Annotated in this window: 100 protein-coding genes and 1 pseudogene (1 of these 101 running past the window's edge); 72 read left to right on the top strand and 29 right to left on the bottom strand. The window is 52.3% G+C overall.

Annotated elements, in window-relative coordinates:
- Together K7P01_RS00505 and K7P01_RS00500 are read right to left on the bottom strand one after the other, a co-directional pair.
- Positions 1–151: the 5' end (the start) of a sensor histidine kinase gene (locus tag K7P01_RS00505; protein ID WP_267288726.1), read on the bottom strand. The gene continues 1,589 nt to the left of window position 1, outside the view; only the first 151 of its 1,740 coding nucleotides appear in the window; it begins with the start codon at positions 149–151; the stop codon falls past the left edge of the window.
- Positions 99–1,262: a hybrid sensor histidine kinase/response regulator gene (locus tag K7P01_RS00500; protein WP_267288724.1), complete on the bottom strand. Its 1,164-nt coding sequence runs from the start codon at positions 1,260–1,262 to the stop codon at positions 99–101. Before K7P01_RS00500 ends, K7P01_RS00505 begins: the two co-directional genes overlap by 53 nt.
- Before the next feature lie 440 nt (positions 1,263–1,702).
- Here K7P01_RS00500 and K7P01_RS00495 point away from each other — a divergent pair, with 440 nt between their 5' ends.
- The 8 genes from K7P01_RS00495 (at position 1,703) to K7P01_RS00460 (ending at position 15,360) form a co-directional block, all read left to right on the top strand.
- Positions 1,703–2,470 carry an SDR family oxidoreductase gene (locus tag K7P01_RS00495; protein WP_267288722.1) on the top strand — a complete coding sequence of 256 codons (768 nt, stop codon included), beginning with the start codon at positions 1,703–1,705 and terminating at the stop codon, positions 2,468–2,470.
- Positions 2,471–2,571: 101 nt separating this feature from the next.
- Positions 2,572–3,462, top strand: a complete 891-nt coding sequence (locus K7P01_RS00490) for a helix-turn-helix domain-containing protein (RefSeq protein ID WP_267288720.1) — start codon at positions 2,572–2,574, stop codon at positions 3,460–3,462.
- Positions 3,463–3,706: 244 nt separating this feature from the next.
- On the top strand, positions 3,707–6,676 hold the full coding sequence (locus tag K7P01_RS00485) for a two-component regulator propeller domain-containing protein (RefSeq protein WP_267288718.1): 2,970 nt from the start codon (positions 3,707–3,709) through the stop codon (positions 6,674–6,676).
- 245 nt (positions 6,677–6,921) lie between these two features.
- Positions 6,922–10,113 carry a SusC/RagA family TonB-linked outer membrane protein gene (locus tag K7P01_RS00480; RefSeq protein WP_267288716.1) on the top strand — a complete coding sequence of 1,064 codons (3,192 nt, stop codon included), beginning with the start codon at positions 6,922–6,924 and terminating at the stop codon, positions 10,111–10,113.
- A gap of 20 nt (positions 10,114–10,133) precedes the next feature.
- Positions 10,134–11,747 (top strand): SusD/RagB family nutrient-binding outer membrane lipoprotein, encoded by a 1,614-nt coding sequence (locus K7P01_RS00475; protein WP_267288714.1) that lies wholly within the window; start codon positions 10,134–10,136, stop codon positions 11,745–11,747.
- 27 nt (positions 11,748–11,774) lie between these two features.
- A complete protein-coding gene (locus tag K7P01_RS00470) occupies positions 11,775–13,118 on the top strand; it encodes a glycosyl hydrolase family 18 protein (protein WP_267288712.1) in 1,344 nt (447 codons plus the stop codon).
- A 77-nt stretch (positions 13,119–13,195) separates the two neighbouring features.
- Entirely contained in the window at positions 13,196–14,131 is a 936-nt protein-coding gene (locus K7P01_RS00465; protein WP_267288710.1) for a glycosyl hydrolase family 18 protein, read from the top strand.
- Between the two features lie 32 nt (positions 14,132–14,163).
- Complete coding sequence (locus K7P01_RS00460; protein WP_267288708.1) at positions 14,164–15,360, top strand: T9SS type A sorting domain-containing protein; 1,197 nt, start codon at positions 14,164–14,166, stop codon at positions 15,358–15,360.
- Between the two features lie 7 nt (positions 15,361–15,367).
- On the opposite strand, the gene K7P01_RS00455 is transcribed toward K7P01_RS00460, so the two are convergent.
- On the bottom strand, positions 15,368–16,069 hold the full coding sequence (locus K7P01_RS00455; protein ID WP_267288706.1) for a VOC family protein: 702 nt from the start codon (positions 16,067–16,069) through the stop codon (positions 15,368–15,370).
- A gap of 117 nt (positions 16,070–16,186) precedes the next feature.
- On the opposite strand from K7P01_RS00455, the gene K7P01_RS00450 reads away from it, so the two are divergent.
- Entirely contained in the window at positions 16,187–16,543 is a 357-nt protein-coding gene (locus tag K7P01_RS00450) for a winged helix-turn-helix transcriptional regulator (RefSeq protein WP_267288704.1), read from the top strand.
- A gap of 9 nt (positions 16,544–16,552) precedes the next feature.
- Here K7P01_RS00450 and K7P01_RS00445 read toward each other — a convergent pair whose 3' ends face one another.
- Positions 16,553–17,044: a protein-tyrosine phosphatase family protein gene (locus tag K7P01_RS00445; RefSeq protein WP_267288702.1), complete on the bottom strand. Its 492-nt coding sequence runs from the start codon at positions 17,042–17,044 to the stop codon at positions 16,553–16,555.
- A 40-nt stretch (positions 17,045–17,084) separates the two neighbouring features.
- Positions 17,085–18,443, bottom strand: coding sequence for a methyltransferase RsmF C-terminal domain-like protein (locus K7P01_RS00440; protein ID WP_267288700.1), 1,359 nt, complete (start codon positions 18,441–18,443; stop codon positions 17,085–17,087).
- A 145-nt stretch (positions 18,444–18,588) separates the two neighbouring features.
- On the opposite strand from K7P01_RS00440, the gene fahA reads away from it, so the two are divergent.
- The 3 genes from fahA to K7P01_RS00425 are packed head-to-tail and all read left to right on the top strand — an operon-like array spanning position 18,589 to position 21,220.
- Positions 18,589–19,872, top strand: a complete 1,284-nt coding sequence (gene fahA, locus K7P01_RS00435) for a fumarylacetoacetase (RefSeq protein ID WP_267288698.1) — start codon at positions 18,589–18,591, stop codon at positions 19,870–19,872.
- Entirely contained in the window at positions 19,869–20,345 is a 477-nt protein-coding gene (locus tag K7P01_RS00430) for a hypothetical protein (protein WP_267288696.1), read from the top strand. Before fahA ends, K7P01_RS00430 begins: the two co-directional genes overlap by 4 nt.
- Positions 20,345–21,220 carry a flavin reductase family protein gene (locus K7P01_RS00425; RefSeq protein WP_267288694.1) on the top strand — a complete coding sequence of 292 codons (876 nt, stop codon included), beginning with the start codon at positions 20,345–20,347 and terminating at the stop codon, positions 21,218–21,220. Before K7P01_RS00430 ends, K7P01_RS00425 begins: the two co-directional genes overlap by 1 nt.
- A 103-nt stretch (positions 21,221–21,323) precedes the next feature.
- Here the strand turns inward: K7P01_RS00425 and K7P01_RS00420 are convergent, their stop codons facing one another.
- From K7P01_RS00420 to K7P01_RS00390, 7 genes are all read right to left on the bottom strand, one after another.
- Positions 21,324–21,809 carry a GNAT family N-acetyltransferase gene (locus K7P01_RS00420; protein ID WP_267288692.1) on the bottom strand — a complete coding sequence of 162 codons (486 nt, stop codon included), beginning with the start codon at positions 21,807–21,809 and terminating at the stop codon, positions 21,324–21,326.
- A complete protein-coding gene (locus K7P01_RS00415) occupies positions 21,810–22,091 on the bottom strand; it encodes a type II toxin-antitoxin system TacA family antitoxin (RefSeq protein WP_267288690.1) in 282 nt (93 codons plus the stop codon).
- A gap of 262 nt (positions 22,092–22,353) precedes the next feature.
- On the bottom strand, positions 22,354–22,968 hold the full coding sequence (locus K7P01_RS00410; protein WP_267288688.1) for a DUF5683 domain-containing protein: 615 nt from the start codon (positions 22,966–22,968) through the stop codon (positions 22,354–22,356).
- Positions 22,969–23,025: 57 nt separating this feature from the next.
- Positions 23,026–24,000 carry a ParB/RepB/Spo0J family partition protein gene (locus K7P01_RS00405; protein WP_267288686.1) on the bottom strand — a complete coding sequence of 325 codons (975 nt, stop codon included), beginning with the start codon at positions 23,998–24,000 and terminating at the stop codon, positions 23,026–23,028.
- Positions 23,997–24,770 (bottom strand): ParA family protein, encoded by a 774-nt coding sequence (locus K7P01_RS00400; protein ID WP_254084314.1) that lies wholly within the window; start codon positions 24,768–24,770, stop codon positions 23,997–23,999. Before K7P01_RS00400 ends, K7P01_RS00405 begins: the two co-directional genes overlap by 4 nt.
- A gap of 272 nt (positions 24,771–25,042) precedes the next feature.
- Entirely contained in the window at positions 25,043–26,881 is a 1,839-nt protein-coding gene (gene yidC / locus K7P01_RS00395) for a membrane protein insertase YidC (protein ID WP_267288681.1), read from the bottom strand.
- Between the two features lie 21 nt (positions 26,882–26,902).
- Positions 26,903–28,525, bottom strand: coding sequence for a CTP synthase (locus K7P01_RS00390; RefSeq protein WP_267288679.1), 1,623 nt, complete (start codon positions 28,523–28,525; stop codon positions 26,903–26,905).
- Positions 28,526–28,889: 364 nt separating this feature from the next.
- Here K7P01_RS00390 and K7P01_RS00385 point away from each other — a divergent pair, with 364 nt between their 5' ends.
- Entirely contained in the window at positions 28,890–37,763 is an 8,874-nt protein-coding gene (locus K7P01_RS00385) for a PKD domain-containing protein (protein ID WP_267288677.1), read from the top strand.
- A 13-nt stretch (positions 37,764–37,776) separates the two neighbouring features.
- The gene (locus tag K7P01_RS00380; protein ID WP_267288675.1) at positions 37,777–38,832 is read left to right on the top strand and encodes a PorP/SprF family type IX secretion system membrane protein; all 1,056 of its coding nucleotides are present in this window, start codon (positions 37,777–37,779) and stop codon (positions 38,830–38,832) included.
- A gap of 3 nt (positions 38,833–38,835) precedes the next feature.
- Here K7P01_RS00380 and K7P01_RS00375 read toward each other — a convergent pair whose 3' ends face one another.
- Positions 38,836–40,065, bottom strand: coding sequence for an MFS transporter (locus tag K7P01_RS00375; protein WP_267288673.1), 1,230 nt, complete (start codon positions 40,063–40,065; stop codon positions 38,836–38,838).
- A 505-nt stretch (positions 40,066–40,570) separates the two neighbouring features.
- Here K7P01_RS00375 and K7P01_RS00370 point away from each other — a divergent pair.
- A complete protein-coding gene (locus K7P01_RS00370; RefSeq protein WP_267288671.1) occupies positions 40,571–40,927 on the top strand; it encodes a hypothetical protein in 357 nt (118 codons plus the stop codon).
- Between the two features lie 483 nt (positions 40,928–41,410).
- Here K7P01_RS00370 and K7P01_RS00365 read toward each other — a convergent pair whose 3' ends face one another.
- The gene (locus K7P01_RS00365) at positions 41,411–42,751 is read right to left on the bottom strand and encodes an ammonium transporter (protein ID WP_267288669.1); all 1,341 of its coding nucleotides are present in this window, start codon (positions 42,749–42,751) and stop codon (positions 41,411–41,413) included.
- A gap of 323 nt (positions 42,752–43,074) precedes the next feature.
- On the bottom strand, positions 43,075–43,323 hold the full coding sequence (locus K7P01_RS00360) for a hypothetical protein (RefSeq protein WP_267288667.1): 249 nt from the start codon (positions 43,321–43,323) through the stop codon (positions 43,075–43,077).
- A 53-nt stretch (positions 43,324–43,376) separates the two neighbouring features.
- On the opposite strand from K7P01_RS00360, the gene K7P01_RS00355 reads away from it, so the two are divergent.
- The 19 genes from K7P01_RS00355 to K7P01_RS00265 all read left to right on the top strand — a co-directional run bounded on the left by K7P01_RS00355 (position 43,377) and on the right by K7P01_RS00265 (position 62,332).
- Positions 43,377–45,695, top strand: a complete 2,319-nt coding sequence (locus K7P01_RS00355) for a sensor histidine kinase (protein ID WP_267288665.1) — start codon at positions 43,377–43,379, stop codon at positions 45,693–45,695.
- Positions 45,692–46,324, top strand: coding sequence for a response regulator (locus K7P01_RS00350; protein WP_267288663.1), 633 nt, complete (start codon positions 45,692–45,694; stop codon positions 46,322–46,324). Before K7P01_RS00355 ends, K7P01_RS00350 begins: the two co-directional genes overlap by 4 nt.
- Before the next feature lie 150 nt (positions 46,325–46,474).
- Positions 46,475–47,164, top strand: a complete 690-nt coding sequence (locus tag K7P01_RS00345; RefSeq protein WP_267288661.1) for a hypothetical protein — start codon at positions 46,475–46,477, stop codon at positions 47,162–47,164.
- Between the two features lie 4 nt (positions 47,165–47,168).
- Positions 47,169–47,924, top strand: coding sequence for a hypothetical protein (locus K7P01_RS00340; RefSeq protein WP_267288659.1), 756 nt, complete (start codon positions 47,169–47,171; stop codon positions 47,922–47,924).
- Position 47,925: 1 nt separating this feature from the next.
- A complete protein-coding gene (locus K7P01_RS00335) occupies positions 47,926–48,213 on the top strand; it encodes a hypothetical protein (RefSeq protein ID WP_267288657.1) in 288 nt (95 codons plus the stop codon).
- Between the two features lie 7 nt (positions 48,214–48,220).
- Positions 48,221–48,586 (top strand): response regulator, encoded by a 366-nt coding sequence (locus K7P01_RS00330; RefSeq protein WP_267288655.1) that lies wholly within the window; start codon positions 48,221–48,223, stop codon positions 48,584–48,586.
- A gap of 29 nt (positions 48,587–48,615) precedes the next feature.
- Positions 48,616–50,583, top strand: a complete 1,968-nt coding sequence (locus K7P01_RS00325) for a chemotaxis protein CheA (protein WP_267288653.1) — start codon at positions 48,616–48,618, stop codon at positions 50,581–50,583.
- A gap of 107 nt (positions 50,584–50,690) precedes the next feature.
- On the top strand, positions 50,691–51,200 hold the full coding sequence (locus tag K7P01_RS00320) for a chemotaxis protein CheW (protein WP_267288651.1): 510 nt from the start codon (positions 50,691–50,693) through the stop codon (positions 51,198–51,200).
- Positions 51,201–51,221: 21 nt separating this feature from the next.
- Entirely contained in the window at positions 51,222–52,100 is an 879-nt protein-coding gene (locus K7P01_RS00315; protein ID WP_267288649.1) for a sensor histidine kinase, read from the top strand.
- A gap of 3 nt (positions 52,101–52,103) precedes the next feature.
- Positions 52,104–52,586: a chemotaxis protein CheD gene (locus K7P01_RS00310; protein ID WP_267288647.1), complete on the top strand. Its 483-nt coding sequence runs from the start codon at positions 52,104–52,106 to the stop codon at positions 52,584–52,586.
- Positions 52,587–52,625: 39 nt separating this feature from the next.
- Positions 52,626–52,901 carry a hypothetical protein gene (locus tag K7P01_RS00305; protein ID WP_267288645.1) on the top strand — a complete coding sequence of 92 codons (276 nt, stop codon included), beginning with the start codon at positions 52,626–52,628 and terminating at the stop codon, positions 52,899–52,901.
- A 14-nt stretch (positions 52,902–52,915) separates the two neighbouring features.
- On the top strand, positions 52,916–54,202 hold the full coding sequence (locus K7P01_RS00300) for an alginate export family protein (RefSeq protein WP_267288643.1): 1,287 nt from the start codon (positions 52,916–52,918) through the stop codon (positions 54,200–54,202).
- 13 nt (positions 54,203–54,215) lie between these two features.
- A complete protein-coding gene (locus tag K7P01_RS00295) occupies positions 54,216–55,946 on the top strand; it encodes a methyl-accepting chemotaxis protein (RefSeq protein ID WP_267288641.1) in 1,731 nt (576 codons plus the stop codon).
- 259 nt (positions 55,947–56,205) lie between these two features.
- A complete protein-coding gene (locus K7P01_RS00290; RefSeq protein ID WP_254084292.1) occupies positions 56,206–56,559 on the top strand; it encodes a DUF6958 family protein in 354 nt (117 codons plus the stop codon).
- Positions 56,560–56,613: 54 nt separating this feature from the next.
- Positions 56,614–57,297: an NUDIX hydrolase gene (locus tag K7P01_RS00285; protein ID WP_267288638.1), complete on the top strand. Its 684-nt coding sequence runs from the start codon at positions 56,614–56,616 to the stop codon at positions 57,295–57,297.
- A 154-nt stretch (positions 57,298–57,451) separates the two neighbouring features.
- Positions 57,452–58,348, top strand: a complete 897-nt coding sequence (locus K7P01_RS00280) for an NUDIX domain-containing protein (protein ID WP_267288636.1) — start codon at positions 57,452–57,454, stop codon at positions 58,346–58,348.
- A gap of 28 nt (positions 58,349–58,376) precedes the next feature.
- Positions 58,377–59,786, top strand: a complete 1,410-nt coding sequence (locus K7P01_RS00275) for a nicotinate phosphoribosyltransferase (RefSeq protein ID WP_267288634.1) — start codon at positions 58,377–58,379, stop codon at positions 59,784–59,786.
- Positions 59,787–59,798: 12 nt separating this feature from the next.
- Positions 59,799–60,725, top strand: a complete 927-nt coding sequence (locus tag K7P01_RS00270) for a ribose-phosphate diphosphokinase (RefSeq protein ID WP_267288632.1) — start codon at positions 59,799–59,801, stop codon at positions 60,723–60,725.
- A gap of 17 nt (positions 60,726–60,742) precedes the next feature.
- Positions 60,743–62,332 (top strand): class I SAM-dependent methyltransferase, encoded by a 1,590-nt coding sequence (locus K7P01_RS00265; protein WP_267288630.1) that lies wholly within the window; start codon positions 60,743–60,745, stop codon positions 62,330–62,332.
- 52 nt (positions 62,333–62,384) lie between these two features.
- Here K7P01_RS00265 and K7P01_RS00260 read toward each other — a convergent pair whose 3' ends face one another.
- Positions 62,385–62,912, bottom strand: coding sequence for a ferritin (locus K7P01_RS00260; protein ID WP_267288628.1), 528 nt, complete (start codon positions 62,910–62,912; stop codon positions 62,385–62,387).
- A 124-nt stretch (positions 62,913–63,036) separates the two neighbouring features.
- Positions 63,037–63,402 (bottom strand): hypothetical protein, encoded by a 366-nt coding sequence (locus tag K7P01_RS00255; protein ID WP_267288626.1) that lies wholly within the window; start codon positions 63,400–63,402, stop codon positions 63,037–63,039.
- 540 nt (positions 63,403–63,942) lie between these two features.
- On the opposite strand from K7P01_RS00255, the gene K7P01_RS00250 reads away from it, so the two are divergent.
- The 17 genes from K7P01_RS00250 (at position 63,943) to K7P01_RS00170 (ending at position 83,301) form a co-directional block, all read left to right on the top strand.
- Positions 63,943–65,142 carry an imelysin family protein gene (locus K7P01_RS00250; protein WP_267288624.1) on the top strand — a complete coding sequence of 400 codons (1,200 nt, stop codon included), beginning with the start codon at positions 63,943–63,945 and terminating at the stop codon, positions 65,140–65,142.
- Positions 65,143–65,258: 116 nt separating this feature from the next.
- Entirely contained in the window at positions 65,259–66,659 is a 1,401-nt protein-coding gene (locus tag K7P01_RS00245; protein WP_267288622.1) for a di-heme oxidoreductase family protein, read from the top strand.
- Between the two features lie 7 nt (positions 66,660–66,666).
- Entirely contained in the window at positions 66,667–67,785 is a 1,119-nt protein-coding gene (locus K7P01_RS00240; RefSeq protein WP_267288619.1) for an imelysin family protein, read from the top strand.
- A gap of 29 nt (positions 67,786–67,814) precedes the next feature.
- Positions 67,815–69,152 carry an HTTM domain-containing protein gene (locus tag K7P01_RS00235; RefSeq protein ID WP_267288617.1) on the top strand — a complete coding sequence of 446 codons (1,338 nt, stop codon included), beginning with the start codon at positions 67,815–67,817 and terminating at the stop codon, positions 69,150–69,152.
- On the top strand, positions 69,149–71,578 hold the full coding sequence (locus K7P01_RS00230) for a TonB-dependent receptor (RefSeq protein WP_267288615.1): 2,430 nt from the start codon (positions 69,149–69,151) through the stop codon (positions 71,576–71,578). The genes K7P01_RS00235 and K7P01_RS00230 overlap by 4 nt, the downstream gene beginning before the upstream one ends.
- A gap of 180 nt (positions 71,579–71,758) precedes the next feature.
- Positions 71,759–72,409, top strand: a complete 651-nt coding sequence (locus K7P01_RS00225) for a LuxR C-terminal-related transcriptional regulator (RefSeq protein WP_254084284.1) — start codon at positions 71,759–71,761, stop codon at positions 72,407–72,409.
- A 177-nt stretch (positions 72,410–72,586) separates the two neighbouring features.
- Positions 72,587–73,444, top strand: a complete 858-nt coding sequence (locus K7P01_RS00220) for a heme/hemin ABC transporter substrate-binding protein (protein WP_267288613.1) — start codon at positions 72,587–72,589, stop codon at positions 73,442–73,444.
- 4 nt (positions 73,445–73,448) lie between these two features.
- The gene (locus K7P01_RS00215) at positions 73,449–74,516 is read left to right on the top strand and encodes a FecCD family ABC transporter permease (RefSeq protein ID WP_267288612.1); all 1,068 of its coding nucleotides are present in this window, start codon (positions 73,449–73,451) and stop codon (positions 74,514–74,516) included.
- On the top strand, positions 74,516–75,322 hold the full coding sequence (locus tag K7P01_RS00210; RefSeq protein WP_267288611.1) for a heme ABC transporter ATP-binding protein: 807 nt from the start codon (positions 74,516–74,518) through the stop codon (positions 75,320–75,322). Before K7P01_RS00215 ends, K7P01_RS00210 begins: the two co-directional genes overlap by 1 nt.
- A gap of 30 nt (positions 75,323–75,352) precedes the next feature.
- Positions 75,353–76,447 (top strand): hemin-degrading factor, encoded by a 1,095-nt coding sequence (locus K7P01_RS00205; protein WP_267288610.1) that lies wholly within the window; start codon positions 75,353–75,355, stop codon positions 76,445–76,447.
- Position 76,448: 1 nt separating this feature from the next.
- On the top strand, positions 76,449–78,512 hold the full coding sequence (locus K7P01_RS00200; RefSeq protein ID WP_267288609.1) for a TonB-dependent receptor plug domain-containing protein: 2,064 nt from the start codon (positions 76,449–76,451) through the stop codon (positions 78,510–78,512).
- 37 nt (positions 78,513–78,549) lie between these two features.
- The gene (locus K7P01_RS00195) at positions 78,550–79,974 is read left to right on the top strand and encodes an HmuY family protein (protein WP_267288608.1); all 1,425 of its coding nucleotides are present in this window, start codon (positions 78,550–78,552) and stop codon (positions 79,972–79,974) included.
- Positions 79,975–80,078: 104 nt separating this feature from the next.
- The gene (locus K7P01_RS00190; RefSeq protein ID WP_267288607.1) at positions 80,079–80,432 is read left to right on the top strand and encodes a bleomycin resistance protein; all 354 of its coding nucleotides are present in this window, start codon (positions 80,079–80,081) and stop codon (positions 80,430–80,432) included.
- Positions 80,429–80,728, top strand: coding sequence for a cupin domain-containing protein (locus tag K7P01_RS00185; protein WP_267288606.1), 300 nt, complete (start codon positions 80,429–80,431; stop codon positions 80,726–80,728). Before K7P01_RS00190 ends, K7P01_RS00185 begins: the two co-directional genes overlap by 4 nt.
- A gap of 3 nt (positions 80,729–80,731) precedes the next feature.
- Complete coding sequence (locus K7P01_RS00180) at positions 80,732–81,049, top strand: transcriptional repressor (RefSeq protein WP_267288605.1); 318 nt, start codon at positions 80,732–80,734, stop codon at positions 81,047–81,049.
- An 88-nt stretch (positions 81,050–81,137) separates the two neighbouring features.
- Entirely contained in the window at positions 81,138–81,899 is a 762-nt protein-coding gene (locus K7P01_RS00175; protein WP_267288604.1) for a GntR family transcriptional regulator, read from the top strand.
- 166 nt (positions 81,900–82,065) lie between these two features.
- Positions 82,066–83,301, top strand: a complete 1,236-nt coding sequence (locus tag K7P01_RS00170) for a PepSY-associated TM helix domain-containing protein (RefSeq protein WP_267288603.1) — start codon at positions 82,066–82,068, stop codon at positions 83,299–83,301.
- Positions 83,302–83,307: 6 nt separating this feature from the next.
- Here K7P01_RS00170 and K7P01_RS00165 read toward each other — a convergent pair whose 3' ends face one another.
- From K7P01_RS00165 to K7P01_RS00145, 5 genes and pseudogenes are all read right to left on the bottom strand, one after another.
- Positions 83,308–84,129, bottom strand: a complete 822-nt coding sequence (locus tag K7P01_RS00165) for a hypothetical protein (RefSeq protein ID WP_267288601.1) — start codon at positions 84,127–84,129, stop codon at positions 83,308–83,310.
- 574 nt (positions 84,130–84,703) lie between these two features.
- Positions 84,704–86,956, bottom strand: a pseudogene (locus K7P01_RS00160) (aconitate hydratase); the annotation flags it as partial.
- Positions 86,957–86,981: 25 nt separating this feature from the next.
- Complete coding sequence (locus K7P01_RS00155; RefSeq protein WP_267288599.1) at positions 86,982–87,500, bottom strand: MarR family winged helix-turn-helix transcriptional regulator; 519 nt, start codon at positions 87,498–87,500, stop codon at positions 86,982–86,984.
- Positions 87,501–87,586: 86 nt separating this feature from the next.
- Positions 87,587–88,276, bottom strand: a complete 690-nt coding sequence (gene folE, locus K7P01_RS00150) for a GTP cyclohydrolase I FolE (RefSeq protein WP_267288597.1) — start codon at positions 88,274–88,276, stop codon at positions 87,587–87,589.
- The gene (locus tag K7P01_RS00145) at positions 88,236–88,646 is read right to left on the bottom strand and encodes a 6-pyruvoyl trahydropterin synthase family protein (RefSeq protein WP_267288595.1); all 411 of its coding nucleotides are present in this window, start codon (positions 88,644–88,646) and stop codon (positions 88,236–88,238) included. Before K7P01_RS00145 ends, folE begins: the two co-directional genes overlap by 41 nt.
- Positions 88,647–89,093: 447 nt before the next feature.
- On the opposite strand from K7P01_RS00145, the gene K7P01_RS00140 reads away from it, so the two are divergent.
- From K7P01_RS00140 to K7P01_RS00130, 3 genes are all read left to right on the top strand, one after another.
- Positions 89,094–89,750: a phosphoadenylyl-sulfate reductase gene (locus K7P01_RS00140; RefSeq protein WP_267288594.1), complete on the top strand. Its 657-nt coding sequence runs from the start codon at positions 89,094–89,096 to the stop codon at positions 89,748–89,750.
- 30 nt (positions 89,751–89,780) lie between these two features.
- Positions 89,781–90,704, top strand: coding sequence for an NAD-dependent epimerase/dehydratase family protein (locus K7P01_RS00135; RefSeq protein ID WP_267288592.1), 924 nt, complete (start codon positions 89,781–89,783; stop codon positions 90,702–90,704).
- Positions 90,705–90,805: 101 nt separating this feature from the next.
- On the top strand, positions 90,806–92,392 hold the full coding sequence (locus K7P01_RS00130; protein WP_267288590.1) for a Na+/H+ antiporter: 1,587 nt from the start codon (positions 90,806–90,808) through the stop codon (positions 92,390–92,392).
- 3 nt (positions 92,393–92,395) lie between these two features.
- On the opposite strand, the gene K7P01_RS00125 is transcribed toward K7P01_RS00130, so the two are convergent.
- The gene (locus tag K7P01_RS00125) at positions 92,396–93,040 is read right to left on the bottom strand and encodes a GyrI-like domain-containing protein (protein WP_267288588.1); all 645 of its coding nucleotides are present in this window, start codon (positions 93,038–93,040) and stop codon (positions 92,396–92,398) included.
- Positions 93,041–93,310: 270 nt separating this feature from the next.
- Here K7P01_RS00125 and K7P01_RS00120 point away from each other — a divergent pair, with 270 nt between their 5' ends.
- Positions 93,311–94,399, top strand: coding sequence for a hypothetical protein (locus tag K7P01_RS00120; RefSeq protein ID WP_267288586.1), 1,089 nt, complete (start codon positions 93,311–93,313; stop codon positions 94,397–94,399).
- Between the two features lie 10 nt (positions 94,400–94,409).
- Here K7P01_RS00120 and msrB read toward each other — a convergent pair whose 3' ends face one another.
- On the bottom strand, positions 94,410–94,964 hold the full coding sequence (gene msrB / locus K7P01_RS00115) for a peptide-methionine (R)-S-oxide reductase MsrB (protein WP_267288585.1): 555 nt from the start codon (positions 94,962–94,964) through the stop codon (positions 94,410–94,412).
- Between the two features lie 26 nt (positions 94,965–94,990).
- Positions 94,991–95,233 carry a hypothetical protein gene (locus K7P01_RS00110; protein ID WP_267288584.1) on the bottom strand — a complete coding sequence of 81 codons (243 nt, stop codon included), beginning with the start codon at positions 95,231–95,233 and terminating at the stop codon, positions 94,991–94,993.
- A 160-nt stretch (positions 95,234–95,393) separates the two neighbouring features.
- Here K7P01_RS00110 and K7P01_RS00105 point away from each other — a divergent pair, with 160 nt between their 5' ends.
- The 10 genes from K7P01_RS00105 to K7P01_RS00060 all read left to right on the top strand — a co-directional run bounded on the left by K7P01_RS00105 (position 95,394) and on the right by K7P01_RS00060 (position 102,501).
- On the top strand, positions 95,394–96,773 hold the full coding sequence (locus K7P01_RS00105; protein ID WP_267288583.1) for an ATP-binding cassette domain-containing protein: 1,380 nt from the start codon (positions 95,394–95,396) through the stop codon (positions 96,771–96,773).
- A gap of 287 nt (positions 96,774–97,060) precedes the next feature.
- The gene (locus K7P01_RS00100) at positions 97,061–97,345 is read left to right on the top strand and encodes an ArsR/SmtB family transcription factor (protein WP_267288582.1); all 285 of its coding nucleotides are present in this window, start codon (positions 97,061–97,063) and stop codon (positions 97,343–97,345) included.
- Positions 97,346–97,510: 165 nt separating this feature from the next.
- Positions 97,511–98,608 (top strand): alkene reductase, encoded by a 1,098-nt coding sequence (locus K7P01_RS00095; protein WP_267288581.1) that lies wholly within the window; start codon positions 97,511–97,513, stop codon positions 98,606–98,608.
- 61 nt (positions 98,609–98,669) lie between these two features.
- Complete coding sequence (locus K7P01_RS00090; RefSeq protein ID WP_267288580.1) at positions 98,670–99,095, top strand: SRPBCC family protein; 426 nt, start codon at positions 98,670–98,672, stop codon at positions 99,093–99,095.
- Between the two features lie 80 nt (positions 99,096–99,175).
- Entirely contained in the window at positions 99,176–99,625 is a 450-nt protein-coding gene (locus tag K7P01_RS00085; protein ID WP_267288579.1) for a GyrI-like domain-containing protein, read from the top strand.
- A 24-nt stretch (positions 99,626–99,649) separates the two neighbouring features.
- Positions 99,650–100,141 (top strand): VOC family protein, encoded by a 492-nt coding sequence (locus K7P01_RS00080; RefSeq protein WP_267288578.1) that lies wholly within the window; start codon positions 99,650–99,652, stop codon positions 100,139–100,141.
- A 53-nt stretch (positions 100,142–100,194) separates the two neighbouring features.
- Positions 100,195–100,701, top strand: coding sequence for a nuclear transport factor 2 family protein (locus tag K7P01_RS00075; protein ID WP_267288577.1), 507 nt, complete (start codon positions 100,195–100,197; stop codon positions 100,699–100,701).
- A gap of 88 nt (positions 100,702–100,789) precedes the next feature.
- On the top strand, positions 100,790–101,362 hold the full coding sequence (locus K7P01_RS00070; protein WP_267288576.1) for a YkgJ family cysteine cluster protein: 573 nt from the start codon (positions 100,790–100,792) through the stop codon (positions 101,360–101,362).
- Positions 101,346–101,921 carry a hypothetical protein gene (locus tag K7P01_RS00065; protein ID WP_267288575.1) on the top strand — a complete coding sequence of 192 codons (576 nt, stop codon included), beginning with the start codon at positions 101,346–101,348 and terminating at the stop codon, positions 101,919–101,921. The genes K7P01_RS00070 and K7P01_RS00065 overlap by 17 nt, the downstream gene beginning before the upstream one ends.
- 25 nt (positions 101,922–101,946) lie before the next feature.
- Positions 101,947–102,501 (top strand): thioredoxin family protein, encoded by a 555-nt coding sequence (locus K7P01_RS00060; protein WP_267288574.1) that lies wholly within the window; start codon positions 101,947–101,949, stop codon positions 102,499–102,501.
- A gap of 79 nt (positions 102,502–102,580) precedes the next feature.
- Here the strand turns inward: K7P01_RS00060 and K7P01_RS00055 are convergent, their stop codons facing one another.
- Both K7P01_RS00055 and K7P01_RS00050 read right to left on the bottom strand, forming a co-directional pair.
- Positions 102,581–102,709, bottom strand: coding sequence for a hypothetical protein (locus K7P01_RS00055; protein WP_267288573.1), 129 nt, complete (start codon positions 102,707–102,709; stop codon positions 102,581–102,583).
- Between the two features lie 152 nt (positions 102,710–102,861).
- Positions 102,862–104,013, bottom strand: a complete 1,152-nt coding sequence (locus K7P01_RS00050; protein ID WP_267288572.1) for a tetratricopeptide repeat protein — start codon at positions 104,011–104,013, stop codon at positions 102,862–102,864.
- A gap of 90 nt (positions 104,014–104,103) precedes the next feature.
- Between K7P01_RS00050 and K7P01_RS00045 the strand changes: the two genes are divergently transcribed.
- Positions 104,104–104,724 carry a nuclear transport factor 2 family protein gene (locus K7P01_RS00045; RefSeq protein WP_267288571.1) on the top strand — a complete coding sequence of 207 codons (621 nt, stop codon included), beginning with the start codon at positions 104,104–104,106 and terminating at the stop codon, positions 104,722–104,724.
- 20 nt (positions 104,725–104,744) lie between these two features.
- On the opposite strand, the gene K7P01_RS00040 is transcribed toward K7P01_RS00045, so the two are convergent.
- The gene (locus K7P01_RS00040) at positions 104,745–105,695 is read right to left on the bottom strand and encodes a porin family protein (protein WP_267288570.1); all 951 of its coding nucleotides are present in this window, start codon (positions 105,693–105,695) and stop codon (positions 104,745–104,747) included.
- 220 nt (positions 105,696–105,915) lie between these two features.
- Here K7P01_RS00040 and K7P01_RS00035 point away from each other — a divergent pair, with 220 nt between their 5' ends.
- The 6 genes from K7P01_RS00035 (at position 105,916) to rpsA (ending at position 113,819) form a co-directional block, all read left to right on the top strand.
- Positions 105,916–106,983, top strand: coding sequence for a ligase-associated DNA damage response exonuclease (locus K7P01_RS00035; RefSeq protein WP_267288569.1), 1,068 nt, complete (start codon positions 105,916–105,918; stop codon positions 106,981–106,983).
- Positions 106,980–108,557: an ATP-dependent DNA ligase gene (locus K7P01_RS00030; RefSeq protein WP_267288568.1), complete on the top strand. Its 1,578-nt coding sequence runs from the start codon at positions 106,980–106,982 to the stop codon at positions 108,555–108,557. The genes K7P01_RS00035 and K7P01_RS00030 overlap by 4 nt, the downstream gene beginning before the upstream one ends.
- Positions 108,558–108,631: 74 nt before the next feature.
- Entirely contained in the window at positions 108,632–109,048 is a 417-nt protein-coding gene (locus tag K7P01_RS00025) for an OmpA family protein (protein WP_267288567.1), read from the top strand.
- 446 nt (positions 109,049–109,494) lie between these two features.
- Complete coding sequence (locus K7P01_RS00020) at positions 109,495–110,181, top strand: ABC transporter ATP-binding protein (protein ID WP_267288566.1); 687 nt, start codon at positions 109,495–109,497, stop codon at positions 110,179–110,181.
- Between the two features lie 23 nt (positions 110,182–110,204).
- Positions 110,205–111,563 carry a TolC family protein gene (locus K7P01_RS00015; protein ID WP_267288565.1) on the top strand — a complete coding sequence of 453 codons (1,359 nt, stop codon included), beginning with the start codon at positions 110,205–110,207 and terminating at the stop codon, positions 111,561–111,563.
- A 237-nt stretch (positions 111,564–111,800) separates the two neighbouring features.
- Positions 111,801–113,819, top strand: coding sequence for a 30S ribosomal protein S1 (rpsA, locus tag K7P01_RS00010; protein WP_267288564.1), 2,019 nt, complete (start codon positions 111,801–111,803; stop codon positions 113,817–113,819).
- Positions 113,820–113,958: 139 nt separating this feature from the next.
- Here rpsA and K7P01_RS00005 read toward each other — a convergent pair whose 3' ends face one another.
- Complete coding sequence (locus tag K7P01_RS00005; RefSeq protein WP_267288563.1) at positions 113,959–115,047, bottom strand: DKNYY domain-containing protein; 1,089 nt, start codon at positions 115,045–115,047, stop codon at positions 113,959–113,961.
- Positions 115,048–115,343 lie beyond the last annotated feature (296 nt).

Here is a 115,343-nt window from a genome sequence, read left to right as displayed (position 1 = left end):
TCACTAGCTCTGCCGCGCGTTTCTCTTTTTCGCTGTTTTGAAAAATAACTTCTTTGCGCGCAGCCGTTGAACCTACTGCTCTTATCTTTTCCATAGTGTTAGGTTGATACAAGATCTTTAAAACGCTGGCTTTCCAGGACAGCAGGAGCACCGGTCTGTTTATTGGGTAGGGTCAGGGTAACGGTTGTTCCTTTGCCTGCCACGGAGGTAATGACAATAGTTCCTTTGAGCTTATCCACAATTTCTTTCGTGATATAAAGCCCGAGGCCTGCGCCCTGGCTCTCTTCCGTTCCCCGGTAGAACATGGTATATATGTTCGGCAGGATATCTTTTCCGATTCCAATGCCATTGTCCTTTAGAATGATAACAGCAGATTCATCCGAAGTGCGAACGTCAATGCTAATATGAAGGGTTCTGGTTTCAGTGCGATAGCCTATAGCATTCTCTAATAAATTATTAAGGATAATTTCTAATCGCTTGGTGTCTGTAAAAAAGCTAACTTCGGTTTGCAGCGTCTGACTTCTGATAAGTTGACCAGAAGTATAAAGATATTCTACCCCGGCAAATGAACGTTCAAGTATAGCGCCCCAGTTAATTTCGTCGCGTGTGATGTCGTTTCGTGAATTCCGGGAAAAATCAACGATATCTTTTAAGGTATCATCCAGTTTCGAAAGACTCGACCGCATCATGCAATGAAGCCCATCCATCTCATCGTCCATCGGTAGACTTTTAGCCACATTGAGCAACCCCACCACCGACATCAAGGGGCCGCGCAAATTATGAGAAACACTGTATACAAAATTATCCAGTTCCGTATTTACTTTCAGCAATTCCTCATTACGCCTTTTTAGCATTACTTCTGCTTCTTTTTTGAGTTTTTCCAATCCTCGTTTTTTTATGGCGCTTTGCACGGCGGTGGGCAGTCGCGAAAGATTGGATTTCAGGATATAGTCGTCAACGCCATACTTCAGGCAGGCAATGGCATAGTCATCTGAAACAGTCCCGGTAACCAGTATGAAGGGCGTGTCGGCATGTTCCTGCAGACACATGTTTAACGCCTCAATGGAGTTGAATTGAGGCATGCCATGATCCGACAACACAATATCCGGCTTAAACCGATACAATGCTTCGCTAAACTCTGCCAACGTATCAACACACTCGTTGACAAAGTGCAGCTTCCCTTTACGGAGCGCGTGCTCGATCAGTCTCAGGTCGTCCTGGTTGTCTTCGACGATCAGAATTTTTACTGTCTTTTCATCCATTTTAGTGGGTTTACATGAAACGATCTATAGAAACAACGGTACGGAACGGTACAGGTAGGGGAATATGCAAAGATACCAGGATTTATATTGTAATGGCTGATAAAAATCACTTAGGGGCGCAATATAAATCGATACAGCATCTCTGTTTGTAGTACACTTATCCCCCTGGCATCGGGATTTGTGGTTTTAAAGAAGATGGGCGTATATCCCACGCATTTATAGCAAGTGAGGCTACGGGGATACAAAAAAATAGAATTTAGAAATATTTAATAATTGTAGGGTGTGTTTTCTCACCGTTGTTATATCTCCCGGCCAATTCTCGAAATCCGGCTGTTCCGTCATTTTGTGTCAGACGTTCCTCCTTTTGGGTTAGAAGGCAGGCATCAGGTGATGCTAGTTTTGTATTGTCAAACAATTTATAAATACTTAAAAATAAGATCATGGAACTAAAAGGAAAAACAATATTGATAACCGGCGGTACGGCCGGTATCGGTTTGGAAGCAGCGAAGCAATTTTTATCGAATGGTGCAAAAGTGATTATCACCGGTAGAAACCAGGAGAAATTGGACGAAGCTAAAAAATTATATCCCGCAGTAACAGCCATAAAAAGTGATGTAGCCAACGCAGATGACGCACAATTGCTTTTTAAGAAGATTAAGGAGCTTGGGGGGATTGATATTCTTTACAATAATGCGGGCGTTATGAGCGGCCCGCAGAATCTCGGCATAGCCAATGATAAACATTTTGAATTGGCTAAGTATGAAATGGACATCAACTACCTGGGGGTGATCCGCCTGAACAACCTGTTCATCGAGATGCTGAAATCAAGGAAAGAAGGCGCCATTATCAATACCTCTTCCCTCTTAAGTTACGTACCATTAAATCTTGCTCCGACCTACTCTGCCAGCAAAGCGGCCATGCGCTTTTACACAGTATCACTGAGAGATCATTTAAAAATACTACACAGCAAGGTGAAAGTGTTTGAGCTGATACCACCCGTGGTAGCAACAAGTATGACAGAACACGTTGAGACAAAAGGAATCCCTCCGGAAAAATTGGTAAACGCATTGATTGACGGCATCAAAAACAACCGCTTTACTATACGTGTCGGTATCACCAAAGTGGTTTACCTGGCCAATCGCCTGTTCCCTAAAATAGCATATGGATTAGTGAATCCGGCGGAAAATTCCAGCCAGCTTCAATCATAAACAGCGTTGTCCCTCTATATAACAGATAGGCTTATTAATTTCTTTCTTCGTTAATTGTTTAACTTTAAGAGTAATAAGATGAAGCATTTAAGAGCAATAAAATGAGACATTTTAAATCAATCAGTGAAATGGCAGTGGCTAACAATCTGCCATTGCCCGAACATCCTATGTTGGGTTTGTTGCGAATCAATCGTGAAATCAAAATAGATAGTGCAGAATACACCAGCGATTTCTACATGATCGGATTAAAAAAAGTAAAAGCCGGTTATGTATTGTATGGGCGAACCAAATTTGATCATGAAACGGGTTCTATGCTATTTACGAAGCCACGCCAGGTGATCGAAATGCGGAATTTAGAATTTGAAGACGATGGATATATTTTAGTTTTTCATGAAGATTTCCTGGCCGGACAATCATTGCATGAAGACATTCAGCGTTATTCTTTTTTTGATTACGAAACAAATGAAGCTCTCCACCTGGCACCAAAGGAGGAAAAAATTATTTGGAATATTTTTTACACGATAGAGCAGGAATACAATAACAGTGAAGATGAATTCAGTAAAGAGATTATACTCGCAGGCATCAATTCGATGCTCAAATATGCTGAGCGGTTTTATAAAAGACAATTCATCAACCGAAAACAACTTTCCGGGAAAACGGTAACTGAGTTTAATAAAATCTTGCAGAAATACATTAAAGATGGCTCACTTGATGATACGGGACTGCCTTCGGTCGGAGATCTGGCAAGCAGGTTGAATATTTCTTCGCGATACCTTACTGATCTGTTGAAAGTGGAAACCGGTAAAACGGCTATTGAACTTATTCATATTGCACTCATCAACGAAGCAAAAAACAGGCTGAGAAAGAAAGATAAAGCTGTTTCTGAGATAGCATACGATTTAGGGTTTGAAAATATGTCTTACTTTTCCCGCCTTTTTAAAAAAGAAACAGGCATGTTGCCCACAGCCTATAAAAAGCAATTTGTAAATTAATTAATCAAAACGAAATGGGTTCGGCCGTGCGCCGTACCTTTCGCTACCGTTTGTTCATTAAAGACAATAGATGCAGCGGGAACCGTAGCGGACCTGTCTGGTCAGCCCATCCGGGGGACTGTCATCAAGCTGTAAGATGGAGAGTGATTTATTTTAGCCCGGGGGTTTCTTCCATTTTTTGTAGGATAGGGAAATCACAGCTTTTTTTTCTATTTTTCTCTTTCCGAGTGTGAATCCCCGGCGTATGATGCGAACGATCTTCCTTTTCCTGGTGCTGTTACAGGCGACAGGTTGCTATGCTCAGAAAAAGGTCCGGCTTCAGCAGCTTTCCATCGAAGACGGCCTCTCCCAAAATACTATTAACACTATTTTTCAGGATAGCCGCGGGTTCATGTGGTTTGGTACACAAAACGGATTGAACCGGTACGATGGCGTTACATTCACTACGTACAAGAACCTGGCGTCCGATTCCAACAGCATATCCAGCAGCGATGTGTATGCCGCCTATGAAGACGCGGATAAAATAACCTGGTTCGGCACGCGGTCGGGACTCTCACGTTTTAACCGCGACGCGAATAATTTTTCCAATTACGATTTTTATGAAGGAGGACAATATGCCATGCGACCTGCCTGGTGCATTGCGGGGTCTTCTAATAATGAATATCTCTGGATAGGTGCGTCAGGAGGATTATTCCGGTTTAGCCGCGTCACAAAGAAATTCAATCACTACCGCATTAACGACAGCATCCAGAACGCAAACTCGGTGAGAGCATTGTGTCAGGATAAAAAAGGAAGGCTGTGGGTAGGAACCTCTATCGGCGAGCTTATGCAATTTGATGAGACTCAAGGTACATTCACGTTGTTGAATATCAGCACACGAAGTAGAGGTAAGGAGTACAATGCCATTACTTGTATTCTTCAGGATAACGAAGGCGACATCTGGATTGGAAAGGAAGACGGTGTACTTGTTCGATTTGAGGATGCTCATGGCATCTTTCAGGAATATACAGCATTGAAAAACAAATATCCGGTGCGTGCCATGCTGGACGACAAGGAGGGAAATCTTTGGATAGGCACTGACAAGGGAGGAACCTTTTTGTTGAACAAGCGCACAGGACTATTCACGCCTCTCGGCGAACGCCAGGAGAATGGCACCGATGTTGTACTCTCGTTCTATCATGACGTCAAGGGAGATATGTGGTTGGGAACTTATCATGGAGGTGCCTACCTCTTCGACAAGACCGATACAGCATTTACGCACCTTCAACCTTATCACGAGATCAGGAATTCCGACGAAAGCAATTCGGTGTTGGCAATTTACGAGGATCGAAATGGCCTGTGGATGGGAACAGACGGTGGAGGCCTTATCCGGAAAGAAAAAGGAACGACCCATTATTATAAAAAAGCAGGCAGTAATAGTATTGCCGGGAATACCATTCTCTGCCTGGCGGAAAGAGCAGGTGAGCTTTATATCGGAACGTATGCGAACGGGTTGTCGGTATTCACTCCGTCTACTGGAAGATTCACGACTTACGATCAGTCCAATGGGTTAAGCGATAACAGTGTGTGGAGTATGTATGTGGACGGCGACGCTATCTGGATCGGTACCAATAAAGGCGGGCTGAATCTGTTCGATGTCAAGAGCAAAAAGTTTCGTCATTTTACGAACACCCTCAAAGACGAACGTACCATTAGCTCGAACACGATCCGTTCGATCTTTAGAGACAGTCGCAATAAGTTGTGGATAGGAACGGTTTCCGGACTCAACGCCTTTAACCAAGAAGACAGCACGTTCACATCATTTTATCACCACGAAGGAGAGAACAGTATCAGCAATAATAATGTGTTATGTGTTTACGAAGATGCAGAGAAGAGCTTATGGATGGGAACTCACGGTGGCGGTATCAATCGATACGATTACCGTACCGGCATGTTCACGGATTATCAGGAAGAGGATGGCCTCGCCGGAAATATCGTCTATGGGATATTAGAAGATGTCCAGGGCAACCTCTGGCTTAGCACTAACAAAGGAATCTCGCGGCTGGATGTCAGAAAAAAAGAATTCACGAATTTCGACATGAGAGCCGGATTGACAAGCGCAGAGTTTAATACAGGCGCCAGTTTTAAAAATAAGGAAGGCAGAATGTTCTTCGGAAATATCCAGGGTGCTACTTCGTTCCTTCCGCACCACATACGGCAGAATACCTTTGTTCCGCCTGTGGTGATCACAGACGTCTTTCTCTTCAACAAGCCCGTTCCGATAGGCCCTCAGTCTCCGCTGCAGCGCGCTATCGGTGAGACGGCAGAAATTACGCTGGACCATACACAGTCTGTTTTCAGCCTCCGGTTTGCGGCGCTCAATTTCACGCATTCCGACAAGAACAGTTATGCATATCAGCTGGAGCCCTTCGATAAGGAGTGGATCTATGCGGGGCATATCAATTCAGCGACCTATACGAACCTTGATCCCGGTACCTACACCTTTAAGGTTAAAGCCTCTAACAATGATGGCGTTTGGAACGAAAGCGCGACGACGCTGACGATCGTCATCAAGCCGCCGTTCTGGAAGACCTGGTGGTTTAACGCCCTGGTGATCGTTTTTATAGCGCTGGTTTTATATGGAGCCTACAGGTTCAAAGTGAGCTCGATAAGAAAGCAAAAAGAGATCCTGGCGAGCCTGGTCGATCAGCGCACTGCCGAAATTGAAGAAAAGAACAAGCTCCTGCTGGAAACGCAAATGAAGCATGCAGAGCTCATCCATCAGAAGCTGAACGATGAATTGGAAGCCAGGAGCAAGGAGCTCACAAACTATGCGCTGCTGATCATTCAAAAGAACCGGTTGCTCGATGAGTTGAAAACGAAGTTGAAGGAAGTTATCCGTCATCCCGGCTCGTCGAACCTGCGTGATTTTCGGAATCTGGTACAGATGATCAATTACAATTTCAGCCCGGAAAAGGAGTGGAAAGAGTTTAGTGCCAATTTCAACCGGGTGCATGGCGGTTTTTCAGAAACGCTGAAAGCAAAGTTCCCGGACCTTACAAGCAACGATCTGCGTTTGTGTGCCTTGTATCGTATCAGCATTCCCTCCAGGGACATTGCTGAAGCGATGGGCATCTCTTCCACGAGCGTTAAGATGGCCCGATACCGGTTGCGCAAGAAGTTAGGCCTATCCCCGGAAGAAGACATCAGCAAATTCCTGAATACGCTAGGATAAGCCTTCTATCCCTGTAGTGCCATCCTCATGCTATCCGGCTCTCACCCGCTACGGACTTTTCTTCAGTAGCCCCCAATGTCCCTCAAACTCCCTCCAAATCCCAATAAAATCTTGCGGTGTAGCCCCTGAGCCATGGCTGCGAGGTAATCTTGTAGCCCACAATAATTTCGGTTAGGTGGCAAATAGTAAAATATTGTATTGCCTATTTACCAGGCAAAAGAATGTCCTACCTAAACCTAACCTTCATGATAAAGAGATTTACGCTGCTTAAAAGACTGGGCTTTGTGCTTGTGTTGCTGGTTTTTTGGGCCGGCGAGACGCGGGCACAGGATGCCAACATTTCCGGGAAGGTGATTTCCGCCGAGGATAACGCGCCTTTGCCGGGAGTTTCAGTAGTTATCAAAGGAACCACTTCGGGTACAGTTACCGACAGCGACGGGAATTATTCGATTGTCGTTGCCAAGGGAAACGCCCTCGTCTTTTCCTTCCTGGGCACGGAGGCCCAGGAAATTACCATTGACAGCCAGACGCGGATCGACGTGACGCTAAAAGGCAAACTAACCAACCTCAACGAAGTTGTCGTTACCGCGTTGGGAATCCGGCGTGAAAAGAAAGCCATTGGATACTCCGTTACAGAAATCGATGGCAGCAAAGTTTCTACTGCCCTGGAAGTAAATGCGATCAACTCCCTCTCGGGTAAGGTAGCGGGCGTCGATATCTCCACGACCACGGCCGGCCCGACGGGATCAACGCGCGTCGTGATCCGCGGAAACTCGCGTCTTGATTCCAAGAACCAACCGTTGTATGTTGTCGATGGTGTCCCGATGGACAACTCCGATATGGGTGACGACGCAGGACAGTGGGGAGGCTATGATCTCGGCAATGGCGCGTCGAACATCAACCCCAAAGACATTGAATCCATTTCTGTTTTGAAGGGAGCGTCGGCTTCTGCGTTGTATGGATCCCGTGCCTCGAATGGTGTGATCCTCATTACCACGAAATCCGGAAAAAATCAGAAAGGGATCGGTGTTGAAGTCTCTTCGAATTATACTATCGAGAAAGTTCTCTCGAAGTTCGACGACTATCAGACCGTGTATGGCATGGGTCGGAATGGCGAACTGCCGCTTGAAAACAACTCGCAGACTACCCAGGTAGCCTGGGGTGCCAAGCTGGATCCCACACAAACGGTTCAGATATACAACGGTCAAACCAAACCGTATAGCGTAGTCAATAATAATATCCTCAGTTTCTTCCGTCCCGGATCTACCGCCACCAACACGGTTTCTCTTTCCGGAGGCACCGACAAAGCGAACATCCGTGTTTCCCTATCCGACCTAAGAAACAAGGATATCGTTCCCAACACCGGCCTAAATCGTAATACGTTCCTGATCAATACCTCGCTTAAATTAGGAGAGAAACTTACGATCGCAGGCAAAGTCAACTACGTGGTCGAGAATGTTAAGAATCGTCCTGCGCTTTCGGACAATCCGAACAACGTAGGCCTGGCAGTTCTGGGCATCGCTCCGAACTTCGATCAGAAATGGCTTTCGGAAGAATACAAGAACAAACAAGGAGATTATAATGATTGGAATGGTGGCAATATCTATCGGATCAACCCGTATTGGTCGATTAATGAGATCCAAAATGAATCTCACAAAGACCGCATCATGGGTTTCCTTCAGGTCAATTACCAGTTCACTAATTGGTTGAGCCTGCAAGTACGCGGCGGAACGGACTACACAAGCTTCCGCTATACAAACTTCTCTCCCAAGGGCACGCCCACAGTAGAGCTCGCTTCGTTGGATGAAACATCGGCCCGTGTGGTGGAGAATAATTACGAAGCGCTGTTAAAGTTCGACAAGAAGATCAGTCAGGATTTAACGTTCAATGCGTTCGTCGGAGGCAACATCATGCACTTCAAACGCGAGAGTTTCAATTTTACAGGTTCCGATATTATCCTGGAAGATATTCATACGATCACGAACTTCAAGACGCAGCGCAATACCTATCGTTATTTTGAAAAACAGATTAACTCGGTGTATGGGTCAGCACAGTTCGGCTATAAGGATACTTATTTCATCGACGGGACCTTCCGCAACGACTGGTCGTCTACTTTAAAGAAAGGGAACAACTCGTATTTCTATCCCGCCGTTTCCGGGAGTTTTGTTTTCTCGAATCTGCTCGCGGACAATAGGATGCTGTCGTTTGGTAAAGTCAGAGCTTCCTGGGCCGAGGTCGGTGGCGATACCGATCCGTATCAGCTAAACCTTACCTATGGACTACAGGATTTCTCTCACCTGGGCAAACCCCTCGGACAGATCGCCAACGACGAAATTCCCAATGCAGATCTGAAACCTACCGAAACCTTCTCCTACGAATTTGGCACGGAGCTTCAATTCTGGGAAGGCCGATTAAGACTCGATGCAGCCTATTACAATTCAAAGACCGTCAATCAAATCCTCAAGCTGAAGATCCCGAGAACGGGCGGCTATGATGCCGCGGTTATCAACGCGGGGGAGATCACAAACCGTGGCATCGAGCTGTCGCTTTCCGGCACACCACTCACGATGTCTTCCGGTTTCAAGTGGGAGGTGATGGTTAATTATACCCGGAACGTCAACAAGGTTGTCAAGCTCCACGAACTGGTGAAAACCTATGAGCTGTCGGCAGCGCGATGGGCCGGTGCTGTCATTCAGGCCCGCGAAGGAGCAGCCTTTGGCTCCATTGTCGGGAAGAAACTGAAGCGCGACCCGGATGGCAATATTATTCACAACACATCGGGTATGCCGGTTTCCACGGACGAGAGCGACCAGACGATTCTTGGTAATGGTGTGTATAAATGGATGAGCGGCGTCACCAATACGTTTACGTATAAGAATGTTACGCTTAGTGCCCTGGTTGATATTAAAGTAGGCGCCGATATCTATTCGATGAGCAACGCGCTGGCATATCAGAACGGAACCGCTACCGCTACGCTGGAGGGGCGCGATGCGTGGTATGCTTCCGAGGAGGCGCGTTTGGCGGCCGGTGTTGCTGCCGGAGCATGGACACCCACCGGTGGATACATTGGTAAAGGTGTGGTGAACACCGGTACCAGCGACAGCCCAGTCTATGAGCCGAATACGACTCCTGTAAATCCGCAAGATTATTGGCAAGGCTTTCTCGACAATTCGCCGGAGATTTTCATCTACGACGCCACCTATGCCAAGTTGAGAGAAGTGGTGGTGTCGTACGACCTGCCTTCGCGGTTCTACGCCCGTACCCCGTTTAAAAATGTGTCGCTCTCTTTTGTGGCGCGTAACCTCCTGATCCTGTATAGCGACATTCCAAACATCGATCCGGAATCCGGCTATAATAACGGTAACGGTCAGGGCTTTGAGTACGGCTCTTTGCCGTCGCGCCGGAGCTATGGAGTTAACCTGAACCTGAAATTCTAACGCATTAACGCATGACAGATATGAAAAGCACGATATATAAAAAAGGTGTTGTGGTTCTGCTCACCGTACTGCTGCTGATGCGGTGCGAAAACTTCGAGGAGATGAACCGGAACCCAACCACATCAACGAACATGGACCGCAACCTCATGTTGCCAACCATTCAGCTTCAGCTATCGGGAGGAACATTTGAAACCTTACGTAATGCATTTATCTATTCCGGCCATTGGATGCAGCACTGGACCGGCGAATATTCGACAACCGAATACGGCGGTAAAGGCCAGCGCAACGAGCAATACATGAGTGCCCTTTGGATCTCCCAATATCCGCGCGAGATCAAGAACGTTGTCGATATGGTAGAGAGCACCCGCGACGATGACTCCAACGTGAACATCAACGCCGTAGCCCGAATCATGAAGGTGTACATCTTCTCGAGGCTTACCGATCTCTACGGCGATATTCCCTATTCCGATGCCGCAAAAGGATACTATAGCAAGATCTACGCGCCGAAATATGATAAGCAGGAAGATATCTATATGGACTTTTTTAAAGAGCTGGACGAGGCCGTAAAATCCATCGACCCAGCGAAAGATAAAATCACGTACGACTATTACTTCGAGGGCGATCTGGCACGGTGGAAGAAGTTTGGCAATTCCCTGCGTCTTCGTCTGGCCATGCGCCTCACAAAGATCAATGTCGCCAAAGCACAACAGGAAGCGGAAGCGGCCATCGCCAGTGGCGTCATGACCAGTATTGCCGATGTAGCCGTTATGAGACATACCAAAGTGGCGTGGGGTGGAATTACCTCCGGCGGCAACGCCACGTCGTATGTGTTTATGAATTCGCAATTGGATGCGGACAAGAGTCTTTTCCGGATGTGCACCACGTTTGCAGATCACCTGGTCGCTACTTCCGATCCGCGACTAACCTTTTTCGGCGCCAGCTATCTCGAGGGTGCTCAGCGTCCTGATGACATTACCGCACAAGTGCTGGCAAGCGTAGGAAGCTATCATGCCATGGCCTTGCCGCCCAGCACGTTCACCTATGAGGCAAATCAGTTGGGAGGAGCGATCGACATTACGGTCAATGGGGAAACAGTGAATGTAACGAAAGAGTACCAATGCCTTCAGCCGTCGCGCTATATCTCCGAGATCGAATCTCCTTATATGATGATGAGCTACTCGGAGGTCGAACTCTGGATGGCAGAAGCCGCGTTCCGTTCATGGACCACGGGCAGTACAGCCGCAGAACACTTCAGCCGCGCGCTGGAAGCCGGCGTGAGAGAAATGAGCGTATACGGTGCTCCGGAAATACCCCAGGACGACATTGACGATTTTGTGGCAACGAACCCGCTTTTGCCGGGATCTGAACTGGAACAGATCAACACCCAGCTTTGGGTAGCATTCGCGTTGAATGGCCAGGAGGCATATGCCAATTGGAGGCGGTCGGGATTCCCCACGATCGTATACCCTAACCGTGATCCCGCGGTAAATGAGTCCAATGGGCGCATCCCACGGCGCATGCAGTATCCTCAAGAAGAATTCGATTACAACACTGAGCACGTACGCGATGCGGTGTCACGACTTCCAGGTGGTAAAGACGAATGGACGAGCCATGTATGGTGGGATAAAGAATAATCAGATCATCACATTAACACTAGCATTATGAAGAGATTTAAATCGATATGGATGGTTCTTCCGGTCGCGCTGATTTTTATGGCCGCCTGTGAGGACGATAAGGATAATCCCATGTTCTCCAGTACCGATGTGCCTCGCATTTTTGGGTGGAGCACAGTCAATAAGTATTTCCTTGATATCAAAGATACCCTGAGCCTGGGCATGAAAGTATCTCCCGAGGACGGTGCTACCTATACGTGGCTCATTGACGGAGTGGAGGTAGCGAATACAAAACAGCTTAATTATAAATTCTCGGAGGTGAAGAGCTACGACATTCGCTTCGAAGTAGATCGGAATGGCGTAAAGAATTATCGCGAAGCCGAAGTGATCGTGATCAAACCTTTTGTTCCAAAGGAATACACAAAAAAGGTTGTAGGTTTTATGACACGCAACGGCTCGCTGGAAACCATCAACCTCCAGAATATCACCCACCTGGTAATCTCTTCGGCTGTGGTGGATGAGAACTATGAAACGCTGGTAGACACCGTGTTTACCTCGCTTAACATTCCGCTCATCGTCACGGCAGCCCATAATGAAGGCGTGTATGTGCTGTTGGACGTTTCGGGACAGATCGATCTTGCGAACGGCGGCCCGGTATATGCTAACTACGGTTTCTACAACGTGATCAAAGACGAAGGGATGCGCGACCAGGCCATTACGACGTTTCTGAAATTTGCTGAGGATAATAACTTCGATGGCGTAAATATCTATCTCAACAACGCAACGGAAGGACAAGGTATCTTAAAAACCGATATAACATCCGCCTTCTTCAACGCCGTTGCCGAGAGGTTGCCCGCGGGGCCTAATGGAAAGTTCTTCTATACGGCTACGGCTCCGGGCGGATGGCTTACCAGCGAGTTCGCTCCCCTGGCCAGTATAGAAGCGATCGACTGGGTAAACCTTCAGCCATTCCGTTATGGTGCACCGGAGATTACGGAAGATGCCCCCGTGTCGGGCTTTAAAGAGCTGGCTGCGACCTGGGAAGGCTTCGGGTTACCCAAGGAAAAGATCGTGGATGGTATCCCAGCATATGGTCTGCATTATAAATATCCGAAGGATGGGACTACGGTAGGCTGGGGCAATATGTGGATGTATACATCGTACGATAGTTATAAGAGTATTCTGGCTCGTGATGCCGATGCGCAAACCAAGAATAAACTCGAAGTCGACGATGGTATTTTCTATGACGGCCATCCGTCCGTTCAGGCGAAATCGGAATATGTTATCGAAGCAGGCCTGGGTGGTGTCATGGTTTGGGGAATTGAGAACGATACCCAGGATCAATCTAAATCCCTCGTTAACAAAGTACGCACCACGCTGGGCAATCCTTAGTAAGCTGAAGCTCCCGGGGTGTTCGAAATACGCGCCCAGGAGCTTCTTTTTTATCCCAGACTCAACGTTCAAGATTGATGATGACCAGACTTAGTATTCTTTTTGTTTTTGCGATTTCCTTTCCTCCGTTGCATGCGCAGTATAAAGTGGTCGGTTATATTCCGAACACCCTGGATGTGACGCTTGATTTTGATAAGATCACACACCTGAACCTGGCGTTTGAAAACCCGGATGCAGAAGGGAACCTGACCTTTTCCAAATGGAATGAGAAGTACATTCGGCAGGCGCATGCATGCGACCGGAAAGTGTTGGTGTCGATTGGCGGTGGTACGGCTTCCGAAGATGTCGTACTGCGTTCACGCTATTTTACGTTAATCAGCGATGCAAACCGTAAGGAGTTTGTGCGTAAGATCTGCGCTTACCTGACCGTTCACCGGCTGGATGGATTGGATGTGGATCTCGAAGGCTCTTCTATCAATGAGGATTACGGCAAATTTATCGAAACCCTATCCGATACGCTGAAGTCGATGGGAATGCTTTTGACGGCCGCTCTTACACATGCAAATGGCGGCGATAAGGTCCCCGTCGAGGCGATCCGGCGTTTCGATTTTATCAACATTATGGCGTATGACAATACCGGCCCCTGGAACCCTGACCGTCCGGGACAACACGCTTCGTTCGAATATGCTGTTACCAGCCTTGACTATTGGGTGAGCCGAGGTCTACCGAAATCAAAAGCCGTGTTGGGTGTTCCCTTTTATGGATACGGCTTTGGCAGGGATTTTAACAACGGTATCTCGTATGCGCAGATCGTTAGTACGTATACTGGTGCGGAAAAAAACGATGTATCGGGCGACCGTATTTATTACAATGGATTGGTGACCATGCGCCGGAAAGTAGCGCATGTCGTGAACGGCGATTATGGCGGTATCATGATCTGGCAGCTGGCACAGGATGCCACGGGGACAAAATCTCTTTTGCTGGCCATCGATCAGGTGGTCCATAATAAATAATAAGTTCTTATCAGTTTTATAAACGTATGCGAATGAAAAGTGTAAGGTATAGAAGAATGGAGAATGTGGGGACGATAATGATTGTATGTATGTTCATCGCGTTGAACGTTTCAGCGCAAGCGATCGTATTCGATGACTTTTTATATTCTGGCGCAGATGATCCGGCCATCGGGAGTTTTAATCAATGGACGATCGTTCACGGTACGAACGGACCTCCTTCCGGAGCAAACTATCTAGCGTCTAACGTCACGTTCACAGATGATGGGCTGCTGCAGCTCACGTGTTCAAATTCGGGAACAGTGTCCAGCGCGACACACGCACGCCTGGAATCCAAAGACGTCGTCTACTTTGAAGGAACGTATGCTGCGCGTGTCTTCTTTGATGACTCACCCCATGAATTCAAAGATCCTGTCATTCAGACCTTTTACGCGATCTCGCCTTCTTCGGGTGGCCAGAATCCCGCGACCTACGCGGAAGTCGATTTTGAATACCTGCCGTGGGATGCCTGGAACGGTCTGTACAACGACAATTACAATCACGCCATGTGGATGTCTTCCTATGAATCGGCAAAGGTATTGGCGAGCGGTCTCGACAACGACCATCACTATGTGAAGGAGGCAATCGGCGGCCAATGGCATACCCTCTTATTCCGGTTTACAGATGGTACCCACGTCGAATATTTTATCGACGGAGACCTGAAAGCTACCTTATCGAGGCGAAGCAGCGACGGTGTTTCCGTCTACCCCGATTACAATATGCTGGTGAGTTTCGCCAACTGGGGATATCCACCCATCGAAGGAACGTCGTTCGGGAGCTCGGCGTCGCTGCGAAGCAGCACCATGAAAGTAGACTGGTTTGTTTACGTTCCTGGTGCGAGCAAGAATGCCGCCGAGATAGAAACGATCGTTACGGCATTTCGTGCGGAAGGCATCTTCAGAAAAAATCGCTTAGGCCAGGTGCAGGGCCCGGGAATAATAACGCCGGTGGAAGAGGGCTTCACGGGATCTCATCCTGCAATTTATCCCAACCCTGTAGCAGAGAAAATCTTTGTAGATATGTTTCCTGGAGATCACATCATTATCCGTGATGTTACAGGAAAAGAAATCTCACACGAGCAGGTTGGAAAAGATAAAAGCATCGATGTCTCGGCGCTCAACCATGGCCTGTATTTTATTGGAGCCTTACCGGGCAATGGGAAATGGATATGGCTCCGGTTTATTAAAAAGTGATGTGCCTTTAACCGTGCTTTTCCTGTAACGCGCGTAACTGCTCTTCTGTGAGAGGTTGTCGTCTGGCCTGTTCACGGCAGGTAGCTGCCAGGAGAGCATCTTTTTCGGCGTCTGCAAGCTCGGCGCGAATGATCCAGGCTTCCGCTATCTGTTCGGCCGCCTCCCCGTCTATATTCCGCAACGCATTGTCCAGAACCCTGGCCGCCATGGCATCGTCATTCTTGTAATCCCGAAACCTGACTGCCATGGCGATCGCCTTCGCCAGCCGGTTGGGATATACGTGTTCAGCCTTCTCCCATTCTTGTTGATCTTTTTCGCCGCGGCTGACGAAGATGACGGCATTGCCGGCAACATCCGTTAGTGTGAAGCGGGTGGCACCGGGCTTCATGCGTGAAATGCGGGGCAGGCCTACGTGCGGTATCCGGCCAAGCTGTTCCTTCAGACGCATGGTAAAGATCCTGTATACGGCTGCGGCATTCTGAACCGCGACCAGACAGCCGGTGTATTGATTGGTTGCCGGAGTCATTCCTTTTACACCGCCGAAATGCAGCGCAGCACCGCCGCGTTGAACAACACCGTATTGGTAGGGGCGCGTCTGCTTGTATGTAGTAACAAAGCCCAGGGATGTCCAGAAAACCAGCGTCTCTTCAATATTGATGCAGGGCAGGATCGGGACCGTAGTCCATGTTTCTATTGTTGTGTTTTGCATATCGTGTGTATGATAATTTTAGGGGCGGCAAGGTAGCGAGCAAAGACTTCAACTGCCCGTTACATACTTTTTTGTATGTAACAACATGGGGTGTGTGTGATTCGCTATCTTTGCCCGATGGCAGATTTTGTTTATCAGGGCCGTGTATACTACAGTCCCATCGAGCTGAGCATGGCATTTATCGGCGGTACGTGGAAAATGCCCATCCTGCTGGCGCTTCGAAAAGGTCCTGTTCGTTATAGCGTGTTGCGGTCAATCATTCCACACATCACGGACAAGATGTTGTATAGCCAGTTGCGTGATTTAGAAAAAAAAGGGATGCTTACACGGCAGGTATATTCTGAAAAACCGCCGCGTGTCGAGTATAAGCTTACGACCCTGGGAAAGCGATCGATAAAAGTGATTGATTCGCTTCAGACGTTTGGAAAGCATCTGATGAAGACGGAGAAAGTGGCCATTAAACGTCAACGCTAACTACGTAGTTCAACTCCCGTCAAAATGCTTTAACCAGTGTACTTGTTCTTCGGTGTCTGGCACTGTTAATCCTCTCGAACGTGTGATAAAATCAAGGACATCTCCCGCCATCCTGCAGGAATCTAATAAAATGGCGCCGGCAATTATAGAGGATCGGCCGATTCCCATACGGCAATGAATGACTACAGACTCTTGGTTACGGAGTTTCTCCTGCAAATACTTCACTATTTTTTTTACAGCGTGTAAACTTGCAGGCACCCCTCGATCTTGAATAGGCAGATGAAGATATTCAATTCCATATTTATCGCAGAGAGATTGTTCGTTCCTCAGCCCGAGTTCATAGATTTCAGCGGCTTCCAACAGACAGACCAATACTCGAACGCCGTTCATTTTCAAATTTCTTATTTCATCTTCTAATGCGTCATTTCCCCGGGGCCTGGCCATAATGCCAAGGGGTGTGCCATAAGGATTATTTTGGATCCAATAGATCTTGGTGAACATAATTAATAGGTATAAAGTAGAGAATGAGATTTCTCCTGAACTAGGAGCCCATTCTAATCCGCCATGCCGGTGGGTATAGATTGTTGAGGCGGTTCGGAAGTTGATTCACCCAGCCCAGGGGCAGGTCGTTGTACACAATCAATGCGAAGCCTTTGCCATTGCCCGTGCCGGGCAGGGTCTCTTTGCGTAAGTATTGTATGGCTTCCTCGTACGACACCGGCAGGGTAGGGAAGGCCTCTTGTTGTAAGACCGTCGACAACGCCAGGGAGTGCTCGGGGATAAGCTTGTCATGCTTGAGCGTGGCGACAAACGTACCGGCGATTACCAGGTGCAGATGACGGGAGAGGAACGCAATGGCTTGTGCTTGCGATGCAGGAACAAACTGCAACAAATCGTCTCGTTGTATGAAGCTTTTGTCTTCGGGTGTTTGGACCCACGTTGTTACCTGGTCGAGTATTTTTTTTGTGGGCGCAGCAAACACGGGCTTCGACAATCGCAAACTTACTTCCGCTTGCGTTGCGCGTTTGCGGATAACGGAGAGAAAGAACCCTTCGCCTTGTGTACGGTGCGGTGCGAAGCGATAGGCAATTATGCCCTCTTCCTCGATTGTCTCAATACCCCATTCAGCCGGTATAGAGAGTGATACAAACTCGATGTCGTGGTTCGCGCGGAGCCAGGCCAGGTTCTCTTCGTTTTCGAGCCGGTTATAGGTACAGGTGGAGTATACCAGCAGGCCGTTGGTTTTTAGTGCCGGCCATACGTCGCTGAGGATGCGGCGTTGGCGGGCGCTGCAGAGCTGTACGTTATCTTCTGACCAGGCCTCCATGGCACCGGGGTCTTTGCGGAACAGGCCTTCGCCCGAGCAGGGCGCATCTACGACCATGACGTCAAAGAATCCTTGTAGGGACGTGAAGTCTTCGGGGTCGTTTTGGGTGACGACACAGTTGGGGTTTCCCCACTTCTGGAGGTTCTCGGCTAAGATGCCGGCCCGGCTGCGGATAACTTCATTAGAGACCAACAGACTGTCCGATGATAACAGGCTGCTGAGGTGTGTGGATTTGCCACCGGGGGCGGCGCAGAGGTCTAGTACGCGTAACGGTACCGTAGTGTCTGTTGCCTGGCGAAGTACTTGTTCGAGGAACATCGAGCTGGCTTCCTGCACATAATAGGCGCCGGCATGCAGTGCGGGGTCAAGGGTAAACACGGGACGTTCCTGCAGGTAACGTCCGGTAGCGCACCAGGGTATAGGCGCTGTGTATTGATCCGGGCCGGGCTTTCGCGGGTTGAGACGGAGGCTGACGGGCGGTGGTGTTGTATGGGCGGCCACAAAGGCATCCCACGCACCCGCAAGTTGCTGCCGCATGCGAGCTTCAAAAGCCGGAGGAAAGACGGGCGTCATACCATTCACAGCCGGTAAAAGTAAGTAAAAAGATGTTCTGGCGACAACTATTAAATTCTGTCAGCCGGCGTTGTTGCAGATGGGGTAAACCCCTTACCTTAGACGCCTCGTACACTATACGAAGCCCTATAAAACCGATCAATCCATGGTGCAGACCAATGCCAACGACCCTCGTTTGAAAAGCTGGGTGTCCATTCCCGCCGGAAGTGATTTTCCGATTCAGAATTTGCCCTTTGGCATCTTCTTACGAAAGAACAGCTCGCCGGTGGCGGGTGTTGCGATCGGCGCGGACATACTCGACCTGGCCTACCTCAATACCAACGGCTACTTTCATAGCCAGCACCTGCCTGCCGATATTTTTATACAGCCTACGCTCAATGAGTTCCTGGGCCTGGGCCGCAAGAAAATCCGCGAAGTGCGCGAGCGTGTCTCCGAGCTGTTGAGCGACTCCAACAACGAGCTGGACGCCGACGCCCGTGCCGCAGCGCTGGTGCCAGCCCGCGAAGTGCAGATGCTACTGCCGGTAAAAGTTGCGAACTATACCGACTTTTATAGCAGCGAAGAGCATGCGACCAACGTGGGCTCGATGTTTCGCGATCCGAAGAATGCGCTACTGCCCAATTGGAAACATCTGCCGATCGGTTATCACGGTCGGGCGTCGTCGATTGTTGTGACGGGGACGAACATTACCCGCCCCAAAGGACAGATCAAACCACCCGACAGCGACCTGCCTGTCTTTTGCCCTACACGCAAGCTAGACTTTGAATTGGAAGTTGCGTTTGTGACGTGCGGCGAGACGGCATTAGGGAGTGCCATTCACACCGCCGACGCGGAAGAGTATATCGCGGGTCTTGTGTTACTCAACGACTGGTCCGCACGCGACATTCAGCAATGGGAGTATGTGCCCCTGGGGCCATTCCTCGCCAAGAACTTCGGCACTACCATCTCGCCCTGGATCGTAACGATGGATGCGCTGGAGCCCTTTCGCGCAAAAGGCCCCGAGCAGAACCCGCACGTGTTGCCGTACCTGGCGTACGAAGGGGAGAAGAACTTTGATATTTTACTCGAAGTGCTGATACAAGCCGGCAAAGCGGAGCCCGCTACCGTATGCCGCACGAACTTCAAGTATATGTATTGGAATATGAGCCAGCAGCTGGCGCACCATACAGTGAACGGCTGTAACGTTCAGGTGGGAGACTTGTATGCTTCGGGTACGATCAGTGGTCCTTCGCCGGGTTCGTACGGCTCGTTGCTCGAGCTGACGTGGAACGGCCAAAAGCCGCTGCACCTGCCGGACGGTGTGCAACGAACTTTCATTGAAGACCATGACACCGTCATCATGCGGGGCTATGCAGAGAAGAACGGCGTGCGCATCGGTTTCGGTGAGTGTCGCGGCATGATTCAACCGGCAACCCACGCCCGCTCATGAAACGCATAAACTTCTACCTGTTCATTGCTGCGCTGGTGGTGCTCGACAGCGTGCTGTTGCGAAGTCCCAACCTGCTGGGGAAAATCGGGCTGATCATTTATAAGTACCATTACCTGCGGACGTTTCCCAAGACGCTGGTCACGGTATCACTGGTGGTCGGCGTGGCAGTGGCCCTGGCGGAAGCCGTACGATTTTTTGTTCAGCGCGGCATCTGGAAACGGTCTGTCGGCCAGGTTATATTATCGCTATTATTGCTCGCGGCCGTGTCGATGCTGGTAAAGACGGCTGTAGATTTTACAGCGTGGAGCTATAGCCATACGGGACTGCGGTTTCGCCTGGGAGCCTACCTGCTGCCGGCTATCCTGGCCGTTGTTTTTGGCTATGCGTGGGGTACACTGCGGGTGCCGCACGAGCCATTCCCCGAATCACCCGTCATGAATCAACAAACACCCCCGGATAAAACTACGCCTTGATGCTGACCATTGACCCGAAAGAGATTTCGCTCATTCAAATGCAACACTATCTGCAATCGGCCGTGACACCGCGGCCGATCGCATTCGCCAGTACGGTCGACAAAGAGGGGCGTATAAACCTGAGCCCTTTCAGTTTCTTTAACGTCTTCGGTACCAACCCGCCGCTGCTGGTCTTTTCGCCGTCGCGGCGTGTACGCGATAATACAACCAAGCATACCTTAGAGAATGTACTCGAGGTACAGCAGGTCGTGATCAACATTGTAAACTATGCCATGGTACAACAGGCCTCACTGGCGAGTACCGAATATGCTAAGGGCGTAAACGAGTTTATCAAAGCAGGCTTTACCGAGGCGCCTTCGGTGAAGGTGGCGCCGCCGCGCGTGGCGGAAGCGCCGGTAGCCATGGAGTGCCAGGTAGTGCAAGTGGTGCCGACGGGGCATGAAGGAGGTGCTGGAAATCTCGTTTTGTGCGAGGTGATCTATATGCACATTCGCGAAGATATAGTGGATGCGGACGGTCGGATTGATCCGTTTAAACTCGATGCGGTGGCTCGTTTAGGGGGCGATTGGTATTGCCGGGTGCAGGGAGATTCGATTTTTAAAGTGCCGAAGCCGGTGGATCGATTGGGGATTGGCGTGGATGCAATACCGCCTGTGATACGCTACAGTCATTTTCTGACGGGCAACGACCTGGGTCTCTTAGGCAATATTGAGAAGCTGCCCGATGCAGCGGAGTGTCAGCAGTATCGGTTGAGAGCAGGGATACATCAGGTGTTGCAGAAGGGTACGGCTGCGGCGCATCAGCATGCGCATTTATTGCTGACGCATGGGAAAGTGCAGGAGGCGTGGATGATGCTTTTGTTGGCGATTGGGTAAACTCACCACGAGAGCATGAAGACCCCCGTCAATTGCGTCTGAAGCGGTGATTGGCGTGTCTTATCAGCAATGGACCGGTGAACCCGATTTGGATAACATGTCTTTAAAGGGATGCTTCGATAGTCTGCATGGGCACGAACATACGACCGCTTTCTAGCGAGATAAAACCAAATCCGCCATAAAATTTTCTCGCGTGTTCACTAAGAGGGTCAGTCACGACTGCGCAAGCTCCGATAGTTACAGTGGCGGCGTAAGCCCGCTTTAGCGCATCAGCCAACAGTAATTCACCGAGACCTTGCCCTTTATAATTCACATCTCTCGCAAGTCTGCCAAGTAGTGTCACTGGCAGAGTTTTGTAGGGCATTTTCTTTTGAAGTTCCACCGGAATTATGGTTCGATCGATGTTGTCAGAGGACAACGTGTAGTAGCCTTTTATTATTTCGTTTTCTCCTTCTAGTACAAAACATGCTGCAACTTTTCGCTTAATATCCTGTCCAGCTTGTTTCTTGAGATAATTTTCCAACGAAGGTTCTTCACATGAGAAGACGGTTTTCTTGTGTGAAGATTTTAATTCTACGGTATGAAGCATCTACACGTCTGTCTTGAATTTACCGTGTTTATGCATGGCCTCTTTCAATTTAGCATTGGGTGGGGGCGGATTGAAAATAGTCTCAAAGAATAGCCTACGATCGTTTTCTGACGCCAGCCAATTATTGTGTTTTTCCATGATCTCTTCAGCTTTTTCCGAGGCGGCGCTAATCATAAAATCTGTGAGCGAACGAAAGCCTCCGATTTCCAATACTTGCTCAAAAAAAATCTTTTGTTTCTGTGATATGCGCAAGTCCAGCCTGGTTGTCTCTGTTGTGGGCATAGCGGTTTGATTTATTAACTATTACAAATAACGGAAAAATGCTGTACAAGTTCCATTTTTTGTGGAAAAATGCTGTACACTGTGTAATTTATTGTAGAACGCTGTTTATCAGTTGTTTACATGTTGGATTATCATCTACAATAGTCTCTAGCGCTAGAATATGTTTTGTAGACCGCAAGTTGGCTTCTTTAACGTAAGCAGTTTTTCACCAGGAGCTTCGTTTCTCCTGATCAATGGTCTCCTCGATTTCTGATAATACCAGTTAGAATTTTATAATCAGCGCCACGCCTGATTGCCGGCCGAGGACGACGTCCTGCTCGATCAGGGGTTCGAGGCTTACCTGCAAGTTGGGGTTAACATCAAACTCCTTCAAGTGGGCATCAACGTGTGCATCGACGATCTGCAGTAGATACATCGCTCCGGTCATGATGAGCCAGAAGTCGCGTTGGCGCCGGTAGGAGGTGACGATCGTGCGCAACTGGCCCGTGGAGAGCTCGCTGACGGGGTGTAGGAAGTTTTCGTTGTTGGGGGCCTCGTTGATGTTGTCGAAGAGCTGGGACTTGTATTTTTTATACCCCTTTTGGTAGAAGCCGACGGCATACCCCAGGGCGCCAAACCCGCCGTAGACCAGCGGAAGCTTCCAATACTTTTTATTGTAGATCTGGCCGAGGCCCGGCAGCACTGCGGCATAGAGCAGTGCCTTGCGCGGGTCGTAGCGTGTCGCGTAGGATTTGATCAGGACAGTATCCTGGCCACTTTCGATGTAGACGCTGTCGTCGGCTGTGTTGGGGGCCGCCGAGGGGGCGACCTCCTGCGCCTGGAGGGCTGCAGGAAGTAAGAACAACAAAAGCAGACAGCACAGCGATAGTTTCTTCATGGGTTGACGGCACGCAAAACGGTGTCAAGTTACCGAAACCTGCGGAAACTACCAGTGTTACAGCCCGACTTTCAGGATGTCTAACACGCGGTTCAAGTCTTCGACCGACAGGAAGGGGATCTTAATTTCACCTCGTTTGCCGTCGCTTTTTATAACAACTCGGGTGCCAAAGTATGAAGAAAGCTTTGATTGGAGCTGCTGAATTTCGCGCGACGCAGGGGGAGCCGCGGAGCCGCTGCTTTCGCCTTTGGTCGACTGGCTTTTCTCCGTCATTTCGCGCACCAATTCTTCAACTTTGCGTACGGAGAGGTCTTCTTCCAGGGTCTTTTTGAAAATATAAAGCTGCTCTTCCGGGTTTTCGATGCTGATGATCGCCCGGGCCTGGCCCATGGAAAGCTTGTTGTCGCGCACCGCGATCTGAATGTCGGGCGGCAACTTGAGCAGACGCAGGTAGTTTGTTACAGTAGTACGGTTTTTTCCCACACGCTCGCCCAGCTCTTCCTGCTTGAGGTGACACTCGGTCAGCAGTCGCTGGTAGCTGAGGGCAATTTCGATGGCGTTTAGGTTTTCACGCTGGATGTTTTCGATCAGCGCCATTTCCAGCATTTGCTGGTCGTCGGCGGAGCGAATGTAGGCGGGAATAGCCTTGAGGCCTGCGAGCTTGGACGCCTGAAAGCGACGCTCACCCGAGATCAGCTGATATTGATCCTGGGTCAGACGGCGCACGGTGATCGGCTGGATGATGCCGTGTACCGTGATGGATTCTGCCAGTTCGAGCAACGCCTCCTGGTCGAAGTGCGAGCGCGGCTGGAAGGGGTTCACTTCGATGTGCTCGACAGGGATCTCGATGATGCCACCGACCGTCGGTACGGGCGGCGCGGCAACAGGTTGCTCAGCAGTGAAGCTGGCACCCGAAGCAATGGCTGCATCGGCCGGGTTGACAGCAACATCTGTTTCCAGTCTATCGTCCTCCGTGGAATTGTCGCTTAGAAGAGCGCTCAGTCCACGGCCTAAAGCTTTCTTTTTACTCATTTAGACATGCCGTTTTTATCAAGTACTTCGTGGGCCAGGTTCAGGTAGCTGATGGCGCCTTTGCTTTCCGCATCGTGAACTATGGCCGGTAGACCAAAACTGGGCGATTCGCTCAGCTTAACATTCCGGGGGATGATCGTATTAAACGTCATCTTCTGGAAGTGCGTCCGTACCTCTTCGACTACCTGGTTGCCCAGGCTGGTACGTGAATCATATAACGTCAACAAGATGCCTTCTATTTCAAGTTTCGGGTTCAACCGTGTTTGAATGATCTTGATCGTATTCAACAGTTTGCCGAGACCTTCCAACGCGAAGTATTCGCATTGTACCGGAATGATGATCGAGTCGGCGGCTGTCAGCGCGTTAATGGTGATGAGACCCAGCGACGGCGAGCAGTCGATGATGATAAAGTCGTAGTCGTCGCGCACTCTGCCGAGCGCATCGCGCATTTTCTCTTCGCGACGCTCGATGCTGACCATTTCGACTTCGGCACCGACAAGGTCGATGTGCGAGGGCAGTACATCCAGGTACTTCAGATCGTTCTTTACGACTGCGTCCTTTGGATCCACGCCGTCTACCATACATTCGTAGATACCTTGCGTTACATCTTTAGGATTTAGACCGAGTCCGGAAGTGGAGTTTGCCTGCGGATCGGCATCGACCAGCAGTGTGCGTTTCTCCAGTACGGCCAAGCTTGCAGCCAGGTTAATAGCTGAAGTTGTTTTTCCGACACCACCTTTTTGATTAGCAATGGCAATGATTTTTCCCATTCAAGAATGACGTTTAAAAAATAAAAAGCCCGTCCGGGTCTAAAACGGACGGGCACAAAGATATGGTAAAAGTTATCGGACCGTGGAACATCGTGGAACGTGTTATCCACAATCGTTGCACAAAAACCCGACAATTTTGTTGACTATTGTCGGCAACTTTTGCGCTTTTTGCATCCTATACTTGAACGATTCGCGTTAAGCGCTTCGTTACCAATTATTTCACTCTATTCCGGGATCCTGGCTTGCGGCATGCGCAAAAGGTAACCGACAGACTAGCTTTTTTTCTTCTTTTTTTCTTCGTCAGCTTTCCGGCGTGCTTCTTCACCCGCCTTCATTGCTTCTTCCAGCTTGCTCATGAATTTCGATTTCTTACCGGTACCGCCATTCGCAGCATTCTTCTTTCTATTCTCTTCCATGATCGCGCGGATCTTGTCTTCGTCTACGAAGCGTTTGATCACGGCTTGCTGTGCAAATGTTACCAGGTTGGATACAAAGTAGTAGAATGTAAGACCTGCCGAGAAGGAGTTCAGGAAGAAGAAGAAGATCAACGGCATGACATACGACATCGACTTCATCGGGCCTTGCACCGACGACATCTGGTTGTTCTGCCAGGTATAGATCAACGTCGAGATGGTCATGATGAGTGTAAACAAGCTGATGTGGTTACCGACGCCAAACGGAATGGCAAAAGGCAATTGGACAATCGAGTCATACGTAGAAAGATCTTCTGCCCACAGGAAGTGCTCCTGACGCAGCTCGATACTGGCCGGGAAGAGGTAGAACATCGCGAACAAGATCGGCATCTGCAGCAGCACGGGCACGCAACCACTAATAGGGTTTACACCCACCTGCGAATACAGTTTCATCTGCTCTTGCTGTACCTTGGCCATGTCGTCGCCGACGCGTTCTTTGATCTCGTCCAGCTCGGGCTTCAGCACTTTCATTTTGGCCATGCTGAGGTACGAACGGTAGGAGAGCGGGAACAGCACCATTTTCAACAGGATCACCAGGATGATGATGATCAGGCCGTAGTTACCAATGTATACTGTCAGGAAGTGGAATACCGGGAAGATCACAAACTTGTTGATCCAGTATACCGGACGCCAGCCGAGGTATACGTTTTTGGCAAAGTCATCGGTTACCTTGCCAATGACCTGGTAGTCGTTCGGGCCGAAGTAAAATTTAAAATTCGCTTTGCCATCGGCCAGTGCCTTCTTCGGAATGGTCAGCTGGATGTTGGCTTGTTTCACCAGGGACGAGTCGGCCTCGTTTACCGCAGTCTGTACCTCGCCGGTGGTGAAAGGAGTTTCTTTGGCAATGATGGACGACAGGAAGAATTTACGTTTGATAGCCACCCAGTTGACGGTGGTTGCTATCTTTTCGTTTTCAGTACCGGTGCCGGCCGGCGAAAGCTCGTCGAAGCCTTCTGCCTGAGAATGGTATGTTACGGTAGTGTTTTTACGTGTATCGGCCAGATCTTTCTCGAGCGGACGCACGGCGTCGGCCCAACGGAAGGTCAGCTGGTCGGTGCCCAGCAGTTTGTCAAAGCCTTTGCTGATCACCTGGTATTGAATCTCGTGACCGAGGTCGGGGATTTTATAGACATGTGCCAGGCTGGCGCCGTTGCCCAACGTAGCGGTAAAGCTCAGCACGGTGGTATCGCCTTCTTTCTTTTGCGCGGGCTGATAATACAAGGTATAGAGGTCGATCTCACGGCCCTGGTACTGCGTCGACAAGTTGAATGCTGTTGAGAGCGGTTGTACCAGGAGCAGCGGCTGCTGGCTATACGTTTTGAATTTCTTCAGCTCCAGCTCACGGATGATGCCACCGCGGTTGGCAAACACAATGCGCAGGTCGCCAGTCTCTACAGTAGTAGTAGCGTCGGTGCCTTTCATGGCAGCCGAAAGATCGCCGTACGTGGCGTTCAAGACGCTGTCGCTCACTTCGGGCTCGCCTTTGACGACGACTGCAGAAGAATCTGTGGCAGCGATGCGTTGCTCGGTGGCGGTGGGCACTTTCGGAGCCTCTTGAGGCTTCGGCGCAAACCAGTAAAAATATGCCAGTAGCAGGCCGGCAATTAAGGTAAGGCCAATCGCGGAATTCCTATCCATCGTGTCTGTATACTTAAATGATTACTTGTTCAATGATTTTTTGTGATCCAGCGAAGCCTCTACGAATTTCACAAACAGCGGGTGCGGATTCAGCACAGTGCTGCGCAGCTCGGGGTGATATTGTACGCCCACAAACCACGGGTGGTCTTTCAGCTCCACCACTTCCACCAGGCCCGAGTCGGGGTTTACGCCCGTTGCCTTCAGGCCGGCTTCTTCGATTTGCTCCAGGTACTTGTTGTTGAACTCATACCGGTGGCGGTGGCGCTCTTCAATCTGCGACTCACCATAGGCAGCATACGCTTTGCTTCCTTTCTTTAGTTTACATGTATAGGCACCAAGACGCATGGTACCTCCTTTTATTGTAATCTTCTTCTGCTCCTCCATCATGTCGATGACGGGGTTCTTGGTCTTGGGGTTCAGCTCGGTCGAGCTGGCTTCCAGGCCCAGGACGTGGCGCGAGAACTCCACCACGCAGCATTGCATACCCAGGCAGATACCAAAGAACGGAACCTTGTTTTCACGCACGTAGCGGATGGCTTCGATCTTGCCTTCCAGGCCGCGTTCGCCAAAGCCTGGCGCGACCAGTACGCCATCCAATCCTTCCAGAACAGAGCTTACGCTCTCTTTCGAGATATCTTCTGACGAGATCCACTTTACATTCACCTTGCAGTCGTTTTCCGCACCGGCGTGTACGAAAGCTTCGGCAATAGATTTATAGGCGTCGGGCAGGGACACGTATTTGCCCACGATGCCGACCGTTACTTCGTTTACGGGATTCTTAAGCTTGCCCAGGAACGATTTCCATTGCTCCAGGTGTGGCTCTTCTTTGGAGGTTACTTTCAGCTTGGACAGCACGCGCTCGTCCAGCTTTTCTTTGCGCATCAGGATCGGTACATCGTAGATCGTGTCGGCATCCATGGCTTCGATGACCGAGTTGATGTGTACGTTACAGAAGAGCGCCAGCTTTTTGCGGATTTCCTGCGGCAGCGGCATTTCGGTGCGGCACACCAGGATATCGGGTTGAATACCGGCTTCCAGCAATTCTTTTACAGAATGTTGGGTAGGCTTTGTTTTAAGCTCTTTGGCGGCATTCAGGTAGGGGATCAGTGTCAGGTGAATGACGATGGAGTGGTTGGGCGGCAGGTCGTATTTCACCTGGCGCACGGCTTCGATGAAGGGCAGCGACTCGATGTCGCCCACGCAACCACCGATCTCCGTAATTATAAAGTCGTATTCGCCACTTTCTCCCAGCAGGAAGATGTTGCGTTTGATTTCATCTGTGATGTGCGGCACTACCTGCACGGTCTTACCCAGGTACTCGCCTTTGCGTTCCTTGGTAATAACGTTGTTGTAGACACGGCCGGTCGTGATGTTATTGGCCTGCGAGGTACGGACGTTGAGGAAACGCTCGTAGTGCCCGAGGTCGAGGTCGGTTTCTGCGCCGTCGTCCGTGACGTAGCATTCGCCGTGCTCGTAGGGGTTGAGCGTGCCCGGATCGATGTTGATATACGGGTCAAATTTCTGGATCGTTACTTTAAAGCCCCGAGCCTGAAGCAGTTGCGCCAGCGACGCGGCAATAATTCCTTTCCCTAAAGAGGACGTAACACCCCCGGTTACAAAGATGTATTTGACAGTAGATGACATAGATTAATGAAAGCAGCCTGAGTAAACCGGGTGCAAAGGTAGCTTTTTCGAGATAATATTTAGCGCAAAGCGAAAGTTCGGCCGCAAAAGAATGACCGTCGCGAAGCGTTGTCAGCGACTATTTTGCCGGTATCCTGTATGTCATTATTAAATTTCGAAATGCCTCCAAAAACAGTGGGGATAGCGTTGGTTTTTTATGAAAGTGTAGAAAAAAGTGTGGAATGAGCCCAAATGCCGCATTTCGCGGTTACCTTCCTTTTTTTCCGTTGTATTCACCAACCGACCGGTCCTGCCCCCGCTGGGCCGCGTTGGCGCTAGCCATTTTTTATTTTTATGTCGGAGTTTAACCCAGACACCACTCGTAATGGACGCACGTTACCAGCGTAAGGCTGCCTTTTTATTGCTTTTTCTGCTCTTTGTTTCATCTGCCGTTGTGTTAGCGCAACCGATGGTTTCGGACGTGCATATGACAGGGGTCATGAAGGTGAACCACACCCTGACGGCGGTGTACACCTATTCAGGCGCCAATCCTGAGCAGGGCTCGATCATCGAATGGCTCAGCTATTCCGACAATTGTGCTTCTGCCGCGCCGACGGTGATTGGTACGGCGGCAACGCTCACACCGACAGCCGCCCAACAGGGAAGGCACATTGCGCTACGGATCACGCCCCGTGACAATACCGGTGCGCTCGGTACACCGGTGGAGTTCCAACCCTGGAATTGCGATTTCTCGAGTACAGATACCAATAAAGGACCGAACCCGGTGCTACCATTAGCGCCCAGTTGTGGCAAAGCTGACGGGGTAGGCGTGCCGGTGCCGGGTAACCTCATTGTCAATCCCTCCTTTACCTGCTCGCCGCGTACGCTGAATTGGCAGGTGGAATATACGGGCATTAACTATAGCCTTGCGAGCAGCCGCCCGGCCCGCATCATTATTAATTGGGGGGACGGCTTGATTCAGACCCTGGTACCGACGCTGGTGAATCCGCGCGAAACCAACATGGCCAAGCAGAAATGGCAGGTCGTCGCTCCGCACACGTTCGATTACCGTGCGGGCAGCAATCCGTCCACCGAAGCCAGCCGCTGTACCTATACTATGCGCACCAGTTGGGGGGTAGGCACATATTCCGGCCCCGGCTTCGGCTCCGTGGTGAGCTGTTTTGCATTTGGCGACCAGGCACAGCTGTTCACGGTGTGGGATACTGAAGATAACGCCAGCCTGGGCCGTCTTGACATCAATCATGACAACACCAGTGCGGGCATACAGGCTAACCCACCGGCGCCGTTGGCCGGTTCCGCTGAGAACGTAAACATTTGTGAAAACGACCGCAGTGCCATCCGCCTGCTCGACAACTCCGACTTTAACTGTACGCCGCCGCTGGAAACCTTTCAGCCGAACGAACAGCCCCGCTGGGTGCAGTGGGTATATGGTACGGCGGGTACCACTGTTACGACGGGGGCCGGCGCCACACAGAAGATTGTAATCGACGGTGTTTCGTACGATGCCTCGCAACTGCCGGTATATGGCAAAGTGGTATACCAGCCGGCATCAACCAATGCACCGTTGCCGGCCGTCACCGACAATATCCAGATGCCCCAGGGAGGGCTGGCAGGTCAGCAGTTTTTTGTAACGATGCGCAGTTGGAACGTTTGTAACGTACTGGACCGCACCGTGACCGACGGTAACGGTTACAATCCGAATCAAGGGGCTCCGGGTAACGTATTTGACATCCGTGGTCCTGGTGGGAGTTTCCAGACACAGCCCGAGATCGCGGTGAACACTGCGCCGTTCTTTGCCAATGCTAACCCCGTTACTACACAGTATACTATTACTATTGTCGACTCGCCTGATAAGCCGGTAATTCCCAACAGGCTGATCTGTTTTGGCGATTCGCGCCAGCTGGCGGTAAATCCCGTGATTGGCGGCCTGACCTATAAGTGGTACCTGAACGCTACCGATGCGCTGACCGCGACGAACCCGGCCGCCACCGCGCCAACGTTCACTCCGAGCAACGCACAGGCGCCAGTGGGCAGTACACGTTACTGGGCTACTGCGTCGGTAATATATCCCGCGCAGGGTGCTATTACGTGCGTGAGCGATACCACCATTGTGCGGCTGAGCCGGCTCGACGATATAAACGCACAACCGCCCGCGCTGATTTCACCGGCGATGGATGTTTGTCCGAATTCTACCTATACATACTCGTTGCCCAACGACCCGGCTACGGAGCCCTTTGGCGGTGCGACGGAATTTGCGTGGACCGTTACCGGTGCGGCGACAATCACTGGCGGGCAAGGAACCCGGCAGATTACGATCCTGACAAACAATGTGACGGTGAATTCCACCTTTACCTTGCGGGCAGTGCGGCAGTGGACGGATGCGCCGAGCTGTCCCTCGCAGCCACGCGAGATCACTGTGACCATTCGTCCCCGGCCTGTGCCGAGCATTCTGCCCGATCCGGTGACGCTCTGCGAAGGCGAGACCGTACAGATCAATGGCAATCCCAATAACCCGTTTGGCACCATCGCTTCGCACAGCTGGACAGGCCTGAGCGTCGGTACTTTACTCGATGATCCTACGGTGCAACAACCGAATATACTCACGACAGCCACGGCGGGTTCCTATACGCTTACCTACACCGTCATCAACAGCATTGGCTGCTCGGGCACTGACAACGTCAATGTTGTTATTACCCCAGGTTTGCAAAACGTATCGGCCGGAGCGAATCAGAACCTTTGCTTCACGACACCGCCGCTGACCACTACGTTGAATGCCGCCACACCTTCGGCGGGCACGGGTACGTGGTCGTATGTGAGCGGTCCGGATAATACACCGACATTTACCAATGTCAATCTGCGCAACAGCAATGTGACAGTGGACTTGCCGGGACGTTATGTATTTGAATGGGAAGTGGCCTCGGGCTCGTGTACACGCGCCTCGACGGTGCAAATCGACTTTGGCCGGGAGCCTGCACAACCAACGGCCACGGACCGGGCCTTCTGTAGTTTGACGGGTGGGCTGAGTGGAAGTACGCCTACTTTTGAGCAGTCGAAATGGAGTTTTGTGAGCGGCCCCGGCACGGTGTCGTTTGACGACGATACGAAGCACGATGCGCAAGTGACGGCTACGGCGTATGGCGCCTATCAGTTGAAATGGGAGTATAGCAGCGGTTCGGGCTCGGGGGCCTGCGCACCGAAGTCTGTTACGGTGAATGTTGTCTTCAGCAGACCGGCTACGGCGACGCTACCGGCCACGGGGTTTATTACGTGCGTGGATGAGACGACGCTTGCACCGATTAACCTGACGGTCGGCAGCGTAGGCGGAGCGGCTACGCAGGGCCGCTGGGAAGTGGTAACAGGCAGTGGCGTGTTTACCAGCAACAATGCCAATCCGGGTGCAACGTTGGCCGCGGGATCGTTGGCCGACGCATATAAACCTACTGCGGCCGATTTTCTGGCCGGTGCTGTTACAGTACGGTTGGTGGGCATCGACCCCGATGGCGCCGGGCCTTGTGCGAACGTCAACAGCAACAATATGACCATCACGCTCGACCGCAAGCCGGCCGCGGCTACGGTCGGTGCGGATATAGAGGTCTGCGCAGGCAACACCGTCACGCTGAATGCTACGGCGGCCACAAACAATGGTACCGGCACCTGGACCGGCACCGGTGGAACGATCACGGCCACGCACAACCCTGCCTCGACGGTTACCAACCTGACGGCGGCAGGCTCTCCATATGCGTTTACGTGGACGGTGACCAGTGCGCAGACCGGCAACGCTGGTGCCTGTGCTGCTACGACGGCTACGGTAGACGTTATTATAGATCCGCTGCCGGTGTTGTCCACATTGCAATTCAATGATCTCTGTGAAACAACCGAAGGCAGCCTGAAAGCGACCGGTGTTACGCTGGCCGACTATGACACCCGTATCGTTGCGCCGGCTGCTCCAGGCGATCGCCAGGTGAAGTGGTATGCTTCGGCCATCGCGCAGGCGAACGACGTGAGTGCCATTACAACATACGACATTTCCAACAACGATATACTGTACATCCGCGTGATCGACCTGACCACTGGTGTCCGCGCGTGTAATACACTGGCACAGGTAAGGTTCGCGGTCAGTGGCCGCCCCGTGGCGCGCGACCATAGCTTCTTTTTCTGTGAAGAGATTTCGCCGGGAGGTATTGGCCTGGGTGAGGTACACGACATCGACCTGACGACGGCCGCGGTAGGCGACTCGATTACCACCTTGCCTGTGGCAAGCCGGACGATTACGTGGTACGATAACGCGGTGGATGCCGAGAACGGTACCAACCCTATTACGGCCAACGACATCGACCTGACGGCCGACCGCATCGTCTATGCGCGCATTGAGGGTAGCTCGAATACCTGTTATAATGTAGCGGCGGTATCGCTTATTATTAAACCTGTGCCCGCCCCGCCGGTTATTACCGGTAAGCCCGATCCATGTATGAACAGCTCGGAATTGTATACAACGGCGCAGGTGTCGGGCGCGAAGTATATCTGGACGTATCCGCCGGAGTTTACGCACCTGGTGGGAGGGGAGGCAGGAAACAGTTTCTTGTACCTCAGCTTCCCGAGCCTGCAAACAAAAGACATTACGTTGAAGCTGGCGGTAAACGGTTGTGAAAGCCTGACGACGACGAAGACCATTACCGTGTCGGACGATCCGAAAGGGTATACCATCGACCCTCCGGCTGTCGTATGCGAGGAGGGAACCTATCAATTTAAAGTCTCGACGCCGTCTAACGGCTCTACGTATAACTGGGAGATCTTCCGGCAGAGCGATGGCGCTGCGGGTGGTGGCGTGGTATCGAACGGACAAGGTACGGCCACGGTATTGATCAACTTTGAAAGCCAGAACGTGCGCGTCAAGGTAACGGAGACAAACGCCTCGAACTGTCCGGCGGCTACACCGCCGGTGATCGACGTATCGGTGCATGCGAATCCCGAAATGGATAATATCCTGAAAGAGATTTGCAGCGGCCTGGACATTGGCGTAACGCTCGATGTAAAGACGGGGAGCGAGCCTGCCTCGCTGTTCAACGTTCAGGAGCCCTTTATCTATCCGGGGATCAATCCTGTTGTGCGCACCTTTGGTAATAACCAGCCCGGCAACGCACTGGAATTGGATCGCTATGAAAACAAAACGATTGCGCAGACACTGCCGGTTATTTACCGTGTTCGCCCGGTGAGCGCATTTGGTTGTTTAGGAGAGGAGCGTACCGCGACGGTCAACATCAAAGCCGAGCCGGTTATGGATGTGAACCTGTCGGCAGCGGTGTGCAGCGACGCGGAGATTCGCATTACGCTGCGGTCGGCTACGGGCGCCTATGTAGCAGACAAATTTTCTGTCGAGCAGATTACATACGATGCAGCTTCGCTGACGCCCCTACCCCTGCCACCGGCGACACCCAACCTGCCGCCGCTGAATACACTGGTGAGCGACAATGCTATTTACCAAAACCGCTGGGAGAATATTACGGGCGCCTCACAGCAGGTGGCCTATAAAATCAGACCGTATAGCTCTACGACACAATGTTATGGCAACCCGCCGGCGGATGTCATCGCTGTGATCCGACCGAAGCCGCTTGTTACTGCGGTTCCTGTACAAGACATCTGTAGTGGCGAGACTTTGGCGATTACGCTGCAGTCCGATAACCTGACGTCACCCCAGTTTTCGAGCATCGTGCAGTATGTCGCTCCGTTGATTACGGGGGCGACAAATGATAACACGGGCGTGATAGACGACAAGCTGATCAATGGTGGTACCACGCTCGGTCAGGTTCGCTACTCAATTACGGCGGTTGATCCGACGTATTCTACCTGCGTGGGCCCGGCCCAGCTTATTACCGTCAATGTGCGGCCGGCACCGACGGTGGCGAACATCAGCAAGACGGTGTGCTCGGATGCTCGCGGTGGTGATACATATGTGGAGGACTTGCAGGCACTGCAACCTTCGGCCGGGCTGACGTATACCTGGTTTGCCAATAACGGCACACCCATTCCGGCCGGCCAGCTGACAGCCTATGCGTTGGAGAACAACAAGGCTGTTACCATGCACGTGGTCGATCCGGACCCCAGCAGCGGCTGTTCGAAAGATGTGGAGGTGAAATATATTGTCAACCCCACGCCGGCGGTTAGCGCCGTTGCCAGGAAGACAACCGACCCGCGCTTTAACATTACGTGTAACGGTTTTGCCGATGGCTTTATTGACTTGTCTGCACAGTATGGTACGAACCATACGTTTAGCAGAGACGGTTCGCCATACGTTCCGGCCTTGTTCTTCTCCGGGCTTTCGGCGGGCACTTACGTCATCCATACACGCAATGCAGAAGGTTGTGAGGACGATGTTTCTGTTACTATTCTTGCGCCGGACCCGATCACACCCACGGTACCGACTACTACACCGGTAAGCTGCTTCAACAGCCCGACACCGGATGGTACGATTGTCATTACGGCGACCGGTGGTACTTCTGCCGGTGGTGGCGTGCCATTGCAGTTTGGTTTGTTGCAAGATCCCACGGTAGTGTACGATCCGGCGACCGGCAGCTTTGGCGGCCTGCGCGCGAATCCTTCGTACACCGTTGTGATCCGCGACCGGAATGGTTGCCAGGTGATGGTGCCAAACATTGCGGTAACGCAACCCAACGATTTGAAGGTCAATGCTACCATTACTTCAGACTACGACGGCAACGACGTAAGCTGCATGGGCGCGACCGATGGTATTATTACGGTGTTGGCAAGCGACGGCACGCCGGGCTATACCTTTGTGCTGGACCAGGATCCGACTAACACGACAGGCGCAGCGTCCGGTATATTTGACGAGCTCGCTGCGAATATTCTGTATACGATCACGGCTACGGATGCCAAAGGCTGTAAGAAAACATCTATCCCGCGCCTGCTGATCGAGCCAATGCCGTTGTTGCCGGGTGTTCTGGGCTTTGATCAAAACGTGTGTGCAGGCCTTCAGGCCGCCGCGTTTGAAGAGCTGTCACAGCCGTATGGCGGTACCGGTGTCTATACCTATTATTGGGAGGAGTCACCTGACGGCACTACGTTCGGTCCTGCCGCCGGCGCGAACACCGTGCCGGAATATGAGCCACCGGTACTGGCCGCTGACCGTTATTATCGTCGTACGGTAACGTCGGGCACCAATCCGGCTTGTCCGACGGAAACATCAGAAACACTCAAGGTGACGATCCGTGCATTGCCTACGTCTACGCTGACATCCAGCACCAACGCAGTCTGCCAGGGTGGTAACTTTACGCTTGACTTCAAGTTCCCGACAGGGCAGGAGCCGTTCCGTTTTGAATACAACGATGGTACAACCACCGCCAACCTGGTGGGGGGCGCCGATCGTTTGGTGCCGATTGTGAATTATACGGCCACGCATACCTACACATTGACTAAGCTGGTGGACTTCTATGGTTGCGAGGCGGTAGCCTTCCCGGCGCCGGTGAAGGTAGACATGATCCATGTAGACGCCAACTTTACGATGACGGAGCCCGCATCGAAGTGCAGCGGCAGCGAGTATGCCTTTACGTTTATACCGCAGGAGAATGTAACGTATACGTTTAACTGGAACGACGGTACACCCAACACGGTGATTGCCGCCAACGCGTATCCCGCCGGCGTGGAAATTACTCCGCCCATTATGCACCCCTTTACCTCGGCTAATGTAAGCGGCAATACACAATTGCCGGTGATGCTGACGGCTACGAGCACAGTGAGCACGCCCGAAGGTTTGTGTACGAAGTTCACGTCGAAGACCGTAACGGTGTACCCGCGAATCTACCTGAATGCAACGGCCGACAAAACCGAGATGTGCAGCGGTGACGCGATCACGATTACGAACGCCACGATCGGCGGTACAAGCCACGAATGGATCTATCGGCGGGCAGGTACGACCAATCCGCTGGCGCCTCCTGTATTGTCAGGATCGTCACAGTCTTTTGTCATTGTTAACGCAGGCCCTGCAAACCCGGAGCACTACGAGGTGGTCTATACTGTCAAGAACGCGAACTGTCAGGAGTCTGCTGTATTCCCCATTGCGGTCTACGAAAGCATGACGCCGTCGTTTACCGCTACGGCTACACCGTTTTTGGGTGGCAACTCGTTTGCGGACTTCACGAACACCTCGACGAAGCTCGACGACACCAAATTCCGGTATGAATGGAACTTTGGTGATGGCTCCAGCCCGGGCACGGAGGTAAACATGATTCCCGGTCGTGTGCTGTATACCTCCCGTGGTACGAAAACAATCGAGCTGGTGATGGTTAACCGGGCGGCTCCCGTTTGTACGGTTAAATACACGGACAACCTGTTGATCAGCCGGGGTACTATTGTCGCCGACTTTACGTACACGCCACAAGCGGTGTGTTTCCCGGCCACGATCGAGATTCTGGAGAACAAGTCGAACGGCGATATCTTCGAATGGACGGTGACCGACAAGCAGGGGCGCGTGGTCAATACGTCGAACGAGATCAAGCCGATCTTTACCATCGGCAATGCCGGTGAGTACGTCATTCACCTTAAAACGACCGAGCTTATCAATGGCCAGCCCGTAGGCGAATCAGACTCGACAAGCAACTTCACCAAGCCCGTACAGATTTTCGCAAATCCGTTCGCGGCCTTTGAGGTGGTACCCGACTCGGTCGTGTTTGTTCCCGACAATGTCGGTATTGAAATGCGCAACTACTCGCTGCGTGCCAGCGACTATGCGTGGGATTTTGACGACGGATCTACCTCTATCGAAATCCAGCCGCTGCATAAATACACCGAAGAGGGCAACTACGTGGTTAAGCTGATCGCAACCTTTAACCATGGTCAGAAGGACATGGATGGCGACGGTACGATTGACGGTCCGTTGGTTTGCTACGACACGGCTACACAAACCATCATCGGCCGCACGGGTGGCCGGATCAAGATCCCCAACGCTTTTACGCCTGACCAGAGCGGTCCGAACGGGGGCATTGGCAACGGTCTCTTTAACGATGTATTCCGGCCGATCATGGAAGGCGTCGAGGAGTTTCACATGCAGATATACGACCGGTGGGGTAATCTCATCTTTGAAAGCCGTAATGTGAATCAGGGCTGGGATGGCTACGACAAGAACGGGCGCCTGTTGCCGGCCGGTGTATATGTATATAAGATCACGCTGCGGTTGTCTGACAGCCAGCGCACCACCCAAGTAGGAGACGTAACCCTGATTCGCTAAGAGGCAAATGCGTATGAAAAATTTTACCATCAAACTAGCCGTCATTTTCCTCGCGTGTTGTGCCTGGACGCAACGGGCCCATGCGCAGGATCCGCAGTTCTCGCAATACTATCAGGCTCCGCTATACCTCAACCCAGGCTTTACGGGCATCACGCCGCAGCAACGTCTGGTGTTTAACCATCGCATTCAATGGCCCAGCTTGCCGAAGGCCTTTACGACCTATGCGGCCTCGTATGACATCTTCGTCAACGAGCTGCGCAGTGGTTTTGGTATTTTGTTTACAACCGACAAGATGGGCACCGCGGGCTGGCGTACGACGAACGTCAACCTGTTGTATTCGTACAAAGTAAAGCTCACGGATGAAATTGTTTTCTCGCCGGGCCTGTCCTTTGGTTATGGTTCCAATGGCATTGACCGCAATAAAATACGCCTGGGCGGCGACCTATCGGTAGAATATGAAACACCCGGCTCGTCGCTCGACCCGGAAGTAAGCAAGTTGGGCCGACATGAGTACTTCGATTTTGGATCGGGCTTTTTGATCTACAGCCGCTCGTTGTGGATCGGTGCGTCTTTCCTGCACATGAATACGCCAAACATATCCGTGTTGAATAGTGAAAGTCAATTGCCCATGCGTGTGAACATTCACGCCGGCGCGAAGCTTGACTTGAACCGCGGCCTCCGCAATGGAGGGCGCGCCTCGTACCTCACTCCATCGTTTATTTATCGCATGCAGGGGCCGACGTTCTCGCAGCTTGACCTGGGGGTGAATTATCACGTCGACCCGGTGTCGGTAGGGGTTTGGTACCGCGGCAAACCGTTTGAGAAGTCGGTGTCCAACGGGCTGTCGCAGGATGCACTTATTCTCACGCTGGGGCTATACTTCAAGCAATTGTCCATCGGCTACAGCTACGACTTTACGATCTCCCAAATGCAAACGGCATCGGGTGGAGCACATGAGTTGTCCATTATATACGAGTTCTCGTCAAAGGGCAACGAAAAGAAGAACAAGAAGAAGTACAAGCTGATACCGTGCCCGACCTTCAACAGCAAAGAAGGTTTCTGGAACTAACGGCTACTGCAACAACCGCGAGCGTGTTGCGAGTATGGCAATACCCGACCCGAGGCAGGCGATCAGCGCGAATGAAAAGCGCAGGCTTGCCACCTCGGCGATCCAGCCGATTACCGGCGGGCCTAACAAAAAGCCAAAGAAGCTGATGGTTGACACCGCCGCCAGCGCCACTCCCGGCGACAACGTGCCCGACTTGCCCGCGGCCCCATACACCAACGGCACCACCGACGACACACCAAAGCCCACCAGCAAAAAGCCGATCGTCGCGGTCACCAGCATGGGGAACAATACCGACACCAACAGGCCGGTGGTAATGAGCGCGCCGCTGAGCTGCAACATCTTTTTACGCCCCAGTCGGTTCGACAAGGCATCGCCGATAAAACGCCCGCCGGTCATGGTGCCCATAAAAGCTACGTAGCCCAGCGTCACCAATTTCTCGGGGGCTTCGACAATCTTCTGAAAATAGACGCCGCTCCAGTCGAACATCGTACCCTCACAGGCCATTCCAAAGAAGCCAATGATGCCCAGCCGCAGCAACAAACCATCGGGCCTGGCAAACAGCGGCGTATCACTTGAACCGCGCATGGCGGGCAGCGTACGTTTATACGCCAGGGCAACCAGCACAACTACCAACCCGGCGATCATACAAAAGTGATGGAAGGGGGCTATGTTTAGCGATACCATAAACCAGGCAATTGACGCGCCGCTAAAACCGGCCAGGCTCCATGCGCCATGGAATGATGCCATGATCGATTTGCCATAGAGGGCTTCGACGCCAATGGCTTGGGTGTTTACAGCAATGTTGACCAGGTTTCCAAAAAGTCCGAACATAAACAGCACGCCGGCCAGCTCCCAACGGTCAGTTACAAGACCGATGACGACCATGGTGAGCGTGTACAACGTTGCTCCCACCAGCAACATGCGCCGGCTTCCAAATCGGGTCACTGCCCAGCCCGACAGGGGCAGGCTTGTCATCAACCCCGCGGGCAGAGCAAAGAGGATTGTACCCAGTTGTGCGTCGTTGAGCCCTAACAATAGCTTAATGTCAGGTATGCGACTGGCCCAGGACGCGAAACAGATGCCCTGCGTGAAGAAGAAAACGGTGACGGCCAGGCGGATCGATACCTTGTTCTGTTGGGCTGCCAGCACCCGCGCCGAACTCAGGCCGCCGGTTTCGGCGGCGGTCGTGGCGGAAGTTTCCGGTTCTTTGCGGTCTACACGGTTGCTGTTCATATAAAGAGCGGTGGTTTAGTATGCATGCCGATAAAATCTCACGCCTGGGATATCCTTTTTTGTTGACGTGATTGTTGCAACAATGAATTTACAGAGAAAATACCAACGTAGATGTCCGTGAATGGGATGCGTTTTGTTCACTTGTGAACAATATACGCTGTTTGAGAAGGGTCTTTACGACGTAAAAAAAAATATTTTAGAAAAAAACGGACGGTATATATCAAAAAAGTGGGGGTGTCCGCGGTTGTGGCACTGTTGTACGCTTTTGAACAAGTGCGTCAACCGCCATCTTTTATCGCGCTTCGTGCCGTATCACGCGGGTTTTTATCATGTATAAAGTTGTTCGATAGTGTACGGTGCATCTGTTGTCACAAGAGTATAGATGGTGTGAAAACAAAAATACCACCGATTGCGGGAGGTATAAACGCTAACTTTATTCGAACCCACCCCGTTAAGATCACCATAAAGCATTTGAAAAAATCAGTCACATTAAATATCGAAAATTATGAAAAAGGTAATTCTGGCAGGCTTCGCATTTGTATTAGCCATGGGGTTGGCAATCGCTGCAAACTCTCCTTTGAGAGAAACAATCAAGGTTCCTGTGGAACAAGTTCCGGTATCGGTACGCAATGCCTTTGAAAAAGATTTCGGTACTGCACCCGACGGTGGCTACTGGACCGCACTCGTCGAAAAAGAGTCAAGCAATGGCCGCACGATCGTAACGCCGATCAACTACAGCTTCGTAAAGAAAGCCAAAGGCAACAAGATCGAGGTGAAATATACTCCGACCGGCGCACTGGAATCCTTCAGCGGCCTGGAAAAACTGACACCCGTAGCGGATGCAGCCGCTGTTCCTAACTAGCACGCTACACGCACACACAGAAAACAGGTATAAAGGCACGAGGCCGCTTCAGGAGACTGGAGTGGCCTTGTTGTTTTTTTGTTCGTGGGAATTTATTTGGAGTTGAGTTTGGAGATAAGTTAAAGCATATAAGAAGAGCTGGCGCAAGTTTAAGCACCAAGCGTTAGCGGAGGTGCGGTCCCGATAGCTATCGGGAGTGACTGAAACTGCATGCAGTCTCCAGACTGCCGGGTAACCGCCGTAGGGGGCAACCCGATTATCGGCTCCACGTCTTCACCTTATCCCACGGCGGTTAATAAACTGCCGACAGTCGCGGTCACAAGTCCCCACACCGAGACGGGCCTTAGACTTGCCAGCAATACAAATACCCCGCTCTGTCCGACTAAATCCTACGATTTCAGATCCCTCTAAAAACCGAAAAAGGGTGCCCCTTTCGAAGCACCCTCTTGTCGGTTTAGGTTAGGTATAGAAAATAACGATTTCTTAGTTCGTTGTCAGGAGCTCGGCAGATTGCATGGCTTCTGAGTCTGCAGTTTCTTCTGCGGGGCGTTTGCCGGCGTGGTGCGGATTGATCTGCAGCGTTGAGATCATGTCGGTGATCTTCAGGATTACCATCGAGCCTACGAAGACGAAGCCTACCACGATGGCCAATGCTTTCAGGTGCACGAGGAACAATGTTGTCTCGCCGAAGAACAGGCCATTGCCGGTAGTGTTCGCGCCGTTGACGGCCGTGTGGGCCAGCAGGCCGGTCATTAACATACCGACTGCGCCACCTACGCCGTGGCAAGGGAATACGTCGAGAGTGTCCTCCAGTGAGGTTTTGGTGGTTTTCCAGTGTACCATCAGATTGCTGACGAGGCTGGCGAATGTACCGATGAAGAGGCTCGAAGGAATTGTTACGAAGCCGGCAGCAGGGGTGATGGCTACGAGGCCTACCACGGCACCGATACAGAATCCGAGGGCAGAAGGTTTTTTACCTCTTACGGAATCCAGCAGGATCCAGGCCAGGCCGGCGGCGGCGGAAGCGGTGTTCGTTGTCGCGAAGGCAGAGGCCGCCAACGCGTTGGCGCCCATGGCGCTACCGGCGTTGAAGCCGAACCAGCCGAACCACAACAGACCAGTGCCGAGCAGCACGTACGGGATGTTTGCGGGCTGGACGTGTTTCTTTTCGGCGTTGCTGCGCAGGAAGATCGAGGCTACCAGGGCGGCGATACCCGCCGACATGTGTACCACGGTTCCACCGGCGAAGTCAAGTACGCCCATTTTAAAGAGGAAGCCATCGGGGTGCCATGTCCAGTGCGCCAGGGGCGAGTAGATGAACAGGGTGAAGAGCACCAGGAAGATGATATACGATTTGAATCGCACCCGCTCGGCGAAAGTACCGGTGATCAGCGCGGGGGTGATGATGGCGAATTTCAGTTGGAAGAAAGCAAACAGCACCAGCGGAATGGTGGGCGCGAGTGCCCAGGGCTTGCCGTCCATTACGTTCTGGAACATAAAGAAGGAGCGGGGGTCGCCGATAATGCCGCCGATCGAATCACCGAAGGCAAGGCTGAAACCCACTACGATCCATAATACACCCACGACGCCCATCGCGATGAAGCTTTGGAACATGGTGTAAACAATGTTTTTCATGTCGATCATGCCGCCGTAAAAGAACGCCAGCCCGGGTGTCATCAGCAGCACCATTGCCGAAGCCGCCAGCATCCAGGCAATGTCCCCTCCGTTGAGGCCCTCCGTCACGATCTGCTTGGGCGATGGCATAAAGACTGCCAGCACGCTGAATCCCACCAGCAGCAGGAGAAAGATTAACGATTTTTTCATATAGCAATAAGATCTGGTTGTTGTAGTGGTTCAAAAATCGGTGTTTTTTAGAATAATAGCTTTTGATTTGAGGCATTTTTAATGAAAATGACCGAAAACGATTTAGTGATGGGTTATTTCTTGTCCATCAGATGCTAAAATTGAAATTTTTTGAATGGTGTGGGGCCTGCGGGAAGAAAGAATACTCGCCCACCATCAAAAATGGGGGGTAGATCGGATTTTATTTTCGGTTATGCCGATCGATGGGTCATTTGCCGACCATTATGGGATTGAAAAAATAATTTCGATTGACGGATGGTTAAAATTCCAACGGCATGTCCGGATTATGCAGGAACTTCCCGGACGATGATCATTTCGCCCGCGGCAAGCGTGCCTTTTAATTGATACATAACGCTGACCACGCGAGCCTTGTATTTTGCCCGGTTGGATAGCATGACAACGATGGCGGCGCCTTCACGTAAAGTGCCGGCCTCAAGCTCTTCCTGGCGCAAGGCGATGGGGCAAGTGACGGGGGTGCCGGCCAGAAAGGCCGCGTCCTGTAGTTTGGTATCCAGTGTGTAATATTGCATCATCATTCGTATCTTATCTGATAGTTCCCTCTTAGGATCCTTTTGTATTCATCACCATGACCAAAGGAGAAAAGGCCCCCCTCCAGCCGCTCGAACAACGCTTGCGCGACGAGCAGCGACGTTATGAGTTTGCACTCAAAGCGGGCAACCTCGGTGTGTTCGACTGGAACCTACAGGCCGACCAGCTGACATTCAACCCGCGGCTGTATGAGATCACGGGCTATGCGCCCACCGATTTCCCACAACAACTTCGTTACGCCGACTGGCTCGCACTGGTACATCCCGACGACGATAAAAACCTGCCGGCACAGGACGAGCAGCCCCGCATCGCGGGCAAAGAACACCACGGTCCCTTTAAGTATCGTATTCGCACGCGGTCAGGCAAATATACCTGGATCGAAGAAGAACGCTACTCCTTTGTCTTTGACGAAACACGCCAGGTGGTTCATACCATCGGCATCATTAAAGACATTGACGGGCAGGTGCAGGGGGAGAACCGGCTGCGCGAGGCGTTTAAGCGCGAGCTGGCGCTCAACCATCAACTTAAACAGCGCGAGGAGTGGTACTTGTTTGCGCTGCAGGTGGGAAACCTGGCGGTATACGATTGGTATCCGCAGGAAGACAAAACCGTCTTTAATACAAAACTATATGAGCTGATTGGCTATGAGGCCGGTGAGTTCAATCCGACGTTTAACCAATGGCTGTCGTTAGTACACCCGGAAGAGCAAGCACGTTTTTCCGAACGTAAGCACGCCTATGCGCCGATGGCAAGCCAGCCGGCGGTACAGGTATACCGTTTACAAGATCGCGCCGGTGCCTACCGTTGGATCGAGGATCAACACATGCCCCTTGAGTGGGATGCTGACGGTCGGGTAACGCGCGTCATCGGCGTCATCAAAAACGTGGATGGTGAGAAGCGTTCGGCGGATGCGCTCAGTAAGCTCAACAAAGAGCTTCGCGAAAGCGAAAACCGCTGGGCCTATGCCCTCGAAGGCAGTGGCGACGGTGTTTACGAATGGAAGATCAGCACGCGGCAGTTTTATTTCTCGCCACGGGCAAAAGAGATCATGGGCATCGACCTGGGCCCCGAACAGGACTTTACCCGCTTTATCGGTCACGTTCATCCCGATCTGCGCAGCGAGTTCAAAGCCAACTTCGAGCAAAGCCTGCGCCCCCCGTATCATCCGTTTATGATGGAAGTACAGGTGCTCGACAATGCCCGCGACTACCGCTGGATCATGTTCCGCGCGAAAGTGGTGGAAGTCGATGACGACAACAACCCGCAGCGGATGGTGGGCACAGTCACCGACTTGTCCGACCACAAAGTGATTCAGAAAGAGCTGACTATCTACGAAGAGATGATCAAGCAGAACCAGTCGGCTATACTTTTTACCTCGATGGACGGCACGATCGAGTTCCTGAACGATACTGCAGTCGACTTGCTGGGGTATAAACAGCACGAGATCATTGAAAAAGATATCGCCAGGTTGCTGCCGGAACCATCGGCCGAGCACCTCTTACAGGAACATTACCGTAGCCAGCAAGAATTTATCACACAGTCCGGTGGACGGCTGCTAACGCAAGTAGTCACATCGTTGATCCGCCAGGATGGCGACCCCATGGGCTTTGTGTTTAACATTCTCGACCTGACAGAACGTAAACGCCTGGAAGACGAAGTCACGGCGCTGACCATGACCAAGCTTGAGATCGAGCTGGAGATGCAACGCAAGCAGACGGAAATGATCATCCTGGTACAAGAAAACGAAAAAGAAAGCATCGCCCGCGAGCTGCACGACGGCGTGGGCCAATTGCTAAGCCTGGCCAAGCTGCAGCTGGAAGGCCTCTGCTCGGTGCTGACACCGGAACAGCAGAAGCAATGCAAGAGCGTACAAGAGTTGCTGCAACATGTCACAACGGATGTTAAAAGCCTGACGAGCGACCTGATGCCGCTCAGCATTCGTAACCTGGGGCTGGAGAGCGCTATTACGTCGTTGCTGGAACGTTACCAGGCCATTCGTGACAAGCAAGTGACGATTCAATGCAAGATCAACCTGGATGGTTTTGAGCCGGAACAAAGCTGGTCGATGCACATTTACCGCATTGCGCAGGAGGGCGTGAACAACGCGATGAAATACGCGCACGCCACGTCGCTGTCCATTATACTAATGAAATTAAAGAATAGCCTGCACCTGATGATTGAAGACAATGGTAAAGGCTTTGATGTCGACGAAGCCCTGAATAAACAAAATAGCTTTGGGCTCAAGACAATGATTGAGCGGGCCCGGCTGCTCAACGGCAAGCTGCTGGTAAGCTCAACCGGTCGTGCCGGCACGACCATCAGTCTCACTATACCGCTAAACGCAGAAGTATTATGATCAAGATAGCATTGGCCGACGACCACGGTATCCTGCGCGAAGGCATGGCTGCCATTCTGCAGGCCTCGGGCAAAGTAGAGGTTGTGGCAGAAGCGGCCACCGTGGCAGAAGCCAAGACTTTGTTGGACAAACATCCCGAAGTAGCCATATTATTGTGTGATATCAACTTTCCCGACGGCGATGGCTATTCGGTACTGGAATATGCGAAGACGTATAACAAGGCTGTCCGCATCATTTTCCTGACGATGCACGACAAGTCGTCGTTTGCCACCAAGGCCATTGAAGCGGGGGCGATGGGCTACCTTACGAAAGACGCAGCGAAGGAAGAATTGCTGGCGGCCATCGCGGCGGTGAGTTCCGGCAAGAAGTATTTTGGTCAGAATATCATGAGCAACATCGTGGAAAATATGAACAAGCCGCGCGAGGGCCATGACTTCTTCCGTAAGGTGTTGTCCAAACGCGAGCTGGAAGTGTTGGAGCTCATCATCGAGGGCCTTGATACCGACGAGATCGCCGGCAAACTCTTTATCAGTGAAAAGACGGCGGCCAACTACCGCAACAGCATCCTCCAAAAATGCGACGTGAAGAACGTCGTCCAGCTTATCAAGCTTTACCTGCAACACGCCTGACCTCGCCGATTACCCAGGGGGGATTGGGAAATTTCCCAATCCCAATAAGGAATCGGCCCACGCATTTCTGAAACCTCCTATCGTATTCGGCTCCCGATTCCACCTCTTTTGTAGTACCAAAAGCAAGGGAGCTAACGCGGGAGCGAGTATATGGCTGCGCTGAATACACAGGATATCAAGGCGATTCTCGACGAGATTGACCGGAACCTGGAGCAGATGATGAACATCCTCCAGACCGAAGAGCAGGCCCTGAACAAATCGTTCGGGAACTACCTTGCGCGCATCCGCCAAAAATCTGCCGTAGCCGAGCCCGACCTGGTGCGCAAGCTGGAAGGCGCCCGCGTGGTTTTTCAGCGTGGCCTCGACGCGATCAAAAGCGTGCCCGAGCTGGCGGAGCCGCTGCGCAACCTGTTACAAGTAAATAAGATGGTGCGCCTGGCGGTACAGGACTACGAAGGAAATACGTTCGTCAAAATATCTGCCTACATCGGCGCTATTGCCAACATCTGCCTGGGGCAGCTGAAATATATACGGATGCGTTACGAAGCAATTCTGGTCGGCATCCGTGAAGAGATCCGGGCACTGTGGATGGACCGAGAGCTGTCGCGTGCGCTGCGTCTGATCCTGTCGGTGAACCAGATGCAGTTCAAGAAGTTTACGCTGGCCTTTCAACGGGCGGAGGTACTGTATGCCGACATTTCGCTGATCGTCATCCAGTCCGCGAATGCCGGATTCCATCAACGCATTGTGCTGCGCATGGTATCCAACCGCCTGCCGTCGGCCGAAGAGCAAAATATCATTCATACACTGTTTCCGGGATGGGAAGAAAAAGAAGATTAAGAACATGGGAGACGTGAAATACACCATTAGTGCATACCTGGCCAACCGGTATTCCAGCCTGTTCAAAAGCCTCAACCAGAAGATCGACGCGCTGTACGGGCACCTCAATGACGACTTCCTGGTGACGAGCAACAAGGTGAAGAAATATGCCGCAGTGGCGCGTGAAAAGCTGGCATCCGATAAGCTGCCCACCGCCCTGCGCGAAAAACTTCGCACGGCCGCGCGCAGCTTTGATTCAATTATTGTCGAGCTGCAATACCACGATATTATTCGTCAGAAGCTCGAGCACGTGTACGCCGTGGAGCAAACGCTGGCCGCTGAATTTAGCCGTCTGTACGAACAAAGGGGCAACGGATGCTACACACCGCAGTATACCTTCGTGATGTACGACCTGGTACGCCTTTCCTACAGGCAGCTGGTGGTCGTACGCGAGGATTACTTACTGGCCTCCAACAAAATCCAGCGTCTGTTACGGGCGTTGTGGGCCGACCGCGATATATCCCGGGAACTGCAGCTTTTTCTATTCAACACGGCGCAGAATCTGCGCAACGTCATCCAGATTCTTGACCTGCTCATTTCTATGCACGAAAAGCTGCTTGACGAGCAGGCGGCCTTTACTGTCATCATTACGGAAGAGCAGCGCATGAAAATCCTGCTCGAGGTCAAGAAGCTGTATACCATGGACGCCGAACGCGAAATCTTTAACAAGACTTTTGGCATCGAAGAAGAACTAGTAACGGACGACGAAATCTTTTTCTGATATGACAACCACGACAATCTCCCTGAAAGAAGATGCGCAGGTGCCTGGCCAATGGCACCTCCGGGTAGAAGGTAAACCTGCACCCGATGAATTGGGCAAGCTGCTGCAATTCGCCGAGGCTCACGGCGTGCAAAGCCTGACGGTATACCTGCCGGCCGTGCTTGCCACCGAGTATCGCTTTGTGCAACTGCTCGGCTACTTTCGTAAGAAAGGAAAAGCTCTGTCGCTGCACTGGACCGACGCGCCACCCAATGGCCCGGCGGCAACAGTTTTGCAATCCATTATCTAACCTATATATGAAGAAGACGATATTAACCGTAGATGACTCCGAAAGCATCCTGGCCGTGGTCGCGACCACCCTCGAAGAGGAATACGAAGTGTTGACTGCATCCGACGGAGCCGAGGCCATCCAGAAGCTGAATGCCGGCACGCATGTCGACCTGATCATTACCGATTTGAACATGCCTAAAGCTGACGGTATTCAGGTGATCCGCGCAGCCCGAGCGTTGCAGCAGTTTGCCGCCGTGCCGATCCTGATGCTGACCACCGAGTCGCAAATGCAAAAGAAGCAGGAAGCGAAAGAGGCAGGCGCCACCGGTTGGATTGTCAAGCCCTTCGAGCCTGAAAACCTCAAGGCAGTAGTAAAGAAAGTGTTGCGCTAATAACGCAGGAGTATATACCGATAACACGCATGGATAAAGCACACGGAAAATTCTTACAAGAGGCGGCCGAGCTTATGGACGATCTCGAAAAGGCCGTTTTACGTCTGGAGCAAGCGCCGCGAGACAAAGAGCAGGTCGAGGAGGTTTTTCGTGTCATGCATACGTTCAAGGGAACCGCCAAGATGTTTGGCTATGACCATGTCGGTGAGTTTACCCATCACCTCGAAAGCATCTTTGATGACATTCGGCGCAACAAGCAGGCGCTGTCAGACGAGATCCTCACCCTCGCGCTTCGTTCAGTCGACCACATCCGGGCCCTGATTAGTCAGCGTGACCATGTACCGGCGGCCCATGCGGAGATGCTGGCGCAAGTCAAGCGGCTCACCGCATCGAATAACACCCTGGTGAAAGCTCCGGTAGCCCCGACGGCAGAAGCCGGCAAGCTATATCTTATACACTTTGCGCCACATGCCGACTTTATGCGTGATGGCAGCAACCCGCTGTACCTGCTCGAGGACCTGGCAGGGCTGGGCGAGATTCATCTCCGCACCTATACCGACAAACTTCCCGAGGGTGCGTTGAACCTCGACGAGACTTATCTCTATTGGGATATTCTATTATATACGACACGTGATGTGGCGGGCCTCCGATCGGAATTTATGTTTGTGGAGGATCAATGCGAGCTGCGCATCGATGAAGCCAGTGACCGTAACCTGCTGCAGGAAGCTTCTTTCCGCGAGCTGCTGTTTCAATACACGGAACGGCTTTCCTGTGAGCTGATCGAGGTATATGTCGAGAAAGACACTGTGAAGACAGCCGATGCGGTGCACGAGCAGCGTCCGGCCCATCAGCGCCACGACTCGTACCAAACCATCAAGGTAACGTACGATAAGATCGACAAGCTCATGAACATCGTCAGTGAGCTTGTGACTACGCAGGCGCGTCTGAGCTTGTTCACCGGCAGTGTGCGCAACCAGGAGCTGGAAGAAATTACCGAGAACGTCGAAAAGCTGGTACGCCAGCTTCGCGACGAGGCTTTTAGTATATCGTTACTTCCGATTAGTCATTTATCCGTGCGTTTCGAACGGTTGGTACGCGACACCTCTCGTGCGTTATCAAAACAGATCCGCTTTGAGACGATCGGTGGCGACACCGAGCTAGACAAGAAGATTATCGAAAATCTGGCAGACCCGATGCTGCATATTTTACGAAACAGCATGGACCACGGCATCGAGCTGCCGGACGTACGCGAACGGAACGGCAAAGATCCCGTCGGCACGATTCGCCTCAAGGCGTACTACGCCGGCACCAACGTGATCCTGGAAGTACAGGACGACGGCGCAGGCATTGACAAACAGCGTGTGTGGCAAAAAGCGCTGCAACTGGGACTGGCGCATGCGACCGATCGCCTCAGCGACCACGAGATCTACGATTTTATTTTTCACCCCGGCTTTTCCACCGCCCGCCAGATTACGGACCTATCGGGTCGCGGTGTAGGCATGGACGTGGTGAAAAGGGCGATTGTCAACCTGCGCGGTGAAATCGAGATCGAGTCGGTACCCGGCCGCGGCACCACCATTCGCCTCAAGCTGCCACTGTCGCTAAGCATCATCGACGGCTTGCTGGTAGACATTGCCAAAGCAAAATATATCATACCGCTGAGCACCATTGATAAGTGTTATGCAGTAGACCGCGATGCGGTTTGCCCGGATATGAACGACCTGATCGTGCTCGACGGCGAACAGGTGCCCTACGTGGATCTGCGCAGCATCTTTCGCTGCCAGGGTGAGAAGCCCGAGCACGTAAACCTGATCGTGGCCAGACAGGATGAGCGCAAGGTGGCGTTTGCGGTAGACCGCATCCTGGACGAGTACCAGGCGGTGATCAAGCCGCTTGGCAAAATTTACAAAGACCAGGACTTCGCCTCCGGCGCCACCATTCTGGGCAACGGCGCGGTGGCCCTGGTGTTAGATACCAATCGCCTGATGGAACTATAGGAATTTTCCCAATCCAAAAAAGGTGATTTCCTGTGCAAAACAGAATCCTCCTATAAGAACTCGTATACAAAAGTGATCCCTTTGTACACCGAACGAACCGTAACAACATGACACAGTCAAACGGATATCAGCAGCAAGTGGTAGGCGATTCCTACCTGACGTTTATGATGAACCGCGAGTATTTTGCGGTGCACGTAAATAAAGTAACCGAGCTAATGGAAATGCTGCCGGTAACCGGTGTGCCGCGCGCACCCGAGTACATGCGCGGCGTCATCAACTTGCGCGGTGCGGTAGTGCCCGTTATTGACACGCGCGTGAAGTTCTCGCTGCCCGGAGTGGCCGATACCATCGACACGTGCATTATCGTGTTGCAAGTGGAGGTCGAGCAGGAGTTGCTGAAGATCGGCGCCATTGTCGACAGCGTTGCGGAAGTGATCGAGGTCACCTCCGAAGCAATCCAGCCGCTGCCCACGATGGGCAACAAAGAGCGTACGCGGTTTATTCAGGGCGTGATCAAACTCGATAGCAAATTCATTATGATTCTCGATGTCGACAAGGTATTCTCCAACGAGGAGTATATCGACCTGAAGCAGGTGCAAGGAGAAACGATTCAATAAGCAGCGAAAGACCCGAAGACGATGAAGGAACTATCCGACGAAGCATTGCTGAACGAAGTGCGCAGAAGAATGTCGCTGAGCGAAAAGACCATCCTGGAGCAACAAGACATGTTGCAAGAAATGCAGCGACTCAATGCACGGCTGGAACAGTCGGAAGCCATGAAGAGTCACTTCATCAGCAATATCAAGAACGAAATCAATAATCCGTTGGCGTCGATCCTGGCGCTGACACAAACTATTGTAGACAAACAAAGCAGCCTGCCTGCCGATGTGCAGCGCAACCTGAAGCTGATTTATAACGAAGCCTACGCCCTGGACTTTCAGATGACCAATATCATGACCGCGGCCGAAATAGAAGCGGGACAGGTAACACCTCAATGGGTGGAAGTGGGCGTGTCGCAAGTACTGGAGCAAGTCATTCAGTCGTTCGAAACGGTTCGTGAGAAGAAGGGTGTGCCGGTGCGCGTGGGGGGTGACACAGCAGTACAGTTCGTGACCGACGGTCGTTACTTCCGCATCATTCTCGCCAACCTGGTTTCGAACGCGATCAAATTCAGCAACGGTAACGACGCTGTCGTGATTAGCCTGCGCATAACGGACGAGCAGCTTGTGATCTCGATTACGAATGCCGGGAGTGATATACCGCAGGAAGACGTTGCGCGCATCTTTGACCGCTTTACACAGTTGGATACTGGTACGGTAAAAAAATACCAGGGCCACGGCCTCGGCCTGTCGGTCATCCGGTCACTGGTGGAGCTGCTCGACGGCTCGATTGCCGTCACCACGCAAATACCGGGTGTAACGTTTACGGTCAGACTGCCGGTGAAGGCCAGCGAAGAAGGCTTTCGTGCGCTGCTGGGTGGAGACGGTTCGGAAATATTGTTTGACGAGGCTTTCTGACATATGGTGTTCGGCACAGCGGTTTTGGAGAAGGTCTTTTTATACCCTGCTACGTTACACGTGGCGCCGCGGCCCCTGTGCATTGCCACGCTGCTGGGAACGTGTGTGGCGGTATGCCTGTGGGATACAAAGACACGCGTCGGCGGCATGAATCATTACCTGCTGCCGCTGTGGAACGGTGAAGGGCTGGCCTCGCCAAAATATGGCAACATCGCCATCGAGAAGCTGGTGGAGAAACTGGAGTATGCGGGTGCCGAGCGCCGGAACATGGTCGCGAAAATATTTGGCGGCCGGGCGCAGAGTGACGGCAATGTGGTAGCCTATAACATCGGTCTACGGAATGCGCAGATCGCGCGGCAAATGCTGAAGGAGTACGGCATCCCGATCGTGGCGGAAAATGTCTGCGGTGAATACGGTATGAACATCCGCTTCGATACGTCCAGCGGTATTGTGATGATGAAGTATATCAAAGGTGCGGCGAAATAAAGCGCAACGGCGATACAAAGGAGATAAACGGAATGTGTGATGGAAAGAGAAGGGGATATCCTGCGATGGGTGCATGAGCAGACACGGCAGTATACGTTTCACAACGACCAGATGTTGCGGGGCCCGCTGTTTCGGGTAAAAGGTATGCTGCAGCTGTTCAGGAAAGAATCGTGGCCTGCCGACCAACAAAAGCTGCTGGAGATACTGCAGGGTGAAGTGGAGCAGATGGAAAAAGCCAGCAGTACCATGGCCCGCATGCTGGAAGAGCACGAGGCACGCATTCAGCGGCTGATAGAGGGGAGAGAACAACTGTAAACTAAACTATAGACATGAAACACTGTATACTACTGTCCATCCTGGCACTGCTACTGACGTTAGCCCACGTGGCCGGCGCGCAGGACATCAGCGTCGACGGTGAGTACCGCATCAACCCGGTTTACTCGCGCGGTTTCCGGGAACCGATGTACAAAGGCGACAAAGCAGGCTTCTATACCATGCAGCGCACACGCCTCATCATAAACTACCAAAAAGAAAACGACCTGGATGCCGAGTTCATTATGCAGGACCGTCGCTTTTGGGGCGACCAGGACGATCGTGCGGACGTAGCAAACATGTCGGTGTTTCGTGCCTGGGTAGAAAAATACTTCAACCCCAACCTGTCGCTGCGACTGGGCAGACAGGGCTTTGTCTATGGCAATCAATACCTGTTGGGTGACCCCAACTGGGTCGGAACGCGCGCACACGACGCTGCACTGCTCAAGTACGAAAAAGAGGGGTTGCAACTGCACCTGGCCGTGGCCTACAATGCCAATGGGCAGAGCTTTAAGCGTGAGCCCTATGAATACAACTATTACCAGAACATGCAGTTTCTCTGGGGCCATAAAGAGATCGGCAAGCTCGATGCGTCATTGATCTTCCTGAATCGTGGTATGGAGCGTGGCGACACGACCTCTACGGTATACTATATGCAAACGTTCGGCACAGACTCCGAGCTGAAGCTTAGCGATAAAGTAACGTTGGTGGGAGTAGGTTACTATCAGATTGGTCGTGACGTACAAGACCGTCATGTAAACGCATACTTCTACTCGCTCCAGGTACAATACGAAGTCAACAAGGTGTTGAGCTTTAACGTGGGTGTAGACGCCGGTTCGGGCAATGACCAGACCGACGAAGAGAATCCCGACAATCGTAAGAGTCATTACTTCGATCGCCACTACGGTTTGATCCATGGCCACTTCGGATACATCGATTACTTCTATGTAAACTATCCGACCACGCCGGGTGTACACGACTACTACGTAAAGACCAAAGTGAATGCCACCAAGAAGCTATCGATTGAAGACCACATGCACAGCTTCGCCACATCGGCGGTGTTGAACGACCCCGAACACGATGGGAAGTCTATGCACCACAACCTGGGCTTTGAAAACGACCTGTTGATAAACTATAAGCTCTCGTCGTCATTCAAAGCCAGCCTGGGCCACTCGATCATCTTTGGTACCCGTACGCTGGACCAGCTCTTCGGTGGTCGCAAGATCCAGGAGAGCCAGATGCTCTATGCGGTGATCACGGCGACGCCCAACTTCTTTAAATATTCAAAAACCGAGAAACAATAAACTCCATACAGTTATGAAAGCCTTATCCAATTTGAAAGTGGGGCAGCGGGTTATGATAACCTTTATCGTTATCATCGCCTTCTATGTCGGCAACATTGCCTATAACCTGGTCAGCCTGGGAAACATCACGGAGAATGTTACCAGCATTTATAAAAACAGGTTGTTGAGCATCACAGCCCTGCTGGAGGCCGACCGAGACGGTTACCAGTCGAAGATCTCGATCAGCGAGGCCATCAACCGTGCAGCAGAAGCCACCAGTACGCGCGCACACCGTTCGGAAGACCTGGCGCTGGAGTTTAAAGATATTGATGAAAACCTCGAACAGCTCAGCACTCGCTTTGACAACTTCCGCAAAACGTTCCTTTCTACCGGTGGTCAGGACAACGCTTCGTTCAAAACGTTTGACGAGCATTTTGCCCTGGTAAAAGAAGGCTCCATGACGCTCCAAAAGCTCATTGCCGACGGCAAGTTGAGAGATGCCCGTGAACTATACTTTGGCACCTACTCCACGCATTTTGAAACCATGCGCAACGCCATCAACGACCTGACGGAGATTAGCTCGAAACAGACCGAAGCGGAATATGCGGAGAGCATGGCGGCAGCATCGTCTATTACGCTGCTGGCCTTTATTTTCTTCGGTGCAGTATTGGCCATCCTAATCCTGGCGGGTGTGTTGCTCACGCGCAGTATCGTAAACCAACTGGGCTGCGAGCCGTTTGAAGCCGCGGACATTGCCCGCAACCTGGCGAAGGGTAATCTGCGCGTCACCTTTGATAAAGGCAAAGAAGTAGGCCTCTATAAAGACCTGAAAGCGATGGTGGAGAAATTGCGGAATGTAATTCAGAACATCGCGGTTATCTCCGATAACCTGGCCATTGCGTCCGGTCAGCTTTCGTCTGGTTCGCAGCAGATCTCACAAGGCGCGAACGAGCAGGCAGCGTCTGCCGAAGAGGTTGCTTCGTCAATGGAGGAGATGACGGCTTCGATCCAACAAAATACAGACAACGCACTGCAAACCGAGCGCATCTCGGTGAAGGCTGCAACCGATATCGCCGAAGGTAATCGTTCAGTAGCCCAAACGGTAACGTCGATGAAGACGATTGCGGACAAGATCAAGATCATTGGTGAGATTGCACGGCAGACCAACATTCTCGCGCTGAACGCGGCGGTAGAAGCGGCGCGTGCCGGTGAACATGGACGTGGCTTTGCCGTGGTAGCCGCCGAAGTGCGTAAGCTCGCCGAGCGTAGCCACAACGCCGCTTCTGAGATCGACGATCTTTCCAAGAACAGCGTGGATGTAGCGGAACATTCGGGCAAACTGCTCGTTTCAATCGTTCCCGATATACAGCGCACGTCGGGCCTTGTGCAAGAAATCGCCGCCAGCTCGCAAGAACAAAGCGATTCCGCGAACCAGGTCAGCACCGCGCTGCAGCAACTCAACCAGATTGTACAGCAAAACGCCGCCAATGCCGAAGAAATGGCCAGCAGCTCGGAGGAGCTTGCCGCCCAGGCCGAAAGCCTGAAAGATCTGGTGTCGTTCTTTAAAATCGAAGACGAGAGGAGAGATCGCGCGGTGGAAGATTATACCGTGCGCAAATTCCAGCAGTGGACACCGCAGTATACAACGCATGCAAACGGTAACGGTAAAAAAGAAGCCGCTCGTACCGACAAGGCCCGCGCCAAAAAAGGAGTCACGGTAACGCTGGACGACACGGTGAGCGACGAAGAATTTGCCCCGTATTAGCCCCTAGCGATAGGGTTATATATACCTTGCACCGCTACCCTGTATAGGGGGGGAGGGAGTTTACAAAGAGTAAAGTATATTCAACGACAGGTAATAGGAGCTTCTTGTTACCTGTCTTTTTTGATTTACCGTGCTGTACGCGGTAAAAATTTACCCGACCGGCAACGTTTTTTTTGAAAAAAGGTAGATACCTGATATATCCGGTAAGCAAGTTCTACGTTAGAGGGGTTAACTTTACACGTAAATTGATATGACTGGCATGAGCGGGACTGAGACAATTGTGACATTGAGGCCGGATGGGAAGAAGGGCGTCGTTATGCTCAAGCATCATTATGACGAGATTTGCACGTTTGTTCTTTCTGTTCTGGATACCGAAGAAGAAACCTTTACGCTGCATGCGCTGCTGGAACGTGCGCAATCGGGTCTGTCCGACATGATCGATAGCGACGTGAGCTGGTACGTGCTGCAGGTGAAGCTCGACCTGGAAGCCCAGGGCCTGATCAAGGTCGTAACACCTCCCTATAAAAAACGCCTGTTCCTGTTAAAGCTCACCCGCCAGGGGGCCCGGCAGCTTCGGAACCAGAAGGCGTTGTCAGAGCTGCGCGAAGACTGATTTTTTAGCGCCGATCTTCGGATCGCCCCGTAAAATTTGCTTCATTTACTTTTCATGAAGCAGTCTATCAAAGTTGCCGTAGACGCTGTCGTCTTTGGCTACGATCCTGAGAAAGGTATTTCCATTCTATTAATCCGGCGCAAGTACGAGCCGTTTCAGAAAGTTTGGGCACTTCCCGGCGGTCTGGTAGCCAATGACGAGTCGCTGGAAGATGCCGTACGCCGCGAGTTGCGGGAAGAATCAGGCGTGGACGTCAATTACCTGGAGCAACTATATTCCTTTGGAAAACCGGACCGCGATCCGCGCAACCGCGTGGTGACGGTGGCCTATTTCGGACTGGTGCGCCCTTCCGACTATCAACTATCCGCACAGACCGATGCCGAAGATGTTGCCTGGCACGGCATCGACCAAATTCCCAAGCTTGCCTTTGATCACAAAGCCATTATCGATCTGGCGATAACCCGCCTGCGTGGCAAAATTGCCTATGAGCCCGTAGGCTTTGAGCTGCTGGATAAGAAGTTTCCGTTCTCGGATCTCGAAAACCTGTACCAGACGTTGTTGGGCCGCGAGATTGACCGCCGGAATTTTAAGAAGAAGATTACCGGCTACGGCTTTCTCGAAGAGCTGGACGAGACCATCCAGCGCAAAGCCGGCCGCCCTGCACACCTTTATCGCTTCAACAAAAAGAAATACGACGAGCTGAAAACAAAAGGCTACAACTTCGATCTCTTCGTGTAACCGGCGGGCTATGCTGCATGAAAGTATACGGTTCCACCGATTGCAAACGAGGTAGGGGATAGTTATTGTAAAAAACACGCAAATTGTTTAGGAAAGGTAAAACCTGTCGTACTACATTTGCGTAAATACTACACAAATAGTAACAAACTTTCATATGAGCAAAACAGGAGTTATCATCGCCCGCTTCCAGTCGCCTTACCTGCACGAAGGCCACAAGGCGCTGATCACCTCGGTGCAGGAGAGGCACAACCGGGTCGTCATCGTGCTGGGCGTATCGCCCGTACGTGGTAGCCGCCGCAATCCACTCGATTTCCCTACGCGCGAGCGGATGATCAAAAAAGAGTTTCCCGATGTCGTTGTGTTGCCTTTGTCGGACCACCCGCTGGACACGCGGTGGTCGCAACAGCTCGATACGCTGCTGGCCTCGGCCTTTCCCGGCGGGCAGTTTGTGCTCTACGGCAGCCGCGACAGCTTTAAGACCTATTACAGCGGTGGGCATGAAACAGTCGAGCTACCGGAAACCGGTGGCCACAATTCAACGCTCATCCGCGAGAAGATCAGCGATAAGGTACTCGACTCGCAAGAGTTCCGCACGGGTGTTATCTACGCGTATGCTAACACGTATTCGAAGGTATACCCTACCGTGGACGTGGCCCTCTTCCGGAACAACCGCACGGAATTGTTGCTGGGGCGGAAAGACATCGACAACAAATGGCGCGTGCCGGGTGGTTTCTGCGATCCGACGGATGCCAGCTACGAGGAGGCTGCCGCGCGTGAGCTGCGCGAAGAATGTGGTGCGCTGGAAATCTCTGCGTTGCAGTACATGGCTTCCTTCCGCATGGACGACTGGCGGTACAGACGCGAAGAAGACAAGATCATTACCACGCTCTTTGCCGCAGACTTCCTGGCCGGCACGCCGATCGGTAGCGACGATATTGCTGAAGTGGCCTGGTTTACGTTGGCCGATGTTGCCACGCTTATGGCCAACGGCCAGACGGCCCATGAACACACGCCGCAGCTGACCGCTGTACTCAACACCTACCACAAATAACAGACCCTCACTTTTAGATACCATTGGTATGAAAACGAACAATCTCCTTTTACTGGCCGACGCCTATAAATATTCCCACCACGCCCTGTATTACCCCGGCACGGAAAAAATATACTCCTATCTGGAAAGCCGCGGTGGCATGTTTGATGAAACCGTCTTTTATGGATTGCAGTATTTTCTGAAAGAATACCTGCAGGGTGAAACGTTTACCCGTGCAGATGTAGACGCTGCTGAACAACTCATGGAGCAGGTCTTTGGTCGCAAGGGCGTCTTTAAGCGCGAGAATTTTGACTACATACTAAACAAACACGGCGGCCGGTTGCCCGTACGCATCAAGGCCGTGCCTGAAGGTATGGCAGTACCCGTGCGGCAGGTGTTAATGACGATTGAAAACACCGACCCGAATTGCTACTGGTTAACGAACTTCCTGGAAACGCTGCTGATGCAGGTATGGTACCCCAGCACGGTGGCCACACTGTCGTACCAGGTGCGCAAGGTCGTAAAACGTTACTACGATGAGACCGTTGATGCAGAAGCACACGGTGGCATTGACTTCGTCCTGAACGACTTTGGTTTTCGCGGTGTGAGCTCTGTGGAGAGCGCGGGACTTGGCGGGTCGGCACACCTGCTCAGCTTCATGGGGAGCGACACGGTATACGCATCGGTCTTTGCACAACAGTATTACAACGCCGATAAAGTATACGGCCTGTCGGTACCGGCGACGGAGCACTCCATTATGACATTGCTAGGTCAGGGGGGTGAAGAGAAAGTTTTTGACCATGTGCTGAACGCATATCCCGATGGTATACTCTCCTGTGTATCGGACTCCTACGACGTCTTCAACGCTGTAACCAACCTGTGGGGTGGAGTATTTAAAGATCGCATTCTGGCACGCAACGGCCGGTTGGTCGTGCGTCCCGACAGCGGCGATCCCGTTATGACCCTGAAGACGATCTTCCAACTCCTGTTTGAAAAGTTTGGCTTTACCGTGAATAGCAAAGGCTATCGGGTACTGCCGCCGCAGATACGTGTCATACAAGGTGACGGTGTAGACTACGATTCTATCCAGACCATTTATGAAGCACTAAAGAAGGACGGCATATCGGCCGAGAACCTAGTGCTGGGCATGGGCGGTGCGTTGTTGCAAAAGGTGAATCGCGATACCCAGAAGTTTGCCCTGAAGTGCTCGTATGCGGAAGTAGACGGTCGTCCGGTGATGGTACAGAAGTCGCCGAAGGAGATGGACGAAAACGGTAACCTGGTGCAGTCGTTCAAAACTTCCAAAGCAGGTCGTTTGAAACTGGTGCGTGACAGTGCCGGCTTCCGCACGGTGGCGGAAGGAGCGGAGGCAGGCCTGCCCGACATTTTAGAAACGGTCTTTGAGAATGGAGAGATCAAGAAAGAGTATACCTTTGCATCCATACGCAACCAAGCCTAGTACGACCCTTTTATGGAAAACAACATCAAGATCTACAGCACCTCGACCGCACGGGTTCTCAGCGAACGCATTGCCTCCCACCTGGGCATGCCGCTGCATCACATCCACTGCGAGAAATTTTCGGACGGCGAGCTCTTTGTACGCTTCAACGAAAGCGTCCGGGGCCAGACCGTCTTTCTCATCGCCAAGATTAACATGCCGTATGAGAACATCTTTGAGCTGCTGCTGACCGTTGATGCTGCCCGTCGTTCTTCGGCCCGCGAGGTAGTGCTGGTGTTGCCGTACCTGCCGCACAGCCGCCAGGAGCGGCGTGACAACCAGCGCACCTCCATCTCGTCGCGCATCATTGCCGACATCATCCAGCAAATGGGTGCTGACCGCATCATTACCCTAGACCTGCACACCAATGCCATTGAGGGCTTTTACAAAATACCGCTCGATCCGCTCTCGTCGCTCAAGCTGTTTGTGGGCCACATCAAAAGCCTCAACCTGCCCGACCTCTGTCTGTGCAGCCCCGACTTTGGCGGCATCAAACGGATCAAGCAATACAAAAAGCACGTGGACGCCGAGATGGTGGTGATCAATAAAGAGCGCCTCAAGGCCAACCAGGTAGCACACATGGAGATCATTGGCGACGTGACCGGCAAGAACATCATCATCGTGGATGACCTGGTCGATACGGCCGGTACATTGTGTAAGGCGGCCGATCTGCTGATGGAGCACGGTGCCCGTTCGGTCCGTGCATACTGTACGCACGGTGTGTTGAGCGGGCCCGCACTGGACAACCTCATGAACTCACGCCTGGAGAAGCTGTACATGGCCGACACCGTTGTGGCCGAGCTGAATCACCCAAAAGTCGAGATTGTGACGTGCGCCGAGCTGTTGGCCCGTGCCATCGAGCACCTGGTGACCAACAAAAGCCTTAGCCAGATGGGCTAAAAGCGCTATCTTTGAGCATGTACCTGCTCTTTCCCGGACGCCACCAGCTCCTGACCAACTTCCAGTTTCATTACCTATCGGGTCTGTTGTCCAACGGTCTGCACACCGCGCATGACATCCACGGTAAGGCTTTGCCCGCCGGTGACATCGACGCGATCGTGTTTGCCGTCACGTCGGCCAACCACAGCAACACCCGCCGCAACCCGCTGCCGTTTTATTTGCGCGCACTGGCCATTCGCGAGTTCACGGCCACCCTGGGTGTGCCGGTATATATCTATGGCATCGACGACGTGGGCAGCCTGAGCAACTTCGCCACCTACACCTTAAAACGCATTCGTCACGAAAGCGACGGCCAGCTGGACCTGCACGCGGGCAACACCGCGGTAATCTGCTCGACACCGGTATTGGAGATGTACGAGCCACTCGGCTTTCCCATCTTGCCGGCCGAGCTGACCGACCGCCGCACCTGGCAACACCATACAGCCCTGCCGTGGGACGTTGTTGAAAAGATTGCCACAACCGATGCGTGGGAGGATGACCGTTATATACACGATCACATGCATCCGTCGTCACGCGCACTGTGGCAACAATATCGCCTGGCGAACAAGGTGCAGTTGCTGTTTCGTGACACTATGATTGGTGACGACGGCGATATCACTACTACGCGCGACTACAACACCTACGTGCGCCAGATGGATACCATCGCCGCATTGAAATATACCGATACCGCGTCGTATATCCGCCCGGGACGTGTAGGCGACATTGGCTGCGCCGTAGGCTCGTGGATTAAGCTCGCGTGTGATGACGTGCGGCTGCGCGAGTCGGACTTCTACGGCATCGAAGTAGCGCGCCACCTCTTCGATATCTGTCAACAACGAAAACACAATGGTGAGTTTAAGAATCCTTTTGTATTCTTCTCCCAACGCAATGCCGTGACGGGTCTGGCCTTCGAGCCGAACTCGATGGATACGATCCATACTTCGTCGCTTACGCACGAGATCGAATCCTACGGCAGCCGTGCCGACCTGCTTGTCTTTATTCGTAACCGCTACGCGGAGCTTCGTTCGGGGGGTGTCTGGATAAACCGTGACGTGGTAGGCCCTGAAGACAAACACCAGTCGGTGTTGATGAAGCTCAATGCAGCGGACGGAAGCAACGACGATGTTTTCAAAGCCGCCGAAACGCGGGAAGCGCTCGCGCAGCACCTCGAGGGCCTTTCCACCGCAGCACGCTTTCGCAGGTTTGCGCAAGACTTCCGGAAAAAAGAAAGATATACACTGGCATATGAGGACGTGGAGCATCAGGGCGAACGTTATGTTCGGCTGTCACTCGGTGATGCGTGCGAGTTCATGAGCCGTAAGGACTATACCGACAACTGGGAGAGCGAGATGCACGAGACTTTTACGTTCTGGAGCTTTGCCGATTGGAAGCACGCGCTGGAAGAAGTGGGCTTTACCGTGGTGTCGGCTTCAAAGGCTTATGTCAACGAGTGGATTGTCAACAACAGGCTGGTGGGCAAAGTAGCGCTATTCACAGCGCAGGGAGGGGAGCTGATGCCACTGAACTATCCAGTCACCAACATGCTGCTGCTGGCGGAGAAAAAATAAGAGGCTACCTGTTGGGTAGCCTCTTCTATAGTGTACGATTGTAAATCGAAAATTACTCTCCCTTTTTGAGATCGTGGATTTCGCGATCGATATCATACAATGCATCTTTCGCATTCATGAGATCGAATATTTCGATGCAACGGCGTGCCTGACGCTCTTCTTCTAATTGTTCATCCAGGTACCATTGGAGGAATCGAGCTGTCTGATAATCGCGCGCCTTCTGACAGTGCTCGGTCATCTTGTTGAAATTCTCTGTGATCTGGATTTCCTGGTCAAGTGCCGCCACCAGGACCGAGCGCAGGTCTTCAAAATTACGTTCTACCTTGCCAACTTCCGGCGATAGAGCCAATGCCCCAGCATGGGTAATGTAGTGGAAAATCTTCATCATGTGCTCGCGCTCTTCGTCAGATTGTTTTCTGAAGAATTCGCCACAGCCGCGAAGACCTTGCGCATAACACCAGGCCGACATGGAAAGATATAAAGCTGATGAATGGGCTTCTACGCCCATTTGTTGATTCAGGATGTCCAAAACACTCTCCTGAAGAGAGGTTTTCTGACGGAGTATTGAAGTAGTTTGCATGTTCTTTATTTGTTTATCACAGGTCGCCTGCATAGGGCAGGACTCAATGTTCAATAAACAAAAATACCGCGTTAGATAACACGATCTAAGAAACGACGCGAAATGAGTATTATTTAAAACAAGTCTATATACAGACTGTCTGCCGGAGGGCAGTTTCGTGCGTGGAGATTCCCTGGCGCATCAGCATATCTTCCAACTTCAGATCAAACATCTGCTGGCCATACAGGGAGCGAAGCCGGGCAAAATCAGATAGTGACAGTGTAACGGATCTGCCGCAGCCGGAAAGGGGCACGCGCACCTGGTCGAACTCGGTTGCCAGGTTGTTCAGGTACTCGTCCATGTTTTTTCCTTGCATGGATGAAAACGTGAGCATGAACTCACAGATGTTCTGCTGGAACGTTTTCTCGCCCACCACCAACGCAAATCTGCTTCCAGTGCGTGAGAGCGTAAGTAAGAGCGTTTCGGTCACCTGATTTTCCAAAGCTTGCATTTCGAGAGCAAATGTAGCGACAAGTTTGTATTCCAAAACACTTTCCGTAGAAAAAATCTAAATAAGGATAATTATTTATCTTTCTGTTAGTCAATCAATTAAAAAAACAAAATTAGCATCCTAACCTCTTTTGAGCCATTTCAGCCGCTATTTCCCCGCACGCCTCCTTCCATCGTCTGGGCCGGATAAACTGAACAAAGTTTTTGCTACTCGATGCCTGGTATGGAGACTTACCCTGAATCGGGTATTTTAATCATGATGGAATTAAAACGGCGTTGATGTCTTCTGAAAGCGCTCCGACCGAAACGAAACGTGTGGGTTGTGTACGAATGGCCCCTGGCGGTGCCAAAAGGTCAAAATGCTAACCCCAGGTCATTTGAAAAAGCGTCATTGAATTAAAATTTGGAGGTTTTTTGAATTGAAATTTGCTGTTTGGATAGCCCTTCCTGGGGGAATGGCAAGAGGAGGAGGTTTGCATTGTACCGGATTTCGTATATACCTTTGTTTAGATTAAGTCTAAACAGAATCCCCAGTTAAAAGATGAAAAGAAGCCTTTACCTCCCGTTTTTCGTGGCGGCAGCACTTTTTGTGCAGGCCTGTAGTGATGATGATGGCGCGTCGGGCCCTTCCCTGGAAGATAAAGAGGCCGATGCCATCGAGACCTATGCGGACATTGTGTATGCCAGCTACGACGATAGCTACAACACTGCGGTAACGTTAAAGACACAGATAGATGCCTTCGTAGCGGCCCCTACCGCTGAAAAACTTACCGCCTGTAAGACAGCCTGGTTGGCGGCCCGTCTGCCCTATGGCCAGACCGAAGCATATCGTTTTTACAATGGCCCGATCGATAACGAGGATGAAACCAACGGCCCGCTGGGTAAAGAAGGTCTGATCAACGCCTGGCCCATTGACGAAAGCTTTATTGACTATACCGTTGGTAGTAGTGGTGAAAGTGTGAACCTGATCAACAACAACGAAGAATATCCCGAGATCACCAAAGGCTTGCTGGAAGAGCTGAACGAAAGCTTTGGCGAGACCTCGATCTTTACCGGCTATCATGCCATCGAGTTCCTGCTATGGGGTCAAGATCTAAACGAGGACGGTCCGGGCAATCGTCCTTATACCGATTACCTGACAGAAGGCGGCACACATGAGAACGCAACCCGCCGCGGTCAGTACCTTAAAGTGGTCACCGAGCTGCTGGTGGACAACCTGAAAGAAGTACGCGATGCCTGGAAAGACGGTGCTACCTATCGTACTAAGTTTGTAGAAACAACGGAAACACCGGTAACCGTAGGCTTTATCTTCAAAGCACTCGGTGAGCTGAGCAAAGGTGAGCTGGCCGGCGAGCGTATGACCGTAGCGGTAGACGAGCACGACCAGGAAAACGAGCACTCTTGCTTTAGCGACAACACCGTGAACGATATCAAGATGAATTTCAAAGGCTTGAAGAACGTATACTACGGTTCGTATACCCGTGTGGATGGTACGACGGTAGACGGCGCCAGCTTTAAAGATATTGCGGAAGATGCAGATGCCACCAAGGCCAAAAAGCTGGAAGATGCCTTTGCAGATGCTGAAGCGAAGATCAACCTGATCAAAGCTCCCTTTGATCAATCGATCAAAGCCGGTAGTGCCGACAACGACGCTATCTGGGATGCGATCGGAGCGCTCACGGCGCTAAGCGACTTTTCCGCTGACGTGGCGCAGTCGTTGGGTGCGGAAGTATCGGAGTAATCGCGACGACATATAAAAATATTTACTGTGCTATGCTCAGTCACCGACTTTCCGGCGACTGAGCATAGTCATTTTACGATCATATGTATTTTCCACGTAAAAATGCCTTTTTAGGGATGCTCACAGGCATGTTGATGTGCCTGATGGTGGTGGCGTGTGACAGCGGTGACGACGAGGACCCGATACAGCCCGAAGAAGGGGAGGAGCTCTCGGGTGGCAGTAACTTTACCACCTTCACGCGAACCGAAGAAGCGTTTGGTGAGCAGGGTGACGGCGTGACGTCTGCCGAGCAGGTACAATTTGTGACCGGCAATTCGTTCTTTCGCAGCAACTGGGTAACGGCTCCTTCATCTGTCAAAACGCTGGACGGCCTGGGGCCTGTTATGAACGCCATCTCGTGCAGTGGCTGTCACTTTAAAGACGGCCGCGCCAAACCCCCCGCTACACCCGATGAAGTATTGAACGGCCTATTGTTCCGCCTGAGCATTCCCGGTGAAGGGATGCACGGTGAACCTGTGGATGAACCGAATTATGGTGGCCAGTTTCAAGACAAAGCCATCATGGGCGCCGATGCCGAAGGCACGGTGCGTGTGACCTATGAAGAAATAACCGGCGCGTATGCCGATGGTACGGGGTATACTCTTCGCAAACCGGTCTATACATTTGCAGGTCTGCAATATGGCGCAATGAGCCCCGCTATGATATACTCGCCGCGCATCGCGCAGCAGGTACCGGGCCTGGGTCTACTCGAAGCCGTGCCGGAGACGTTTATACGATCACTGGAAGATGCCGCCGATCGCAACGGCGATGGTATCTCGGGCCGCGTGAACGTGGTCTGGAACGAAGCCTCACAACAACCGAGCCTCGGGCGTTTTGGCTGGAAGGCCAACGTACCGACCGTGCTGCAACAAACCGCCGGTGCCCTGCACGGCGACATCGGCATCACCTCATCGCTGTACCCGGGCGACGGCCTGACCGCCGAACAAAGCACGCGCTATAAAAACCTACCCACGGGCAGTGAAGATGGTGAGCCCGAGATCAGCGACGAGACGCTTAACAAGATCGTCACGTACATGAAAACCTTGTCAGTACCCGCTCGCCGCAATTGGAGCGACGCAACCGTACTGCGCGGTAAACAACTCTTTACCTCATTGCAGTGTGCAACCTGCCACGTACCACGCATGACAACCGGCACAGGCAATAGTGTAACGGCACTCGACAATCAAACCATTCGGCCCTATACCGACTTGTTGCTGCACGACATGGGGGAAGGACTGGCCGACAACCGCCCTGACTTTCTGGCGACCGGCAGCGAGTGGCGCACTCCGCCACTGTGGGGCATTGGTATGATCAAGTCCGTTAACCACCACACCTTCCTGCTGCACGACGGCCGGGCACGCGATATATCGGAAGCCATTCTGTGGCACGGCGGTGAAGCAGCTGCGGCGAAGGAAGGCTTTACGCGTTTGTCGGTCGCGGACCGGGATGCGGTGATAAAATTTATAGAATCGCTTTAACATGACCATGAATAGTAAATTTGTAAAGGGATATACGGCCGGAATACTGGGCCTCGTGATCAGTCTGATGATCGCCTGCAGCGACAGTAAGAACGACAGCCCGGATTTTGATCGTACCACGCTGCTGACTGACATGGCCGACCACCTGATCGTACCTCAATTTACCAGGGCGCAAACCGACATACATGCCTTGCATGCCGCGATTACCGCGTTCACCGCCGGCGTTACCGCCGAGAATCTCGAAGCCGCACGGGCAAGCTGGCGTACCGCACATTCATCGTTTCAATACGTGAACTCCTTTAATTTTGGTCCCGGTGGGGCGGAAGGCGCACAGCGCACGATGGTGGAGGAGATTGGCGTCTTTCCGGTAGATGTAACGTTGATCGAAGAGAAGATCAGCACGAACACGTTTGCCATGACCGATGCCAAACGTGCAACCCGTGGCTTGCTGACGATTGAATACCTGCTCTTTGGTCCGGACGCAGGGGAAGATAAGATTGTCGCAGCGTATGCATCACAAAATCGCCGGGATTATCTGACGGCTGTAACCGATCATTTACAGACATACATCGATGCTGTGACAGCGTCGTGGAAAGGAAGCTACCGCACGGCGTTTGTCAGCAACAACGGCACCGACGTAGGAAGCTCGACCTCGCTGCTGTATAACGAGTTTGTCAAGAGCTATGAGATTCTGAAAAACTACAAACTGGGTTTGCCGCTGGGAGTATTGGCCGGACAAATACAACGCGAGCCCGAACAGGTGGAGGCATATTACAGCGGCTACTCCCTGCAGTTTATCAAAGCGCACTACCAATCTGCCGTGAACATCTGGAACGGCACCGCTGCCGATGGCACCGATCATACGGGCTTTAAACAATACTTGCAGGAAGTAGCGGGCGGCCCCGAGTTAATTGCTACGACAGAGCAGCAACTGGCGGTTATTCAAACCGCACTGAATGCCATTCCTGAAACGCCGCCCTTATCGGTACAGATCGCTTCGGACGATGCCATGGCAAAAGTGCTGACGCTGCACGACGAGCTGCAGAAAAACACGCGCTATTTTAAGTCTGACATGTCGTCGCGGTTAGGTATCGCGATCACCTATAGCAGTGGTGACGGCGACTAGCTACCCATTGCGCTTAACCTTGGTTTCGTATGGCTTCCTACCTGCAACGTCCGGTAAGCATCGCGCCGCTCGTCACGTTCCGGATCATCTTCGGTGCGTTGATGATCGTGAGCACCGTTCGTTTCCTGTGGTTGGGATGGGTGGAAGATCATTACCTGCAGCCGGGTTTCCATTTTAAGTATTATGGGTTTGGATGGGTGGCGGTATTGCCTGCGCCGTGGATGTACGGTATACACCTGGCTCTGATCCTTGCGGCTGTGTGTGTGATGCTGGGGTACTATTATCGAATCGCCGCCGTGGCGCTGTTTCTGTTGTTTACGTACACGGAGCTTGTCGACCTGACGTACTACCTCAACCACTATTACTTTGTCAGCCTGATATGCCTGCTACTGATCGTGGCGCCGGCACACCGGCATTTTTCGTTGGATGCAGCCCGTCACCCGTACTTGCGACAAACACACGTACCGCATTTTTGGATCGTGGTGTTTCAAGCGCAGCTCGCCATTGTCTACCTATATGCCGGTCTGGCGAAGATCAACTACGATTGGCTTATAGAAGCCATGCCACTTCGCATCTGGTTGCCCGCACATGACAGACTGCCGCTGATTGGCGCGATTTTCCGGTGGGAGATAACCCCATACATTTTTAGCTGGGCCGGCATGCTGTACGATTGCACCATTGTGTTCTTTTTACTATACCGTCGCACGCGCCCCTGGGCATTTGTGACGGTTATCGTCTTTCACGCACTGACAGGTGTCTTGTTTCAGATCGGTGTCTTTCCGTTGGTGATGGCCGGCGCCGCGCTGATCTTTTTCTCCGATACATGGCATAAACGCTTTCACGAGCGCTTGCGGCGTATGTTCAGGATTCGATCGGTTGCATCGGCACAGGTCTCGTCTATCGCCCCCGTTCATCGCGTGTTACAAGGTCTATTTATACTCTACTTTGTTTTTCAACTATTGTTTCCCTGGCGTTATCTGCTATACCCCGGCAACCTTTTCTGGACGGAAGAGGGTTATCGATTCTCCTGGCGTGTGATGCTGATGGAGAAAGCCGGCACGGCGACGTTCTATGTAAAAGACGCACGTACGGGCCGGGAAGGCGTCGTGGTGAATAGCCAGTTTCTAAATGCGCACCAGGAGAAGCAGATGGCCATGCAGCCGGACATGATCTTGCAGTACGCGCACTTTTTATCCCGGTACTATGCAGCAAAGGGTGTATCTTCGCCCGCCGTGCGAGCCGAGGTATACGTTACCCTCAACGCGCAACCCAGCCAGCCCTTGATTGACCCGCACCAGAACCTGGTGGTCCTCGAAGATGGTTGGCAACCTAAAAATTGGATCTTACCTTATACTGATAGGAAATGAAGAACGGCCGGCTTTATTGGTTATTGCTTTTCTGCCTGGCCACGCTGACCGGGTATGCTCAAAAAGGGCAGGTGACCGGCACAGTCACCTCGGTCGGAGAAACGCTAACGACCGCCACCGTCGCACTGAAAGGAACCTCCTTCGTCGCACAGTGCGATAGCGAGGGTCATTTCCAATTGGTTAACGTACCGTGGGGCAATTATACCATCGTTGTGTTTGCCTTGGGAAAGCAAACTATTGAACAAGCTATAATTCTCAGCCAGCCCTCCATAGACCTGCACTTTACGCTGCAAGATCTACGTCAGGAACTCGATGCCGTGGAGGTACAAGCCGCCCAGGAAAGTGTATTGGGTATGACGCGCCTGGCGGCAGTGGAGAATTTTGGTTTACAGGAAGGTAAAAAGACTGAAGTGGTATTGGTCAGTAATCTAACGGCTAACCTGGCTACAAACAATCCCCGGCAGCTGTATGGTCGCGTCACGGGCCTTAATATTTGGGAGAGCGACGGTGTAGGCTTACAGTTAGGTATTGGCGGCCGTGGGCTCAACCCTAATCGCACCGCGAGCTTCAACACACGGCAGAATGGTTACGACATCAGTGCCGATGCGTTAGGATATCCCGAAAGTTATTACACGCCGCCGGCAGAAGCTATAGATCGCATCGAGATCATTCGTGGTGCCGCTTCGTTACAATATGGTACACAGTTTGGCGGTATGTTAAACTTCCGGTTTAAGAAAGGCCCGATCGATAAAAAGATAGAAGTCACTTCGCGCCAGACGCTGGGCTCCTGGAATTTCTTTGGCTCGTTTAACAGCGTGGGAGGAACCGTCGCGGATGGTAAGCTGAACTACTATGCCTACTATCAATTCAAACAAGGCGACGGTTATCGCCCCAACAGTGAGTTTGATTACCACAATGCCTTTGCCTCCCTAAATTATCAGGTGACCAGGAAGCTAGCGGTCAACCTCGATATTACGCACATGAATTACCTGGCCCAGCAACCCGGCGGGGAGACCGACCGGATGTTTGCCGAAGATCCACGGCAATCGTTGCGTGCGCGTAACTGGTTTCGGGTACGATGGGATTTGTTAGCGCTCAATGCCACCTATGCCCTAAGCCCACGCACGCAGCTCAACATACGCAACTTCGGCCTGCTGGCGACCCGCAGCTCGATCGGCAACATGCAGCGGATCAATCAGGCGGATGATGGCGAAAACCGCACCCTGATCGACGGCGACTTCGAAAACATTGGCAATGAAACTCGGTTGCTGCATCACTACACGCTACTGGGTCGCAACCACGTTTTCCTGGGGGGCATAAGACTCTACAGTGGGCACTCCACCGCGATTCAAGGCGATGGTAATGACGCCGCCGGGCCGGACTTTTATTTTCTCAATCCTGACAACGTTGAAAATTCCGACTATCGTTTTAAAAACCTGAACTATGCAGCCTTTGTTGAAAACATCTTTGTTCTCACAGACCGGTTAAGCATCACACCCGGTATACGGGTTGAAAATATACAGACATTTTCCAACGGGTATTATCGCACCATCCTGCGTAACCAGGCGGGTACTATCGTATCGGATGTACGTCAGGACGAAGACCTGGATCGCAACCGCAGTTTTGTCATCGCCGGTATAGGCTTGAGCTACCGGCCTTCGGAGGTGTTGGAGGCGTATGCCAACCTCTCACAAAATTACCGCGCCATTAACTTCAGCGACCTGCGCATTCAGAATCCTAACTTCTATGTGGACCCGAACATACACGACGAAAAAGGGTATACCGCCGACATGGGTATACGTGGCACTGCCGGGCAGGTATTTACGTACGAGCTTTCGGTCTTCCAGGTAGCCTACAAAGATCGCATCGGGCAGATGCTGGACACGGACACTGTGGGGCGCGACATTCGCCGGCGCGGCAACATCGCAGATGCGCGCATTCTGGGCGTCGAGTCGCTTGGTGAAGTAAATATTTCGGCACTGTTCCCACATAAGCCCGCCGTTACCTGGACAGTGTTTGTGAACACATCCGTGATTGATGCACGCTATATCCATACGGACGACAATACCATTCGCGAGAACAACAAAGTAGAGATGGTACCGCCCTTTATGTTGCGCACGGGAACAACGGCAAAATGGAAAACCCTAACGGCGAGTCTACAGTTTAGCTACACGGGTAAACATTATTCCGATGCGAGCAACGCCGAGTCTACAGCAGGTGCCATTGAAGGCATTATCCCGGCATACCAGGTAATGGACTTGTCGCTCTCGTATGGCTGGAAGATGCTGACGTTACAGGCCAGCTGCAACAATCTGCTGAATGAGCACTATTTCACCCGTCGTGCTGAGAGCTACCCCGGGCCGGGGATCATCCCTGCCGATGGGAGGGGGATCTACGTAACTCTGCAGGCCAGGATCGGCCGTTGACCGGTTGATACACTTTTGCCTGATTTTTAGGCTGTTGCGAGTGCTTTACTACCTTCTTCCTTACCTCATCATGGGCGGTAGTACCCGCTTTTAGTGAAAGAAACCTTGATTCTGAACGAATTCGTGTCTACTTTTGTTTGGAATTAGTCTAAATAGGTTGGTTACTAACAAACCACGTCCATGAGGGATCCCATTCGTATTCTATTAGCCGACAACCAGCCCCTAACCGCCGCAGGACTTACACAATTTCTTGGCGCCAACGACAATGCAAACATCATTGATGAGGTAACGAAACGCGAGCTGTTGGAACCCCTGCTTCGTAAACACACCCCCGACTTGCTTATTGCTGATTATAATCTAAGTGGTTTTATTACCCGCCAGGATATTCATGCGGTAAAGAATATTTCTCCACAAACGCAGGTGCTTATCATTTCGTCGGATGATAATAAGAGTAACATTCTCGATGTGCTCCAGTCAGGTGTAAAAGGCTATTTGACAAAAGAGTGTAGCCGTGAGGAGATTATGATGGCAATCCAATCGGTGTCCCGGGGCGAGAAGTTCTATTGCCACAAGATCCTCGACATCATCATGGAGAAACATTTCGGTGCCGAGATCCCCCAGGCAGCCGTCAATGTTCTCACTACCCGCGAAACCGAAATCCTCAAGTTGTTGGCCATGGGTAACTCCACGCAGAAAATTGCAGACGATCTGCACCTGAGCCCGCATACAGTACAAACACACCGAAAGAGTATCATCCGCAAGCTCAGCATTAAGTCGCCCACGGAGTTTGTGATCTACGCAATTGACTTCGGACTCATTAAACCGAGGTAACAGTCATCACCTGTAGAAGGTATGCGATTGGCCCGGAAGTATCAAGATGTATACCCTATATGATACACCAGCCGCATACATACTAGCCCCCACAAGGTAAATCAAAAATGCCCGATGCAAGCGATTGACGTAGGGTGACGCGCCGCTCTACTTTTGTTTAGAATTAATCTAAACAGAATGAGTAAATCTAGTGCCTACCGCATTGTTCTATTTCTCCTCGTCATAGGTATATCGTTCTCCTCGTCTGCGCAGCAGCTTCGTATTATCACAGCAGGCAGTGCGCTAACGGAGACGGTATGTGCGCTGGGAGATTGCGATAAGATCATTGCTTCGGATCGTACGAGCCTGTACCCCGCAGAGATTCAGAAATTGCCCTCCATTGGTTACCGCAGCAGCATTAACGCTGAAGGTATTTTGGGATTGAAACCCACCTTAATTATAGCAGAGAAAGATTATGTAGACGATGCGGTGCTGCAACAACTTGCCGGCAGCGGTGTGAAGCTGTTGATCGTAGATCGTAAGTATACCTTTGACGATACGCGTAAGCTCATACAACAGATCGCGACAGCGCTGCACCGCGAAGCCGAGGGTAAAAAGCTGATTGCCAAGATCGAAGGTGAGCTGGCAGAGGCCAGGGGGATGTTGAAGCGCGCCACCACGACACCGGCGGCGGTTTGTATTTACAACAGAGGCACGGCAACGGTCAGTGTAGCGGGCACCAATACCTTTGGTGAGATATTGCCGTACGTAGGCGCTACGAGCGCGGTCAAAGATATAGAAGGATATAAGCCGCTAAATACAGAAGCGCTCATTGCAGCCAACCCTGACTACCTGGTGATGATCGACGCCGGTGTGCAAAGCCTGGGAGGTGTTGACGGCGTCCTAAAAGTACCCGGTGTCGCACAAACAACGGCAGGTAAGAAGAAACAGATCGTCTCCCTCGACAGTTTGATGTTAACCAACTTCGGCCCGCGCTTCGGCGAAGCGGTAAAGGCATTGGTTGTATTACTACACCCCGAGCTCCAAGCTAAGTAACGATATGAACGCTGCAGTGACCTTGCGCGATTTTCGTACCACAGTTGTCCTGGCGGGATTGGGTGCCAGCTTATTGGTGGCGACTATATTCTCACTAACTATTGGCGCCGTGTCGATACCCGCCGGCGATGTTGTGGTGATCCTGCTGCAGAAACTGGGTCTTTTTCAGAGCACAGCGGTGGATGAGATGCACACCGTGGTATTGTCGTCGATCCGTATACCACGTATTGTTATGACAATGCTGATTGGTGGTGCGTTGGGCGTGAGCGGCGCAGCATTACAGGGTCTTTTCCGGAATCCTTTGGTAGAGCCCAGCCTGATCGGTGTATCCGGTGGCTCGGCGGCCGCGGTGGTCGTGCTTATTGTTTTTGGTGGTCCGTTGTCGATATACCTCGCGGCATGGGTCTATGACTCGCTATTACCCATCGTTGCTTTTGCCGGCGGGCTTTCGGCCACCTTCCTGGTGTTACGCTTAAGCAGCGAGCTGGGGCGCACCAACGTGGCGGTGTTGATCCTGACGGGCGTTGCGCTGAATGCGCTCGCGGAAGCGGTCATCGGCCTGGCAATCTTCTATGCTGACGATAATCAACTGCGCACATTTACCTTCTGGACACTCGGTGACCTGGGCGGCGCTACGTGGCAAAAGCTAGGTTTCGCAGCACCCTTTCTGATCGGATCAACGGGGGCACTGCTATTTTTTGCGCGCTCGCTGAATGCGCTCGCGCTGGGAGAGGCCGAGGCGTATCACATCGGTGTAGATGTAGAACGCACAAAAAAACTGATCATACTTTTTGCCGCACTGGCGGTGGGTGTAAGTGTATCGCTGTCGGGCATGATCGGCTTTATCGGGCTCGTCGTTCCACACGTTATCAGGCTGTCGTTTCAGGCGGATAACCGGTTGGTGTTACCGGCCTCGGTGTTAGGCGGTGCATTGCTGTTGGTGCTGGCCGATGTTATCGCACGCACGGTAGTCAGCCCGTCGGAACTGCCGATTGGCGTAGTAACGGCGTTGATCGGCGCACCCTTCTTTGTGGCCCTTTTATTAAACGCAAAAAAGAGACACGAGCTATAATGTACGAAGCCAATCAAATAGCGTTTCGCACCCAGGGAAGAACGATCCTGGATGGTATATCCCTGCAAGTGACGCCCGGTGCCTTTACGGCGATTGTTGGCCCGAACGGTGCCGGCAAGAGCACACTGCTGAAGGTTATGGCGCACGAGCACCAGCCCAGCCAGGGAACGGTGAGTATTAACGGACAGGATATTGATTCATATACACCGCGTGAGCTGGCGCATGTACGTGCCGTATTGCCGCAGAGCACGACCGTACAATTTACCTTTACCGTGGAGCAGGTCGTAGCCCTGGGCCGTCACGGCCGCCGGGCATTGCCCGCAGAAGATAGGTCCGTTTGTGAAGCGGTCATGACCGTGACTGGCACGCTGGCCTTTCGCAATCGTCAGTATCAAACCCTGTCAGGCGGAGAGAAACAACGCGTACAACTGGCGCGTGTACTGGCGCAAGTGTGGGACGAAACGGTATACCCGCGGTATATTCTACTCGATGAGCCCACCAGCAGCCTGGACATTGCCCAACAGCAATACATCTTTCACCTGGCCCGTACGGTCTGCCGCCGCAACATCGGCGTGATGGCGATTGTGCATGATCTCAACCAGGCGGTGCAGTATGCCGACGCGCTATACTTTCTGCGTGATGGCCAGGTGGTAGCAAACGGCCCCGCCACCGAGGTATTCACAAAAAGTAATATTGAAGAAACGTTCCGATGTCGCGTCAATCTATACCGCGACCCGGTCACCGGCCAGCCGTATATCATTCCGGCCAGCGATCCTGCTGAACGGTTTATCGCGGTGGGTAAATAATCTATAAACGCAAGACAAAAAGAATAACACGTGGAAACTTCAACTCAAACCAAAACACCGGCGGCCGCTGGCGCAAACGCGCTGGCCGAAGCGTGGGAATCCCTGCAACAAACAAAACCCGGTATTCGCATTCGCGAAGCAGCCCGGGCGTTGGAAGCCAGCGAGGCCGAGCTGCTCGCCACGAAGATTGGTCCGCAGGTAGTGCGCTTGCAAGGGCCCTGGCCGGAGCTGCTGCGAAGGTTTACGACACTCGGTCGTGTCATGTCGCTTACACGCAACGACGCCTGTATCCTGGAACACAAAGGCCCCTTCCAGGAGATCGATATTATTGATGCCGGTCCGCGGTCAATGGCGACGGTCATTGGCCCCATCGAAAGCCGTGTGTTCTTCCACGCCTGGCACGTAGCCTTTGCCGCCACCGAAGAGAAGACCGACCGGGTGCTGAAGAGCATTCAGGTGTTTGATCGTTCGGGCGAAGCCGTCACCAAAATATACCTGCAAGAGAAGAGTGACGAAGAAGCCTATGCGCGCCTGCTCGAAGATTTCCGTTCGCCCGATCAAAGCCCGGAACAACCGGTGTCCGTCTATGCAGCGGAAGTACTGCAAGGGCCCGAAAGCGAAGCGGCTTTTCTACAGGAGTGGGGCGAGTTGAAAGACACGCACGATTTCTTTGGCATGCTGCGTCGTCACAAAGTGGACCGCTACCACGCGCTGGAAGTCGCACGGGGAAAATATACTTATCAGGTTAACGCGAAAGCTACACCCCAGCTTATTCTGGAGCAGGCCGCCGCACAAAAACTTCCCATCATGATCTTCGCCGGCAACCGCGGCAACCTGCAGATCCACCAGGGCAAGGTACGCACCATTCGGTTGCTGGAACGCGGCCACAATGGTCCCGAGCCGTGGCTGAACGTACTCGATCCCGACTTCAACATGCACCTGCGCATGGACCTGGTGGATACGGCATGGGTTGTAAAGAAAAATACAACAGAAGGGTTTGTTACGTCGGTGGAGCTGTTTGACAAACAGCGTAACCTCGTTGCCCAATTCTTTGGCCTGCGCAAACCGGGTATACCCGAGAAGCTCGAGTGGCGCAGCATCGTCGAAAATTTACCGGCTTTGTAATATGAAATATCGATTGGCAATCGCCGGTGTATTGCTGGCCTGGCAAGTGCCGTGGCTATACGCACAGGATTCGCTCCGTACGACGCAGCTGCAGAACGTGGTCGTCACGGGCCAGTTCGAGCCGCAGTCGATCCGGCAATCCGTATACCAGGTGCGCACCATCTCCTACGCACAGATCGTGCGGCGGGGCGCTACCAATCTGCAGAGTGTGCTTGCCACGGAGCTGGGGGTTCGTTTCACAAACGACCTGGGCCTGGGCACAAGTGACATTCGGTTGATGGGCATGGGTGGACAGAATGTTAAAATCCTACTCGACGGCGTGCCGTTGTTGGAGCGTGGCGAAACCCGCGAAGCCTTGAACCAGATCGACATCAATACGGTCGAGCGTATCGAGATCGTGGAAGGACCGATGTCGGTGATGTATGGCTCTGACGCGCTGGCGGGTGTGTTTAATATCATTACAAAAAAATACGACGGCCACTGGAACCTCGAGGCGCGTGTGCTGGAAGAGACCGCGGCGAGTGAATACGATCCGTTTACCGACAAGGGCGTGCACAACGAAAGTATTGGCGCCCATTGGCAAAGGGGCAAATGGTCAGCGGGTGGTTCGGTGACACGCAACAACGCGGGCGGCTGGAACGAAGATCACTATCCCAGCGACCTGCGTCCGCAGCCGATGCGGTGGCACCCCAAGGAGCAGTTGCTCGGTATGGGCAACGTTGGTTTCGCCACGGGCAAGCTGACGCTTCGCTACCGCCTGAACTACACGGACGAAACCATTACCAGCTTGGGTACTTACAACCCGAGGGAAGGGACGGCGGTCGACAAAGAGTATATCACACACCGGTACAACCACCAACTGCAAGCGGATTGGAACCTCACCGAGCGACTGGTATACAACGGCGTCGCCAGCTACCAGGATTATTCACGCCGCACCCGCACGTTGCTGTACGACATGGCGACGGGCGCAACCTGGCTCTCGCCCGAGTTGGGCACACAAGACGAGACGAACTTTAGCATGGCGATGAGCCGCGGCACGTTCCTGTACCGGTTGTCGGATCGCGTCTCGCTGCAGCCCGGCTATGACATCAACCTCAGCAAAGGTGCCGGCGACCGCATCGACCGTGAACGGGAGATAAACGACTATGCTGTCTTTGCTACGGCGGAATTCAAGCCCACATCGTTCCTGAATATACGGCCCGGCGTGCGGTTTATTCACAACTCCGTGTACGAGGCACCACCTGTGGTGCCTTCCATCAATACAAAGTTTCAGCTCTCTTCGCGCCTTGATCTGCGGTTGGCCTATGCGTACGGCTTTCGCTCACCAGCATTGCGTGAGTTGTACTTCAGCTTTCACGATGCCAGCCACGACATCTTTGGCAATGAAAACCTGAAGGCGGAGTACTCCAACAGCTTTACCGGCTCATTGGCCTGGCAGGCGTATACCGGCAGCAAGGCTCAGTTAAACTCAACCCTGGCCAGCTTCTACAATACCTTTAAAGATCAGATCATCCTGGCTACCGTAGCCGACCCTACGGCGCCCTCGGGTATGATCTCGCGGTATGAGAATATTACAAAGTCGCGCACGATCGGTACTACCCTGGATAACAATTACCAGTACGGCGGACTGCAAGTATCGTTAGGCTTCTCCTACATCGGCGTCTCCGACCCGCTTAAATCGCAGGAGGGAAAACTGGAACTGATCTGGTCGCCGGAAGTACGCTCCAACGTATCCTATACATGGAGCAAGCCGGGCACCACGGTGAGCCTGTACTACAAATACACCGGCAAGAGCTCCAACTATGAAACGGTTACGCTCGAAGGAAGCACCGAGCCCATCACACGCCTGGCTACCCGCGAAAATTTTCAATGGGCGGACTTTACAGTTGCCCAACGAATCAACCGCATGCTGGACCTGACGCTGGGAGTGCGAAACCTGCTGGACGTGACAACGCTGCGTAATACGTCGTTGGATGTTGGCAATGCGCACAGCGGTGGCGGAGATGTACCGATGAGCTACGGCCGCTCGTACTTCCTGTCCCTGCACTTCCATTTTACCAAATAAAACGAACACCTATCTTTTTTACATAATCTAAATTCTTATGAATAGCTTGAACAGATTTCTGAAGTTGGCTGCTATCGCGTGTAGTATTATATTCTTAGCGCTTGTGATCAACGCATGTAGCGATGATGACCCGCCGCTTCCGGCTAACGAGGCTGACTTCGAGGCCACTGCATTGGGTCTGGAAGAAGGCCAGGAAGAAGCTGAAATAAAACTAACCCTGTCGCGTGCCGCAGACGTGGCCACCGATTTTACCGTGAGCTTTGTCGCTACAGGTGTACAATACGGCACCCACTTCACCACCGATCCGGCTGCGACCGATGGTAAACTGACGGTGTCTATACCAGCCGCTTCGAGCACGGTATCATTCAAAGTACTGCGCAAGAGCAACGTGTTTCTGGATGGTGATGCCTCCATTATCTTTACCGTAGGCACCGCAGCGCAAAATGCGGTGATAGGAGAGAAGTCAACCGTGACCGTGTCGTTCTCGCCCATCGTATCCGAAGGGCAGCAGATGAAGCTGGAAGGCATCATCAGTGATGAGCTCGGGTCGAGCGCAGGCAACTCGGTATTTGTTGATTTTAGCAGCAACCAGCAGACGGGTGTAGCTCGCGCGTCATGGGATCTCGGTTTCTATAGCGGCGACGAGTTCCGTGTTATTATCAACAACACCACCGCGGCGTCGGTGATCGCTGTCGAGGCGACGGATTTAGCTGACGTTACCGCAGAAAATGTTGAAACGGAAGGCCTGGCCCTTGGTCAAGGTGCCGGCACGTTCGATATCATCGACGATGTAACTGGTGACCTTACTAAAACCGCTATCGAAGAAATCTCGGCTACCGAAGCTGATAACAAAGTATATATAATCAACCGCACCGGTGGGTTTGGTATTGTCGACAAGCCGGAAAATCTGATCAAACTTCGTGTGGTGCGCAACGGTGCGGGCTACAAACTGCAATATGCAGCACTGACCTCTACCGATTTTAAAGAGGTTCAAGTGACGAAGTCTGCTACGAATGACTTTACTTATGTATCGTTTACCACGGGTGCAATGGTAGAGGTGGCACCTGCACGCGAGAAGTGGGACATCGAGTGGACGTATAGCATCTACAAAGCACCGCAAGGTATTCCCTATGCGTATTCTGATCTGGTGTTCATCAACAGTCGTGGCGGTGTATCCGCCGTGCAGGTACTGGAAACGACGGTATCATACGATCAATTCGCGGCCAGCAATGTAGCGAGCCTGAAGTTTGACGGCCAGCGCGATGTGATCGGCTCCAGCTGGCGCGTAACGTCTGTGCCTCCGGGCAGCACAGACGTGGTCGGTGTACGGACTGACCGGTACTATGTGGTGAAAGATGCGTATGAGAATGTTTATAAACTTCGGTTTATTAATTTCCACTCGGCCGATGGTGGCACGCGTGGTAAGCCGCTGATTGAATACAAACTTGTTGTGAAGGGATAATAATTCTTTTAAACCTACACGGGCCGGGACAACAGCTGTCCCGGCTGCTGTGGGTAACAAGCCTAAAGACCGCTCTCTTTTACTGTTATTCTGACAATGATATTATGATCCGCCAAGCTATCCCACAGCTTCCGTCGCTCGATCTGGAACGGTCACGCGACTTTTATGAACGCAAGCTCGACTTTGTACTGCATCGTCAGTACGAAGACCTGATCATCCTCAAACGCGAGGATATTGAAATCCATTTGTGGCATTGCACCGATCCGGCAATTCCGCAAAATTCCCGCCTGTACTTTCGCGTGTCGGGCGATATTGAAGAACTGTATGAGCATTGTGAGCGCAAGGGCATTGTGCGGCTTCACCTGGAGGACCGGCCGTGGGGTATGAAAGAATTCTACGTGGGCGATCCCGACGGTAACCTGTTGAAATTCGGTCAACCTTCTTTTGGTGTCCTATGAACATGCCGCTGCACATCGAAGAGCGGGCGCTGTATCAGAATGACCTCTTTAAGGTTGTGCAGTTGGCGGGTGCAGAACGCCAACGGTTGCGTACGCGGTATGCTACGGGAGAGCAGTTCATGATGGTCAAGAAGGGCCGCGTGATCATACACCTCAATGGTACCGATCATGAATTATCGCGCGGCAAGACGCTGGTAGTACCGGCCGGGCAGCCGTATGGGCTGCGCGCAATGACGAGCTTTGAGGTGATATCGGTTATGAGTCCGTCCGTTGTTACAACCTTTGCAGACGAATAAGGTATGCTGAGCGAAACGTCCGCCCGGTATTTTGTAGCGTTGGCCGAGAGTACCCTGGCCAGTCAGGATATTACGCTGACGGCGAAGAAAAAGCGTATTCTGGAAGAGATTCTCAACGGCCATGGCTCCTTTGATGCCGAGTCCGTATACCTGCGTCTCTGTAACCAGGGCCGGTGTGTCAGCCGCTCGACCGTATACAACACCCTGGCGGTGCTGGTGCGCGTGGGATTGTTAATGATTAGCCATGACCCACAGCGGAAGCTTCAGATATACCATTTGCAATGCAAGAGCATCACACTTTTGGCACCGGGGCAGCCTTAAAATCCATAATCGGTGCGATACGTCATGCGTAACGTTGTTTTTATGTTCGCACATGTCTAATTTGCGGCTTGTTACCCCCTCATGTGTTATGGCTGTAAAGGATAAATCCGAGAAAGATCCCGGCGATTTTAAGATCGACCACAGCAGCCCTATACCGTTGCACATTCAAGTGGAGAACGAGCTGCGGAAATTGATCGAAAGCCCGCATTTCCAGAATGGAAAACTACTGCCCAAAGAAGTAGAGCTGGCCAAGCGGCTGGGTATTTCGCGTAATACGATCCGTCAGGCAACCAACAAACTGCAACACGAAAACCTCCTGGTACGGAAGAAGGGGGTTGGTACAACCGTTGTCAAGAAGACCGTCAGCACACGCCTGGATAATTGGTTGAGTTTTAGCGACGAGATGCACAACCAGGGCGTAGAGTCCATCAACCATAGCATCAAGGTCTCCTGGGTCAACGCCGACGAAGACGTAGCCCTGAGCCTTGGCATTGAACAAGACAAGCGCGTGCTGCGATTGGAGCGCCTGCGGGGCACCGGCACCGGCCCGTTTGTATACTTCATCTCGTACTTCCACCCGCGCGTGGGATTCACCGGCAAAGAAGATTTTTCCCGGCATTTGTACGAGATCATGGAGCATGACTACCACACCATCCCCACTATCTCCAAAGAGAAAATCAGTGCCGTATCGGCGAAAACCGAGATTGCCAAAAAACTGGGTCTGAAGAAGGGTGACGCCGTGCTGTTCCGAAAACGCATCGTGTGTGATCCCGGCAACCGCCCGGTAGAATACAACCTCGGCTACTATCGCGGCGATAGCTTCACCTATGAAATCGACATCCGCCGCTAACGCCGGCATGAACAACGGGCGCGCCACCTCTGTATTCACTCTCGCTCCCACACTCACGCTGATTGATATACCCTCCATAGGGTACTCTTTTTAACCCTCTAGGGTGATAGGACAATAGACGTTCCCAGCCTAGCTTTGCGGTTATTCAGTATTTAGACCACGGAGTATGGCAGAAAAGAAGCTTTCGACACTGTTCAAAAAAGTCATCGGCAAGCTTCACTTGTGGTTAGGCCTCGCTTCGGGCATCATCGTTTTTATCATTGCCGTAACCGGCTGCCTCTACGCCTTCCAGGCGGAGATCCGTAACCTCACCGAGGGCCACCGGTTTGTGGAGATTCAAAACAAGCCCTATTTACCGCCGTCGCGTTTGAAAGACATTGCCATGGCAGCCCTGCCCGGCAAACACCTGCATGCTGTGTTATATGGCAAACCCGGAAAGGCTGCGCAAGTGATCTTTTATCACCCGGACCCGGTTGATTATTACGTAGCATACCTCAATCCGTATACAGGCGAAATACTGAAGCTGTCAGACGAAGAAGCGGGTTTCTTTCCGTTCATTCTCGACGGACATTTTTACCTCTGGTTACCCCACGAAATCGGTCAGCCTATCGTAGCGTCTGCCACACTAGTATTTTTCTTTATGCTCATCTCAGGCATCGTGCTGTGGTGGCCGCGGAACAAGGCCGCTGCCAAACAACGGTTTAGTATCAAATGGAGCGCGCGCTGGCGCCGGAAGAACTACGACCTGCACAACGTGCTGGGCTTCTATGTATCGTGGATTGCGATCATTTTTGCCATCACCGGATTGGTCTGGGGCTTTACCTGGTTTGCCAAAGGACTCTACGCTGTAACCGGTGGTCAAAAGTCGGTTATGTACGCGGAGCCGATGTCTGACACCACGCAGGTGGCGTCGTTTGACGAGCCCGTCATGGATAAGATCTGGCGCCGTATGACAGCCGAATATCCGAATGCTGCCGTGCTGGAAGTACATAGCCCGGAAACAGCATCGTCACCGATAGCCGTGGGGGTGAATCCCGACGACGGCACGTACTGGCAAAACGACAACATCTACTTCGATCAGTATACATTGAAAGAGCTTCCCGTAGACCACATCTACGGCCGGTTTAAAGACGCTGCGGCCGCCGACAAGCTCATGCGGATGAACTACGACATTCATGTCGGCGCCGTGCTGGGCCTACCCGGCAAAATACTGGCCTTCTGCGCCAGCCTGCTGTGCGCCAGCCTGCCCGTTACCGGATTCTATATCTGGTGGGGTCGCCGCAAGAAGAAAGGCAGCGAGCTGGAAGATGAAGAAGACACACAACTGGCACGCAAGCCGACCGCCATTAAACGCCCGGCGCCTGTGATGCGCAGACCCGTCGTGGCGGCCAATAATAAATAGCATTTACTACTTCTCCAGGTATTCTTTAATTAACAGCAGGGCTTTCTGATACCCTTCTGTAAAGTTCTTGCCACCACCCGGATAGTCCTCGATGCTTCGCAGTCCGTTGATCAGCATTTTGCCCCCTTGCTCAGCGTTATCGTCATCATAGAAATGAGATACCCACGGCTCGTCTTTCTCAAAATCATCACGTAAGCCTATACCGTTGGAGAAGAACTGGAACGGCGTCTGCAGCACGCGCGGCTCGAAGTAATCCTGATCGTTGTCGTTGATCATCTGAAAGTAGGACAGGAGAAAATCTACATGAGCCAGTACACGCGTATTGAGCTCGGCGCGGGTCTCCTTGTGATCGGGCTTTGTCCGCCACTCGTTGGACCGCGGCGCCAGCAGATCGAATGACTTACTCCTATACTCTTCGGATACCTGACATTTTAAGATCGTGCCGAGCGTTTCCTTCGGCCCGTCGATGATTTCGAGCACCAGCCATTTACTGTCTATACTGGTGATCGTAAATTTTGTATTGTTCTCGGTGTTCTTTAACGTGAAGATAAGCTCCTTGCCGTGACGACGCCATTGGCCCACGCGGTAAAGCGGTTGATGCGCAACCGTAGGCTCTTCGTCTTCGTGCTCATACTTGTTGAAGAACGACGCGCTGCCGTCGTCATAGAAGGAGAGGAAAGCATCGTAGTAGATTGTCTCGCTTTCATGATCGTTTTCTGCCAGCTCCATCTTGGTGACGTGCCACGTTTGTTCAATACCGGGAGAAAAGAGATTACACGCCGTGGGAATGATCAGCAAAAGCAGGAAGGAGGGGATACGGAATGGCATAGGGTCAACTATAGTATACATTATAAAGAAAATGAATCCCTTGCACAAAGTGTTGTCTACGTAAGAATAGTATCCTAAATGATCTTTTTCAAGAAGTGTCTATAAAACAAAAGCGGCTGCCCTTGTGGGACAGCCGCTTTATATCAAAAGTTAAACGGGATTACCGTTTCTTCTTGGCTACTTTCTTAGCTGCTTTTTTAGGAGCGCTTTTAACAGCCTTTTTAGCGACCACTTTTTTAGGGGCTACTTTCTTCACCACTTTTTTAGGAGCGGCTTTTTTCACCACCTTCTTTGCAACAGCCTTTACCGCTTTCTTCGGCGCGGCTTTCTTCGCTACCTTCTTAGCAACGGCTTTCACCGCCTTCTTCGGTGCAGCTTTCTTCGCTACCGTTTTGGTGGCCTTCTTCGGTGCCGCCTTTTTCGCAGCTTTTTTAGGGGCCGCCTTCGAAGCAGTTTTTGTTGCTGTCTTAGGAGCTGCCTTCGCTACGGTCTTCGTGGCCTTTTTCGGAGCGGCCTTCTTCGCAGGTGCTGCCGCTTTTTTGGGAGCCGCAGCCTTTGCTTCTTTCGCAAACTTTGCCGCCATCAGGTTCAGGGCCGAACCGGCTTTGAACCACTCGATCTGGTTGGCATTGTAGGTGTGATTCACCTGGATCGACTCTTCGGTACCATCGTTGTGACGGATTACCAGCGTGAGCGGTACTTCCGGAGCAAACGACGTCAGGCCCACGATATCGAACGTGTCGTCTTCCTTGATCTTGTTATAATCTTCCTTGTTCGCGAAGGTAAGACCAAGCATACCTTGCTTCTTCAGGTTGGTTTCGTGGATACGGGCAAACGACTTCACCAGGATGGCGCGCACGCCCAGGTGGCGCGGCTCCATGGCAGCGTGCTCACGGGATGAGCCTTCGCCATAGTTTTCGTCACCGACTACGATCGAGCCCAGACCTTGTGCTTTGTAAGCACGTTGTACGTTGGGTACTTCGTCGTAAGAACCCGTGAGGGCATTCTTCACGCTGTTAGTCTTCTCGTTGTAGAAGTTGGTAGCGCCGATCAGCAAGTTGTTTGAGATGTTGTCGAGGTGACCGCGGTATTTCAGCCACTTGCCGGCCATCGAGATATGGTCGGTTGTACACTTGCCTTTTGCTTTGATCAGCAAACGCAGACCTTTCAGGTCGGTACCTTCCCAAGCCTTGAACGGAGCGAGCAGCTGCAGGCGGTCAGACGTATCGCTTACTTTCACTACTACTTTGCTGCCGTCTTTTGCCGGCGCGGTGAAGCCCGGATCTTCTGCGTCGAAGCCTCTCTTCGGCAGCTCGTCACCGGTAGGAGGGTCGAGCTTCACTTGCTCGCCACGCTCGTTGGTGAGGTAATCGGTAGCCGGGTTGAAGGTCAGGTCACCGGCAATGGCCAGTGCCGTGGTCAGCTCAGGCGACGCTACGAAAGCAAACGTGTTGGGGTTGCCGTCGTTCCGCGACTGGAAGTTACGGTTGAAGGAGTGAACGATGGTGTTCTTTTCTTTCTTCTCCGCACCCACGCGGTTCCACATACCGATGCAAGGACCACAGGCGTTGGCAAATACTTTGGCGCCGATCTTGTCGAAGGCGTCGATAAAGCCATCGCGGTCGATGGTATAGCGTACCACTTCCGAACCCGGTGTGATGGTGAACTCGGCTTTTGTTTTCAGGCCTTTGGCGGCCACCTGGCGGGCCAGGCTGGCCGCGCGGGAAATATCTTCATACGAAGAGTTGGTGCAAGAACCGATCAGACCTACTTCTACTTTGGTAGGCCAGCCGTGCTTGGCAGCTTCTTCTTTGATCTTCGAAATAGGAGTAGCCAGGTCGGGCGTAAACGGACCATTGAGGTGCGGCTCAAGCTCTGACAGGTTGATCTCCACCACCTGGTCGAAATATTGCTCAGGGTTGGCATATACTTCTGCGTCGGCAGTGAGGTGTTCTTTTACTTTATTGGCCAGTTTGGCAACTTCAGAACGGCCGGTAGAGATGAGGTAGCGCTCCATCGACGCGTCGTATCCGAACGTAGACGTCGTAGCACCGATCTCAGCACCCATGTTACAGATTGTACCTTTACCCGTACAGCTCAGGGATGTGGCGCCTTCGCCGAAGTACTCGACGATCGCACCCGTACCACCTTTTACGGTCAGGATACCGGCCACTTTCAGAATGATATCTTTGGCAGAAGCCCAGCCGCTCAGTTTGCCAGTCAGTTTTATACCGATCAGCTTGGGGAATTTCAATTCCCAGGCCATGCCCGACATAACGTCTACCGCATCCGCACCGCCCACACCGATCGCCACCATGCCAAGGCCGCCAGCGTTTACCGTGTGAGAGTCGGTACCGATCATCATACCACCCGGGAAGGCGTAGTTTTCCAATACCACCTGGTGAATGATACCGGCGCCCGGCCGCCAAAAGCCGATGCCATATTTAGTAGAGACAGACGAAAGGAAATTGAATACTTCCGCGCTTTCGGTGTTGGCTATAGTAAGGTCTTCTGCCGCGCCTGTTTTCGCGACGATTAGGTGATCACAATGTACCGTAGAGGGAACCGCGACTTTCGGCCGACCCGCCGACATAAACTGCAGCAGCGCCATTTGGGCGGTGGCATCCTGCATGGCTACGCGATCTGGCGCAAAGTCTACGTACGACTTGCCCCTTCCAAAATTTTCCAACGTTTGATCGTCGTGAAGGTGGGAGTAGAGTATTTTTTCGGAGAGGGTGAGTGGGCGGTTTACAACTTTTCGGGCCTTGGTAATGCGCGAAGGCATCTTGTCGTACAAGGCTTTGATCATGTCTAAATCGAATACCATATTGTTAAAAGGTTAAAAAGAGACGCTAAAGTAGTAATATTTTCTCATCAGAAGGGGTGTCAGAGGCTGATGCACTCGTTTGCGGATGCGTTTTACCGCCCCGCGCCTTCTCTAATAACATATTCAGTTGACGGGTTTCGTCTTCGGTAAGGGTGTTCAACAAATTTTCGATGGCGATGACCTCGTCCTGCATTCGCGTCAGCGCATTGAGGCCTTCCTGCGTGATCGTCACCTCTACGCTGCGCTTGTCCGTTGCACAGTATATACGTGTAAGATACCCCTTCAGGCGCAGGCGTTCAACAATGCGGGAGGTGTCGGGCATCTTGTCAATCATCCGATCTTTGATGAGGTTGATCGACGCATGCCCGGGGTGTTGGCCGCGCAGGATACGCAGTACGTTGTACTGCTGCCGGGTGATGTCATGTTTTTTAAACACGCCATTCATACCGTCCAACAGGTAGTTATGAGTATACATCAAATTAAGAACAGCCTTATGATATTCGCTTCGGAAGTCCTTTTGATGGATGTCTTGTTCAAGGGACATAAGCCAAATAGCCGATCTGGTTTGCGGTGCCAAATTAGCCATTTATTTATTATGACGTGCATGTTACCCGAATAATCCAGGTGCCATCACTTGCTATTGATGTAATTTAGAAACTCTCTTTTTATGTTTTCGTCCTTGAATTTGCCCGAAAAGTAGGCTGTGCCGGTCTTGCTGTTGGTGTCGCCCACGCCCCGGGACGCAACACACATGTGGTTGGCATCGATCACCACGCCCACATCCTGGGTGTGCAGCACGCGCTCGATCTCCTTGCCGATCTGTACCGTTAAGCGTTCCTGCACCTGTGGCCGCTTGGAAAAGTATTGCACAATACGGTTGATCTTCGAGAGGCCTATCACTTTGCCCTGCGAGAAGTAGGCGACATGGGCCTTCCCATAGATGGGCACAAAGTGATGCTCGCAGTGCGAGTAGAATGTAATGTCTTTTTCGACCAGCATCTGGTCGTAGTTATACTTGTTTTCAAAGAGCCGGGCATGCGGCCGGTTCTTGGGGTTGAGACCGGCAAAGACCTCTTTGACGTACATCTTGGCGACGCGGCGCGGGGTGCCTTGCAGGCTATCGTCGGTCAGGTCGAGGCCGAGGATGTTCATGATCTCGCGGAAGTGCCCTTCGATACGCACGATCTTTTCGTCGTCGTCCAGGTCGAAGGCATCGGCACGCATTGGCGTTTCAAAAGAAGAAGCTACGTGGTCGTCGCCCATGTCGTCGTCGCCAGCCTTATTCGGCTGGGAATTCAACGAAGTTTCGTTCGGTCTCATACAAGGTGATTTTCAAGTCAAATTTAGAATCTATTTGGGCACGCAGAATCTTCCAGATAACGAGGGCAATGTTTTCAGCGGTGGGATTGATGCCCTTAAACTCGGCCAGGTCCAGATTGAGGTTGCGGTGATCAAACTTGCGCAGCACATGTTCCTGGATTAGATCGCTCAGCTCTTTCAGGTCATATACATAACCGGTGTCAGCATCGGGCTCGCCGACAAGGCTTACCACCAACTCGTAATTATGACCGTGATAGTTCGGGTTGTTGCATTTACCGAAGACCCGTTGATTTTGTTCATCCGACCAGGCCGCGTTGAAAAGACGGTGTGCTGCGTTAAAGTGTTCTTTGCGCGATACCTTTATCTTCATGCGTAAAGGTAAACAGGATTCCCGAAGAATGGTTCAATCGGATGTGTAAAACATACGCTATCGCCCGGGCTACGCGCTTCCTATAGCACTTTTACTGCGTTATAGTATAGGCGATTGCTTCTAAACAAGCACAGACGTAAGCGGCCTCCCGCCCACGGAGCGATCACTTGTTAGGGCTGTGAGGGAACTGTATGCGCAGCATAATGTGCGATGTCAGGATGAACTATTTGAGTAGGATTGATGGTTTGACCAAATACAGCCTGGCCACAAATTGCCAGTAAACTGAGCAATAGTGCCAAAAGAACACGATATTTCGAATTCAAGACGCGAGGGGGTTAGGGTTCGTAACTGACAGTGAATATAACCATGAAGCTTTTATTCACTACTATTCAGCTGATGAATTGATTGTTAAATAGTTAAATGGATTATTTGAACGGGTAGAATGCCATGAACTTTGAGGACATAAAAACCAGGATCGAGGCGTATCAGGCAGACGGAAAGAAGTTGTTCACCACATCGTCGTTTCAGTCGCACAGCCTCGTGCTGCTGCACATTCTGAGCCGCATCGATAAAAATATACCGGTTTATTTCATTAACACCGGCTTCCACTTCCCCGAAACAGTATCGTTTCGTGACTACATCGGCGAGCAGTTCGGGCTCAACATCGTTGACCTGAAGTCCGACGTGCCCAAGTTCATGCAGCGCGACCCCGAGGGGCGCCTCCTCTTTACCTCTGATCCGGATCACTGCTGTTACCTCAACAAGACCCAGCCCACAGACGCCATTCTGATGGCGCACGATGTATGGATCAACGGCGTACGCGCCGACCAAAGTGCGGTGCGGGCCGCCATGAAAGTAGAGCAGCCTGCCAAGCACGGTTGTGTGCGGTTCCATCCCATGCTGGACTGGAATGCCAAGATGATCTGGCAGTATCAGAAAGAGCACAAGCTGCCCAAGCACCCCCTGGAAGAAAAAGGATATGTCAGCATCGGGTGTGAGCCTTGTACCCGTAAATTAGATCCTGAAATGCAGGAGCGCGAGGCGCGTTGGTTCGGCATGAACAAAGTAGAATGCGGCCTGCACACAGACCTGATCAGCAAATAACCTCTATTACCACCTACAGTATCTAGCCTAATGAAAGTATTAATTACCGGCGGTGCCGGATATATCGGCACCGAGTTGATCAGTGCCCTCATAGCCAAGCCCGAAGTTGAGAAAGTTATTGTTTACGACAACCTGAGCAGACCAAACTACAATGTATTCCTGGGCCTGCGGTTGCAGAATTATTCCAAGGTATCGTTTGTCAAAGGCGAGTTGCTCGATTCACGCGGCCTGCGCAAAGTGTTGAAGGGCATCGACGTTGTATACCATCTGGCCGCGAAGGTCACTACACCGCTGGCCAATACGGATGCACATGTATACGAGCAAGTAAACCACTGGGGCACTGCCGAGCTGGTATACGCCGTGGAAGAGAGTGCTGTTAAGCGTTTTGTATACACCAGCAGCACCGGCATCTATGGCCCATCCACGGGCCAGCCGGTAGACGAAAACGCCGCTCCCGCCCCACATTCACTCTATGCAGTCTCTAAAATTCGTGGCGAAGAGCACGTGCGCAGGCTGGCATCGCGTATGGACACGTACATCATGCGCTGTGGCAATGTGTACGGTTATAGTAAAAGCATGCGGTTTGATTCGGTCATTAATAAATTTGTATTCGAAGCCAACTTCGACAAACGTGTTACCGTGCAGGGCGACGGCAAGCAGTCGCGCACATTCATACACATCGACAAAGTCGCCCATGCCCTGGCCAACCTGGCGTCGACACAGTTGGCCCGTGGCACCTATAATCTCGTAGACCGCACCTTGCGGGTGTTTGACATTGTCGACGCCCTGAAAGAACTGGTACCTCCGCTGGAGTTTATCTTTATCAACCAGCACTTGCGGCTGCATGAGCTGAACATTCAGGCGAATGCCCAGGTCAATGCGGCGCTGGGCATTGGTGAAGAAAAACCCTTAAAAGCCGAGCTGGAAGAATTTCTGGCGAAATTCAGCTTTTAAATTCAACACAATTTTTATATCTAAGGTACCGGATTGGTCCCTCTACGGCTGTTTTTAACCGTAGGCTGGACAGTTTGGTTAAAGAAAACGTATTCTGCAGCATGCAAAACATCGCTACCGTCATCATTTTGCTTGCCGTTGTCACCGCCCTGGCAGAAGTGACCGATAAGATTCGGGTACCATATCCCATTCTGTTGGTGCTTGCCGGCATCGGCATCGGGCTTGTACCGGGGCTACCGGTCTTGTCGCTCGATCCCGACGTGGCGTTTCTGATCTTCCTTCCGCCGGTATTGTTCGCCGCCGCCTGGAATACTTCATGGCCTGAGTTTAAAGCGGCCAAGCGCCCCATTACCCTGCTGGCCATCGGCTGCGTGATCTTCACCACCTGTGCCGTGGCCTGGGTGGCGCATACGTTTATTCCCGGCTTTGGCTGGGCGGAAGGATTTGTACTGGGCGCTATTATTTCACCACCGGATGCCGTGGCGGCCACCGCCGCCACCAAAGGCCTCGCCATCCCCAAACGCGTGGTGACGATCCTGGAAGGTGAAAGTCTGGTGAACGACGCTACCGGTCTGATTGCGTATCGCTATGCCACCGTCGCTGTTGCGACAGGCGCTTTTAGCCTGTGGGAAGCTGGCTTTCAGTTTTTGCTGGTGGCCGCGGGCGGGATTGGGTTAGGCCTCGCATTGGGATGGCTCTTTAAGTGGATCCACAACATCACACCCAGCAATCCAACGAACGATACCGTGCTGACATTCCTCGCACCCTTCGTAGCGTACCTGCTGGCGGAAGCCGTGCACTTGTCGGGCGTACTGTCGGTGGTAACCGCCGGATTGATGTTAGGACGCAGCTCCAGTGAGATCTTCTCCCAGCAAACACGTATGCAGGCCAACAGCTCGTGGAATACCGTGCTGTTTATTCTGAATGGTATCATTTTTATTCTGATCGGCTTACAGCTGCCGGAGATCATCCGGTCGATGGGCGACTATGCATTCTGGGCATGGAAGTATGCCGTGGTGATTAGCGCGGCAGTGATCATCGGCCGCATTATCTGGGTATACCCCAGCACCTACATTCCGCGCATGCTGTTTAAAAAGATCCGTGCACAGGAAGAGAAGCCCGATGTGCGCCTGGTCACCGTCATTGCCTGGTCTGGTATGCGTGGCGTTGTATCGCTGGCTGCTGCCCTGGCGCTGCCGTTAACGATTAGCAACGGCGTGGCTTTTCCCCATCGCAACCTCATCATCTTCCTCACCTTTTGCGTGATCTTCTCCACGCTGGTATTGCAGGGCCTGACGTTGCGGCCCATGATCAAGGTGTTTGGCCTCAAGGCCGATGGAAAAGACTACGAGGACGAGCAACGCGCGCGCCTGGCAATTGCCGCATCGGTCATTGAGCACATCGAAGAAAACTACGCCCTGGAATTGAGCGACGAAGTACTCAGCCAGGTAAAGTCGAAATACGAGATTCGCATCGAGCGGCTGCGCAAGGACGAGCCCCAGCGCCGCATGAGCGAAGATCAGATCCGTGAGTTCCACCGCATTCAGCAGGAGCTGCTGGAGAAGGAGCGGCGGGACATCATCCGGCTGCGACGTGACGGCAAAATCAGCGACGAGGTGTTACGCAAGATGGAATACGAGCTGGACCTGGAAGAGACCCGTTTCATCCTCGATCGCGACCTGGCCTAAACACTATTGAACCGGCTCGCGCAAGATCGTTTTCAGTTTTGCCGGGGCTACCTTATTAAAGTCGGACAAGTATATTTCGTGGTGATGCCCGGCGTGCTTAAGGTTATGAAGGGTCATAAACTCCTGCATGATTTGCAGGCTTTCGGGTTCGCGATCAAATGGACCGTTGTGTAGCATTTGTACCACCTTGCCCTCCGTCAGCGTATAGCAGCTCACGTCACCAATCAGCGCCACCTTCTTTTTCTCCAGCACCGCCTTGCGTACGGACGCCACGACTTCGGCGGTGACAAAGTCAGGCAGGCGAATCAGCAAGCGCCACTGCCAGTCTGCGCGGGGGATTTGCCGCGGCGCTTCGGCCATGGAAAGACCGGCGTAACGTTTGTCGAACCACCATTGGGCTTCCAGCTTGGGTACGGTAAAATCCTTACCACGTGATTTACACAGGAACTTGATGCCGTAGGCCACGGGAAACAGGGCTTGTATACCGGCTTTGAAGTCTGCGCCGTTAGGGTCGCCCTGGCCGGTCAGCGAAAGATAGTGCGCTTCCTCCAGCGTGAGCACCTCGGGTGTATTGCGGGCCGAGTAATACGACTTATAGTGCTTGACCAGGTCGAGTTTGGAGGATGTTTTCGGGGAAGTGATTGTCATCGGGTTCTTGCAGTTAATAAGGTGTACCCAAAAGTGCGACACTCTGCCGTCAACCCTATGTCAGCAGAAGTTGTAAAAAACAGATCAGAAATCGTTTTTTTTCAACGCCAGACAATTTTCGTGTTTCACACGCCTGGAATATATAATTATTCAATCCCCCATAAAGGGGGAGTTGGATGGCATGTTACCGGTAACGAACGCAATAAAAAAAGGTCTAAGAGGGAAGTTAAAAACCCGATAACTTCTATCTTAGTGTCGAAACCTAAACGTATGAATAGACCTCTGCCGGTATGGGTGGTCTTGGCCGCTATGCTGTTATGTGCCTGCGAATGGCAAGCCCGTTGTCTTTCCGAGACGCATTACCCGGCGCTCGTCTGGCCCGTCCACGGCGAAGAAGTCGAATTCACGGATGAGGCCAGCGCCAACGATCAGCATCCCTGCCTGACGAGCCTGTTTGACAAAGGCCCCTGGAAACTTCCGATTGCCATGGACCCCGCCTATGCGCCCATGATGCCGCTTCAGCACGACACCCTCGTACACTATTCTTCCCCGAAACATGCCAATACCTTTATCATGCGGATCGACAGCACCGCACGCTACGTGCTTTATATACTGCGCGAGGAGCTTAACGATAACGAAGATGGCCCCGACCAATATGACATTTTATTTACCGTAGACCAACATGGTAAACTGATTGACAACCTCATGATAGGTGTCGACGATGAATATCATCACCGTGCATACTGGATCGAGAGCCCAACGGAGTTTGGTATGAAAGAAGTCGCTGGCCTGGGAATGGAAGAAGAGACTGAATATAAAGCCACCTGTCGGGTAACCGAAGCCGGCGCCTTTGCGCTCATTCTAAGCAACCTGAACCGGGTGAATGGCCACGGCGAAAATTATACCGAAGAAGTTCCGTTGGAGTATGCGGAGTCGATTGTGACCGTCGAGACCGGCAAGCCGGTGCTGGCCGCCATCGAAAAGGCCATCTTTGTCGATCCGCTCGATAAAGACTACCTCGATGAAAAGACAGTAGGCGGTCAGAAAATATACCTGGCCCTGGGCATGTCGGGTGTGGCCGATTATACATTATTTATGCTGCACAGCCCGATGGGCGATGGCAACACGTTGGTGGCTGAAAGCTGGACCATTCCCATGCCATTATCGTCGCGGGAGATCACCTCCAGCCATATTGTACGCATGGATTGGCTCCACCAGGAAGAAGACGAATACAACATCGAGCTGACCGTGCAATACGAGATGGAGGCGTCCCAGGAGGGAGGAGCCCCGCCGGCCGCACTGCGCAGCTATACCTTTACCTACTCACCCGAAGGCGGCCTCGAAGCCGCCCGCGACTAGACCATGAACGTTAGGGCTTTTTCATTGGAGCAGCCTCTTTGTCTTTGGCCTCGTCGGCCTTTCTGAATTCCAGGGAGGTGGAGTTCACGCAATAACGCTGGCCGGTGATGGTCGGGCCGTCGTCAAACAAGTGGCCCAGGTGTGAACCACAACGTGCACACAAAATTTCGGTACGCACCATACCGTGCGTGCGGTCTACAATGGTGGTAATGCGGTCGCCGGCAAGCTCGCGGTCAAAGCTGGGCCAGCCACACTCCGACGGAAACTTCATGTCTGATGAAAAGAGCGCCTGTCCGCAGCCGGAGCAGTAATATGTGCCTTTCTCACGGGTATTGGTATACTTGCCCGTAAACGGCATGTCAGTCCCCTTCTTGCGCAAGACATTGTACTGTTGAGGTGTGAGAATGGCCTTCCACTCGGCGTCGGTACGGACGACTTTGCCCGTGGTATCTTGTGATGTGGCCGCCGATGTCAATACAGCCGTGGAGGTTTCCGGGCGTTCGGACGCAGGATGACAGGCTACCAGCGTGGTGGCCGTAAGCAGAACAAAAGCAAAAGCGTGCATAGCGTGCTGGTTTAAACGTACTGAATCTACGTTAAAACACGCTCGTTTGGTTTTTGATTCCCGGTAGATTCCTGGTTCCCCGTATACTCTTCGACTTCGGCGTAAATCTTGTCGAGGTCCAGTTGGATAGACTTTTCCTGCTTGTATTGAACGGCGGTGTATTCCAGCCAGGCAACAACAGATTTTTGTGGCACATGCGACAAGAGCCATAACAGCACCTTACGGTCGATCTCGTCCAGCTTAAAAAATTCTAGTTTTTCTTGTTCCATAAAACATTCCGCTAACGGCATTATACAGCAAGGTACTATTTTTTGAGAATATGACACCACCGGGAAAAATCCCTTTTACACAATAGGAAATACAGGTGTTCGTAAGGAATTGTTACAGCACCGGCACCGGCCGGCTGTATACTTTTTGTTTTCTTGCGGCATGATCGAGTTAAAGCACGTGCGTGTACAGCGGGCGGAAGTACCGTTGCTGCAGGGCATAACCTGGCACATCGCCGCCGGTGAACATTGGGTTATCACCGGGGCCAATGGCAGCGGCAAAACCTGGCTGCTCGACCTGCTGGCGGGAAATGTGCACGCCACCGCCGGCGAAGTGGTATACGACTTTGTCCAGGGCGCCACCTGGGACGAACGCGCTGCCCTGCGCAAGAAACATATACACTACATCCCCGCGCATGCACTGCAAGTCTTTCTGCGACAGCATGGAATGTTCTACCAGCAGCGTTATTACTCCATGGGCGACGAGCGCGTACCCTGCGTCAAAGACATCCTCGGCGTGGAGGCGGGTGCATTCGATGCCCTCGGCATGCCGGCCACGTTCAACGTAGCGTCACTGTTGGACGTCGAGGTGACGCGGCTGTCGAACGGACAGTTGAAAAAAGTCATGATCCTGCAGAACCTGGTGCGCGGGTTGCCCAGCGTCTTGCTGTTTGACTATCCTTTTGAAGGCCTGGATTATGCCAGCCGAGTCGACCTGGCCGCTTTCCTGGATCACCTCGCCCGTCACCACGGCATTACCCTCATTATGACCGACCACGGCCATCACTTGCCCGAGTCGATCAACCGGCGCCTGGTGCTGGCCGGTGGAACCGTAAAGGCCGTCGAGACGATACAGGCAGCACCGTCAACGGCACCCTCGGTACACACGACGGCAAAGCCGTTACACGACGGAACCCCCATCGTAGAGATGAAGGGCATCGCCATCCGGTACGGCAGCCGCACCATACTCGAAGATTTTTATTGGACCATCCGGCAAGGCGAGCGCTGGGCGCTAACCGGCCCTAACGGCTCGGGCAAGACGACGTTGTTCAGCCTTATCTTTGCCGACCACCCCATGGCCTACAGCCAGCCGGTCTTTTTGTTTGGCAAACGTCGCGGCAGCGGCGAGTCTATCTGGGACATCAAAAACCGCATTAACTACTTCGGCCCGGAATTGATCAGCTATTTAGCCCCACAGTACCGACCCGAAACAGCCCGCACCTGGATTACGCAGCAACATCGGCAGCTGAACCAGCAGGCCCTGGCCCATGCCATCGAACATTTTCAAGCCCAGGCCTTTATCGACCGCCCGGTAAAAATACTCTCCTCGGGTCAGTTGCAGATCATGCTCATTATCAGTAGTCTGGTATCCGGTCGGGAGCTGTTACTGCTCGATGAACCCTACCAGTTTCTCGACCCCGTTAATAAAGCACGCCTGAATGCTTACCTGCAAGAACACTTGCACGCCGACACAACGCTGGTACTTATTACCCATTACGAAGAGGATATAGTGCGCTGGACGCAACAGCGGCTAAGCTTGTAAAGGACGTAAACCATCTCGGTAGGTACCACCAGAGGTGTTTTGCATGCGAAAACTTAAAGCTCCCGTTTCAACCAATACCTATTGCCCACAACAAACCTGATGGATACAGTGAAAGAGGATTTCACTATTAACCTGATCCCATAAGATAGCACTGCCTGTTTATAATTATCAACGACTGATATTGGCGTGAAATACTCCCCCTGAACTTTTGCCGCCTGCTTTATGTATTTAAAATGAATCAATACATTTGCATGTCAATAAGACGGGTGCATCTGTCAAAAACGAGTATGTCGCTGAATACCAAGCAAATCGAAAAGATCTCCAAGGCGCTCGGAGATGCCAACCGCCTCAAGATCCTGCAGCACATCGCCAAAAAGGGTGGTTGCGGTTTTTGTTCGGAGATCCAGGAAGAAAGCCCTCTGGCACAGCCTTCCGTAAGTCACCACCTCAAAGTACTCATCGAAGCGGGTCTGATTGATGCCGAAAAGGAGGGAAGAAACCAAAAATACACCCTAAACGACGCCGTATTAAAGGAATACACCAGCGCCGTGACCATGCTGAATTTCGCCTAAAGCCCCACGGCGATTTTTTTTGGGAAGATATATTGAAATATTTCGATGTGTCTATGAACTAAAAAGACGTGGCGTGCGTCTAAAGCATTATATCCCCGGAATGGGGATTTTTTTCAACCCAACGCATCGAAGTATTTAAATGTATCATATAAACGTTTACCGAGCATGACCAGAACAGCCTTTACGCCCTACAGACTTGGAAACATCTCCCTGGAAAACCGTTTTACCATGGCCCCCATGGCTCGCCATCGGGCCATTAACAATATACCCAACGACCTCATGGCCGCGTACTACAAACAACGTGCGTCGGCCGGGTTGATCATTACGGAAGGTGTATCGCCTTCGCCCAATGGTCTGGGCTATCCGCGCATGCCGGGCATCTACACCAACGACCAGGTGAATGCCTGGAAGAAAGTGACGTACGGTGTGCGTGAAGCAGGCGGCAAGATCTTTATGCAACTGATGCACACTGGCCGCATCGCACACGCACTGAACCTGCCGCAGGGAGCGAAGGTAGTGGCACCGTCTGCCGTGGGGGCTGCAGGTCAGATAATGACGGATCAGAAAGGACCGCAAGCATACACTGTGCCGCATGCCATGACCGCCATCGAAGTACAGCAAGTGAAATACGAGTATGTACGGGCGGCGCAGAATGCGATCGACGCGGGTTTTGACGGTGTGGAGCTACACGCCGCGGGCGGCTACCTGCCCGAACAATTCCTATCGCCGCATACCAATCAGCGAACCGATATATATGGTGGCAACATCGAAAATCGCAGCCGCTTTTTGTTAGAGCTGACGCAAGAGATCAGCGATGCGATTGGCGCCGACAAAGTAGGCGTGCGGTTGTCACCCCATGGCACAGAAAACGACATGGCCCCGTATGCAGACGTAGACGAGACGTACACCTACCTGGCGGCGCGCCTGAATGATCTCAACATCGGCTACTTACACCTGGCGAACGTAGACATAGTACCTGCGGGCGGACCGCCGTCTGTGTGGCGCATGATCCGCGAGCAGTTCAAGGGAACACTGATCCTGGCCGGTGGGTATACAGTCTTTCAGGCAGAAGAAGACCTGGCGTCGGGCTTTGCCGACCTGGTGGCCTTCGGCAAACCCTTCATTAGCAACCCCGACCTGGTGCCACGCCTGCGCAAGCGGTTGCCGCTGAACATCATGGTTGATGCCCGCACATTATACACGCCGGGCGCAAAAGGATTGATCGATTACCCCGTATTTGATCAGGAACTTGTGAATGCCTGAAATCCTGCTGCCATAGGGCTGTCACTGACGGTCTGTTTCTTCGTACCAAACTTTACGGTGTATGAAGAAGCAGACCGTCGAACAACAGATTGAAATTGACTGGCCGATCCGCGCCTTGTTCAATTATGTATGCGATATCCATAACAACGCTACCTGGCAAGCCCAGGTAGACCACGCCGAGTGGACGGCCATCGATCACTACTGTACCGGCGCACGTTATACGTGTTTGCAGCCCGGCCGTACACGTCCTGTCATCTACGAAGTCACCGCGCACACGCCGTACCACAGGCGTTCCGTCACACGCCGCAACGCCTGGCTACAACCCACCTATAATATGGAATTCGAACCGCGGGGTGAGGGAACGCTGCTGCGCGTATCGGTATCGTTCAACGCGCCGTGGAGCCTGATGGCACCCTGGTATGCCGGCAAGTTGCTGGCTGCCTACGATCTGCCGCGGCTCAAACAAATTCTCGAAACCGAGAAATAATTTGAATAGCCCGAACGCTCCTGACACAAGGCTGTCAGCAGTGTGGTGTTGCTTTGTCACAACAAAAACCAAAGATCCTTATGCAACTCAAAGAAGTACATCCTATTAACTTTCTGTTCCACCGGGTGGAAACTACCCTCGTCGAGCTGCACCAGTTCGTGCCCGTCGGGCAACAGCTTTTTGCCGAAGCCGTGGCGCGTGGCCACTTCGTTGCCGGCCCGGTACACTGGCACTACATCGGTTTTACAGACGTAACAAAACCCTTTACGCTGGAGATAGCCCTGCCGGTGCGGGAGATACCGCAAGATTATGACGGGCAATTTCAATATAAGCGCACAGGCCCGTTCCGCTGTGTCTCCTGCGTGCATGAAGGGCCGTGGGAGCGGATGCCCGAAAGTTACGGTAAGCTGATGGGATACATCGCAGAGCACAAGCTGTCGCCATTGGCTGTTAATCGCGAGATCTATATTAATGTCGACATGGTCCATCCGGAAGGCAATACTTCGGAGATCCAAATCGGCATTGCATAACCTTTTGTAAAACTACTCCACGCTATGACTATGAAAAAGCTCATCATCATCATTGGTATTGTCATCGGCATCGCCAGCATGCTGGTGGCTTATACCTCTTCTGCACAAACGCATCCTGAAAACGCGCACCCTATGAAACTAAATGCCGGTATCATTACCCCTAAGCTCAAAGAATCTCGCGACTTCTATACCCGCGTGTTAAACTTCGGCGTGACGTTCGAGAACGAATTCTATTTGCTGATGCACACCCCCGGCCACCAGGCAGAAGTGGCATTTCTGTTACCCGGCCACGCCTCGCAGCAACCACTCTTTCAACCAGCGTTTGCAGGTAAAGGTATCTTCTTCACGATCGAGGTGACAGATGTCGACGCGGAGTATAGCCGCATGAAAGCGTTAGGTGTGCCCATTGCCATTGCCCTACGCGACGAGCCATGGGGCGACCGGCATTTTGCCATCGTCGACCCCAACGGCGTTGGCATCGACCTGGTGAAGTATACAAAACCGGCCGGTCAGTAGCCTTGGCGGAAGCGGAGGAACGCGCCTGACCGACCGGCAGCCCGTGCTTGGACATGTCGGTAATAGCCGCTAGCTTTCCACTTTCACCGACGACCATGCACGAGGCCATCATCCGCGACTTCTATACTGCTTTTAACCGGAAGGACTACGCTGCCATGCAGGCGCTGTACCATCCGCAAGCGACCTTCTACGACCCCGTCTTTCAACAGCTCGACGCGGCCGAAGTAAAGGCCATGTGGCAAATGCTGCTCACGTCTTCGCGCGACCTGGCGGTGGAAGCCCACACAATCCAGACAACCGGCGACCGGGGCAGCTGCACCTGGGAAGCACACTATACTTTCTCCAAAACCGGACGCCCGGTACACAACATCGTACACGCTACGTTCGAATTCCGCGACGGTAAGATTTATCGGCATACCGACCGTTTTAATTTCTGGCGCTGGTCGCGTCAGGCACTCGGCGGAGCCGGATGGCTGCTGGGGTGGAGCCCCATCGTGCGCAACAAAGTGCGCCAGACGGCGCGACGTGGTCTGGATGCCTTCCTGGCGGCCAGGCGATAACGCACCATTCTTTCCCCACATCTGTTAAAAACTTGTTACCCGACCGGCACACGCAAATTCGTTCGCCGATAAGCTGTACCTTTGTACCGTGAGCTTAGAGGAAAAAATTGCTGCTGTAGAAGGTGTGTTTGAAAAGCTTGACCAGGAAATAGCCTCTTTCCAGGCCTGGTCGGGACTACATTGCGCCTGGGGATGCGGCAAGTGTTGTTATAAGGCCGACATCGAGGCCACCCCCCTGGAATTCCTACCCTTTGCCTACCATCTCTACCAGCAAAACCTGGCACACGATTGGTACGATACACTACGCGACCGCGATACGTCGCTTTGTGTTATTTTGAACCCAACGCAGGCAGGTGCCGGGCTGTGCTCGGAATACAAACATCGCGGACTTATCTGCAGGCTGTTTGGCTACTCTGCCCGAACCAATAAGTACGGACGAAAAGAGCTGGTCACCTGTCAGGTTATCAAAACAGAGCAAGCCGTTCAATACGAGGCGGCGCAGCAAACGGTAGGCGAGGAGGGAGGTCTGCCGGTCATGAACCAATACTACATGCAGTTGCACGGTATTGATTTCGAGTTGACACGCGAATTTTTCCCGATAAACGAAGCCATAAAGAGGGCAATTGAGGTTATATTGCATTACTATGCGTACAGGGAATAAAGCATTGGCCGTAAGATTTTTAGGAGCCGTATTGCTTATCATAACGGCGACCAGCACCTATGCGCAGAGCGATTCTGCCCGTACCGGCCCCTTTGATCGATTCTGGACCCGTTCGCGCATCATTCCAAAGATCGGTGTCGGCGCCCAGGACCGGGCCTTCTTTGAAGGCGGCGTGCAATGGCAGAGCATCTACAAACATCCCCTGACACTGTTCACCAAAGGAGCCTATTGCACAGTCGATGTTTTCGTCGATGATAAAAACCTGCTGCTCGGCCCCAAACTGGGCTATGAGTTTACGGCAGGCATCATTGGCACAGCGGTAGACCTGACCTACTTCATCGATCACAACTACGACAGCGAAGGAAGCAACCGCCGCTCGTTGGTAGCGACACCCAAGATCGGGTTAACCATTCTGGGGTTTGCGGACCTGTTCTATGGATACCAGATCCCATTGTCTGACAAAGAAATCACTACCATCTACCGCAATCGCTTCTCCCTGGTATTCAATCTGAACCGCGATTACTTTAACCTAAAGGGTGCCCCTCGCCGGGTACGCTGATTTTTTGGACCAGACCTGTAACGTTATGAAACGACTACTATTTTCTGCAATGGCCTTTGCCGGCGTGCTGGCAGTAACGGCTATGACTATGATCGATCGCCCCGCCAAAGCGGCCGAAGGCGACGTACAATGGCTGACCCTGGCAGAAGCCATGAAGAAGGCTGAGAAGGAAAAACGCCCCATTTTTGTCGACGTCTACACCGACTGGTGCGGATGGTGCAAGGTGATGGATCGCGAAACGTTCAGCGACCCCAAGGTAGCCCAGCTACTGAATGAAAGATTCTATCCCGTAAAATTTAATGGCGAGCAGAAGGAAGACGTGGTCTTAAACGGGACTACGTACAAGTACGTGGCCAGCGGCCGCAGTGGCTACCACGAACTGGCCGCAGCCTTGCTGAACAACCAGCTTAGCTATCCTACCGTGGTATTTCTGGATGAGAACTTTAATATGATCCAACCCGTACCCGGCTACCGTAAGGCCCCCGAGTTTCACATGATTGCCCAGTACTTTGGTGAAAATCAACACAAGAAAGGTGTGACGTGGAAAGACTGGGAAAAGAGTTACCAATCGCCATATTAATAAGTATAGACAACGGCTAAATAAAAAAGCCTTGGTGCAGCAGCATCAAGGCTTTTTCTTTATAGCGATTGATGTGCAATTAGTCTTTCTTCTGCTCCTTTTTGACCTTCAGGAAATCAACGTAGCCCAACGCTGTGGCAAAGCCTACCAGCACTGCTACAATGGCGATAAAAATATTTGCTCCGTCTCCAATAAACTGTTGAAACATGGTTCTAGTGGTTGTTTACAGAAACAAAGGTATGGCATGCAGGTAAACCGAAAAAGGATTTAGCGTTAAAAAAACTGTAAAATTTCGCTGTTTTGGTACTTCTGTGTTATCTGTGAGGTGCAATCGTTTCCCTCGCAACGGTTGCACCGTACCTACTTCAGCATCTTTTTACGCAGGAACAAGTTCAAACCACCCAACACCGTCAGAACCGCGAGTATGATCAGCACAACCACCAACTGCGTACTGCGTAGCTCCAACCGCGTAATCTCATCCTCAGACTTCAACAGGTCGAGCTCTTTTTCTTTTTCCTGGAAGTCTATCAGCATTTCCATCTGGGCGATCTTGCGGCTGCTCTCCTCGCCGTAGATCTTCTCCCGGGCCTCGTCGTACTTCACATACGTATCGTACGCTTCTTTCCACTGGCCCTGATTGCTATAATTTTCAGAGGCCGTCTTGTAAATGGACGGCAAGTACGAGAAGGCCTGCAGTTCCTGGCACAGCCTGGCGGCCTCGTCCAGGTACACCTGCGCAGGCTTGGGTTGTTTGGCCTTGGTGTACGTAATGCCGAGGTTGATGAGAATGTTCAAGGCGCCCAACGTGTTGTTATTCTGGCGCTCGAGCTGAAGCGCCTTTTCATAATTCTCGACGGCACGTTGATAGTTATTCTGGCGGAAGTATAGGTTGCCGATGTTGGTCAGGGGATCAGCAAAGGCCTGGCCTTTCTTTTCACTTAGTTGATATGCCTGCGAGAAATAGTCCATCGCCTTTTCATACAACTGAATCTCGCTGTGCAGGTTGCCCAGATTGTTCATGGACCCGATGATCTTGTCTTCGTCCTTCAGCTCGATAAAAAGCTTGTAGGACTCCTGCAGGTATTTCATGGCCTGGCCGTAATCCTTCTTCATCGAGTAGATCGTCGCGATGTTGTTGCGCGTAGTGGCGATGCCTTCTTTGTTTTGCAGCGCTTCGTACAAGTGCAGGGAGGTGAGATAGTACTCCAGGGCCTTGTCCAGGGCGCCCTGGGTTTTATAGGCCACGCCCAGGTTGTTGTAGGCCGCGGCCAAACCCTTGCGGTCGTTAATCTCTGTGGCCAGGTTCAGGGCCTCGCGGGCAAAGCCCACCGCCTTGACGGGATTGGTTTGCAAGTGTGCGCGAAACAATTCGTTCAGCGTTTTTACTTTGGCCTCGTTGCGGGGTACAGTATCTAAAATGGCCAGGAGGCTGTCAGGCCCCGCAGTAAACGCAGGAGCGGAAGAAAGCATACAAGTAACGACGACCAGGGCCAGCAAAATCTTGTGGAACATAAGCAGTAAAATACGGCCAAAAGTAGTAAATATTTGGGAGTGGTTATAAACGTCATTTTCACGATCTTCGGCCTATAGCTAAAACCCACGATGATGAAATTCAGAATCCTGATTGTTACCTGCCTCGTGTTAGCCGTTGCAGGCGCCGCCCGGAGCCAATCCGCCGACGAAGCTGCCATTAAGGCTGTCATAACGCAACTGTTTACCGGCATGGAAAAAGGCGACAGCGCCATGGTGCACGCCGCCTTCACGCCAGAAGTTACCATGGCCACCGTCTACCGCGACAAAACCGACGCCCCGGCACTGCGCCGCGAGTCCACCCTCGACGAGTTTCTGAAAGCCGTCGGCACGCCCCACCCGCAAGTGTGGTATGAAGAGGTCTGGAACCTGAAAGTGCAACTGGACGGCGACTTTGCCCAAGCCTGGTGTGACTATGCCTTTTATGCCGGCGATACCTTTAGCCACTGCGGCGTAGACGCATTTCAACTCTTCCGCGACAAATACGGCGCCTGGAAGATCTTTCACCTGGCAGACACGCGGCGCAAAACGGGCTGCAACATCCCCAAAGAGACCGAGCGCAAACATGTCAGAGGTCACCTGGACCTCGGTATAAAAAAGTCGTATGACCTTAATTCAACGCCGGCAGAAAGCCTGCCGTTACCCGGGGCGTTTGGGTATAAACGTTGGAATAGCGGTCGTACAGGCTGGTAATAGAAGTTTGCGTAGCTAAGCTAGAAGATAAGCGGCACGCCCAGGGACACCTGGAGTGTCTGATTGCGGGCGTTAGAGTAGCGATCGTAGACGCTGATAAAACCGCGGCTATACCGAACGTCTATTACAAGATATTTGATGAGCGTCACGCCGCCGCCGATTTGAGCGCCGACATCATATTTCTTATTGACAGGAAGGTCCTGGCCATTTTTCGAAAAGATGCCGTCTTCGAACTCCACCGAGCCGCGGCGCGTGGAAGTGCCTTGACCAATTTGAATCGGCCCAACCAGCGTATAGTCAGTACTGCGGGTGTAATAGTAGTAACCCGCATCGGAACGCACCTGGCCACCAAGGCCCATGCTAAAGGCGGGGCCTGCCACGACAAAGAATGTCATAATCTTACTTTGCGAAGGGAAGTTATAGCGTGCCAGGATCGGCAGCTCCAGGTATTCCAGCGTTACTTCGCCGTCCCCCCATGTCTGAGAGACTCTTTCAGCCGACGCCCCCGGAATACTTTGTATGCTGTTGGTTGAATAATGAGTTTGGGCGCCTTTCCGGATATAGCTAAGCTCGGGCTGCAATGAAAAACGCTCTGAAAACGCAATGTTGACAGCCACACCAATCGTAAAGCCAGTTTTAACTTTCGTTTCCTGCCGGGGCACTTCCTGGAAAGCCGTATTATCGGGTGTCGGAATCGACAGACCAAATTGCATAGGTGGTGTGCTGCTATAGAATTTCCCAATATTGTATCCGTACTGTGTGCCCGGCATGGGCGCGGCACTGTGCGGCATTAACGCCCCTGCGCTGGGCGTCAGCGTGTAATACCCAGGACGGACATCAAAAACGCCTGCATGGTTTGTGATCGTCGATAGCGTCACGCCCATTTTAGGCTGCACAACAACACGCTGGGCGAGCGTAGAAGCGCTTGTGCCAAGTACAATTAGACCAACAAGTAGAAAATAACGTAGCATGGTAGAGTAGATAACAGGGCCTAGTATACTAATTATTTTAATGTCCGTGGCAAAATGTTTTATACATGGGGTATATACGCTGGTTCGCCGATTCACAAGCTCACGCATACACCCGGCACAAGCCTTGTTCTGTTTTTCTCCGCTCTCGCTCTCACACTCCACACTACTCCCTTCGGGTACGCGTTTTTAACTAGATTTCGCAAAACAAATCCACACACGCATGCCCCTACTGGAATTCACGGACCGCGGAATCTATTGCCCACTCGCCGGCGTCTACCTGGACCCCTGGAAGCCGGTAGACCGCGCGCTCATCACCCACGGCCACGCAGACCACGCCCGGCCGGGACACACACACTACTTATGTACAGAAGCCGCTGCCCCCGTAATACGCTACCGCCTGCGCCTGGAAAATAACCTGCAGACCGTAAAGTATGGCGAACCTGTGGTGATTAACGGCGTACACTTTACATTTCACCCCGCCGGCCACATTCCCGGCTCGGCGCAGATCCGGGTAGAGCACCAGGGCGAGGTATGGGTGTTCACCGGCGACTATAAGCTCGAAAACGACGGTGTATCCGAGCCGTTCGAGCTCGTGCGTTGTCATACGTTCATTACCGAATCAACGTTTGGACTACCGGTGTACCGGTGGAAGCCGCAGCAGACCATCATGGACGAGATCAACGGGTGGTGGCGGCAAAACCGTGCGGAAGGCAAAGTGTCTGTCATTGCCGGCTACACGCTCGGCAAGAGCCAGCGCATCATCGGGAACGTCGACACCAGCATTGGCAATATATTTTTACATGGCTCGGTGGATAATATACTCGACATCTTCCGCGCCCAGGGCATGGTCTTGCCCAAGACGCAACGCGTGACGACGCAACACAAAAAGCAGGACTTCGAAGGTTCCCTGGTCATTTGCCCCCCGTCGGCAGTAGGCTCTCCGTGGATCCGCCGGTTTTTACCCTACTCACTGGGCATTGCCTCGGGGTGGATGAGCCTGCGGGGCGCACGCCGCCGGCGTGGAGCCGATCGCGGCTTTGCGCTGTCCGACCACGCAGATTGGGAGAGTCTGAATACCACCGTGCGCGAGACCGGCGCCGAGCGGGTATACGTCACACACGGCTATACCGAGATCTATACCCAATGGCTCCGCGAGCAAGGCCTGGAAGCACATGCTGTAAAGACACACTACGAAGGTGAGCTGAGTGAGATGGTAGAAGGCGAGGAGAAGACCAATCCCGATCCCGTCGAGGAACAGGAGAATACGACGGGAGGGACCGCGACATGAAAAACTTCGCCAACCTGTTCACCGCGCTGGACCAGACCACCAAAACACTTGGCAAGATCGACGCCCTGGTAGACTACTTTCGCCAGGCGCCCGATGCGGACAAGCTGTGGGCCATGGCGTTGCTGTCGCACCGCCGCCCGAAGCGCACCGTCAACACAACGTTGCTTGCGACATGGGCCTCCGCACAAGCCGGCTTACCCCTGTGGTTGTTTGAAGAATCGTACCACGTCGTCGGTGATCTGGCTGAAACCATCACCTTGTTACTCCCGCCACCGCGCACCGCGTCCGACGAATCACTGACCTACTGGATTAACTTTATCCGCGCGCTGGAGCCACTTACGATCGAAGAAAAACGAGCACAGATATACGACGCCTGGAGTCGCCTCGATCACACAGAACGCTTTGTGTTTAATAAACTTATTACCGGCGGCTTTCGCATGGGTGTATCCCAACAGCTGATGGTGAAAGCGCTGGCCAAACATACCGGTACGCGTGAAACCGTACTGGCGCACAAGCTCATGGGCAACTGGACGCCCGATCAAAATACCTTCACCCAACTGCTGGAAGAAGAACAGCACGACATCTCCCGGCCCTATCCATTTTACCTGGCCTATGCGTTGGAAGACGATGTCACCACCCTCGGTACGCCCGAAGAATGGTACGCCGAGCACAAGTGGGACGGCATCCGCGGACAGATCATCGTACGCGATCGCCAGCTCTTTGTTTGGTCACGCGGCGAAGAGCTCGTAACAGACAAGTACCCCGAATATACCGTCATGCTCGACCTGCTGCCCGATGGCACGGTGCTCGACGGCGAAATTTTGCCGTTTCTGGACGATCGCCCATTGTCGTTCAATCACCTGCAGACGCGCATCGGCCGGAAAACACTCAGCACCAAACTGCTGCGCGAAGTGCCGGTTGCTTTTGTTGCCTACGACGTACTGGAGTGGGGGGGCACCGACCTGCGCGAGCGCCCCATGCACGATCGCCGCGCCATACTCGAAACGATCTGCGCACAGTCGCACCCGGTGCTGCGCTTATCGGCGCTGGTAACATTTGCCACGTGGGAAGTCCTTGCCGCTGAACGCCTGCGAGCCCGCGAGCTGGTAAGCGAAGGCATCATGCTCAAACGCAAAACGTCGTCCTACCGCACCGGCCGCCGGCGCGGCGACTGGTGGAAGTGGAAGATCGACCCGCTGACCGTGGATGCGGTGATGATCTATGCCATGCACGGTGCCGGCCGCCGCGCAAACCTTTACACCGACTATACATTTGCCGTATGGGATCAAGGCCAGCTCGTACCCTTCACAAAAGCCTACAGCGGCCTGACCGACGACGAGATCCGCGCGGTAGACCGGTGGATCAAACAAAATACGCTGGAGCGTTTTGGACCCGTACGAAGCGTGAAGCCGGAGCTGGTATTTGAGATCGCCTTCGAAGGCATTGCGAAATCCTCGCGGCACAAATCGGGCATCGCCCTGCGCTTTCCCCGCATCCGCCGTTGGCGCCAGGACAAGCCCGCCGCGGAGGCCGACACCCTCGAAAGTCTCCGCTTGCTACTGGACGAGCGTTAATTGCCGTTTGCATGGATCGGGCTGTATTTCGGTCGCCGGATGGATTAAATTAGAACACCCAACGTTATAATCCCATGGCTCGCCTGCTCCTCACCGTGCTGCTTCTGTTGCCGCTGCTGCCGGCCCTTGCCCAGCAGACACGCGACGAGCTGCGCCGAAGTATCTACTTTGGTGGAGGCAGCTACGAGATCGACGAGTTCCAGGCAGACGCCTTATATCACTGGCTCGACTCCATCCCCGATTTGCTGGAAAAATATCACCTGCAGCTGATCAGTCACACCGACCCAATCGGTGGCCGGGCGTTCAATGAATGGCTTTCCGAAATGCGGGGCGAGGCGGTGCTGCAACTGTTGCTTCAGAAAAATATCCCATCCTACAAGATCAATGTCAAAAACTGGGGGCTTGACAATCCGGTGTATAGCAACGAAACGTACAACGGCATGCAGCTAAACCGGCGGGTGGATGTGATTCTGTATCCCATTATTTACTGAAAATAGGCGCCGGGCAACCCGCCAAAAGCGGGGATGTCTCCGAGTATAGTCCGTGTTAAGCCCGAGTATAGTCCGAGATAAGCCCGTGCTAAAAGCACAGAGACAGCGCGGGGGTATCCCGCGGAACAACTGGAGCGAACCGCTGTCGAGGGGTCATACCCGTATCAAAGCCGTACTGAAAGCGTACAAAAGGCATACATACAGCCTATCAGGCCCATCCCAAGGCCTCCTGTCAACGCACCAACCATGTTCATTTTACCGTCCGATTTAGGACACCATTTTGCACAAGCGGACGCACTTCATGCTGAAAACATCCCTTTTTTGTGCATCTTCCGCTAAAAAGTCCATTGGCACCATTGTTGGCAAAGACCCCGTACCGGTCATAGCGCCCAGGAGCCCGTGGAATCATCCCTGCTCTAACATGTTCTGACCTTTTATACAACACTATGATCAAACTACGCGACATCGACAAGTACGTGGACTCACGTTTCCAGCGCACCTTCATTCTGAAGAGCGTCAACCTGGATGTACAACAAGGAGAATTCCTCACCCTTATGGGCCCCAGCGGCGCGGGGAAGTCCACGCTGATGAACATCATCGGCATGCTCGACGAGCCCTCGGCCGGCGAGTACTTTTTCTTTGATGAGCCCGTACACCGCATGAAGGAGAAACAGAAATCCGACATGCATAAAAATTACATCGGCTTTATTTTCCAGGCCTATCACCTCATCGATGAGCTGACGGTCTACGAAAACATCGAGACGCCGCTATTGTACAAAGGCGTGAGCGGCAGCCAGCGCAAAAGCATGGTGGCCGAAATGTTGGACCGGTTTAACATGGTCGCCAAAAAAGACTTGTTTCCCGAGCAGCTCAGCGGTGGCCAGCAACAGCTGGTCGGTATTGCACGGGCTATCGTCGGACAACCCAAGTTGCTGTTGGCCGATGAGCCGACGGGTAACCTGCACTCCGACCAGGGCAAGCAGATCATGGAAATATTCCAGAAGCTCAATGAAGAAGGCATCACCATCATCCAGGTAACACACTCGGAAGAGAACGCGCGCTACGGCAAACGTATCGTGAAAGTGGCCGACGGCACGATCGTGTCGGATGAGAAGGTGATGGTAGGAGCATAACGCTTAAGAACTATACAAGAACTATGAAGAGGATCGTTGCAATAGGTTGGTTTAGCTGCCTGGTGATAGTGGCCCAGGCGCAGGAGGCGTCTACCACACAGGTGCCGGCCCAGTTGTCGTATAAAGAGGCACTGAAGATTGCTATCAAAAATAACGTCACGCTCAATCAGGAGAAGAACAACCTGGAGCTGAGCGAGGCAGTGCGCGCCAACCGCATCGCGCAGCTGGCGCCCACGATTAATGGCACACTTACCGCCTCCCGCATTCATGGTAACTTCTTCAACAACAACGAAGGCCAGGTGATGAATGGCGTGACCGACCAAATGAACGGCAGTATTGACGCGAACATGATGCTCTTCAACAGCTTTAATCGTATTTATACAATCCGGCAATCCAGCGACCTGCTCAGGGCGCAGACCAGTCTGGTCAAGCGCACGGAGCAGCAGGTGATCAGTGATGTGTCGTCTCAGTATCTGCAAGTGCTGCTGGACCAGGAGTTAATGAAGATTGCCGAGCGCAACATCGAATTGCTCAAGACCCAGCTGGACCAGATCAAAGGACAGGTAGAGCTGGGTGCCAAAGCCGAGGTAGATGGGATAACACAAGACGCGTTGGTAAAAGGCGCTGAGCTTGCGTTCCTGCGTGCCCGTGTCACCCTGCGCAATGACAAGGCGCTGCTTTCGCAGACTATGCTGATCGATGCCGCGGCAGACTTTGCACTGGAAGATCCACAGTGGGATGCCAATTTTATGGCGTCGCTTGATCAAGACCTTAATCAGCTTTATGCTACGGCGAAAGCAAACCGCGAAGACTACAAACAGTCGTTGTATACGGAGAACGCTGCGCTGAATTTTGTTCGTGCCTCGCGGGGTGCATATTATCCCAACCTCATCGCCTTTGCAGGGTATGGCTCTGCTTACAACAAGCTGCGTGGCACGGATGTGGTTGGCTTTCGCGACCAGTTCTATGATGATAATACAAAATTGCAATACGGGCTGCAGCTGAGTATTCCGATTTTCAACAACCTGAATAATCGGCTTACGATGCAGCGTCAACGGGTGGCGTATGACAATGCCCGATTAACCAAAAGTAATATTGAGAACACGGTTAAGATCGATGTACAAAGGGCTTACCTGAACTTCCAGGATGCGATTGCCGCCTATCAGGCTGCGGAGGTGCAACTGCACGCAGCAGAGATGTCGTATAACCTCGAAACGGAGCGTTACAACCTGGGCATTACCGACCTGGTGCAATACACGCAATCCAACCAGAACTACGTCAAGGCACAGGGCGATTTTGCCCAGGCCAAATTCACCATCTCCTTCCAAAAGATCCTGCTGGATTTTGCAGTCGGCACGCTGAAACTGGAGGACATTCCATAATCTCAGCAACAAATCGTTCTACTGAAGCCCTTCTGGTATCCCCGGAAGGGCTTTTGTTTGATGCCGCGGCCGGCCCGCGGATTTGCCGACCGGGCTTCCATTTTGCTGTTATTCAGCCTTTTCGTATCTTTGCAGCCCTGCTCAAAAGAGCGGGTCTTTCAAGCGGTCGCTTGAAAGGAGTAAACAAACAAAAGTGTGTCCGCCCGCCCGCCGGATGCATGTAAATAGGGCAAACGCATGTCAAAAGTACAACGCCCGGGTGGTGATCGCCCCAGAAAACCTACAGGAGCTTCCAGCGACGCTTCGAAAGGAACATCTAAAGCAAAAGGATCAAAAGTCGACGCTGATGACGAAGATCCGATGGCAGACCTCCGCTCTGCGCAACGCGAGGATATCGGCACCGACGCCATCCCGCTTTCTGAACTGAAGAAAGCAAAATACGAAAAGCAGATTCCCGGCCAATTCGACTTCGAAGCATTCGCTTCTAAAGGTTTTGGTGAAGGATACTCAAAAGAGAAGCGCGAGGAAATGGTACAAATGTACTCTGGCACCGTGACCTCTGTGGACACAGGTGAAGTAGTACAAGGTGTAGTCGTAGGGATCAATGACCGCGACGTGATCCTGAACATCGGCTTCAAGTCAGACGGTCTCGTGCCGCTGGCTGAATTCAAAGAAATGACCAACCTGAAAATTGGTGACGTTGTTGACCTCTTCATCGAAGAGCGTGAAAACGCTATGGGTCAGCTCGTACTGAGCCGCAGAAAAGCGAAGCTCGTGAAGGGTTGGGAGTATGTACAAACCGCCCTGGACAAAGACCAGGTGATCGAAGGTTTTGTAAAACGCAGAACCAAAGGTGGTCTGATCGTCGACGTATTCGGCATCGAGGCTTTCTTGCCTGGTTCGCAAATCGACGTGAAGCCTATTCGCGATTTCGATATCTATGTAAATAAGAACATCGAGGTGAAAGTTGTGAAAATCAACTACACCAACGACAACGTAGTAGTATCGCACAAAGTGCTGATCGAGAAAGATCTCGAGCAGCAGAAGGCAGCGATCCTCACCAACCTCGAAAAAGGTCAGGTACTCGAAGGTGTCATCAAGAATATGACAAACTTCGGTGTATTCATCGACCTGGGTGGTGTAGACGGTCTGCTCCACATTACCGATATCAGCTGGGGTCGCATCAACCACCCGGAAGAGGTGTTGAAGCTCGACCAGACGGTGAAGGTAGTAGTACTGGATTTCGACGAAGACAAGAAACGTATTTCCCTGGGCATGAAGCAACTGACGCCTCACCCGTGGGATGCACTGCCGGCCGAAATTCAAGTTGGCTCGAAAGTGAAGGGCAAGATCGTGAACGTAGCCGACTACGGCGCATTCCTCGAACTGCAGCCCGGCGTGGAAGGTCTGATCCACGTAAGCGAAATGAGCTGGTCACAACACCTGCGCAACCCGCAAGACTTCATGAAAGTTGGCGACGAGGTTGAAGCAGTAGTCCTGACTCTCGACCGCGACGAGCGCAAGATGTCACTCGGCATCAAGCAACTCACCGAAGATCCTTGGACACGCCAGGATGTACTGACGAAGTACGCTGTAGGCACCAAGCACAAAGGCATCGTGCGCAACCTGACAAACTTCGGCCTGTTCATCGAACTGGAAGAAGGTATCGACGGCCTCGTGCACGTATCTGACCTGAGCTGGACCAAGAAGATCAAACATCCTTCTGAGTTCGTGAAGGTAAGTGAGACCATGGAAGTACAAGTGCTCGAGCTCGATGCTGCTAACCGCCGGTTGGCCCTCAGCCACAAGCACCTGGAAGAAAACCCTTGGGATACATTCGAGACAGTATTTACTATTGGCTCAGTTCACAAAGGCACAATCATCAACAAGAACGACAAAGGCGCAGTGCTCGAGTTACCGTACGGTATCGAAGGCTTTGCCGCTATTAAAAACCTGGCCAAAGAAGATAACTCTAAGGCAGAGGTTGGCGAGTCACTGGACTTCAAAGTGCTCGAGTTCTCGAAAGATGACAGAAGAATCGTATTGTCGCACAAAGCAACCTGGTCTGCAGAGGAAGAACGCCCTGTAGCCGGTGGCAAACAAGGTGGCCAGGGCGGCGGCAACAAGAAAGCTCCTGCAAAAGGTGCTTCGATCCAGTCGATCAACCAGCAGAATGAAAAGTCTACGCTGGGCGACCTCGAAGCGCTGAGCGCCTTGAAAGAAAAAATGCAAGGCGGCGAAGGCAAAGCTGAATAAGCTTACGCTAACAATGTATACCGAAAAGGTGGCTCCCAAAGAGCCACCTTTTTTTGTTTATAGCGCCGCACCACATAGTATAGCACATAAAAAACACGTGGTATCAACCTAAGATTCTGATGGACCCCGCCTGCGGCATTTACTGTACACGCTCTCCGTACAGGTATGACCGACTGCCATCGCGCGCTTCTGATTTTGTCGCGGCGTCGTAGCCAATGGCGAAGGTCGCCGGGTTGGCGCCTTCGAGCAGCACAAATTGTTGGCCCTTGCCCTTGTAATTTCCGAAGAAATAGACGTGATCTTTATCCTTGCCGTAGCTGCGCTCCAATGTCGTGAAGGTCGCCGGATCAGCGCCCGCTGCACGTACCAGGGGCTCATCCTGCATAACAAAGAGCATATACACACTGTTCTTGTCGCGGCAGAAACGTTCGTATTCGCCTTCTATCACGGTAAAGCTGGAAAGGTCTACAGGGGTCTCCGATCGTTTGTTGTAGATATAAAGCACGTTTCCGTCCGTAGCAATGCCTTCTCCTAAAAATCGGAACGTACGGGGATCGACGCCTGCCAGTACCTGATCGGAGTAATAGACGTGCGAAGCGTCTTTATTATACAGTCCGGCCATCCGCTCGAAGCTTGCAGGATCACACCCGGGAATCAGCTTGCCGTTATAGTAGATGTGATTTTTATCCCGCCAGAATATTCGCGTGCCGGTGTCGGCAACAATCAGGGACGTATCCGGTGGTGTTTCCGTTACAGGTCCGAAGGATGCAGGATCCGCTTCCGGTACCGGATCGCCATGGTAAAAAACCGTAGTTTTATCGATCGCATACTGGTTGTCGGTCAGGATCTTGAATGATTGAGCATCGGCATGACGCATGCGTTTACCGTCATGGTACACGGCATCGGCAGAAGCAAAATACCCGTTATTGGATATGCCCCGTCCGGCATTCCAGAGCATCCCCGGCAGACCGTACAGCAGGATCACAATCAGCCACACTGCCGTTACTGCGATCAGCCATCCCGTTACATTCATTCCAAAATACCGCAGTCCCAGGATCTTGATGAGCCCGAATACTACAATAGGGTACCCCAGGATGGCCATGGTAAACAACAGCGATCCGCGATTGTTACGTATCCCTTCGGCGACAATCATCATAGGCGACATCATCAGAACACCACCCCAGAAAATAAGAAGAACCGTGACGATAATATTGATAGAGATGTTCATAGATCTGTAGAAAGGGGCTTTTAACCAATGGTTGCCCGGAATGAGCGTTTATTGAATTTCAATGGGCCTCTAAATGTAACCCGATCGCGTTCAACAGGAATGGATAGAAATGAAAAACAATCAACTCGTTGATTATGAGTGTTTTGGATGTCCCGAACGGATTCGAACTGCTGTAGGAGGAAAAATTATTAAGCAGAGCCCTGGCTCTGCAAAAGCTCCGTTTAGAAACAGAAAAGGCCGACTTAATAAGTCAGCCTTTAGGAGGTCCCGAGCGGATTCGAACCGCTGTAGGAGGA

The organism is Parachryseolinea silvisoli (assembly GCF_021190955.1).
GTDB lineage: Bacteria > Bacteroidota > Bacteroidia > Cytophagales > Cyclobacteriaceae > Ohtaekwangia > Ohtaekwangia silvisoli.
This window is presented reverse-complemented; position numbering and strand designations above follow the sequence as displayed.

What these genes read in the sequence shown, in the direction of transcription:
- K7P01_RS00420 (WP_267288692.1), bottom strand. Translation starts at nt 21,809, where the DNA reads ATGCTTCATACCGTAGAATTAAAATCTTCACACAAGAAAACCGTCTTC.
- K7P01_RS00425 (WP_267288694.1), top strand. Translation starts at nt 20,345, where the DNA reads ATGCTGACCATTGACCCGAAAGAGATTTCGCTCATTCAAATGCAACAC.
- K7P01_RS00130 (WP_267288590.1), top strand. Translation starts at nt 90,806, where the DNA reads ATGCAAAACATCGCTACCGTCATCATTTTGCTTGCCGTTGTCACCGCC.
- K7P01_RS00080 (WP_267288578.1), top strand. Translation starts at nt 99,650, where the DNA reads ATGACTATGAAAAAGCTCATCATCATCATTGGTATTGTCATCGGCATC.
- K7P01_RS00055 (WP_267288573.1), bottom strand. Translation starts at nt 102,709, where the DNA reads ATGTTTCAACAGTTTATTGGAGACGGAGCAAATATTTTTATCGCCATT.
- K7P01_RS00255 (WP_267288626.1), bottom strand. Translation starts at nt 63,402, where the DNA reads ATGCAAGCTTTGGAAAATCAGGTGACCGAAACGCTCTTACTTACGCTC.
- K7P01_RS00355 (WP_267288665.1), top strand. Translation starts at nt 43,377, where the DNA reads ATGACCAAAGGAGAAAAGGCCCCCCTCCAGCCGCTCGAACAACGCTTG.
- K7P01_RS00035 (WP_267288569.1), top strand. Translation starts at nt 105,916, where the DNA reads ATGCCCCTACTGGAATTCACGGACCGCGGAATCTATTGCCCACTCGCC.
- K7P01_RS00330 (WP_267288655.1), top strand. Translation starts at nt 48,221, where the DNA reads ATGAAGAAGACGATATTAACCGTAGATGACTCCGAAAGCATCCTGGCC.
- K7P01_RS00240 (WP_267288619.1), top strand. Translation starts at nt 66,667, where the DNA reads ATGAATAGTAAATTTGTAAAGGGATATACGGCCGGAATACTGGGCCTC.
- K7P01_RS00455 (WP_267288706.1), bottom strand. Translation starts at nt 16,069, where the DNA reads ATGCAAAACACAACAATAGAAACATGGACTACGGTCCCGATCCTGCCC.
- K7P01_RS00500 (WP_267288724.1), bottom strand. Translation starts at nt 1,262, where the DNA reads ATGGATGAAAAGACAGTAAAAATTCTGATCGTCGAAGACAACCAGGAC.
- K7P01_RS00440 (WP_267288700.1), bottom strand. Translation starts at nt 18,443, where the DNA reads ATGACGCCCGTCTTTCCTCCGGCTTTTGAAGCTCGCATGCGGCAGCAA.
- K7P01_RS00450 (WP_267288704.1), top strand. Translation starts at nt 16,187, where the DNA reads ATGGCAGATTTTGTTTATCAGGGCCGTGTATACTACAGTCCCATCGAG.
- folE (WP_267288597.1), bottom strand. Translation starts at nt 88,276, where the DNA reads ATGAGACCGAACGAAACTTCGTTGAATTCCCAGCCGAATAAGGCTGGC.
- K7P01_RS00295 (WP_267288641.1), top strand. Translation starts at nt 54,216, where the DNA reads ATGAAAGCCTTATCCAATTTGAAAGTGGGGCAGCGGGTTATGATAACC.
- K7P01_RS00315 (WP_267288649.1), top strand. Translation starts at nt 51,222, where the DNA reads ATGAAGGAACTATCCGACGAAGCATTGCTGAACGAAGTGCGCAGAAGA.
- K7P01_RS00290 (WP_254084292.1), top strand. Translation starts at nt 56,206, where the DNA reads ATGAGCGGGACTGAGACAATTGTGACATTGAGGCCGGATGGGAAGAAG.
- K7P01_RS00465 (WP_267288710.1), top strand. Translation starts at nt 13,196, where the DNA reads ATGATGACCAGACTTAGTATTCTTTTTGTTTTTGCGATTTCCTTTCCT.
- K7P01_RS00120 (WP_267288586.1), top strand. Translation starts at nt 93,311, where the DNA reads ATGAATAGACCTCTGCCGGTATGGGTGGTCTTGGCCGCTATGCTGTTA.
- K7P01_RS00410 (WP_267288688.1), bottom strand. Translation starts at nt 22,968, where the DNA reads ATGAAGAAACTATCGCTGTGCTGTCTGCTTTTGTTGTTCTTACTTCCT.
- K7P01_RS00400 (WP_254084314.1), bottom strand. Translation starts at nt 24,770, where the DNA reads ATGGGAAAAATCATTGCCATTGCTAATCAAAAAGGTGGTGTCGGAAAA.
- K7P01_RS00015 (WP_267288565.1), top strand. Translation starts at nt 110,205, where the DNA reads ATGAAGAGGATCGTTGCAATAGGTTGGTTTAGCTGCCTGGTGATAGTG.
- K7P01_RS00175 (WP_267288604.1), top strand. Translation starts at nt 81,138, where the DNA reads ATGGCTGTAAAGGATAAATCCGAGAAAGATCCCGGCGATTTTAAGATC.
- K7P01_RS00460 (WP_267288708.1), top strand. Translation starts at nt 14,164, where the DNA reads ATGAAAAGTGTAAGGTATAGAAGAATGGAGAATGTGGGGACGATAATG.
- K7P01_RS00185 (WP_267288606.1), top strand. Translation starts at nt 80,429, where the DNA reads ATGAACATGCCGCTGCACATCGAAGAGCGGGCGCTGTATCAGAATGAC.
- K7P01_RS00385 (WP_267288677.1), top strand. Translation starts at nt 28,890, where the DNA reads ATGGACGCACGTTACCAGCGTAAGGCTGCCTTTTTATTGCTTTTTCTG.
- K7P01_RS00245 (WP_267288622.1), top strand. Translation starts at nt 65,259, where the DNA reads ATGCTCACAGGCATGTTGATGTGCCTGATGGTGGTGGCGTGTGACAGC.
- K7P01_RS00415 (WP_267288690.1), bottom strand. Translation starts at nt 22,091, where the DNA reads ATGCCCACAACAGAGACAACCAGGCTGGACTTGCGCATATCACAGAAA.
- K7P01_RS00155 (WP_267288599.1), bottom strand. Translation starts at nt 87,500, where the DNA reads ATGTCCCTTGAACAAGACATCCATCAAAAGGACTTCCGAAGCGAATAT.
- K7P01_RS00165 (WP_267288601.1), bottom strand. Translation starts at nt 84,129, where the DNA reads ATGCCATTCCGTATCCCCTCCTTCCTGCTTTTGCTGATCATTCCCACG.
- K7P01_RS00340 (WP_267288659.1), top strand. Translation starts at nt 47,169, where the DNA reads ATGGGAGACGTGAAATACACCATTAGTGCATACCTGGCCAACCGGTAT.
- K7P01_RS00145 (WP_267288595.1), bottom strand. Translation starts at nt 88,646, where the DNA reads ATGAAGATAAAGGTATCGCGCAAAGAACACTTTAACGCAGCACACCGT.
- K7P01_RS00405 (WP_267288686.1), bottom strand. Translation starts at nt 24,000, where the DNA reads ATGAGTAAAAAGAAAGCTTTAGGCCGTGGACTGAGCGCTCTTCTAAGC.
- K7P01_RS00135 (WP_267288592.1), top strand. Translation starts at nt 89,781, where the DNA reads ATGAAAGTATTAATTACCGGCGGTGCCGGATATATCGGCACCGAGTTG.
- K7P01_RS00280 (WP_267288636.1), top strand. Translation starts at nt 57,452, where the DNA reads ATGAGCAAAACAGGAGTTATCATCGCCCGCTTCCAGTCGCCTTACCTG.
- K7P01_RS00060 (WP_267288574.1), top strand. Translation starts at nt 101,947, where the DNA reads ATGAAACGACTACTATTTTCTGCAATGGCCTTTGCCGGCGTGCTGGCA.
- K7P01_RS00210 (WP_267288611.1), top strand. Translation starts at nt 74,516, where the DNA reads ATGTACGAAGCCAATCAAATAGCGTTTCGCACCCAGGGAAGAACGATC.
- K7P01_RS00345 (WP_267288661.1), top strand. Translation starts at nt 46,475, where the DNA reads ATGGCTGCGCTGAATACACAGGATATCAAGGCGATTCTCGACGAGATT.
- K7P01_RS00085 (WP_267288579.1), top strand. Translation starts at nt 99,176, where the DNA reads ATGCAACTCAAAGAAGTACATCCTATTAACTTTCTGTTCCACCGGGTG.
- K7P01_RS00095 (WP_267288581.1), top strand. Translation starts at nt 97,511, where the DNA reads ATGACCAGAACAGCCTTTACGCCCTACAGACTTGGAAACATCTCCCTG.
- K7P01_RS00300 (WP_267288643.1), top strand. Translation starts at nt 52,916, where the DNA reads ATGAAACACTGTATACTACTGTCCATCCTGGCACTGCTACTGACGTTA.
- K7P01_RS00020 (WP_267288566.1), top strand. Translation starts at nt 109,495, where the DNA reads ATGATCAAACTACGCGACATCGACAAGTACGTGGACTCACGTTTCCAG.
- K7P01_RS00030 (WP_267288568.1), top strand. Translation starts at nt 106,980, where the DNA reads ATGAAAAACTTCGCCAACCTGTTCACCGCGCTGGACCAGACCACCAAA.
- K7P01_RS00040 (WP_267288570.1), bottom strand. Translation starts at nt 105,695, where the DNA reads ATGCTACGTTATTTTCTACTTGTTGGTCTAATTGTACTTGGCACAAGC.
- K7P01_RS00005 (WP_267288563.1), bottom strand. Translation starts at nt 115,047, where the DNA reads ATGAACATCTCTATCAATATTATCGTCACGGTTCTTCTTATTTTCTGG.
- K7P01_RS00495 (WP_267288722.1), top strand. Translation starts at nt 1,703, where the DNA reads ATGGAACTAAAAGGAAAAACAATATTGATAACCGGCGGTACGGCCGGT.
- K7P01_RS00325 (WP_267288653.1), top strand. Translation starts at nt 48,616, where the DNA reads ATGGATAAAGCACACGGAAAATTCTTACAAGAGGCGGCCGAGCTTATG.
- K7P01_RS00475 (WP_267288714.1), top strand. Translation starts at nt 10,134, where the DNA reads ATGAAAAGCACGATATATAAAAAAGGTGTTGTGGTTCTGCTCACCGTA.
- K7P01_RS00235 (WP_267288617.1), top strand. Translation starts at nt 67,815, where the DNA reads ATGGCTTCCTACCTGCAACGTCCGGTAAGCATCGCGCCGCTCGTCACG.
- K7P01_RS00375 (WP_267288673.1), bottom strand. Translation starts at nt 40,065, where the DNA reads ATGAACAGCAACCGTGTAGACCGCAAAGAACCGGAAACTTCCGCCACG.
- K7P01_RS00110 (WP_267288584.1), bottom strand. Translation starts at nt 95,233, where the DNA reads ATGGAACAAGAAAAACTAGAATTTTTTAAGCTGGACGAGATCGACCGT.
- K7P01_RS00360 (WP_267288667.1), bottom strand. Translation starts at nt 43,323, where the DNA reads ATGATGCAATATTACACACTGGATACCAAACTACAGGACGCGGCCTTT.
- K7P01_RS00105 (WP_267288583.1), top strand. Translation starts at nt 95,394, where the DNA reads ATGATCGAGTTAAAGCACGTGCGTGTACAGCGGGCGGAAGTACCGTTG.
- K7P01_RS00190 (WP_267288607.1), top strand. Translation starts at nt 80,079, where the DNA reads ATGATCCGCCAAGCTATCCCACAGCTTCCGTCGCTCGATCTGGAACGG.
- K7P01_RS00445 (WP_267288702.1), bottom strand. Translation starts at nt 17,044, where the DNA reads ATGTTCACCAAGATCTATTGGATCCAAAATAATCCTTATGGCACACCC.
- K7P01_RS00320 (WP_267288651.1), top strand. Translation starts at nt 50,691, where the DNA reads ATGACACAGTCAAACGGATATCAGCAGCAAGTGGTAGGCGATTCCTAC.
- K7P01_RS00365 (WP_267288669.1), bottom strand. Translation starts at nt 42,751, where the DNA reads ATGAAAAAATCGTTAATCTTTCTCCTGCTGCTGGTGGGATTCAGCGTG.
- K7P01_RS00050 (WP_267288572.1), bottom strand. Translation starts at nt 104,013, where the DNA reads ATGTTCCACAAGATTTTGCTGGCCCTGGTCGTCGTTACTTGTATGCTT.
- K7P01_RS00350 (WP_267288663.1), top strand. Translation starts at nt 45,692, where the DNA reads ATGATCAAGATAGCATTGGCCGACGACCACGGTATCCTGCGCGAAGGC.
- K7P01_RS00430 (WP_267288696.1), top strand. Translation starts at nt 19,869, where the DNA reads ATGAAACGCATAAACTTCTACCTGTTCATTGCTGCGCTGGTGGTGCTC.
- K7P01_RS00100 (WP_267288582.1), top strand. Translation starts at nt 97,061, where the DNA reads ATGTCGCTGAATACCAAGCAAATCGAAAAGATCTCCAAGGCGCTCGGA.
- K7P01_RS00370 (WP_267288671.1), top strand. Translation starts at nt 40,571, where the DNA reads ATGAAAAAGGTAATTCTGGCAGGCTTCGCATTTGTATTAGCCATGGGG.
- K7P01_RS00335 (WP_267288657.1), top strand. Translation starts at nt 47,926, where the DNA reads ATGACAACCACGACAATCTCCCTGAAAGAAGATGCGCAGGTGCCTGGC.
- rpsA (WP_267288564.1), top strand. Translation starts at nt 111,801, where the DNA reads ATGTCAAAAGTACAACGCCCGGGTGGTGATCGCCCCAGAAAACCTACA.
- fahA (WP_267288698.1), top strand. Translation starts at nt 18,589, where the DNA reads ATGGTGCAGACCAATGCCAACGACCCTCGTTTGAAAAGCTGGGTGTCC.
- K7P01_RS00305 (WP_267288645.1), top strand. Translation starts at nt 52,626, where the DNA reads ATGGAAAGAGAAGGGGATATCCTGCGATGGGTGCATGAGCAGACACGG.
- K7P01_RS00075 (WP_267288577.1), top strand. Translation starts at nt 100,195, where the DNA reads ATGTCGGTAATAGCCGCTAGCTTTCCACTTTCACCGACGACCATGCAC.
- msrB (WP_267288585.1), bottom strand. Translation starts at nt 94,964, where the DNA reads ATGCACGCTTTTGCTTTTGTTCTGCTTACGGCCACCACGCTGGTAGCC.
- K7P01_RS00390 (WP_267288679.1), bottom strand. Translation starts at nt 28,525, where the DNA reads ATGTCATCTACTGTCAAATACATCTTTGTAACCGGGGGTGTTACGTCC.
- K7P01_RS00180 (WP_267288605.1), top strand. Translation starts at nt 80,732, where the DNA reads ATGCTGAGCGAAACGTCCGCCCGGTATTTTGTAGCGTTGGCCGAGAGT.
- K7P01_RS00275 (WP_267288634.1), top strand. Translation starts at nt 58,377, where the DNA reads ATGAAAACGAACAATCTCCTTTTACTGGCCGACGCCTATAAATATTCC.
- K7P01_RS00380 (WP_267288675.1), top strand. Translation starts at nt 37,777, where the DNA reads ATGAAAAATTTTACCATCAAACTAGCCGTCATTTTCCTCGCGTGTTGT.
- K7P01_RS00225 (WP_254084284.1), top strand. Translation starts at nt 71,759, where the DNA reads ATGAGGGATCCCATTCGTATTCTATTAGCCGACAACCAGCCCCTAACC.
- K7P01_RS00170 (WP_267288603.1), top strand. Translation starts at nt 82,066, where the DNA reads ATGGCAGAAAAGAAGCTTTCGACACTGTTCAAAAAAGTCATCGGCAAG.
- K7P01_RS00230 (WP_267288615.1), top strand. Translation starts at nt 69,149, where the DNA reads ATGAAGAACGGCCGGCTTTATTGGTTATTGCTTTTCTGCCTGGCCACG.
- K7P01_RS00025 (WP_267288567.1), top strand. Translation starts at nt 108,632, where the DNA reads ATGGCTCGCCTGCTCCTCACCGTGCTGCTTCTGTTGCCGCTGCTGCCG.
- K7P01_RS00200 (WP_267288609.1), top strand. Translation starts at nt 76,449, where the DNA reads ATGAAATATCGATTGGCAATCGCCGGTGTATTGCTGGCCTGGCAAGTG.
- K7P01_RS00470 (WP_267288712.1), top strand. Translation starts at nt 11,775, where the DNA reads ATGAAGAGATTTAAATCGATATGGATGGTTCTTCCGGTCGCGCTGATT.
- K7P01_RS00480 (WP_267288716.1), top strand. Translation starts at nt 6,922, where the DNA reads ATGATAAAGAGATTTACGCTGCTTAAAAGACTGGGCTTTGTGCTTGTG.
- K7P01_RS00090 (WP_267288580.1), top strand. Translation starts at nt 98,670, where the DNA reads ATGAAGAAGCAGACCGTCGAACAACAGATTGAAATTGACTGGCCGATC.
- K7P01_RS00310 (WP_267288647.1), top strand. Translation starts at nt 52,104, where the DNA reads ATGGTGTTCGGCACAGCGGTTTTGGAGAAGGTCTTTTTATACCCTGCT.
- K7P01_RS00195 (WP_267288608.1), top strand. Translation starts at nt 78,550, where the DNA reads ATGAATAGCTTGAACAGATTTCTGAAGTTGGCTGCTATCGCGTGTAGT.
- K7P01_RS00490 (WP_267288720.1), top strand. Translation starts at nt 2,572, where the DNA reads ATGAGACATTTTAAATCAATCAGTGAAATGGCAGTGGCTAACAATCTG.
- K7P01_RS00250 (WP_267288624.1), top strand. Translation starts at nt 63,943, where the DNA reads ATGAAAAGAAGCCTTTACCTCCCGTTTTTCGTGGCGGCAGCACTTTTT.
- K7P01_RS00260 (WP_267288628.1), bottom strand. Translation starts at nt 62,912, where the DNA reads ATGCAAACTACTTCAATACTCCGTCAGAAAACCTCTCTTCAGGAGAGT.
- K7P01_RS00045 (WP_267288571.1), top strand. Translation starts at nt 104,104, where the DNA reads ATGATGAAATTCAGAATCCTGATTGTTACCTGCCTCGTGTTAGCCGTT.
- yidC (WP_267288681.1), bottom strand. Translation starts at nt 26,881, where the DNA reads ATGGATAGGAATTCCGCGATTGGCCTTACCTTAATTGCCGGCCTGCTA.
- K7P01_RS00215 (WP_267288612.1), top strand. Translation starts at nt 73,449, where the DNA reads ATGAACGCTGCAGTGACCTTGCGCGATTTTCGTACCACAGTTGTCCTG.
- K7P01_RS00285 (WP_267288638.1), top strand. Translation starts at nt 56,614, where the DNA reads ATGAAGCAGTCTATCAAAGTTGCCGTAGACGCTGTCGTCTTTGGCTAC.
- K7P01_RS00125 (WP_267288588.1), bottom strand. Translation starts at nt 93,040, where the DNA reads ATGACAATCACTTCCCCGAAAACATCCTCCAAACTCGACCTGGTCAAG.
- K7P01_RS00485 (WP_267288718.1), top strand. Translation starts at nt 3,707, where the DNA reads ATGATGCGAACGATCTTCCTTTTCCTGGTGCTGTTACAGGCGACAGGT.
- K7P01_RS00270 (WP_267288632.1), top strand. Translation starts at nt 59,799, where the DNA reads ATGGAAAACAACATCAAGATCTACAGCACCTCGACCGCACGGGTTCTC.
- K7P01_RS00220 (WP_267288613.1), top strand. Translation starts at nt 72,587, where the DNA reads ATGAGTAAATCTAGTGCCTACCGCATTGTTCTATTTCTCCTCGTCATA.
- K7P01_RS00140 (WP_267288594.1), top strand. Translation starts at nt 89,094, where the DNA reads ATGAACTTTGAGGACATAAAAACCAGGATCGAGGCGTATCAGGCAGAC.
- K7P01_RS00265 (WP_267288630.1), top strand. Translation starts at nt 60,743, where the DNA reads ATGTACCTGCTCTTTCCCGGACGCCACCAGCTCCTGACCAACTTCCAG.
- K7P01_RS00065 (WP_267288575.1), top strand. Translation starts at nt 101,346, where the DNA reads ATGCGTACAGGGAATAAAGCATTGGCCGTAAGATTTTTAGGAGCCGTA.